The organism is Paraburkholderia sp. J69-1 (assembly GCF_905220255.1).
GTDB lineage: Bacteria > Pseudomonadota > Gammaproteobacteria > Burkholderiales > Burkholderiaceae > Paraburkholderia.
In genome coordinates, this window is sequence record NZ_CAJMZG010000013.1 from 1 (window position 1) to 113,727 (window position 113,727).

The 113,727-nt window shown below is 62.6% G+C and carries 106 protein-coding genes (1 of these 106 only partly in view); 51 read left to right on the forward strand and 55 right to left on the reverse strand.

Features of this window, described 5'->3' with window-relative positions:
* The 4 genes from U5A67_RS23095 to U5A67_RS23110 all read left to right on the forward strand — a co-directional run.
* The coding region (locus tag U5A67_RS23095) for a hypothetical protein (protein ID WP_415767909.1) at positions 1–1,451 on the forward strand (1,451 nt) is incomplete at its 5' end.
* 196 nt (positions 1,452–1,647) lie between these two features.
* Entirely contained in the window at positions 1,648–4,203 is a 2,556-nt protein-coding gene (locus U5A67_RS23100; RefSeq protein WP_321816005.1) for an EAL domain-containing protein, read from the forward strand.
* Positions 4,204–4,239: 36 nt separating this feature from the next.
* The gene (locus U5A67_RS23105) at positions 4,240–4,548 is read left to right on the forward strand and encodes a hypothetical protein (protein WP_321816006.1); all 309 of its coding nucleotides are present in this window, start codon (positions 4,240–4,242) and stop codon (positions 4,546–4,548) included.
* A 13-nt stretch (positions 4,549–4,561) separates the two neighbouring features.
* Entirely contained in the window at positions 4,562–6,178 is a 1,617-nt protein-coding gene (locus U5A67_RS23110; protein ID WP_321816007.1) for a methyl-accepting chemotaxis protein, read from the forward strand.
* A gap of 16 nt (positions 6,179–6,194) precedes the next feature.
* Here U5A67_RS23110 and U5A67_RS23115 read toward each other — a convergent pair whose 3' ends face one another.
* A complete protein-coding gene (locus U5A67_RS23115) occupies positions 6,195–7,088 on the reverse strand; it encodes a LysR family transcriptional regulator (protein WP_321816008.1) in 894 nt (297 codons plus the stop codon).
* Between the two features lie 173 nt (positions 7,089–7,261).
* On the opposite strand from U5A67_RS23115, the gene U5A67_RS23120 reads away from it, so the two are divergent.
* The 12 genes from U5A67_RS23120 to U5A67_RS23175 all read left to right on the forward strand — a co-directional run bounded on the left by U5A67_RS23120 (position 7,262) and on the right by U5A67_RS23175 (position 22,328).
* The gene (locus U5A67_RS23120; RefSeq protein WP_321816009.1) at positions 7,262–8,038 is read left to right on the forward strand and encodes a glucose 1-dehydrogenase; all 777 of its coding nucleotides are present in this window, start codon (positions 7,262–7,264) and stop codon (positions 8,036–8,038) included.
* A gap of 61 nt (positions 8,039–8,099) precedes the next feature.
* Positions 8,100–9,320 carry a YncE family protein gene (locus U5A67_RS23125; RefSeq protein ID WP_321816010.1) on the forward strand — a complete coding sequence of 407 codons (1,221 nt, stop codon included), beginning with the start codon at positions 8,100–8,102 and terminating at the stop codon, positions 9,318–9,320.
* A gap of 72 nt (positions 9,321–9,392) precedes the next feature.
* A complete protein-coding gene (locus U5A67_RS23130) occupies positions 9,393–10,238 on the forward strand; it encodes a shikimate dehydrogenase (protein ID WP_321816011.1) in 846 nt (281 codons plus the stop codon).
* A gap of 84 nt (positions 10,239–10,322) precedes the next feature.
* Positions 10,323–11,747 carry an MFS transporter gene (locus tag U5A67_RS23135; RefSeq protein ID WP_241024528.1) on the forward strand — a complete coding sequence of 475 codons (1,425 nt, stop codon included), beginning with the start codon at positions 10,323–10,325 and terminating at the stop codon, positions 11,745–11,747.
* A 336-nt stretch (positions 11,748–12,083) separates the two neighbouring features.
* The gene (locus tag U5A67_RS23140; protein WP_321816012.1) at positions 12,084–12,692 is read left to right on the forward strand and encodes a sugar dehydrogenase complex small subunit; all 609 of its coding nucleotides are present in this window, start codon (positions 12,084–12,086) and stop codon (positions 12,690–12,692) included.
* Positions 12,693–12,720: 28 nt separating this feature from the next.
* Positions 12,721–14,370 carry a GMC family oxidoreductase gene (locus U5A67_RS23145; protein ID WP_321816013.1) on the forward strand — a complete coding sequence of 550 codons (1,650 nt, stop codon included), beginning with the start codon at positions 12,721–12,723 and terminating at the stop codon, positions 14,368–14,370.
* Between the two features lie 3 nt (positions 14,371–14,373).
* Positions 14,374–15,864, forward strand: a complete 1,491-nt coding sequence (locus U5A67_RS23150) for a cytochrome c (RefSeq protein ID WP_321816014.1) — start codon at positions 14,374–14,376, stop codon at positions 15,862–15,864.
* A gap of 41 nt (positions 15,865–15,905) precedes the next feature.
* Complete coding sequence (locus tag U5A67_RS23155) at positions 15,906–17,081, forward strand: porin (RefSeq protein WP_415767915.1); 1,176 nt, start codon at positions 15,906–15,908, stop codon at positions 17,079–17,081.
* A 108-nt stretch (positions 17,082–17,189) separates the two neighbouring features.
* Positions 17,190–17,996 (forward strand): IclR family transcriptional regulator, encoded by an 807-nt coding sequence (locus tag U5A67_RS23160; RefSeq protein ID WP_205986765.1) that lies wholly within the window; start codon positions 17,190–17,192, stop codon positions 17,994–17,996.
* A 382-nt stretch (positions 17,997–18,378) separates the two neighbouring features.
* Positions 18,379–19,467, forward strand: a complete 1,089-nt coding sequence (locus U5A67_RS23165; protein ID WP_321816015.1) for a phosphotransferase — start codon at positions 18,379–18,381, stop codon at positions 19,465–19,467.
* Positions 19,468–19,523: 56 nt separating this feature from the next.
* On the forward strand, positions 19,524–20,741 hold the full coding sequence (locus U5A67_RS23170; RefSeq protein WP_321816016.1) for an acyl-CoA dehydrogenase family protein: 1,218 nt from the start codon (positions 19,524–19,526) through the stop codon (positions 20,739–20,741).
* An 18-nt stretch (positions 20,742–20,759) separates the two neighbouring features.
* The gene (locus U5A67_RS23175) at positions 20,760–22,328 is read left to right on the forward strand and encodes a class I adenylate-forming enzyme family protein (protein ID WP_321816017.1); all 1,569 of its coding nucleotides are present in this window, start codon (positions 20,760–20,762) and stop codon (positions 22,326–22,328) included.
* 63 nt (positions 22,329–22,391) lie between these two features.
* Here the strand turns inward: U5A67_RS23175 and U5A67_RS23180 are convergent, their stop codons facing one another.
* The 6 genes from U5A67_RS23180 to U5A67_RS23205 form a co-directional block, all read right to left on the reverse strand.
* Positions 22,392–23,246: an SMP-30/gluconolactonase/LRE family protein gene (locus U5A67_RS23180; protein ID WP_321816018.1), complete on the reverse strand. Its 855-nt coding sequence runs from the start codon at positions 23,244–23,246 to the stop codon at positions 22,392–22,394.
* 73 nt (positions 23,247–23,319) lie between these two features.
* On the reverse strand, positions 23,320–24,498 hold the full coding sequence (locus tag U5A67_RS23185) for an ABC transporter substrate-binding protein (RefSeq protein WP_321816019.1): 1,179 nt from the start codon (positions 24,496–24,498) through the stop codon (positions 23,320–23,322).
* 63 nt (positions 24,499–24,561) lie between these two features.
* Entirely contained in the window at positions 24,562–25,269 is a 708-nt protein-coding gene (locus tag U5A67_RS23190; RefSeq protein ID WP_321816020.1) for an ABC transporter ATP-binding protein, read from the reverse strand.
* Positions 25,253–26,020 (reverse strand): ABC transporter ATP-binding protein, encoded by a 768-nt coding sequence (locus tag U5A67_RS23195; protein ID WP_321816021.1) that lies wholly within the window; start codon positions 26,018–26,020, stop codon positions 25,253–25,255. Before U5A67_RS23195 ends, U5A67_RS23190 begins: the two co-directional genes overlap by 17 nt.
* Positions 26,013–27,029, reverse strand: a complete 1,017-nt coding sequence (locus U5A67_RS23200) for a branched-chain amino acid ABC transporter permease (protein ID WP_321816022.1) — start codon at positions 27,027–27,029, stop codon at positions 26,013–26,015. Before U5A67_RS23200 ends, U5A67_RS23195 begins: the two co-directional genes overlap by 8 nt.
* On the reverse strand, positions 27,026–27,895 hold the full coding sequence (locus U5A67_RS23205) for a branched-chain amino acid ABC transporter permease (protein WP_321816023.1): 870 nt from the start codon (positions 27,893–27,895) through the stop codon (positions 27,026–27,028). The genes U5A67_RS23200 and U5A67_RS23205 overlap by 4 nt, the downstream gene beginning before the upstream one ends.
* A gap of 338 nt (positions 27,896–28,233) precedes the next feature.
* Between U5A67_RS23205 and U5A67_RS23210 the strand changes: the two genes are divergently transcribed.
* A complete protein-coding gene (locus U5A67_RS23210) occupies positions 28,234–29,085 on the forward strand; it encodes an SDR family oxidoreductase (RefSeq protein WP_321959743.1) in 852 nt (283 codons plus the stop codon).
* An 85-nt stretch (positions 29,086–29,170) separates the two neighbouring features.
* On the opposite strand, the gene U5A67_RS23215 is transcribed toward U5A67_RS23210, so the two are convergent.
* Both U5A67_RS23215 and U5A67_RS23220 read right to left on the reverse strand, forming a co-directional pair.
* Positions 29,171–30,268 (reverse strand): porin, encoded by a 1,098-nt coding sequence (locus U5A67_RS23215; protein WP_321816025.1) that lies wholly within the window; start codon positions 30,266–30,268, stop codon positions 29,171–29,173.
* A gap of 542 nt (positions 30,269–30,810) precedes the next feature.
* Positions 30,811–31,698: a LysR family transcriptional regulator gene (locus tag U5A67_RS23220; protein WP_321816026.1), complete on the reverse strand. Its 888-nt coding sequence runs from the start codon at positions 31,696–31,698 to the stop codon at positions 30,811–30,813.
* A gap of 77 nt (positions 31,699–31,775) precedes the next feature.
* Between U5A67_RS23220 and U5A67_RS23225 the strand changes: the two genes are divergently transcribed.
* The 4 genes from U5A67_RS23225 to U5A67_RS23240 all read left to right on the forward strand — a co-directional run bounded on the left by U5A67_RS23225 (position 31,776) and on the right by U5A67_RS23240 (position 35,750).
* Positions 31,776–33,176 carry an MFS transporter gene (locus U5A67_RS23225; RefSeq protein WP_321816027.1) on the forward strand — a complete coding sequence of 467 codons (1,401 nt, stop codon included), beginning with the start codon at positions 31,776–31,778 and terminating at the stop codon, positions 33,174–33,176.
* Between the two features lie 150 nt (positions 33,177–33,326).
* A complete protein-coding gene (locus tag U5A67_RS23230; protein ID WP_205985963.1) occupies positions 33,327–34,382 on the forward strand; it encodes an aromatic ring-hydroxylating oxygenase subunit alpha in 1,056 nt (351 codons plus the stop codon).
* Positions 34,383–34,401: 19 nt separating this feature from the next.
* On the forward strand, positions 34,402–34,569 hold the full coding sequence (locus tag U5A67_RS23235) for a rubredoxin (protein WP_027819204.1): 168 nt from the start codon (positions 34,402–34,404) through the stop codon (positions 34,567–34,569).
* Complete coding sequence (locus U5A67_RS23240) at positions 34,566–35,750, forward strand: NAD(P)/FAD-dependent oxidoreductase (RefSeq protein ID WP_321816028.1); 1,185 nt, start codon at positions 34,566–34,568, stop codon at positions 35,748–35,750. The genes U5A67_RS23235 and U5A67_RS23240 overlap by 4 nt, the downstream gene beginning before the upstream one ends.
* A 171-nt stretch (positions 35,751–35,921) precedes the next feature.
* Here U5A67_RS23240 and U5A67_RS23245 read toward each other — a convergent pair whose 3' ends face one another.
* The 5 genes from U5A67_RS23245 to zwf form a co-directional block, all read right to left on the reverse strand.
* Positions 35,922–36,842, reverse strand: a complete 921-nt coding sequence (locus U5A67_RS23245; protein WP_205985965.1) for a LysR family transcriptional regulator — start codon at positions 36,840–36,842, stop codon at positions 35,922–35,924.
* Positions 36,843–37,011: 169 nt separating this feature from the next.
* Positions 37,012–37,671, reverse strand: coding sequence for a M24 family metallopeptidase (locus U5A67_RS23250; RefSeq protein WP_321816029.1), 660 nt, complete (start codon positions 37,669–37,671; stop codon positions 37,012–37,014).
* A gap of 92 nt (positions 37,672–37,763) precedes the next feature.
* On the reverse strand, positions 37,764–39,074 hold the full coding sequence (locus tag U5A67_RS23255) for an MEDS domain-containing protein (protein ID WP_321816030.1): 1,311 nt from the start codon (positions 39,072–39,074) through the stop codon (positions 37,764–37,766).
* Between the two features lie 289 nt (positions 39,075–39,363).
* A complete protein-coding gene (locus U5A67_RS23260; RefSeq protein ID WP_415767910.1) occupies positions 39,364–40,164 on the reverse strand; it encodes an ROK family protein in 801 nt (266 codons plus the stop codon).
* Between the two features lie 38 nt (positions 40,165–40,202).
* Positions 40,203–41,816, reverse strand: a complete 1,614-nt coding sequence (gene zwf, locus U5A67_RS23265; RefSeq protein ID WP_321816032.1) for a glucose-6-phosphate dehydrogenase — start codon at positions 41,814–41,816, stop codon at positions 40,203–40,205.
* A 317-nt stretch (positions 41,817–42,133) separates the two neighbouring features.
* On the opposite strand from zwf, the gene U5A67_RS23270 reads away from it, so the two are divergent.
* Positions 42,134–43,063 (forward strand): hypothetical protein, encoded by a 930-nt coding sequence (locus U5A67_RS23270; RefSeq protein ID WP_321816033.1) that lies wholly within the window; start codon positions 42,134–42,136, stop codon positions 43,061–43,063.
* 58 nt (positions 43,064–43,121) lie between these two features.
* On the opposite strand, the gene U5A67_RS23275 is transcribed toward U5A67_RS23270, so the two are convergent.
* Positions 43,122–43,745 (reverse strand): glutathione S-transferase, encoded by a 624-nt coding sequence (locus U5A67_RS23275; RefSeq protein ID WP_321816034.1) that lies wholly within the window; start codon positions 43,743–43,745, stop codon positions 43,122–43,124.
* A 203-nt stretch (positions 43,746–43,948) separates the two neighbouring features.
* Here U5A67_RS23275 and U5A67_RS23280 point away from each other — a divergent pair, with 203 nt between their 5' ends.
* Together U5A67_RS23280 and U5A67_RS23285 are read left to right on the forward strand one after the other, a co-directional pair.
* Positions 43,949–45,280 carry a leucine-rich repeat-containing protein kinase family protein gene (locus U5A67_RS23280; RefSeq protein ID WP_321816035.1) on the forward strand — a complete coding sequence of 444 codons (1,332 nt, stop codon included), beginning with the start codon at positions 43,949–43,951 and terminating at the stop codon, positions 45,278–45,280.
* A gap of 68 nt (positions 45,281–45,348) precedes the next feature.
* On the forward strand, positions 45,349–45,636 hold the full coding sequence (locus U5A67_RS23285) for a PAAR domain-containing protein (RefSeq protein ID WP_205985973.1): 288 nt from the start codon (positions 45,349–45,351) through the stop codon (positions 45,634–45,636).
* A 20-nt stretch (positions 45,637–45,656) separates the two neighbouring features.
* Here U5A67_RS23285 and U5A67_RS23290 read toward each other — a convergent pair whose 3' ends face one another.
* The 13 genes from U5A67_RS23290 to U5A67_RS23350 all read right to left on the reverse strand — a co-directional run bounded on the left by U5A67_RS23290 (position 45,657) and on the right by U5A67_RS23350 (position 59,903).
* Positions 45,657–46,550 (reverse strand): methyltransferase, encoded by an 894-nt coding sequence (locus U5A67_RS23290; RefSeq protein ID WP_321816036.1) that lies wholly within the window; start codon positions 46,548–46,550, stop codon positions 45,657–45,659.
* Between the two features lie 102 nt (positions 46,551–46,652).
* Positions 46,653–47,651, reverse strand: coding sequence for an alpha/beta hydrolase (locus tag U5A67_RS23295; protein ID WP_321816037.1), 999 nt, complete (start codon positions 47,649–47,651; stop codon positions 46,653–46,655).
* An 8-nt stretch (positions 47,652–47,659) separates the two neighbouring features.
* The gene (locus U5A67_RS23300; RefSeq protein WP_321816038.1) at positions 47,660–50,092 is read right to left on the reverse strand and encodes a TonB-dependent siderophore receptor; all 2,433 of its coding nucleotides are present in this window, start codon (positions 50,090–50,092) and stop codon (positions 47,660–47,662) included.
* Positions 50,093–50,188: 96 nt separating this feature from the next.
* Complete coding sequence (locus U5A67_RS23305) at positions 50,189–51,283, reverse strand: FecR family protein (RefSeq protein WP_321816039.1); 1,095 nt, start codon at positions 51,281–51,283, stop codon at positions 50,189–50,191.
* Complete coding sequence (locus U5A67_RS23310) at positions 51,276–51,830, reverse strand: sigma-70 family RNA polymerase sigma factor (protein ID WP_205985978.1); 555 nt, start codon at positions 51,828–51,830, stop codon at positions 51,276–51,278. Before U5A67_RS23310 ends, U5A67_RS23305 begins: the two co-directional genes overlap by 8 nt.
* 152 nt (positions 51,831–51,982) lie before the next feature.
* Positions 51,983–52,540 carry a GNAT family protein gene (locus U5A67_RS23315; RefSeq protein ID WP_321816040.1) on the reverse strand — a complete coding sequence of 186 codons (558 nt, stop codon included), beginning with the start codon at positions 52,538–52,540 and terminating at the stop codon, positions 51,983–51,985.
* Positions 52,541–52,547: 7 nt separating this feature from the next.
* The gene (locus U5A67_RS23320) at positions 52,548–53,345 is read right to left on the reverse strand and encodes a PhzF family phenazine biosynthesis protein (RefSeq protein ID WP_321816041.1); all 798 of its coding nucleotides are present in this window, start codon (positions 53,343–53,345) and stop codon (positions 52,548–52,550) included.
* A 121-nt stretch (positions 53,346–53,466) separates the two neighbouring features.
* A complete protein-coding gene (locus U5A67_RS23325) occupies positions 53,467–54,879 on the reverse strand; it encodes a purine-cytosine permease family protein (RefSeq protein ID WP_321816042.1) in 1,413 nt (470 codons plus the stop codon).
* Between the two features lie 116 nt (positions 54,880–54,995).
* A complete protein-coding gene (locus tag U5A67_RS23330) occupies positions 54,996–56,465 on the reverse strand; it encodes an aldehyde dehydrogenase (RefSeq protein ID WP_205985981.1) in 1,470 nt (489 codons plus the stop codon).
* 12 nt (positions 56,466–56,477) lie between these two features.
* Positions 56,478–57,515: an LLM class flavin-dependent oxidoreductase gene (locus U5A67_RS23335; protein WP_205985982.1), complete on the reverse strand. Its 1,038-nt coding sequence runs from the start codon at positions 57,513–57,515 to the stop codon at positions 56,478–56,480.
* 10 nt (positions 57,516–57,525) lie between these two features.
* Positions 57,526–58,500, reverse strand: a complete 975-nt coding sequence (locus U5A67_RS23340) for a flavin reductase (RefSeq protein WP_205985983.1) — start codon at positions 58,498–58,500, stop codon at positions 57,526–57,528.
* A gap of 1 nt (position 58,501) precedes the next feature.
* On the reverse strand, positions 58,502–59,332 hold the full coding sequence (locus U5A67_RS23345) for an alpha/beta hydrolase (RefSeq protein ID WP_321816043.1): 831 nt from the start codon (positions 59,330–59,332) through the stop codon (positions 58,502–58,504).
* Positions 59,301–59,903 carry an amino acid synthesis family protein gene (locus U5A67_RS23350; RefSeq protein WP_205985985.1) on the reverse strand — a complete coding sequence of 201 codons (603 nt, stop codon included), beginning with the start codon at positions 59,901–59,903 and terminating at the stop codon, positions 59,301–59,303. The genes U5A67_RS23345 and U5A67_RS23350 overlap by 32 nt, the downstream gene beginning before the upstream one ends.
* Before the next feature lie 137 nt (positions 59,904–60,040).
* Here U5A67_RS23350 and U5A67_RS23355 point away from each other — a divergent pair, with 137 nt between their 5' ends.
* A complete protein-coding gene (locus U5A67_RS23355) occupies positions 60,041–60,718 on the forward strand; it encodes a GntR family transcriptional regulator (protein ID WP_321816044.1) in 678 nt (225 codons plus the stop codon).
* The gene (locus U5A67_RS23360) at positions 60,715–61,005 is read left to right on the forward strand and encodes a DUF1330 domain-containing protein (protein WP_321816045.1); all 291 of its coding nucleotides are present in this window, start codon (positions 60,715–60,717) and stop codon (positions 61,003–61,005) included. Before U5A67_RS23355 ends, U5A67_RS23360 begins: the two co-directional genes overlap by 4 nt.
* Before the next feature lie 16 nt (positions 61,006–61,021).
* Here the strand turns inward: U5A67_RS23360 and U5A67_RS23365 are convergent, their stop codons facing one another.
* Both U5A67_RS23365 and U5A67_RS23370 read right to left on the reverse strand, forming a co-directional pair.
* Positions 61,022–62,974, reverse strand: coding sequence for a putative bifunctional diguanylate cyclase/phosphodiesterase (locus U5A67_RS23365; RefSeq protein ID WP_321816046.1), 1,953 nt, complete (start codon positions 62,972–62,974; stop codon positions 61,022–61,024).
* Between the two features lie 107 nt (positions 62,975–63,081).
* Positions 63,082–65,091, reverse strand: a complete 2,010-nt coding sequence (locus U5A67_RS23370; protein ID WP_321816047.1) for an SMP-30/gluconolactonase/LRE family protein — start codon at positions 65,089–65,091, stop codon at positions 63,082–63,084.
* Positions 65,092–65,509: 418 nt separating this feature from the next.
* On the opposite strand from U5A67_RS23370, the gene U5A67_RS23375 reads away from it, so the two are divergent.
* The 6 genes from U5A67_RS23375 (at position 65,510) to U5A67_RS23400 (ending at position 71,790) form a co-directional block, all read left to right on the forward strand.
* Positions 65,510–65,881, forward strand: coding sequence for a hypothetical protein (locus U5A67_RS23375; protein ID WP_321816048.1), 372 nt, complete (start codon positions 65,510–65,512; stop codon positions 65,879–65,881).
* Positions 65,882–66,039: 158 nt separating this feature from the next.
* Positions 66,040–66,390 carry a PilZ domain-containing protein gene (locus U5A67_RS23380; RefSeq protein WP_205985991.1) on the forward strand — a complete coding sequence of 117 codons (351 nt, stop codon included), beginning with the start codon at positions 66,040–66,042 and terminating at the stop codon, positions 66,388–66,390.
* A 267-nt stretch (positions 66,391–66,657) separates the two neighbouring features.
* Positions 66,658–68,313, forward strand: coding sequence for a GMC family oxidoreductase (locus U5A67_RS23385; RefSeq protein ID WP_321816049.1), 1,656 nt, complete (start codon positions 66,658–66,660; stop codon positions 68,311–68,313).
* A 169-nt stretch (positions 68,314–68,482) separates the two neighbouring features.
* A complete protein-coding gene (locus U5A67_RS23390) occupies positions 68,483–69,877 on the forward strand; it encodes a purine-cytosine permease family protein (RefSeq protein ID WP_321816050.1) in 1,395 nt (464 codons plus the stop codon).
* 183 nt (positions 69,878–70,060) lie between these two features.
* Complete coding sequence (locus U5A67_RS23395) at positions 70,061–70,543, forward strand: MarR family winged helix-turn-helix transcriptional regulator (RefSeq protein ID WP_321816051.1); 483 nt, start codon at positions 70,061–70,063, stop codon at positions 70,541–70,543.
* An 11-nt stretch (positions 70,544–70,554) separates the two neighbouring features.
* A complete protein-coding gene (locus U5A67_RS23400; protein WP_321816052.1) occupies positions 70,555–71,790 on the forward strand; it encodes an MFS transporter in 1,236 nt (411 codons plus the stop codon).
* A 27-nt stretch (positions 71,791–71,817) separates the two neighbouring features.
* Here the strand turns inward: U5A67_RS23400 and U5A67_RS23405 are convergent, their stop codons facing one another.
* Positions 71,818–72,141, reverse strand: a complete 324-nt coding sequence (locus tag U5A67_RS23405) for a type II toxin-antitoxin system HicB family antitoxin (RefSeq protein WP_321816175.1) — start codon at positions 72,139–72,141, stop codon at positions 71,818–71,820.
* Positions 72,141–72,416, reverse strand: a complete 276-nt coding sequence (locus tag U5A67_RS23410; RefSeq protein ID WP_321816053.1) for a toxin HicA — start codon at positions 72,414–72,416, stop codon at positions 72,141–72,143. Before U5A67_RS23410 ends, U5A67_RS23405 begins: the two co-directional genes overlap by 1 nt.
* Before the next feature lie 244 nt (positions 72,417–72,660).
* Between U5A67_RS23410 and U5A67_RS23415 the strand changes: the two genes are divergently transcribed.
* The 5 genes from U5A67_RS23415 to U5A67_RS23435 all read left to right on the forward strand — a co-directional run bounded on the left by U5A67_RS23415 (position 72,661) and on the right by U5A67_RS23435 (position 76,073).
* Positions 72,661–73,059 (forward strand): hypothetical protein, encoded by a 399-nt coding sequence (locus U5A67_RS23415; protein ID WP_321816054.1) that lies wholly within the window; start codon positions 72,661–72,663, stop codon positions 73,057–73,059.
* Between the two features lie 321 nt (positions 73,060–73,380).
* A complete protein-coding gene (locus U5A67_RS23420; protein WP_321816176.1) occupies positions 73,381–73,752 on the forward strand; it encodes a GFA family protein in 372 nt (123 codons plus the stop codon).
* Positions 73,749–73,937, forward strand: coding sequence for a hypothetical protein (locus U5A67_RS23425; RefSeq protein WP_205985997.1), 189 nt, complete (start codon positions 73,749–73,751; stop codon positions 73,935–73,937). Before U5A67_RS23420 ends, U5A67_RS23425 begins: the two co-directional genes overlap by 4 nt.
* A 7-nt stretch (positions 73,938–73,944) precedes the next feature.
* The gene (locus tag U5A67_RS23430; RefSeq protein ID WP_321816055.1) at positions 73,945–74,688 is read left to right on the forward strand and encodes a response regulator; all 744 of its coding nucleotides are present in this window, start codon (positions 73,945–73,947) and stop codon (positions 74,686–74,688) included.
* Positions 74,685–76,073 carry an ATP-binding protein gene (locus tag U5A67_RS23435; RefSeq protein WP_205985999.1) on the forward strand — a complete coding sequence of 463 codons (1,389 nt, stop codon included), beginning with the start codon at positions 74,685–74,687 and terminating at the stop codon, positions 76,071–76,073. The genes U5A67_RS23430 and U5A67_RS23435 overlap by 4 nt, the downstream gene beginning before the upstream one ends.
* A 51-nt stretch (positions 76,074–76,124) precedes the next feature.
* On the opposite strand, the gene U5A67_RS23440 is transcribed toward U5A67_RS23435, so the two are convergent.
* From U5A67_RS23440 to U5A67_RS23455, 4 genes are all read right to left on the reverse strand, one after another.
* Positions 76,125–76,493, reverse strand: a complete 369-nt coding sequence (locus U5A67_RS23440) for a Rieske 2Fe-2S domain-containing protein (RefSeq protein WP_205986000.1) — start codon at positions 76,491–76,493, stop codon at positions 76,125–76,127.
* Positions 76,494–76,616: 123 nt separating this feature from the next.
* Complete coding sequence (locus tag U5A67_RS23445; RefSeq protein WP_321816056.1) at positions 76,617–78,041, reverse strand: PLP-dependent aminotransferase family protein; 1,425 nt, start codon at positions 78,039–78,041, stop codon at positions 76,617–76,619.
* A 366-nt stretch (positions 78,042–78,407) separates the two neighbouring features.
* A complete protein-coding gene (locus U5A67_RS23450; protein ID WP_205986002.1) occupies positions 78,408–80,363 on the reverse strand; it encodes an acid phosphatase in 1,956 nt (651 codons plus the stop codon).
* A gap of 140 nt (positions 80,364–80,503) precedes the next feature.
* Entirely contained in the window at positions 80,504–81,511 is a 1,008-nt protein-coding gene (locus U5A67_RS23455; RefSeq protein ID WP_321816057.1) for a LysR substrate-binding domain-containing protein, read from the reverse strand.
* 39 nt (positions 81,512–81,550) lie between these two features.
* Here U5A67_RS23455 and U5A67_RS23460 point away from each other — a divergent pair, with 39 nt between their 5' ends.
* The 6 genes from U5A67_RS23460 (at position 81,551) to U5A67_RS23485 (ending at position 86,308) form a co-directional block, all read left to right on the forward strand.
* Positions 81,551–81,820, forward strand: coding sequence for a hypothetical protein (locus U5A67_RS23460; protein WP_321816058.1), 270 nt, complete (start codon positions 81,551–81,553; stop codon positions 81,818–81,820).
* 1 nt (position 81,821) lies between these two features.
* Positions 81,822–83,021 (forward strand): porin, encoded by a 1,200-nt coding sequence (locus U5A67_RS23465; protein WP_321816059.1) that lies wholly within the window; start codon positions 81,822–81,824, stop codon positions 83,019–83,021.
* Positions 83,022–83,136: 115 nt separating this feature from the next.
* Positions 83,137–83,496, forward strand: coding sequence for a cupin domain-containing protein (locus U5A67_RS23470; RefSeq protein ID WP_205986006.1), 360 nt, complete (start codon positions 83,137–83,139; stop codon positions 83,494–83,496).
* Between the two features lie 106 nt (positions 83,497–83,602).
* Positions 83,603–84,904, forward strand: coding sequence for an NAD(P)/FAD-dependent oxidoreductase (locus U5A67_RS23475; RefSeq protein ID WP_205986007.1), 1,302 nt, complete (start codon positions 83,603–83,605; stop codon positions 84,902–84,904).
* Between the two features lie 39 nt (positions 84,905–84,943).
* Complete coding sequence (locus tag U5A67_RS23480; protein ID WP_205986008.1) at positions 84,944–85,312, forward strand: cupin domain-containing protein; 369 nt, start codon at positions 84,944–84,946, stop codon at positions 85,310–85,312.
* 57 nt (positions 85,313–85,369) lie between these two features.
* Positions 85,370–86,308 (forward strand): helix-turn-helix domain-containing protein, encoded by a 939-nt coding sequence (locus tag U5A67_RS23485; protein WP_205986009.1) that lies wholly within the window; start codon positions 85,370–85,372, stop codon positions 86,306–86,308.
* A 37-nt stretch (positions 86,309–86,345) separates the two neighbouring features.
* On the opposite strand, the gene U5A67_RS23490 is transcribed toward U5A67_RS23485, so the two are convergent.
* The 4 genes from U5A67_RS23490 to U5A67_RS23505 all read right to left on the reverse strand — a co-directional run bounded on the left by U5A67_RS23490 (position 86,346) and on the right by U5A67_RS23505 (position 90,209).
* Positions 86,346–87,596: a citrate synthase gene (locus tag U5A67_RS23490; RefSeq protein WP_321816060.1), complete on the reverse strand. Its 1,251-nt coding sequence runs from the start codon at positions 87,594–87,596 to the stop codon at positions 86,346–86,348.
* Positions 87,597–87,667: 71 nt separating this feature from the next.
* On the reverse strand, positions 87,668–88,054 hold the full coding sequence (locus U5A67_RS23495; RefSeq protein ID WP_321816061.1) for a VOC family protein: 387 nt from the start codon (positions 88,052–88,054) through the stop codon (positions 87,668–87,670).
* Positions 88,055–88,076: 22 nt separating this feature from the next.
* On the reverse strand, positions 88,077–89,396 hold the full coding sequence (locus U5A67_RS23500) for an MFS transporter (protein ID WP_205986012.1): 1,320 nt from the start codon (positions 89,394–89,396) through the stop codon (positions 88,077–88,079).
* A gap of 54 nt (positions 89,397–89,450) precedes the next feature.
* On the reverse strand, positions 89,451–90,209 hold the full coding sequence (locus U5A67_RS23505; protein WP_321816062.1) for an SDR family oxidoreductase: 759 nt from the start codon (positions 90,207–90,209) through the stop codon (positions 89,451–89,453).
* 350 nt (positions 90,210–90,559) lie between these two features.
* Between U5A67_RS23505 and U5A67_RS23510 the strand changes: the two genes are divergently transcribed.
* Both U5A67_RS23510 and U5A67_RS23515 read left to right on the forward strand, forming a co-directional pair.
* Positions 90,560–91,522, forward strand: coding sequence for a D-glycerate dehydrogenase (locus U5A67_RS23510; protein WP_321816063.1), 963 nt, complete (start codon positions 90,560–90,562; stop codon positions 91,520–91,522).
* Positions 91,523–91,649: 127 nt separating this feature from the next.
* Positions 91,650–91,874 carry a hypothetical protein gene (locus U5A67_RS23515; protein WP_205986015.1) on the forward strand — a complete coding sequence of 75 codons (225 nt, stop codon included), beginning with the start codon at positions 91,650–91,652 and terminating at the stop codon, positions 91,872–91,874.
* Between the two features lie 57 nt (positions 91,875–91,931).
* Here the strand turns inward: U5A67_RS23515 and U5A67_RS23520 are convergent, their stop codons facing one another.
* Positions 91,932–93,476: a methyl-accepting chemotaxis protein gene (locus U5A67_RS23520; protein ID WP_321816064.1), complete on the reverse strand. Its 1,545-nt coding sequence runs from the start codon at positions 93,474–93,476 to the stop codon at positions 91,932–91,934.
* A 318-nt stretch (positions 93,477–93,794) separates the two neighbouring features.
* Here U5A67_RS23520 and U5A67_RS23525 point away from each other — a divergent pair, with 318 nt between their 5' ends.
* The 3 genes from U5A67_RS23525 (at position 93,795) to U5A67_RS23535 (ending at position 96,740) form a co-directional block, all read left to right on the forward strand.
* Positions 93,795–95,084 carry an MFS transporter gene (locus U5A67_RS23525; RefSeq protein ID WP_205986017.1) on the forward strand — a complete coding sequence of 430 codons (1,290 nt, stop codon included), beginning with the start codon at positions 93,795–93,797 and terminating at the stop codon, positions 95,082–95,084.
* 70 nt (positions 95,085–95,154) lie between these two features.
* A complete protein-coding gene (locus tag U5A67_RS23530; RefSeq protein ID WP_321816065.1) occupies positions 95,155–96,366 on the forward strand; it encodes a M20 aminoacylase family protein in 1,212 nt (403 codons plus the stop codon).
* Positions 96,367–96,512: 146 nt separating this feature from the next.
* Positions 96,513–96,740, forward strand: a complete 228-nt coding sequence (locus tag U5A67_RS23535) for a hypothetical protein (RefSeq protein WP_321816066.1) — start codon at positions 96,513–96,515, stop codon at positions 96,738–96,740.
* 13 nt (positions 96,741–96,753) lie between these two features.
* Here the strand turns inward: U5A67_RS23535 and U5A67_RS23540 are convergent, their stop codons facing one another.
* From U5A67_RS23540 to U5A67_RS23570, 7 genes are all read right to left on the reverse strand, one after another.
* A complete protein-coding gene (locus U5A67_RS23540; RefSeq protein WP_321816067.1) occupies positions 96,754–97,086 on the reverse strand; it encodes a hypothetical protein in 333 nt (110 codons plus the stop codon).
* Positions 97,087–97,223: 137 nt separating this feature from the next.
* Positions 97,224–98,393, reverse strand: coding sequence for an ABC transporter ATP-binding protein (locus U5A67_RS23545; RefSeq protein ID WP_321816068.1), 1,170 nt, complete (start codon positions 98,391–98,393; stop codon positions 97,224–97,226).
* Positions 98,390–99,043: an ABC transporter permease gene (locus U5A67_RS23550; protein ID WP_205986022.1), complete on the reverse strand. Its 654-nt coding sequence runs from the start codon at positions 99,041–99,043 to the stop codon at positions 98,390–98,392. Before U5A67_RS23550 ends, U5A67_RS23545 begins: the two co-directional genes overlap by 4 nt.
* Before the next feature lie 10 nt (positions 99,044–99,053).
* Positions 99,054–99,965, reverse strand: coding sequence for a glycine betaine ABC transporter substrate-binding protein (locus tag U5A67_RS23555; protein ID WP_415767911.1), 912 nt, complete (start codon positions 99,963–99,965; stop codon positions 99,054–99,056).
* Positions 99,962–100,678: an ABC transporter permease gene (locus U5A67_RS23560; protein WP_321816069.1), complete on the reverse strand. Its 717-nt coding sequence runs from the start codon at positions 100,676–100,678 to the stop codon at positions 99,962–99,964. The genes U5A67_RS23555 and U5A67_RS23560 overlap by 4 nt, the downstream gene beginning before the upstream one ends.
* 679 nt (positions 100,679–101,357) lie before the next feature.
* The gene (locus U5A67_RS23565) at positions 101,358–102,686 is read right to left on the reverse strand and encodes an FAD-binding oxidoreductase (protein WP_321816070.1); all 1,329 of its coding nucleotides are present in this window, start codon (positions 102,684–102,686) and stop codon (positions 101,358–101,360) included.
* Between the two features lie 108 nt (positions 102,687–102,794).
* Positions 102,795–104,111 (reverse strand): MFS transporter, encoded by a 1,317-nt coding sequence (locus U5A67_RS23570; protein ID WP_321816071.1) that lies wholly within the window; start codon positions 104,109–104,111, stop codon positions 102,795–102,797.
* Positions 104,112–104,447: 336 nt separating this feature from the next.
* Between U5A67_RS23570 and U5A67_RS23575 the strand changes: the two genes are divergently transcribed.
* The gene (locus U5A67_RS23575; protein ID WP_321816072.1) at positions 104,448–105,458 is read left to right on the forward strand and encodes an aldo/keto reductase; all 1,011 of its coding nucleotides are present in this window, start codon (positions 104,448–104,450) and stop codon (positions 105,456–105,458) included.
* 14 nt (positions 105,459–105,472) lie between these two features.
* Here U5A67_RS23575 and U5A67_RS23580 read toward each other — a convergent pair whose 3' ends face one another.
* From U5A67_RS23580 to U5A67_RS23605, 6 genes are all read right to left on the reverse strand, one after another.
* Positions 105,473–106,378 (reverse strand): LysR family transcriptional regulator, encoded by a 906-nt coding sequence (locus tag U5A67_RS23580; RefSeq protein WP_205986027.1) that lies wholly within the window; start codon positions 106,376–106,378, stop codon positions 105,473–105,475.
* A gap of 73 nt (positions 106,379–106,451) precedes the next feature.
* Positions 106,452–106,919 (reverse strand): hypothetical protein, encoded by a 468-nt coding sequence (locus tag U5A67_RS23585; RefSeq protein WP_321816073.1) that lies wholly within the window; start codon positions 106,917–106,919, stop codon positions 106,452–106,454.
* A gap of 291 nt (positions 106,920–107,210) precedes the next feature.
* Positions 107,211–108,065 carry an SDR family NAD(P)-dependent oxidoreductase gene (locus tag U5A67_RS23590; protein WP_321816074.1) on the reverse strand — a complete coding sequence of 285 codons (855 nt, stop codon included), beginning with the start codon at positions 108,063–108,065 and terminating at the stop codon, positions 107,211–107,213.
* 16 nt (positions 108,066–108,081) lie between these two features.
* Entirely contained in the window at positions 108,082–109,275 is a 1,194-nt protein-coding gene (ribBA, locus tag U5A67_RS23595) for a bifunctional 3,4-dihydroxy-2-butanone-4-phosphate synthase/GTP cyclohydrolase II (RefSeq protein ID WP_321816075.1), read from the reverse strand.
* A complete protein-coding gene (locus U5A67_RS23600) occupies positions 109,272–110,087 on the reverse strand; it encodes an enoyl-CoA hydratase/isomerase family protein (RefSeq protein WP_321816076.1) in 816 nt (271 codons plus the stop codon). The genes ribBA and U5A67_RS23600 overlap by 4 nt, the downstream gene beginning before the upstream one ends.
* 7 nt (positions 110,088–110,094) lie before the next feature.
* Positions 110,095–111,042, reverse strand: a complete 948-nt coding sequence (locus U5A67_RS23605; RefSeq protein WP_321816077.1) for an alpha/beta hydrolase — start codon at positions 111,040–111,042, stop codon at positions 110,095–110,097.
* Positions 111,043–111,425: 383 nt separating this feature from the next.
* Here U5A67_RS23605 and U5A67_RS23610 point away from each other — a divergent pair, with 383 nt between their 5' ends.
* The gene (locus U5A67_RS23610) at positions 111,426–112,604 is read left to right on the forward strand and encodes a helix-turn-helix transcriptional regulator (protein ID WP_321816078.1); all 1,179 of its coding nucleotides are present in this window, start codon (positions 111,426–111,428) and stop codon (positions 112,602–112,604) included.
* Positions 112,605–112,660: 56 nt separating this feature from the next.
* Here U5A67_RS23610 and U5A67_RS23615 read toward each other — a convergent pair whose 3' ends face one another.
* Positions 112,661–113,011: a VOC family protein gene (locus U5A67_RS23615; protein ID WP_205986034.1), complete on the reverse strand. Its 351-nt coding sequence runs from the start codon at positions 113,009–113,011 to the stop codon at positions 112,661–112,663.
* A gap of 273 nt (positions 113,012–113,284) precedes the next feature.
* Between U5A67_RS23615 and U5A67_RS23620 the strand changes: the two genes are divergently transcribed.
* Positions 113,285–113,727 carry the beginning of an LLM class flavin-dependent oxidoreductase gene (locus U5A67_RS23620; protein WP_321816079.1) on the forward strand. The gene runs 697 nt beyond the window's last position, so only the first 443 of its 1,140 coding nucleotides appear in the window; it begins with the start codon at positions 113,285–113,287; its stop codon lies beyond the right edge, outside the window.

The window sequence follows — 113,727 nt, forward strand, 5'->3', positions numbered from 1 at the left end:
GCTCTGGGGATGGGGGGTATGGCGGTGGTGGCGATGGCGGATCGGGCGACAGCGGTCACGGCGGTTGGGGGGATGGCTCAGGAGGCGGTGGATCGGGTGGCAGTGGTGGATCGGGCGGTAGCGGGGGTTCGGGCGGTAGTGGTGGTTCGGGAGACGGCGGTCATGGTGGTTGGGGCGGAGGAAGCTCCGGCGACGGAGGCCATGGTGGATCGGGGGGCAGCGGCGGTTCGGGCGGTAGCGGCGGTTCCGGAGGTAGTGGCGGATCCGGCGGTAGCGGTGGATCCGGCGACGGCGGTCATGGCGGCTCGGGTGGTAGCGGTGGCTCCGGCGGTAGCGGTGGTTCCGGCGACGGCGGCCACGGCGGATCGGGTGGTGGCAGTTCAGGTGGCAGCGGTGGTTCGGGAGGTAGCGGTGGCTCGGGCGGTAGTGGCGGATCCGGCGGTAGCGGTGGCTCTGGCGACGGCGGTCATGGCGGTTCGGGAGGTAGCGGCGGCTCGGGCGGCAGCGGCGGTTCCGGAGGTAGTGGCGGATCCGGCGGTAGCGGTGGATCCGGCGACGGCGGTCATGGCGGCTCGGGTGGCAGTGGTGGTTCTGGCGACGGCGGTCACGGCGGTTGGGGCGGCGGTGGCTCCGGTGACGGCGGCCACGGTGGTTCTGGCGGAAGCGGCGGTTCAGGCAACGGCGGCCACGGTGGTTCGGGCGGAAATGGCGGCACTGGCGGCTCCGGCGGTATGGGAGGCTCAGGCGGCACGGGCGGCCACACAGGCGGCAACTCCGGCACGCCCGGCAACACCACGGGCGTCGGTGGCTCCGGCAATGGCAATCAGAGCAGCAGCGGCCTGCTGAGCCCGATCGCGAACCTCATCGTCAACGTCGGCGCCGTGAGCGTACCGATTGTGCCGATCACGCTCGGCAACAACAGCGGCAGCGGCAATGGCAATGGCGTCGCCAATGGCACATCGGCGGGATCGGGCTCGACGGGTTCCAGCGGATCGACCGGCCATAGCTCGGGCGGCCTGCTTGCGCCGGTCACGGCCTTGCTTGGCGGCGTGTCGGTGGTGCCGGTGAGCGGCGGCGGCTCGTCGAGTGGTGGCTCTGCGTCCAACCCGGCAGCACCGTTGACGAACATCGTCGGCACGTTGACCGGCGCCTTGGGCGGCGTATCGAGCGGCGGCGGCGCGCAAGGCGGCAAGAGCGGTGGTTCGTCGTCGACGTCTTCGTCCTCGAACCCGGCGGCGCCGTTGACGAACATCGTCAGCACGCTGACTGGCGCACTCGGCGGCGCGACGGGCGGAACCAGCAGCGGTGGAAATAGCAGTGCCGGCAGCAGCAGCGGCGGAACCAGCGGCGCCACTTCGTTGCTCTCGCCAGTGACAAACCTGCTCGGCGGTCTCACCGGTGGGCTGGGCGGCGGCACGTCCACGCAAGCACCGGGCTCGCACAAGCACTGACGCCCTGACGCGTTAGCGCACGAGCACACCGAAGCACCCCGGCCGGACCCGAAGCGCCCAAGCGCCTTCCGGTCCGGCCTTTCAATTTCGCTCCCTCAATCCTAAGAACTTTGATCTAGATCATCCAATCACTGTCCCTCGCCTGCTAAGTTCATCGCATCTCAAAAAGACAAACACATGCGGTACGGGGCGCGACATGCAACACCACACGCTGGACGTCGAAATCGGGCGCCTTCTAACCGGGCCGCTGCTCGCCTGCGGACCCGACGTAACGATCCGCGAAGCCGCGCGCCTGATGGCCGCGCAGCGCTGCAGCGCGATCGTCGTCACCGAGGCGCAGCGCGCCGTCGGCATCTGGACCGAACGCGACGCGCTGGCGCTAGGCAGCCAGACCACAGCCGCCACCTTGCCGATCTCCACCGCCATGAGTCAGCCGGTGCGTTCGCTGCCGGCACAGACCAGCGCGCGCGAAGCCGCCGCATTGTTCGCGCGCGAAGGCATCCGCCATTGCCTGGCGGTCGATGAGGCGGGCAATCCGCTCGGCCTCGTCACGCAGACCGATCTCGTCATGAGTCAGGGGCCCGAGTGCTTCCTGCGTCTGCGCACGCTGGCCTGCGCGAAGCCGCCGCGCCCGCACTGCATCGACGCGCACACGCCGTTTGCCGAAGCCATGTCGCAGATGCGCGAGCGCCGCCTGAGCGCGATCGTCGTGCGCGACGCGGATGGCGGCCTCGGCATTCTCACCGAGCGCGACGTGGTGCAAGCGGTGGCGCAAGGCGCGCTCGAACAGCCCGACGAGCGTGCCGAAACCGGCCCCGACGTGGGCCACTACGCCAGCCGCCCGCTGCGCTCGCTCGCGCATTCGCGCAGCCTCTATTCGGCGCGGCAATACCTGCTCGAACATCGCATGCGCCACGTGGGCGTGCTGGACGACGCGGGCGAATTGATCGGCCTGCTCGGTCTTGCCGATATCCTGCGCGACCTCGAACACGAATATGTGCGCGAACTGCAGGACGCGCTACGCGAACGCGACGACGCGCTGCTCGCCTCGCGCGCGAGTCTGCGTCTGGCCGATCAGGTCGTGCAATCGACGCTCGACGGCGTGATGATCACCGACCTTTCCGGCACCATCGAGCGCATCAATCCGGCCTTCACGCGCCTGACCGGCTACACGGAACGCGAGGCGATCGGCCGCAACGCGCGTTTGCTGGCTTCGGGGCGCCAGGGGCCGGCGTTCTACGCGACGCTCTGGCAAAGCATCGAAACCAACGGTCACTGGAAAGGCGAGATCTGGAATCGCCGCAAGGACGGCACGATCTTCCTCGAATACCTCACGATTTCCAGCATCCGCGATGCGCACGGCCGCTGCACCCATTACGCGGCGATCTTCGCGGATATCACGCAGCGCCGCGAAACTGAGGAGCGCCTCAGTTATCTCGCCACCCACGATGCGCTCACGGGTTTGGCGAATCGCACCTTGTTTACCGAGCGCATCGCCTTGTCGCTCGCTCGCGCCCGCCGCTCGGGCAAGCGCGTGGCGGTCATGTTTCTCGACCTCGACCGCTTCAAGCTCATCAACGACACCATGGGTCACGGCGTGGGCGACGAAGCGCTCACGGTAATCGCGCGGCGTCTGCGCGATTCGGTGCGCGAAACCGATACGGTCGCGCGGCTGGGTGGCGACGAATTCACGCTGCTGATCGAAGATATCGACGATATTCGCCATGTCGGCCGCATTGCGGAGACGCTGCTCACGACCGTGGCCGCGCCTATCCGCGCAGGAGAGCAGACACTTTTCGTCACGCCGAGCATCGGCATCAGCATGTTTCCGGACGACGCGCAAAGCGCGAAGCAACTGCTGATGCAAGCCGATCGCGCGATGTACGAAGCCAAGGACGCGGGCAAGAACAACTTCCAGTTCTTCGCCGCGCCCATGACGTCGTGCGCCATGGAGCGCATTCAACTCGAAACCGAATTGCACCGCGCGATCCACGCGAATGAATTGCTGCTGCACTATCAGCCTGAATTCGACGTCGAAAGCGGGCGATTTTCGAACGTGGAAGCGCTGGTGCGCTGGCAGCATCCGCAGCGCGGGCTCGTGCCGCCCGATCAATTCATTCCGATTGCGGAAGAGTCCGCGCTGATCGTGCCGATAGGCGCGTGGGTGTTGCGCGAGGCATGCCGCCAGGCGCGCGCGTGGCTCGACGAAGGTTTCGACTTTGGCCGCATCTGCGTGAATCTTTCTGCGCGCCAGTGTCTGCACGACGGTTTCCTCACGCAACTCGCCAATATCCTCGCCGAAACCGGTTTGCCCGCAAACCGGCTGCAACTCGAACTGGTCGAGAGCATGGCGATGACATCGGCGAACGGCGGCATCGAGGCGCTGTTGCAGGAACTGGCGGCGCGTGGCATCAGCCTGGCCATCGACGATTTCGGCACGGGTTATTCGTCGTTCCGTTATCTGCAGAAATTGCCGGTGGATACGCTCAAGGTCGATCGCTCGTTTCTCGCGCAGATCGGGGACTTTGCGAGCGGCGATGGTTCCATCGTGCGCGCCATCGTGGCGATGGCAAAGTCGCTGGAAGTTTCCGTGGTGGCGGAAGGCGTGGAAACGCCGCAGCAATTCCAGTTTCTGCGCGACATCGGCTGCAATCGCGCGCAGGGATTCTTGCTCGCGCGTCCCGCACCGGCTGCAAGCATGCCGCGTGTCATGCCTGTTTTCGACGCTGCACGCGATACGGTTCAAATATAAGTAGTTCGTGATCCTGTTGATCTGGAGAGTGAAGACGTGACCACTCACGATGAGATGCTGCTGCGCTCGATGACGGCGCTCGTCAGCTCGCATGGCAAGGCCATTTCGCGTTTCGGCGCGAGCGTGGTTGTGATGAGCAAGTTTGCCGAAGCGGTGCTGCCGCAACTTTCGGCGCCGCAAATCGAGCGTACGGTCGAGGCGTTTCGCGCGCTGATCGGCGACGCGATCGCGGTAGCCGACGATACCGACAAGAACGTGTTGCCCGGCGACTATCGCGCGACGCTGCTCGAACAAAGCAACGTGCTGTTGAACCGGCTGGGCAGCAACGCTGCTGCGCCACGCTGAAACGGGAGACGTCATGCGCAATCTGACGATTCGAAGCGGCCTGCTCGCGGTGCTCTGCACCTTCGCGGCGATGCTGGTCGTAGGCGCCGCGGTGGGCGTGCTGATGATCGGCCGCGCCGACGACGCTGCGCGCCGCGTGCATGAAGCGGCACGTGCATCCGCGCTCGCCGACGCATTGGGCCGCGACGCCGCGCAGGCGCAGGCGGCGCTCGCGCGCGGCTACGCGGCGCTCAAAGAGCAGAACGATACTTCTGCGCGCGACGGTGCGCTGGCCGAAGCGCGCAGTCTAGTCGCCCAGGCATCGCATCAAGGCGACGCATTGCGCTCGGGCGCAAACGCGCCCACGGCGACGGCCTTGACCGGCACGCAGACAACACTCGCGGCCCTGCAAGGCAATGCCGCCGACGCGCTCGCACACGGCGATACATCGGCCTACGCCACGCTCGCTGGCGGCGATATCGCACACACGGCCGCCCAACTCAACGCCGAGATCGTCGCTTTCCATACCGATGCGGACGCGACGGTTCGCGCGACGCTTGCGCAAGGCGCGCGCGAACACGACTGGGTCATGGCGATGGTGGCTATCGGCCTTGCGGGCGCACTCGCGCTCGTCGTCGTCACGCATCTGGCACTGCGCCGTCTCGTGACCGCGCCGCTTGCGGTGGCCGTCGACGCGCTCAACCAGATTGCCGCCAACGATCTTGCGGTGGCCATCGCGCCTGGCGGGCGCAATGAAATCGGCCAGTTGCTCGACGCCATGCGCCGCATGCAGGACGGCCTTTCGCTGACCGTGCGCAACGTGCGCGCGTGCTGCGACGCGATCAACACTGGCGCGCGCGAAATCGCCGAGGGCAATCTCGATCTGTCGAGCCGCACCGAGCAGCAATCGGCCTCGCTCGAACAGACGGCGGCGAGCACCGAGCAGCTGACGGCCACCGTGCGCCAGAACGCCGATCACGCCAACCAGGCCAGCGCGCTGGCCGCAGGCGCCGCCGACGTCGCGCAGCGCGGCGGACGCGTGGTTGAGGAAGCGGTGGAAACCATGGAGGCGATCACGCGCAGCTCGGGCAAGATCGCCGATATCACCGGCATCATCGACGGCATTGCGTTTCAGACCAATATTCTCGCGCTCAACGCGTCGGTCGAGGCCGCGCGCGCGGGCGAGCAGGGGCGCGGCTTCGCGGTGGTGGCGGGCGAAGTGCGCATGCTTGCGCAACGCAGCGCGGCGGCGGCGCGCGAGATCAAGTCGTTGATCGACGCTTCGGTGAAGGATGTGCGCGGCGGTCGCGCGCGCGTCACCGAAGCGGGCGAGACGATGGCCGAAATCGTCGAGTCGATCGAAAAGGTGTCGGGCTTGATGAAGGAAATCGCATCGGCCACGGTCGAGCAGAGCGCCGGTATCGAGCAGGTCGAACAGGCCGTGACGCAGATGGATCAGGTCACGCAGCAGAATGCGGCGCTGGTGGAAGAGGCCGCTGCGGCCGCGGGCTCGCTCGAACAGCAGGCGAGCCAAATGGCCGAAGCGGTGGCAACGTTCCGCTTGCGCCCGGAAAGCGCTTCGGCGAAGGCGCGCGAAACGCGGGCGGGCGAGGGGGCCTGGGTTGAAGCGCAGCAGGTGGCGTTCGTTTGACGCGCGGGCGGGCTTTTCAGATTTCGCGTGCCTCCCGCGCACATTCCTCCATCACCTCCATCAAAATGCGCTTGGCGGGCGTGTCCAGATCGCGCCAGGCAAGGCCAATGCCGGTGCGATGATCGCGCAGATCCAGTGGCCGCGCGATCACCTTCGGCGGCAGCGCCATGGCCGCATGCTGAGGAATCACGCCGATCCCCAGCCCCGCTGAAATCAGCGCGAGCATGGTGGTGTATTCGCCGAGTTCCGCCGCAATCTCCAGCGACACGCGCTGCTGGCGAAACGCCACCAGCATTTCGTCGTAAAGCCCCGGCGCATAGCGGCGCGCGAGCACGAAGGCGGCGCGCCCGCGCAGATCGGCGGGCCGAATCTGCGTCTTGCGGGCGAGTTCGTGATCCTCGGGCACGGCCACCACGAACGACTCTTCCATGACCAGGCGAATCTCCACGCCCGCGCCGCTTACCGGCAGGCGGATCAAGCCGAAGTCGAGCTTGCCGTCGTGCAGCGCCGCGATCTGCACGGGCGTGGGCATATCCTTGAGTTCGAGCGTGATCATCGGGTAACGCTCGTGCATGCGCCGCATCAGCGCGGGCAGCAGACGCGGCAGCACCGAAGAGACGAACGCCACCCGCAGCGTGCCGATTTCGCCGCGCGCGGAAAGCCGCGCCGTTTGCTCCGCGCGTGCCGCCTGATGGAGCGTCGCGCGCGCTTCGGGCAGGAAGGCCGCGCCGGTTTCAGTGAGCGTCACGCGATGACGATCGCGGTCGAACAGGCGCACCTCGAGCTCTTCTTCCAGCGCCTTGATCTGCATGCTCAAGGCGGGCTGCACGATGCAAAGACGCTCGGCCGCGCGGCCGAAATGCAGTTCTTCGGCAAGCGCTACAAAGGCGCGCAGATGTTTCAGTTCCATGGCGATTTCCGCATTGCTCGGGCGTGGTTATCACGCTTCATGATAACAAGGTCATGAAAGACTATTGGCTCGGGCGCGCAGAATGCGGTCAACTCACGAGGAATACACCAAAGCCATGCGCAACGCGCGGTGCGGGCGCTCATCGCCTTAAATGCCGCGCGACGCACACCACAATGACGAACGAGACACTCCGCCTGTTTGGCCTGCAAGGCCGCCGCGCCCTGGTAACGGGTTCGGGACGAGGCATTGGCCTTGCGCTGGCTGGCGGCCTGGCCCGCGCGGGCGCAGCGCTGGTCATCAACGGACGCAATCAGGCTCAGGCCGCCGAGGCCGCCGCACGTCTGCGCGACGAAGGCTTCGAAGCCGATATCGCCGTGTTCGACGTGGCGGACCCGCAAGCCGTCACGCGCGCCGTCGATGCCGTCGAGGCGAATCTGGGCCCCATCGACATTCTCATCAATAACGCCGGCATCCAGCGCCGCGCGCCGCTCGACCAGTTCGCTGCAAGCGACTGGAATGAGTTGATGCGCGTGAATCTGGACGGTGTTTTCCACGTTTCGCAGGCCGTTGCGCGCCATATGCTCGCGCGCGGACGCGGCAAGATCATCAATATCAGTTCGGTGCAGAGTGCGCTGGCGCGGCCCACGATCGCGCCTTATGCGGCGTCCAAGGGCGCGCTGCGCATGCTCACGCAAGGCATGTGCGCCGATTGGGCCGGGCGTGGCATTCAAGTCAACGCGCTGGCGCCGGGCTACTTTGCAACCGATCTCAATCGCGCACTCGTGGACGACCCTGAATTCAGCGCGTGGCTGTGCAAGCGCACGCCTGCGGGTCGTTGGGGCCGTGTCGAGGAACTATGCGGCGCTGCTGTGTTTCTCGCGTCTAATGCGTCGGATTTCGTGAGCGGGCAGACGCTGTTTGTCGATGGCGGGCTCACGAGTGTGGTGTGACGAAATGCCGGAAATACCGGAAGCACTGCGAACACAGCTTGAAACATGCAAGGATGAAGCAATGAAGTCGATCTCTTCCACCCAACGCACGAATACGCCGAAAACGAAGCCGCGGCGCACGCTCGCGAGCCTCGCTCTCGCACTGACGCTCGGCACGGCGGCGCATGCCACGCTGGCCGCCGACTGGATCGTCTCGGGTAACGACGGCAAGTATCAACGCGTGGAAGGGCGCGATACCTGGCTGGCGAATCCGCCGCCCGATACGCTTACGCTGCTCGATGCGAGCCATTTTCCGCCGCAGGTCAAGGCCACGGTGGAGGTCGAAAACGGCATTCAGGGTCCGCCGCAAGCCGTGGCTGTGACGCCCGATGGCGCGCTTGCGCTCGTCGCCGCGCCCACGCGTTACGACGAAGCCGCAAAGAAACTGCTGATGGACTCATTCCTTCAGGTGGTCGATCTGCACGCCACGCCGCCTTCGGTGACGCGCATCGATCTGGGCATGCATCCGCAAGGCATCGCCATCGACCGTAGCGGACATCTCGCACTCGTGACTGGCGTGGATGGCCGCGTCGCCGTGGTGCAGATCGACGGCACGAACGTGAAGATCGCGGACTGGCTCAAGTTTGGCGAAAAGCGTCTTGCCGGCGTGAGTTTTACGCACGATGGTCGTCATGCGCTGGTGTCGCTGCGCGACGAACAGGGCGTGGCCGTGCTCGACGTGATCGACGGTCATGTGACCGATTCGGGTGTGCGTCTTTCGTCGGGCGTGGCGCCTTACACCATCGATGTGTCGAGTGATGGCAAGTGGGCCGTGGTGAGCGACGTGGGTCTGGCCGGGCTGCCCGGCTACGCAGGCAAACTCGCAGGCGATGCGGATGCGATCACGCTCATCGACGTTTCGCGCGAGCCGTTCCGCGCCGTGCAGCATCTCACGGTGCCGTCGCTGCCCGAAGGCGTGGCGATCTCGCCCGATGGCCGCTGGATCGGCGTGCAGGCGATGGACGGCTCGAACCTCACAGCGGATAACCCGGGCCGTCACGCGCGCGGCAAGGTGGTGCTGTTCGAGATCCGCAATGGCGTAGCGCATCAGGTTGCCGAAGCGCTGGGCGGCGAGGCCGCGCAAGGCATCGTCTTCACGGCGGACAGCAAGTATCTGATCGTGCAGTTCAACGTCGAGCATCAACTGGCGCTTTATGCCGTGAATAACGGCCACTTGCGCGATACCGGCAAGCGGATCGAGATCAAGGGCGGTCCTTCGTCATTGCGCACGACACCGCGCTAAAAGCGTCCCGCGAAGAGATAAAACAATAAAGCTGACTCACTTATAGCCATTCCGACTTTTCTACTTTCGACCATGCCACATTCGATACCGGTACTTTGCGGCTCGCTAGCAGGCCAGCCGTTCACCTTCAACGTGAAAGTGCATAACGCCGCTTATCGCACGCTTGGGCTCGATTACACTTTCGTGAGCTTTGGTGTGGAGGATGCGCCGCTCGCCATCCAGGCCATCCGCACGCTCGGTATTCGTGGCATGAACGTGACGATGCCGCACAAGCAGGCGGTCATTCCGTATCTGGATGCACTCGACGAAACGGCGCGCGAGATCGGCGCGGTAAACACTATCGACAATCGATCGGGACAGCTAACCGGTTACAACACCGATTGCGTCGGCGCTGTGCGTGCGCTTGAAGAGGTCACCAGCTTGCCGGGCAAGCGCATCGCGCTGCTGGGCGCAGGCGGCGCGGCGCGCGCGATTGCGTGGGGCGCGAAGCGCGCCGGTGCGAACCTGACTGTGTTCAATCGCACGGCGCAGCGCGGTCAGGCACTGGCCGAGGCCTTCGGTCTGCGTTTTGGCGGCGCGCTGGAGGACTTCGATCCACATGCTTTCGATGGCGTGGTCAATGCCACGGCGGCGGGTTTTCGTGCGCCCGATGCCAGCCCGCTGGCGGCGCTGCAACTGGCTTCGCATCTCTTTGTGATGGACGCGGCGTTCCTGCCGGCGCAAACGCGTCTGATCCGCGATGCGGCCGCGGCGGGTTGCGCGACGGTCGACGGCACACGCATGTTGCTGCATCAATTCTGCGGACAAATCGAGCTTTATACGGACCGGCCCGCGCCGTTCGAGGCGATGCGCACGGCGCTGCTCGATGAAATCCAGCGAGTCGAGCGTGTTGCGCAGGCCGAACGCGCCGCCGCCTGACGGGGCAATGCGTCCGGCAGCCCGCGTCAGACGGGCGCCGGAGGGAAGCCGCAAACGGCTCCACCTGCATGTACAGGAGTGGACATGGAAGGAGACAATATGAAGCATCAATCGATTGCCATCGACGGCACAGGGGCGCGTGTGAATCCGCACACGAATGAGCGCGCAACGCAGGACCGCGCAACGCAGACCCAGGTCAGCTCGGCCGATCTTTATCGCGCGGCCTGGGCGGCGTCGATCGGCAGCGCGCTCGAGTATTACGACTTCGCGCTTTATAACCTCGCATCCGCGCTGATCTTCGGTCCGCTGTTCTTTCCGTCGAGCGACCCTGCGCTCGGGTTGATTGCCAGTTTCGGCGCCTATTTCATCGGCTTTGCGATCCGGCCGGTGGGCGGCATCCTGTTCGGCGCGCTGGGTGACCGCTACGGGCGCAAGTTCGTGCTGATGGCGACGATCCTGCTGATGGGCGTGGCGAGCACGCTGATCGGCGTGTTGCCCACTTATGCGAGCGTGGGCATCTGGGCGCCGGTTCTGCTGGTGGGCTGCCGTTTGCTGCAAGGCCTGGGCGCAGGCGCGGAGCAGGCGGGTGCCGCCGTGCTGATGGCCGAATTCGCGCCGCCGCAACGGCGTGGCTACTTCGCGGCGCTGCCGTTCATGGGCGTGCTGCTCGGCACGGTCATGGCGGCGGCGATCTATTTCGCGCTGGTACGTGTCGAGGATATTTCGCAAACGCCGCTCTGGCGCGTGCCGTTCCTGCTGAGCGCGGTGATCATTGCCGTGGCAGTGTGGATTCGGCTGCGTCTGCGTGAATCGCCCTCGTTTGCGCGGCTCGAAGCGCGCCAGCAGGTAAAGGAGAGCCCGCTGCGCCACTTGATGCGCAATTCCAAGCCCACGGTGCTCAAGGTGATCGGTCTGCGCATGGCGGAGAACGGCGGATCGTCGATTTATCAATCGCTGGCGATCAGCTATATCGCTACGGCAACCGGCCTGAAAGGGCAGATCGGGCCGCTTGCGCTGCTGTTGGCTGGGGCGTCCGGCGCTATCGTGATTCCGCTGGCAGGACTCCTTAGCGATCGTATCGGGCGCGTGCGAAGCTACCGTATTTTCGCGGTTTATCAGCTTGTTCTGGCGTTTCCGACCTGGTGGGTGCTGAGTCTGGGCAACGCCACGGCCAGCATCGCGATGCTTTGTGTGTCGCTCGCGGGCGTCTGGGGCATGTTCGCGACGCAAGGCGCGCTGCTGCCCGAATTGTTCGGTGCGCAGCATCGCTATGCCGGCGTGGCGGTGGGGCGCGAGTTATCGGCGGTGGTGGCGGGCGGTATTGCGCCGCTGGTGGGCGCGTCGATCATCGCGTGGGCCACGACGCATTGGGGCGCGGGGCACGGCACGGTGCTCGCGTGGATTCCGCTCGCCAGTTATGTCGCAGTCCTGAGCTTGATCGGCGTGCTGACGACCTTCCATATTCCCGAAACGCGCGGCCGCAATCTCGACGATTTGAACGACGCCTGATCACCTTTTCTTGATTTGCATACGCGAAAACGGCGGCCGGATTGGCCGCCGTTTTGCTTTTGCCGCAGCCGGTTCTGTGTGCGACTTCCTGCGCTTCTTCCAGCGATCAGTCCCCCAAAAAATCTTCACGTGGAGATTTATTGCAAATTTCGCAACGGTTCTCTGCTTGACGAAGTTATGGAACCGGTTCCATAATTCGCGCCGCTTCAGATCGTCGCACCCCTGCGCGCTCGCAACAGGCGGGTGACGCAGTTTTACGCGCGGTCGCGGGCATCGTTGGGGCAGTGCCGCGCGGCGTCGGGTCGTGCGGGCAGGGCCGCGTAACCATTCAGGAAAATGCAAAAGATCACCTCGTCGTTTGCCGGTGACGTCACGCCAGGCGCGCGTCATAACGCTCGCCGCCGCACCGTGCTCAAGACCCTCGTGGCCGCGCTGACGCACGCAGGCTTTCTCGCCGTCGCGCCGCGCGCCTTCGCGGGCGCGCCGTTTGCCGCTGCGGATTTCGTCGCCGTTTCGCAGGCGCTCACCGGTCACCGGAATCTGGACGCGGACATCGGCGCACGACTCTTTACCGCACTAAGCGATGCCGACCGCGGTTTCGCCGCGCGCGCCGCCGCGCTCGCGCAGCGCATGCACGCCGGTCAGACGCCGCAGCAACTGCTCGACAGCGCCGACGAAGCGCATCTGCGCGACACCGCGCTCGCCATCGTCACGGCCTGGTACACGGGCACGGTCGGCCACGGCACGAAAGCCGTGATGGTGACTTACGCGAATGCGCTGATGTACGGCACGGTCGGCGACGGCATGAGCCCGCCCACGTACTGCGCAAACGGCCCGCTCTGGTGGACCGCCGCGCCGCCGCCCGCCGATGTCGAGCCGCCCGCGGTTGCCGCCGCGCGCCGCGCCCAGGCGGCCCAGCACGCCACCGCCCACCGATCCGCCTAAGCCTTCGCGCACCCAACCCGCATACCCCATGAAAACACCCGTATTTGAAGCGAATGGCGATGTCACGGCCGATATCGTGATCGTCGGTTCCGGCGTGGTCGGCGCCCTGATCGCCGATCAACTCGTCAGCGAAGGCCATTCCGTGCTGATGCTCGAAGCCGGTCTGCGCATCGAACGCGCGCAGGCCGTGGAGAACTGGCGCAACATGCCGTTCGACAATCGCGTCGGCTCCGATTTTCAGGGCCTTTATCCGCAGGCCGAACACGCGCCCGCTCCGCTGTACTTCCCGAAGAACGACTACGTGGGCCTGAGCGGCCCGGACGGCAAGAGCTTCCAGCAGGGTTATCTGCGCACCGTGGGCGGCACGACCTGGCACTGGGCCGCTTCGTGCTGGCGCCATCTGCCGGTGGACTTCCGCATGCAGTCGACCTACGGCGTGGGCCGCGACTGGCCGATTCCGTACGAAGAACTGGAGCCGTACTACTGCCGCGCCGAAGAGCAACTGGGCGTGGCCGGTCCCAACGATCCCGCGATGCAGTCGCCCACCGAGCGCAGCCGCCCGTATCCGATGGACATGGTGCCCTGGGGCCACGGCGACAAGCGTTTCGCGGAGATCGTCAACGCGCACGGCTATCACTCGATTCCCATTCCGCAGGCGCGCAGCACGCGACCGTGGAACGGTCGCCCAACTTGTTGCGGCAACAACAATTGCCAGCCGATCTGCCCGATCGGCGCAATGTATAACGGCATTCATCATGTGCAGCGCGCGGAGCACAAGGGCGCGCATGTGCTCGCCGAATCGGTGGTGTATCGCATCGACACCGATGCCAATAACCGCATCACCGCCGTGCATTGGTACGACAAGGCGCGTAAATCGCACAAGGCCAGCGGCAAGCGTTTCGTGCTCGCCTGCAACGGTATCGAAACGCCGCGTCTGTTGCTGCTCGCCGCCAACGAGCGCAATCCGAACGGCATTGCGAATTCGTCGGATCATGTGGGCCGCAACATGATGGATCACTCGGGTTTTCACTGCACGTTCCTCGCGAACGAGCCGATGTGGCTTGGCCGTGGTCCTGCGCAGAGCAGTTGTATCGTCGGGCCGCGCGATGGCGATTTCCGCGGGCAGTATTCGGCGAACAAGATGATTCTGAATAACATCTCGCGCGTCGGTCCGGCGACGCAGCAGGCGCTCAAGCTCGGCCTGGTCGGCAAGGAACTCGACGATGAGATCCGCCGCCGCGCGATCTATGGCGTCGATCTTTCGATCAGCCTGGAACCGCTGCCCGATCCGGACAACCGCCTCACATTGAGCAAGACGCGCGTGGACCCGCTCGGCCTCGCCTGCCCGGATATTCACTACGATGTGGGCGATTACGTGCGCAAGGGCGCCGAAGCGGCGCACAAGCAGATCGAGCATATCGGCAGCCTGTTTAATGCCGTGGAATTCAATATCACGACCGCGCTCAACGCGAACAATCACATCATGGGCGGCACCATCATGGGTGCGAGCGCGAAGGATTCGGTCGTCGATGGCAACTGCCGTGCGCACGATCACGACAACCTCTGGCTGCCCGGCGGCGGTGCCATGCCTTCCGCTTCGGTCGTGAATACGACGCTCTCGATGGCCGCACTCGCCATCAAGGCGGCCGATTCGATCTCGGCCAGCTTGAAGGGATAAGCCATGAGGATTGCTGATCAAATTAACGCGTGCGTGAAGCGCGCCGCTGTAGTCATGCTCGCAGCAGCGGGATTGATGGGCGCGATGCAATGCGCCAGCGCGCAAACGCCCGATACCAACGACGCCGATCTCGCGTTGATCGCGAAAGGTCATCAGCTTGCGGTCGCGGCGGACTGTATGGCGTGCCATACCTCGGTGAATGGCGGCAAGCCGTTCGCGGGCGGTTACGGTATTGCATCGCCAATGGGCACGATCTATTCGAGCAATATCACGCCGTCAAAAACGGCGGGTATCGGCCGCTATACGGAAGTACAGTTTGCACAGGCCTTGCGCGAAGGCGTGCGCGCGGACGGCGCGCATCTCTATCCGGCCATGCCTTATACGTCGTACACGGGGCTGACCGATGACGATGTGCACGCGCTTTACGCCTACTTCATGCATGGCGTCGAGCCTGTGGATCAAGCCGCGCCGCAAACGAAACTGCCGTTCCCGTTCAGCGTGCGGGCTTCCATGGCGGCTTGGAATACGCTGTATCTGCACGATCGACGCTTCGCGCCGGACCCGCAGCACGACGCGCAATGGAACCACGGCGCGTATCTCGCGAACGTGCTGGCGCATTGCAGTGCCTGCCATACGCCGCGCAACTTCATGATGGCCGAGGACGCGAAGCAGGACCTGGGCGGTGCACAACTGGGCGCATGGTACGCGCCGAACATCACCTCCGATGCGGTGAGCGGGATCGGCGCATGGAGCGACGCGGAACTCGTGAGCTACCTGAAAACCGGTCGCGCGCCGGGCAAGAATCAGGCCGCGGGGCCGATGGCCGAGGCGGTGCAGAACAGCCTGCAATATCTCTCCGATGACGATCTTGCCGCCATCGTCGTGTATCTGCGCAGCACCACGCCAATTCGCGATCCGCACGAGACGAAGCCGGCGTTCGCGCATGGCGCGTCGGCGAGCGTCGAAACCGGCTTGCGCGGCATGCAGCCGTATAACGCCAACGGCACGCTCACGACGGGCGCTGCACTCTTTAGCGGCTATTGCGCGAGTTGCCATCGCGTGGACGGCAAGGGCAGCCCGAGCCAGGCGTATCCGTCGCTGTCTGCGAATACGGCTACTGGCTCGCTCAATCCGTCGAATCTGGTGGCGACGATGCTTTACGGCGTGGACCGGGAAACCGGCGGCGAGCATGTGCTGATGCCGAACTTCGGCGAAGAGTCGTACGTGCAGCCGCTGACCGACGAACAGATTGCATCGATTGCCAATTACGTGCTCGCGCAATACGGCAACGCCGATGTGCACGTGTCGGTCGAAGATGTGGCGATCGCGCGCAACGGCGGCCCGCGTCCGCTGCTCGCGCGCCTGCAACCGGTGATGGTGCCGGGCGGCATTCTCGTGGCGTTGCTAGTGATCGGCCTGCTGATCAGCGTCGTGCGGCGCGGGCGACGCCGTGTCACTGCATCGGCTGAATCATCGCAGGTCGAGAAGGTATGACGGTGTTCGAAACGGGCACACGCAGGCTGGCGATGTTCGCGATGTGTGGTGGCGCGGCAGCGTTTTCGGGCGCTGCAGCCGCGCAGGGCAGCATCACGCTTTCGGGTATCGTCGATGGCGGTTTCGGCTATAGCAGCAATGTGCGCGTGGCGCAGTCGGCGGGCGCGGCGGGGGCGCCGGTCGCGTACGCGGGCCGTCCGGTCTATGGTTTCCAGAGCGGGACGTGGAACGGCGACCGCTGGCGCCTGATCGGTTCCGAAGACCTGGGCGCGGGCCGTAAGGCGCTGTTCTACTTCGAAAACGGCTTCAATCTGGGCACGGGCGCAGCGGGACAGAGTGGCAGGCTATTTGGTCGGCAGTCCTACATGGGAATTGCTGACGAACGTCTCGGCACGCTCACGCTGGGCCGCCAGTACGATGCAATCGTCGATATGGTCGGCGCGATCGGGCCAACCAGTTTTCTGACTGGCATGGCTGCGCATCCCGGCGATATCGACAATGTCGATAACAACGCGCGCATCAATAACTCGATCAAATACGCGAGCCCACGCCGATACGGCCTGCAATTCGAGGCGGTCTACGGTTTTGGCGGCGAAGCGGGCAGCATTGCGGCGCGCAATGCGTGGAGCGTCGGGCTGGTGTATCGCAACGGTCCGTTCAATCTTGGCGCAGCGTATTTGCATGCCAGTAGCGATCCGTCGCAAGGCACGTGGAATGGGAGCTATGACGGCTACTATTCTTCGTCGATCAACGAAGGGTTTGCGTCCGCGGCGCAGCTCGATGTGTTCGCCGCCGCAGCGTCGTATCGCTATGAGGCGTTGACGGCCGGACTCAACTGGAGCAATGCGCGCTACAACGGTGGCGCGGGTTCGCTATTCGCCGGCAGCGCGATCTTCGACACCGCACAGGCAACGTTGAGCTGGCAGGCTACGGCGGCGCTACGCGTGGCGGGCGGCTATGGTTATACGCATCGCAGTTCGGTGGGCGCAGCCGGGCGCGCGCAGTATCACGAGTTCAATCTCTCGGCGTTCTATGCGCTGAGCAAGCGTACCTGGCTCTATGCGCTCGCGGGCTATCAGCTGGCGAGCGGCGCCACGCTCGACGCGTGGGGCAATCCGGTCGCGGCGACCGCATCGCTGGGCGATGTGTCGAATGGGGCGTCGTCGGCGAATGGGCGGCAAGTCGTGGCGCGTATCGGCTTGCGGCAATTGTTCTAGGGGTGAGCCCGCGATTAGGGTGGCCCACCCATTGACGCCGCCAGTCGATTTTGCGATACAGAATATAATTTCGCGATCCCACCGCGACCATTATTTCCCACTATCGCAATGTCCGACACCGCGCAGAAGCCGGCCCGAGCAAGCGCTCACAAGGAAGATCGCCACTTCGTCACCGCGCTTGCACGCGGGCTCGACGTCCTCGCCTGTTTTCGTGGCGGCGATACGGCGCTGACCAACCAGGAAATCGCCCAGCGCTGCAAGCTGCCCCGATCCACCGTCTCGCGGCTGACGATGACGCTCACGAAACTGGGCTATCTGATTCATCTGGACGACACCGGGCGCTATCGTCTGGGCACGGCCTGTCTTGCGCTCGGTAGTTCGATGCTCGCGCGCCTGGACGTGCGCAAGCTGGCGCGGCCCATGATGCAGGAGCTTTCGGAGTTCTCGGGCGGCACCGTTTCGCTGGGCGTGCGCGACCGCCTTTCGATGCTGTATATCGAGAGCTGCCGCAGCACCGCGGCGCTAGCGCTGACGCTCGACGTGGGTTCGCGCATTCCGCTGGCCACTTCGGCGATCGGGCGCGCGTGGCTCGCCGCCGTGCCCGCGCGCGAACGCGAGGACGTGATGGAGCAGATTCGCGAACTCGACGATGTGGCCTGGCCGGCCGTGCGCCGCGGCATCGAGCAGGGCGTGAGCGATCACGCGGAACTGGGCGTGACCTGTTCGTTCGGCGAATGGCAGAAGGATGTCAATGGCATTGCGCGTGCGTTCGAACCGGGCGGCGGCTTGCCGGTGATGGCAATCAACGTGGGCGGACCTTCCTTTTCGCTTACACAACAATTCCTGCTCGACGAAGTGAAACCGCGTCTGTTGCAGATGATCGCCCGGCTCGAGGCGGCCATCGCAGGTCAATAAGCGTAGAGGGCGCGGGCTGCATGCTCGCGCTTTTTTTTTGCTCAATATGATTAGTCATCCGTATTAAATGCGGCGCACTTGCGACTAAAGCAGCGTTGTGCTTCGAAATACGAGAATTCCGCATGGCGGAACTCTCAGGCTATGTCGCATGCGCGATGAATCGCGCAACACCGCTTCATCCGAGAACACTGGCGCTCATTTCGCATCGCTGCCAGTGGGGTTTTTCCCAATCTTTCAAGCCACATCGGTGCTTTACAGCACCTTGGCCTCCGCGTTAGCATTTCTGCAGTGCAGAATTCATGATTGCTTTGCAGAATCATCTAACGACGGCGCAATACCGCGAATGCAGCGGCTGAACCGTCCACGGAGGCCTGTCGATTTCATGAGTATCGATCTTCAGTCGAGCTTTAGCGGGACGCGTCCTGTCGCGCCCGCGCACGCTTTCGACGTCGCGCGTCTGGCTCAATGGATGCGCGAACACGTTGACGGTTTTAGCGGCGAGATCCGCGTCGAGCAGTTCAAAGGCGGTCAGTCCAATCCCACCTTTCTGCTCGAAGCGACGGGCGCGCGCTATGTGTTGCGACGCAAGCCGCCCGGTACGCTGCTGCCTTCCGCGCATGCTGTGGAGCGTGAATATCGCGTGATTCGCGCGCTCGAACACACTGAGGTGCCCGTCGCCAAAGCCTATGCGCTTTGCGAGGACGCCGCGGTGATCGGCACGCCGTTCTATCTGATGGAGTATGTAGAGGGCCGCATCTTCTGGGACGCGGCGCTGCCCGATATGACGCGCGAAGCGCGCGGCGCGATCTATGGCGAGATGAATCGCGTGATTGCCGCGCTGCATTCCGTCGATCCCGACGCAGTGGGCCTGAGCGACTACGGCCGCGCGGGCAACTATATCGAGCGCCAGGTGGCGCGCTGGACGCGGCAGTATCGCGCTTCGGAAACCGAGCGTATCGATGCCGCCGATCGCCTGATCGACTGGCTGCCCAAACATGTTCCCGCAGGCGACGAGCGCCGCATCGTGCACGGCGATTACCGGCTCGATAACGTCATCTTTCATGCGTGCGAACCGCGCATTCTTGCCGTGCTCGACTGGGAGTTATCGACGCTCGGCAATCCGCTGGTCGACTTCGCCTATCACTGCATGATCTGGCATATGCAGGCCGGTGCGCGGCGCGGGCTCGTCGGTCTCGATCTCATTGCGCTCGGCATTCCCGACGAAAAGACCTATTTGCAGCGCTATCTGGCAACCGTTGCGCGCGCATCGAATGCTGCCGTCCCGGAAGCGGACTGGGGCTACTACCTTGTTTTCAACATGTTCAGACTGGTGGGCATTCTGCAGGGCGTGATGGCGCGCGCACTGCAAGGCAACGCATCGAATGCGCTCGCGCTCGAAACCGGGCGGCGCACGCGCCCGCTCGCGGAACAGGCGTGGGCACTCGCACGCGCGGTCGATGCCATGCGCTAGCAAGGCGCGCGCATTCCCGTATTTATTCAGGCTGACAATTCACGCGGAAAAGGCTTATGAACTTCGAACACTCGGACAAGGTCAAGGAATTGCAGGCGCGTCTCACGGCATTCATGGATCAGCATGTGTATCCGGCAGAGCAGGCATTCGCCGCCGAAATGGACGCAGCACGGCGCGCGGGCAATCCCTGGCAGCCCGCGCCGGTGATGGAAAGTTTGAAGGACAAAGCGCGCTCCGCGGGTCTGTGGAATCTGTTTTTGCCGCCTCACGAGGGGCAGAATGGCCTGACGAATCTGGAATACGCGCCGCTGTGCGAAATCATGGGACGCTCCGCCATCGGCGCGGAGCCGTTCAATTGTTCGGCGCCGGACACGGGCAATATGGAAACGCTGCTGCGCTATGGCAACGAAGCGCAGAAGCGCGAATGGCTCGCACCGTTGCTGGATGGCACGATCCGTTCGGCGTTCGCCATGACGGAACCGGCCGTAGCATCGTCGGATGCAACGAATATCGAAGCGCGTATCGAGCGCGACGGCGATCACTACATCATCAACGCGCGTAAATGGTGGACTTCGGGCGCGAATGATCCGCGCTGCAAGATCCTTATTTTCATGGGCAAAACCGATCCCGAGGGCGCGAATCGACATCAACGCCAGTCGATGGTGCTGGTGCCGCGCGACACGCCAGGCGTCACGGTGCTGCGCCATCTGCCGGTGTTCGGCTACGACGACGCGCCGCACGGTCATGCCGAAGTCCTGTTCGAAAACGTGCGTGTGCCCGTAACGAATGTGCTGCTGGGCGAGGGCCGTGGTTTTGAAATCGCGCAAGGGCGTCTCGGACCGGGCCGTATTCATCATTGCATGCGTTTGATTGGCCGTGCAGAACGCGCACTGGAAGCGATGTGCAAACGCACGACCACGCGTACCGCATTCGGCCGCGCGATTGCCGATCAAGGCGTGACGCGCGAACGCATTGCCAATGCGCGCATCCTGATCGATCAGGCGCGTTTCCTTGTGCTGCACGCGGCCTGGAAAATGGATTCGGTCGGCAACAAGGCGGCGCGCAAGGAAATCGCCATGATCAAGGTGGCCGCGCCCGCGATGGCCTGCCAGGTGATCGACTGGGCGATTCAGGCGCATGGCGGCGGGGGCGTGAGCGACGACTTCGGCCTCGCGCGGGCCTATGCGAACGCACGCACGATCCGCCTCGCGGACGGCCCCGATGAAGTCCATCGCAATGCCATCGCCAAGATGGAACTGGCGGCTTATCTTTAAACCGCGGAGCGCGAACCTATGACCGCGATTACCAATTCCTCCGATGTTGCGTTTGCGAGCATCGGCGACCAGATCCGGCGGCTGGCCGTGGAGCAGGGCGAGCATGCGGCGCTGATCTGCGAAGGCAAGACTTATTGCTACGCCGATCTCGACGCAATGATCGATCGATGCGCGAGCGCGCTGCAACGCGAAGGCATCGCGCCTGAAGACGTCGTGGCGATTTGCGCCGAGGCATCGCCCTGGTATGTCGCGGTGTTTCTGGGCGCGCTGCGTGCGGGCGCGGCCGTGGCGCCGCTTGCCCCGTCTTCGCACCCGGACAGCCTCGCGGGCATGATTGAAAACGCCGGCGCGCGCGTGCTGTTTCTCGACGCCGATGTGCGTGCGGCGCTGAAACGCGCCGCAAAACCGCCCACCGTGCGCAGCGTGAGACTGGATGCACAAGGCGATGCAGAAGACACCACCGGCATCGACGCCTGGCTTGCGCCGCGCGGCGCGGTGCCGCGTCATGTCGATGTGCGGCCCGAATGGGCGTTCAATATCATCTATTCGTCGGGCACGACGGGGCTGCCCAAAGGCATCGTGCAATCGCATGCGATGCGCTTTGCCTACGCGCAGCGCAGCGTGGATCGTGGCTATGGTCCGCAAGCCGTGACGTTGATCTCGACGCCGCTTTACTCGAACACCACGCTCGTGAGTTTCTTTCCCACGCTCGCGCTGGGCGGCACGGTCGTGCTGATGCCGAAATTCGACACGAAGGGTTATCTGGCGCTCGCGCAGCAATATCGCGCGACGCATACGATGCTCGTGCCGGTACAGTATCAACGCCTGATGGCCGAGCCGGATTTCGATCGCTATGATCTGTCGAATTTTGTTTCGAAGTCCTGCACGAGTGCGCCGTTCAGCGCGCGCGTGAAAGCCGACGTAGTGCGCCGCTGGCCGGGCAGTCTCACCGAGTTTTACGGCATGACCGAAGGCGGCGCGTCGTGCGAGCTCTGCGCGGAATTACACCCCGACAAGCTTCATACTGTGGGCCGTGTGATGTCGGGTCACGAAATGCGATTGATCGACCCGGCGGGCAATGAGTTGCCGCGCGACAGCATCGGCGAAATCGTGGGCCGTTCGCCGACGATGATGACTGGCTATTATCGCCAGCCCGAAAAGACCGCCGAAGCCGAATGGTACGACCGCGACGGCCAGCGTTTTATTCGAACCGGCGATATTGGCCGTTTCGACGAAGACGGTTTTCTCGTGCTGATGGACCGCAAGAAGGACATGATCATCTCGGGTGGTTTCAATGTTTATCCGAGCGATCTGGAGCAGGTGCTGCTGCAACATCCGCAGATTGCTGAAGCCGCCGTGGTGGGCGTGACGTCGGAGCGTTGGGGAGAAACGCCGGTGGCGTTTGTGACCTTGCACGCCAGTGCGACGGTGGACGCCTCGGAACTGGCGGGCTGGGCAAACGAGCGGCTGGGCAAGATGCAGCGTCTGGCTGAAGTGGTTATCGCGGATTCCTTGCCGCGTAGCGCCATCGGCAAAGTGCTCAAGCGGGAATTGCGCGAGAGTTTCAAACCGTCCCGAGCGTATTGATCGAAACGAGGATCGAAGCGCGCGCCTGCTCGTTCAAACGTATGGCGCGCCTCGTTTATCGAATCAAGGCAAACCCGCGCGCGGCACATCCACACGCGCCGTGCGAATGCGCGCTTCACGACGCGCGCCATTCTCAGGCCCTGTCCCAGGCGCGGTGCAGAGGAAAAGCGTGCGGCCATCGTCGCCGCCCAGCATGCATGCGTAGCATTGCTGGTCTCCGATCGAAATCGACTCGACGATTCCGCGGCCTTCCATCACGCGCAGCACGCGATTGCCGCGCGCATCCGCCACCCAGATCGCACCTTCGGCGTCGAGGCACAGGCCATCGGGATAACTGCCTTCGAGATCGGCAAAAACGCGGCGGCGCGACAGCGTACCGTCGTGCGCGACGTCGAATGCGCTCAGCCGTTGACCGAACGTTTCCGCGACGATCAGCGTGCGGCCATCGGGCGTGAGCGCCATGCCATTGGGAAATGCCAGATCGCGCGCGGCCACGTGCACCTTGCCATCGGGCGAAACGCAAAGCAGATCGGTGCCGCGCGGCGTTTCCCCCGCATAGAGATTGAAGCCGAAATTGCCGATATAGGCGCGGCCCGCTTCGTCGACCAGCATGTCGTTGCAGGGGCCAGGCACGTAAGTCGATAGATCGGCGAGCGTGTGGGTTTCGCCGTTCGACACGTTCAGCAGGCGGCAATCGTGCATGGAAACCGCCAGCATCGTGCCGTCGGGTCGCCAGCCCAGACCGCTTGGGCATGCTTCGACATGCGCGATGGTCGTGAGCTGGCCTTGCGCGTCGGCGCGCAGAATTTCGTGGCGATAGAAGTCGGAGAACCAGAGTTGGCCGGCATGCCAGCGCGGCGCTTCGGGAAAGCACAGCTCGACGACAAAGTCGTCGAGCGTAGCGGCAGATGTCGTCATGTGACCTCGCAAGTGCAACGCGGGCCGCATGGGCGGCCCGCAAACCTCACAAACATGAACAGGATCGAAACGCTTACTTCGCGGCGGCCAGCGCCGTATCGGGCAATGCCTTGATATTGCCGCCTTCCACCACGGCCACGACCGCGCGGCCCATGGTGATGCCGCCACGCGCATCCACGCCCGAAAGACCATGCGGATTGTTCTGCGCGGAGAGCGACTTCAGCGCCTGATCGTAGGCCTTGCGGATGGCGGTGGCGTCGGTGGTTGTGCCTGCAACTTTCATCGCCTGCACTGTCGCCCACACGGCGGTGTAGTTGAGCGAGGCTTCCTGGGTCGGCATGCGCCCGCCATGCGTCTTCGTGAAGCGCGCGACGAACGACTTCGCATCGGGCGAGGGATCGTCGCCAATCGGCATCACGCCGATCGATCCGTCGAGCGCGCCATAGCCGCCCGCGATCTTCGCGACTTCGTCGAGCTTGGCCTGGTCCATCACCACGAAGCCGCCCTTGAAGCCCAGTTCGCGCGCCTGGCGGATGATGAGGCCGGTGGGCTCCGAAGGTCCGCCCACGAAAATGACCTTGGGCTTGCTGGCCAGCACGCGGCTCACGCCGCTATAGAAGTCGGTTGCGCGGTTATACGACATGGGATTGTCCGCGACGATGGTGCCGCCCGCTGCCTGCCATGCCGGTTTGAATGCGGCCGTCCAGGCCTTGCCGTAATCGGTATCGGTGTTCGCAATCGCGGCGTCCTTGCCGAACTTGTCCATCTCGTACTTCACAAAGGCAGGCGTATACGAGGTGAATTCGGGCGGAATGCGGATGGTGAGCGGATTGTTGCGCGCGGCCAGTTGCGGCACGCTGGTGTAGGCGAGCAGCAATAATTTCTGCTGCTGATTGATAGTCTGGACTGCGTAGCATCCACCCGAGTGCGGCACCAGTACCACACTGGCGTTGTATTCCTGAGAAAGACGGCGCGCATTGATGGCCGTTTCGCTCGGGTTGTACTGGTCGTCGAGCGCGACCACATCGAGCTTGATCTTCTTGCCGCCCACAACGAGACCGGCCTGATTGATTTCAGCCACGGCCATCTGCATGCCTTCGAGCACTTCCTGGCCGTATTTCGCGGCGCCGCCGCTCAGCGGCCCGGAAAAGCCGATATGGACTGCGGTTTCCTGCGCCATGGCCGGCGCGGCAAGCATCAGCGAAACAGCGAATGTACCAGCGAGCGCGAGAGACAGCTTCCTGACGATCATGAACGTATCCTCGAAGGAGTGACGATGAAGTACCGCTGAATCGAAACGGAGAAATGAGGGGCGTCAGCCGCCCACATAGGCGCGCCGCACGGCTTCGTTACCGGCGAGCGTTTCGTAAGTGCCTTCCAGCACGATGCGGCCCGATTCCACGACATACGCGCGATGCGCGATCTTGAGCGCCGCGTGCGCGTTCTGTTCGGCGAGCAGCACCGTGGTGCCCGCGCGATTGATGCGCTGGATCACCTCGAAGGTCTGCTTGACGACGAGCGGCGCAAGCCCAAGCGAAGGTTCGTCGAGCAGCAGTACACGCGGGCGGCTCATGAGTGCGCGGCCAATCGCGACCATCTGCTGCTGGCCGCCGCTGAGCGAGCCGGCGGGATCGTCCTTGCGGCTCACCAGATCGGGAAAAAGGGCGAGCACTTCGTCCAGGCGCTGACGGTTGCCCGCACGATCGCGGCGATGCGTGTACGCCCCCAGCATCAGGTTCTTGAGCACCGACATTGCAGGAAACAGCTTGCGGCCTTCGGGGCAATGAATCACGCCGGCGCGCACGACATCGGCGGGACGTTTGCCGACCAGATCGACATCCTTCAGGCGGATGCGCCCCGTGCTCGCTTTGCCAAGCGCACTGGCCGCGCGAAAGATCGAGCTTTTGCCCGCACCATTCGCGCCGAGCAGCACCACCAGCTCGCCTTCGTCGGCGCGCAGATTGATGCCGTGCAGGGCGCGGAAGCTGCCGTAATCGAGGCTTACGTCATTGAACGTCAGCATGTTCGCTCCCGAGATAGGCGTCGATCACCGCCTGGTTTTTACGGATTTCATCGGGCGTGCCCTCGGCGATTTTTTCGCCGTGGTCGAGCACCATGATCTTGTCGGCGAGATTCATGATCATGCTCATCTTGTGTTCGACGAGGCACACCGTTATGCCGCGCCGTGCGATCTTGCGGATCAAGGCGGCAAGGCCATCGGTTTCTTCGGGATTCACGCCGCCGGCAGGTTCGTCGAGCAGCAGCAGGGTGGGATCGGTGGCGAGCGCGAGCGCAATGGCCACGCGCTTGCGTTCCTCCTGCGTGATGCCGCCTGCGGGCTTCGCCTCCAGATGCGCGAGGCCGACGAAATCGAGCGCTTCGCGCGCCTTGTCGCGACAGATGCGCTCCTCGTTTTTGCAGCGCGCGGTGCGCAGCAGCGCGTCCCAGAGATTCGAGCGCGTGCGCAGTCGATGCCCGACGATCAGGTTCTCCAGCACCGATGCCGTTTCGAACAATGCCGTGGCCTGGAACGTGCGCGCCACGCCGAGCCGCGCCATCTGGTCGGCACGCAGACCGCTCACGTCCTTGTCGCGCAGACGGATCGACCCCGCGCTTGGCCGGTACATGCCGCTGATCAGATTGAAAAACGTCGTCTTGCCCGCGCCATTGGGCCCGATAATGGCGTTCACGCGTCCTTCATCGATTCGCGTAGTGACGTTCGTGACAGCCTTAAGGCCTCCGAACTGTTTTGACAAGGCGGTGATTTCAAGCATGGCCGTCTCCGCTGGAAGTCGCACGGCGCGCGCTTGGCGCGGCCACGTCGCGCAGCGCGAAGCGGCTGCGTGCGCTCTGATAAAGACCCACAAGGCCGCGCGGCAGGAAGATCAGCAGCACGATCAGCAAAGGGCCGAACACGAGGAAGCGATAGTCCTGCATGAATTGCAGCGACTGCGTGAGCCAGGGCAAGGCAATCGCGCCGAGCAGCGGGCCGGCGAGCGTGCCGATGCCGCCCACGACCGCATACATCGTCATGTCGAAGGTATGGCTGATATTGGCGAGATCGGGGCCGAGAAAGCGCACGAAGCCCGCATATAGACCGCCTGCGATGCCGGCATAGAACGTGGAGATCAGAAACGCCAGCATCTTGTTGCGCATGAGATCGATGCCCAGCGCCTGCGCGAGATGCTCGCTGTTGCGGATCGCCACGAAGGTATGGCCGAGCAGCGAATGCACGATGCGATGCATGATCCACAGGCCCGCGGCGAGAAACGCGAAGGTGAGGTAATACAGCGCACGCGGGCTTTCGAACGAGATCGGTCCGATGTCGGGCGGCGCGGCAATGCCGATGATGCCCACCACGCCATGCGTGACACTGTCCCACTTCTCGATCACGAGAAAAATGATGTAGCCCACGCAGAGCGTGAAGATCGCGAAGTAATTGCCTTTGAGCCTTAAGGACACGATGCCGACGAAGAAGCCCAGCACCACGCTCAGCGCGCCCGCAAGTGCAAAGGCCAGCCAGAACGGCACCTGATAATCGACGGTGAGAATCCCCACGGTATAGGCGCCAACGGCCATAAAACCGCCGTGCGCGAGATTGAACTGCCCGGTGTAGCCCGTCAGCAGATTCAGGCCGATGGTCGCGAGCGCGAAGATATACGCCGTGGACATGACCGTCAGCGAATAATCGTTGCGCACGAGAAAGGGCAGTACCAGACCGGCGGCAAAGAGCGCAATCCAGCCGAGATGGCGCGTCATGGAAGGGTTGGTCGTGTTCGTCATGATGTGCGCATCTCCCGCGAAAATAGCCCTTGCGGACGCAGCGACAGGATCGCCACGAGCAGCACGAAGGCAATCAGGTCCTGGTAATCGGGCGAGACATAGAAGGCGCCGAAGCTTTCGGCCAGACCGATGATGAGACCGCCCACCACCGCGCCCGGCACGCTGCCCATGCCGCCCAGAATGATGATGACGAAGGCCTTCAGGATCACTAACTGACCCATGGCGGGGTAGACGAGATTGATCGGCGCATAGAGCGCTGCGGCGATGGCGGCCAGCACGCCCGAGAGCGCGAATGTCGCCATGCCGACCTTGCGCGGATCGATGCCCATTAGCGCTGCACCTTCGCGATTCTGTGCGACCGCGAGGATGGTGGAGCCCGCAACGGTGTGATGCAGGAACAGTTGCAGCGCCAGCACGAGCCCGAATGCACCGGCGATGATCAGCAGCCGCTGGATCGGCGCAATCACGCCGTTCCATTCGAGCACGCCGCTCCACGGCGGCGACATGCGATGAAAGTCGGTGCCCCAGAGCGCCTGCGCGGCGGCTTCGAGAAACAGCATCAGGCCGATGGCGGCGATCATCGGCGCGAGTTCGGGGGCGTTGCGCAGCGGGTGGAACACAAGGCGCTCGGCCAGCATGGCGAGTACGGCCACGCACACGGCGGCCGCCGCCATCCCCGTCCAGTAGCCGAGGCCAAAGCGCGAGGTGAGATAGAACGCGGCGAATGCGCCGACCATGTAGAACGCGCCGTGCGCGAAATTCGGCACGGCCATGATGCCGTAGACGAGCGTGAGGCCGAGCGCCACGAGGCTGTAAATGCCTCCGAGCGTCAAACCGTTGAGCACCTGCTGCAAAAACAGATCCACCGTGACCTCCCGAACACGGGCCTTGCGTGACATGCGATGGCAAGGCCGGAGATTGAACTGCCGCGCGCCCGGGTGATGACGGGATTCCGGTGTCGCGGCAGGCGTTTCGATCATGCGGTTGCTGCTGGAACGGGCCTGAAACATCGAAGTGCGGCCAGGGTCAATTGGGCAATGAATTCTGCAGTGCAGTCAGCCTGGGGAAAATACCAAACGATCGTTCGCAAATCTGGCACGGCGCGATTTTTTATCCACAACACATGTTTTGCGCAGTGCAGCGAGCAATTTTCGGGGGCGCTGTATCACCTTGACGGGTTCAATTCACGTCGATAGATTCTGCAATGCAGACGAAGATTCTGCTAATCGGGCTGCGTGTTTTCTTCATGAACTCGAATCGGAGGGCAGGGACGATGCGTTTCACCAACAAGGTTGCCATCGTGACGGGCGCCGCCAGCGGTATCGGCTGCGCGACGGCGCGGCGACTCTATGACGAGGGCGCGACGCTCGCCCTGGTGGACCGGCAAGCCGGTGCGCTCGCCGATGTGGCCGCGGGCTTCGACGCCGCACGCGTCTGGCACGGTGCAGTCGATGTCTCGCGCGAGGACGACGTGGCGCGCTGCGTCGCCGACGTGCGCGCGCGCTTTGGCGGGATCGACGTGCTGTGCAATGTCGCGGGCATTGCGGGCGGCGATTATTCGATCGTCGCGGAAACGGATACGGCGGTCTGGCAGCAGATCCTTGCGGTCAATCTGATGGGCGTCGTGCACTTCACCAAATGGGCCGCGCAGGCGATGATCGCGCGCGGACAAGGGGCGATCGTCAACGTGGCCTCCGTGGCGGGCGTGCGCTCGGGTGCGGGTGGCAATGCATACAGCGCGTCGAAGGCGGCCGTCATCAATTTGACGATGACGAGCGCCTGCGATCTCGCGACTGCGCAGATTCGCGTGAATGCCGTGTGTCCCGGTCTGATCGAAACTGGCATGACGGCGCCCGTATTCGAACGCGCGCGCGAACTGAACAAGACCGACCGGCTTGGTTATCGCTGCGAATTGCGCCGCCCTGGCCGCGCGGAAGAGGTAGCCGCAGCCATCGCCTTTCTCGCCAGCGACGACGCCAGCTATATCACCGGTCAGGCGCTGCCCGTGGACGGCGGTAATACCGCCTCGCTCAACCTGCCCGGCATGAAGGTGTGAGCGCAACGAATCGATAACACCCTGGCAACACGCAGGCAACACCGCGGCCCGTTGTTACGCGGGCCGTGCGTTGCCTGAGCCACGATCAGAACATATGGCGGATACCGAGGCTTGCGCCCACGGTCGAGCCATTGACTTCATAGAGCGCGTTGTTGATTGACAGACCCGTATCCATGCGGCCGTGGTTGTTCACGTAGCCCACCTGCCCGTAAAGCGTCGTGCGCTTCGAGAGGAAGAACTGCACGCCCGCCGAGGTCATGATCGAGTGATTCGCGCCGTTATTGCCGTCGCGCGTGTACCAGGCGCCCGCGTTCACGTTGAGGTACGGCGTGACGAAGTAGCTCAGGCCGCCCGAATAGACGCTGTTGTCGAACGAACCCGCGACCTTGTAGAGCGCGTAGGAAGCGGAGATCGTCAGGCTGTTTTCGAAGCGATACGTCGCGCCCAGCGTGCGGCCGACGAATTCGACCGTGCTCGGCACCGGCGTGCTGGCCGCGCTGCCGCCCGAATTGCCGTTGTAGAGCGCGCCGGTCAGCGTGAGGCCGCCCAGGTGATAGCGCAGGCTTGCGGAGTACTGGCGGCCGGCCTGGAAGTCGCCCGCCGATCCACCGAGCGCCATCATCGCCGATGCCTGGATGCCGGCGATTTCCGGCGAGGTATAGGTCAGCGAATTGCTGTTGAAAAGCCCCGTCACATAGACGTTATTCACGTAGCTCACAAGGCCGCTGCCGAAATAAGACATGCCGCGCGGGTCGGTGTCGTAGAGCGAGAGGAAGAACGGCGAATATTGCAGACCGGCCTTCATCGTGCCGTATGGGCTGTCGATACCCACCCAGGCCTGGCGCCCGAACATATTGCCGTTCGAGTTGTTGAACGCGCCGCTGGCGACGCTGATCCCGCTTTCCAGTGTGAAGATCGCGCGCAGGCCGCCGCCCAGATCTTCGGCGCCGCGCAGGCCGAAGCTCGAACCCGTCATGCCGCTGTCCGTGAACGAGAACTGATGGCCTGCGTTCTGGCCGGTCGTGGTGTTCATCGTGTGGCTGGTATAGAGCAGCGAGGCATCGACGATACCGTACAGCGTCACGCTGCTTTGCGCATGCGCGGCACTCGCCATGCCCATCAGCCCCGTCGCTGCGACCCCGGTGGCAAGCAGTTTCTTGCGTAGCGTATTGCGTTTTGACATTTTGGAATCCTGATCGACTGGAATGGCTTGAATGTAATTGGATTCGTGCACTTCTCTTGTCGCGGCGCGTCAGCGTGCGCGGAAGCGGCGCGTTTACGCCTTCCGTGCGGGGTGCCGGCCTTGTGATACTGCGCGAGGCTGGCGTCGACGCGTCATGCGGACGTCGTTACGGGGATTGCTGCGGTAACACGGGAAGGACGTCTTGCCGGTGAGGCCAGGCGGGCGCGCAAGGGAAACGGCGGCGCGCCGCAGAACGGATTCGGATCGCAAGTTCAGGCTGTTGCTCGTTCACCGATTGCCTCTCCACACACCAGGTAGGGCTCGCAAGATTTGTCCGGAATGTCTGTCAGACGGGGATTATTTTTGTACGGTCGTACGTAAACGTCACCCTGGGGGAAACGTGGGGGCGACACTCTAATTATTAACGGGCGCGTGGATTGACGGCGAGATTGTCGTGTGGACGACAATCTCGTCATGGTCGGTAAGAAGTCGATGGGGCGCGAAAATAATGCTTCGGAATACGTATTAAATGACTGCCGTACTTAAGTTTTTTGCGCCTTGAATGTCTTGCCCACCACCTCTGCGATGAAATCGATCACCGCGCGAATCGGCGGCGCATGGCGCAGATCGTCGTGCACGACCAGCCAGATATCGCGCGAGAACGTTTCGCCCGCATCGGGCAGGCGCTGCAGCGCCGGGTCGGCATCGCCCATGAACACGGGCAGCCCCGCAACGCCAATGCCAGTGCGCGCCGCTGCCTGCTGCGTGGTGATGTCGCTGACTTCGCAGACGATCGGGCGCCCGCCTGCCACGGCGCGCAGCCATTGCTCGTGCGGCATGTCGGCCAGACGCGCCTCGTAGGCGATAAAGGCCCAGTCGGCGGGCTGCGCGGCCTGCGCGTAAGCGCGGCTCGCATAGAGCGCGAAGGCCATGGTGCCGAGCTTGCGCGTGACGTTGCGCGGCTCGTCCGGGCGCGCGAGACGCACGGCGATATCCGCTTCGCGCCGCCCGAGCGACACGCGCTGCGCCTCGCTGGCCAGCGACAACTGGATGCCCGGATGCCGCTGCGCAAACGCGCCCAGCGTGGTGGCGAAGAAGTTGCTCGCCAGCACCGGCGGCACGCTGATCGTGACCTTGCCGTGCATCGGCGATTGATCTGCCCGCGCAAGGCGCTCGATGGCGAACGCTTCGGTTTCCATGCGCTGCGCGAGTTCGGCGATCTGGCGGCCTGCCGAGGTCAACTGGCACGCGCGCGGCAGGCGGTCGACCAGACGAATCTCCAGTTCCGCTTCCAGCGCGCTCAGGCGGCGGCCGACGGTGGCGTGATCGACCTTCAGGCGGCGCGCGGCCGCCGAAAGACTGCCGGTTTGCGCGACGGCGACGAAATAGCGGAGATTTTCCCAGTCGAACATCGGTGCAATTTCTCTCATTGACTGTGCAGGATTGGGGAATATTCGCACAGAACGCGGTGGCTTAGGCTGACGTTTTACGATTTGGGGAAAGAGCGATGTCATCTATTCGTCCAGCGTCGGCGCCGTCGCGTGCCGGTTTTGTGCAAGTTGCGGCGTGCCTGGGTTTTGTCGTGGTGTCGATCGACGTGAGCGTGGTGAACGTGGCGCTCGACACGTTACGCGATGCCTTCCACGCCGATGTCACCGGGCTGCAATGGGTCGTCAATGCGTATGCGCTCGTGTTCGCATCGGCGTTGCTGCTGGCGGGCGCGTTGGGCGACCGCTGCGGTGCGAAGCGCGTGTTCGCAGCGGGTTATGTGCTGTTCACATGTGCGTCGGTGGGTTGCGGGCTGGCGCATTCGCTGGCGGCGCTGATCGGCTGGCGCCTCGTGCAGGGGTTGGGCGCGGCGCTGCTCGTGCCTAATTCGCTGTCGGTGTTGCGCGAAGCATTTCACGACGCCGGGGCGCGCAGCCGCGCGGTCGGTTGGTGGGCGGCGGGCGGTGGCACGGCGCTCGCGGCGGGGCCGGTGATCGGCGGGCTGCTGATTGCTGCATTCGGCTGGCGCAGCATTTTTCTGGTCAATGTGCCGGTGGGTTTGATCGGCGTCTGGATGACGTGGCGTCATGCGCCGCCTACGCGTGGGCATGCCGGGCGCAGTCTCGATCCGCTCGGACAGGTGAGCGGTGCGCTGGCGCTCGCCTCACTTGCGTTCGCGTTGACGCAGGCCAGTAGCCTGTCGTGGCAAAGCCCGCTGATCTGGGGTGCGTTTGCGCTGAGCGTGGTGTCGGGCGCGGTGTTTGTTCGTATCGAAGCGCGCCATCCTTGCGGCATGCTGCCGCTCGACTTGTTTGCGAATCGCACGGTGAGCGGCACGACGTTGATCGGCCTGATCGCGAATCTCGTGTTTTATGGTGTTGTTTTCACGTTCAGTCTGTTGTTCCAGTCGATCTGGCATTTCACGCCCGAACGCACGGGCCTGGCGTTCCTGCCGATGATGGCGGTGCTGGTCGTGATGAATATTGCCGCGGGACGGCTTGTGAATCGCATCGGGGCGCGGCGGCTGACGCTGGCGGGTTTATCGATTGCCGTGGTGGGTTATCTGTCGATGTTGCCCGCGCTGGCCGCGCAATCCTATGCCGGGCTGATCGCGCCGATGTTGCTGGCAGGCGGCGGCATCGCGCTGGCGGTACCCACGATCACCAATGCGATGCTGGCGGCGGTGAGGCGCGAGCAGGCGGGCATCGCGTCGGGGCTTTTGAATGCCGCGCGTCAGGTGGGCGGCGTGATGGGCGTGGCCTTGTTCGGCTTTTTCGTGCGGCATCCGCAAACAGCGCTGTTTATGCATGGACTGGCGCAGTCGCTGGTTGTGTCCGCAACGTTGCTGGTGGTGGCATGGGGTGTGGCGTGGTGCACGCTGGAACTGCGCTCGACTGCCCGTTGCGCGACGGCGCAATAGAGCAAGATACGCTCCGCCATGCTTCCCCCTACATAGACTACATGACCGCGCAGGTATGGGTTCTGCCCGCGCATCTGGCTATCGTTGTCTCCACGCAGCGAACACCGCCGCGACCGTATCGCCCCACAACACGATCCAGGAGACAGCACCATGACGCAAGCCCAGCTTGCCGCGCTCACGCGGCCACGTCAGCCGGCCATGCCCCGCCACTGCACCTTCGACGCCCACGATTGGGACATCCTCAGCCGCTACTGGCATCCCGTCGCCTTTGCAGCGGAAGTTCAGGACAAGCCACTCGCCGTTACGCTGCTCGACGAAGCGCTGGTGGTCTATCGCACGCAGGGGCGCGTGGTGGCCGCGCGCAACGTATGCCCGCATCGCGGCGCGCCGTTGAGCGAGGGTTGGATCGATAACGGCAATCTGGTCTGTCCGTATCACGGTCTGGCTTACGAGGCGAGCGGCAAGTGCGTGCATATTCCTTCGCAGCCCGAAGGACCGATTCCCGATCGGCTTTGCCTGACCACTTACGCCGCGCAGGAAGCATACGGCCTGGTGTGGGTGTCGCTCGGCGGTGGCGAGATTGCGCTGCCTGAATTTCCGGCCTGGAACACCGAAGGCTATCAGCAGATCCTGCCGCCATCGATCGACATTCGCGCCTCGGCGGGGCGGCAAACGGAAGGCTTTATCGACGTTGCGCACTTCGCGTGGATTCATCACGACAGCTTCGCCGATCGCCATAACCCGGTCGTGCCGCAATATTCCGTCGAGCGCCGCCCGAACGGTCTGCGCGCCGAATACGTGAGCACGGTGAGCAATTTCCCCAAGTCGATGCAGCATCGCGCGCCGGAGGATTTTGTGTGGCGCCGCGTGTTCGAAGTCGATGTGCCATTCTTCGCGCGCCTCACGGTGCATTTCCCGGAGAACGGGCGCCTCGCGATTCTCAATGCGGCGAGCCCGGTTTCCGCGCGTCTCACGCGCCTGTTCGTGCCGATCGCGCGCAACTTCGATCAGGATCTGCCGCTCGACGATGTCTATGCCTTCAATCGTCAGGTATTCGAGGAAGACCGCGCGATCGTCGAATTGCAATGCCCGGAAGACCTGCCGATCGACCGCTCGCAGGAAGCGCCGATTCTTGCCGATCGCTCGTCAGGCGCGTATCGCCGTGCGCTCGCTGAAATCGGTCTGGGCCAGTCGTACGTGCGTTGACGCGAACGGGAGCAACAACATGAAGATCTGGGAATGCGTGATTTGTGGCTTTCGCTACGACGAGGCGGCAGGAATCCCCGAAGCGGGCATCGCGCCGGGCACGCGCTGGGAAGACGTGCCCGACGACTGGATGTGCCCCGATTGCGCAACCGGCAAGCACGACTTCGAAATGCAGGTGGTGGCATGACGCTCAACACGCAACACGACGCCACACAGGAACCGATGGTGATCGTCGGTACGGGGCTGGCGGGTTATACGGTCGCGCGCGAATGGCGCAAGCTCGATAGCGAAACGCCGTTGCTGATCGTGAGCCGCGACGACGGGCGTTTCTATTCGAAACCCGCCTTGTCGAATGCGTTGGCGACGCGCACCGCGCCGCATGAGATCGCGCGTTTCGATGCGGCCGCCATGGCGCAGCAACTGAATGCGCGCGTCTGGACGCACCGGCAGGTCGAGCGGCTGGTGCCGGAAGAACATGCGATTGTCGTCGATGGGCAGCGGCTGCGTTATCGCGCGCTGGTGCTGGCAACCGGTGCGGACCCGCGCCGCGTGCCGGTCGAAGGCGATGGTGCGGCAGACGTGCTTTCGGTGAACGATCTCGGCGATTACGCGCGCTTTCGCGAGCGGCTGGCGGCGTGCAGGTCGGTGGCGCTGCTGGGCGCGGGGTTGATCGGCTGCGAGTTCGCCAACGATCTGCTGGCGGCCGGTTATGCGGTGACGCTGATCGATCCTGCGCCCGCGCCGCTCGCGCGTCTCTTGCCTGCGGAAGCGGGCGAGACGTTCGCGCGCGGGCTTGCCGCCGCAGGCGTGGACCTGTGCCTCGAGCGCGGCGTGCAATCGATCGCGAAGCGCGAGCCAGGTTATCGGCTGACCTTGAGCGACGGGAGCACACTCGACGCCGATCTTGTCGTGTCCGCCATCGGCCTCGTGCCGCGCACCTCGCTGGCGAGCGCCGCGGGTTTGCAGATCGAAGGCGGCATCGCCACCGATGCGTGGTGCCGCACGAGCGCGCCCGATGTCTATGCGCTAGGCGATTGCGCGGCCATCGAAGGCCGCGTGCAACCCTACGTGCTGCCGATCATGCACGCGGCGCGCGCGCTCGCGCAAACGCTCAGCGGCAGGCTGACGCGCGTGGACTTCCCGGTCATGCCGATTGTCGTCAAAACGCCTGCCGTGCCGGCCGTCGTAGTGACGCCGGACCGTGCGCCCGGGCATTGGCGCGTTGAAGCGGGCGCGCACGATAGCGCCCATGCCTTGCGGGCCATCTGCGCGGACGACGCCACGCAGCGTATGAGCGGCTTCGCGCTGCTTGGCGCGGCAACTGCCGACAAGGCCGCATTGTTGAAGGAGATGGCAAGCACTCCGTAGTATTGATTGGGCTCTCCGACAGGCTGCTTTATCTGACCGACCACCTGTCGCGCTCGCGTATCGGCGCCCGCATTCTTTCTGTCTGCGGGGGCCGATACGAGGCGTTTCGCACCGCGAGCCCGCGCCCGCGGTGCCTTTTTCGTTGCTTTTAAAGTATCAGCGAATCAATTCTTAGCGAATCAAACCTTTGGCGACACCGGCCACGAGATGACGCAGCCACACGGCCGCCGTGCTGCGATGCGTGCGGTCGTGCCAGAGCTGGTAATACGTGAGCGCGCGCGGCTCGCCGGGCAAGGGCTCGATGCGCAGCGGCAACAGATTGCAGTAGTGCGTCGCCAGTGCACGCGTTGTCGTGAACAGCAGATTCGAGCGCATCAGCACATAAGGCGCCATACCGAAGTAGGGCAGCGTCGTCGTGACGTTGCGAGAAAGCCCATTACGCGAAAGCTCCGCGTCGATCGTGCCCAGCCCCGTGGCGTTATGCGTCGTCACCGCCAGATGTTCGGCCTCTTCATACACGGCCTGATTCAGGTTGCCGGGCTTGATGGGATGTTGCGCGCGCATCAAACACACCAGATCGTCCTTGCAGAGCGGCTGCAAATGCAGATGCTCGGGCGGCGTGCGCCAGTTGCCGATCACCAGATCGAGCGTGCCGCTTTCGAGCCCGTGTCCATAGCCGCCATCGACCATCATCAGATGCTGGAATTCGATGCGAGCGCGCGGCGCCTGCGTATGAAACGCATCGACGATGGCGGGCAGAAAGAACACGTCGAGATAATCGGGCGAGCCGATCAGAAACGTGCGCCGCGTGGTGGCCGGATCGAATGCGGTCGTGGGATTGAGAATCGCGGCGATGCCGGCGAGCGCCTGCGCGGCCGGTTCGATCAGCGTGAGCGCGTGACTGGTGGGCACCATACGGCTGCCGCTGCGCACGAGCAGCGGATCGCCCGTCATGGCGCGCAAGCGGCGCAGCGCGACGCTTACCGTGGGTTGCGATTGCCCGAGCAGCAGCGCGGTGCGCGAAACGCTGGCTTCGGTGACGAGTGTGTGGAGAACCTTGAGCAGATAGGAGTCGATGACTTCCCGGGACATGCGAACCGCCGATCGTGTGGGGATTTATTCTTGTTGTATACGTGTCGATATATCGGTTCGTCAAATCAGGGAAATTGCCTGGTCGGCGCGCAACGCCATGCCAGGCGGGCCTCATCTGGCAGCCTGCATGCCGGATATGCCGTGTGCCGCATGGCGTCAAGCCCTTGTTTTACGCGAGCAAGTCTTCGTAAAACGCGCCGAAGGCACGCGTGGGATGCGCGATCTGGATCTCCAAGATCCACAATCCCGCAGCGGGCGCCTGATCGAAATCGGCGAGATTGCCGGCCTTGTAGATCGCGTGCGGGAAGTCGCTGACGCGGTGACCCTTGATATCCACGTTCAGACGCCAGCCGTGCGCCTGCGCGCGCTGAGCCGCGTAGTCGTAGAGCGCCGCGCCGCTGCAACCGGTGCTGCGCCAATGATGCTCGACCTCATCGAAAACGATCTTTGCGGCTTGCGCGCAGCGCTGCATTTCCGGGTCGTCGCCAGTCACGAAGGTCGCGCCCGCATCGCCTTCGTGGCGGTCCCACACGACACCGAGATCGACGAAGAAAATATCGTTCTCGCCCAGCACGGGATCGCTTTCGGAGCGCTCCTTGAAGGTGCGCAGCGTGTTTTCGCCAAAGCGGATCAGAATCGGATGCCAGATGCGATCCATGCCCATCTGCTGGAGAATCGCCTTGCCTTGCGCATTGGCTTCGGATTCGCGCATGCCGGGCCGGATAGCGGCGGCGATCCTGTCGACCGCCTGCCAGGTCATCACGCGCGCATGCTCCATGGCGGCAGGGGAAAACGGTGCGCCGACGGCTTCTCGGGTGTCGCTGTTCACGTGCGGGGGCTCCATCGTTGGGGTTATCGGTATCAATATATTCTCGCGTATATATCGAAACTTTGACAACGCCCATCGGGATGAAAGCGCACTCAGTTGCCCATATCGCTCGCCGGCATGTGGAAGGTGAAGCGGGTTTGCGCGTCGTTCGACACCAGATCGACGGTGCCGCCGTGCGCGCGCGCAATTTCAGCGACGATATAAAGCCCGAGCCCCAGGCCGCGCTGCTCTTCGCGCACATTGCCGCGCGTGAACGGCGCGAACAGGCGCTCGTGCATCTCGGGCGGAATCGCCGGGCCCTGGTTGCTGACGCTTAGCGTGAAGCCGTCGGTATCGCTGGCCGTGACCTGAACCGGCGCGTTCTGCGAGCCATACGTGAGGGCGTTTTTCACCAGATTGGACAGCATGCGCGCCATATAGACCGGGTCGGTGGCGACCGGCCGCGTGAGCGAAATCGACAGATCGATCTGCCGTTGCGGATGCGCGAGGCGCAGTTCCTCGACCGCGTGATTCAGCGCCGCTTCGAGCCCTTCGTGCGCGAGACGCACGGGAATGCCGTCGATAAAGCGGCTGCGGCTCGCATCGGAAATATCGTCGATGAGCGCCGTCATATGGCGCACGCTGCGGCCAATGGTTTCGGAGATCGCGCGCTCGCGTTCGTCCAGCTTGCCCAGCCGCAACAGACGCGCGCCCGCACCGATTGCCGCGAGCGGATTGCGCAGATCGTGACCCAACACGGCGATTGCCTGAATGGCGTCGATTTCGCGCTGGTCTTCGGCATCGGCGGCAGGTTTGGCACTGGCGGTATCGTTGGCGTTGGCCGCGAGGTCGGACGCCGCGCTGCGCAGCACGAACTGATGGCGGTCCAGCACGTCGCGGGCTTCGGTCGCGTCGATGCCGTCATGCCGGTAGCTGCACATGCAGATCAGCCGCCGCCCGCGCACCATCTCCTGCACGCTGGATTCGTAGTCGAGGAAATCGTCCCATTCCGCCTTGCCGACCCACGAGCAGTTGCCGTTGGTCCGCAGCCCGCGATAACCGGCGGCCAGGGCTTCGCGCTCGCGCTCCAGCAAGCCGGAGATCAGGGCCTCCGCGTGCAGCGGTTCGCCTTTCGAGTAGAAACCACGGACGTCCTGGATCTCGATCTGTCCTTGCTGCTCGCGCGCGTCCAGATCGGGCACGACGGCGCGCAGGGCGGCGCGCGCCTCGTCGGCGCCGAACGGCGCTTCGGTGACCCAGAGGCAGCGCTCGTTATTCGCGAGACCTGCCTGGAAATACGGCACGAGGGTGTCGCGCAGATCGTCGGCCGACCGAAAAAGCTGGCCGATATGGCTGCCCCACGAGAGCAGCGGCAGCGACGCGATTCCCGAAGGCGCGTGAGCCTGAATGGATTCTTCTTGCATGGAGCGACGGAGTAAAAAGGCGCGCCATCGAGGATGGCTGCGAGGCGGCGGCGCGCAACCGCTGCATCAGCGCACAATATACTCCGTCTGATTCGTCGCGCGTCGGTAGAACGGGTTCTTTCTGCCGTTTTATTCGCGCTGGGTCGGTAAATATTACTTATTTGGTGCCGGAATGCGGCGATCTATTGGCGCCGAAAACGAGAATGAGCGAATCGATAAGGAATCCAGATCGAAATGAAATTGGACCGTCGAGCCTCGTTATCCGGCTGCGACGGCTTTCGGCATCGCATCAGGAAACCGGCAGTTTTTCGCGCACCGAGCGCGGATGCCACAAGCGCGCACCGCCTTCAATGCCGCGATCGTTCGGCACGGTTGCGACATTGGGCGGCAAATCGAAAGACAGGCGTTCGGCGTTGCCGCCGCCAATCCAGAGCTTGTCGTAATGCACGAGCGATTCGAGAATGCCGATAACTTTCTGCACGCGTTGATTCCAGCGTTTGTTGCCCGCCTTGCGACGCGCCGCATCGCCGATATATTCGTCATACGCGTGTTTCTTGCTGACCGGATGATGCGCGAGTTCCAGATGCGGCATCAATTCGCCATCGCGAAAGAGCGCGGTGCCCGCACCCGTGCCCAGTGTGAGCACGAACTCCAGACCGTGACCTTCGATGGCGGCAAAGCCCTGCATTTCCGCGTCGTTGATCATGCGTACCGACGCAATGCCCAGTCGCTCGCCGAGCTTCTGCGCGAGCGGCACATCGCTCCAGCCTTCGACGCCCAGATGCGGGGCCGTCAACACGTGATTGTCGCGCACGAAGCCGGGGAAGCCGATCGACACATGCGTGGCGGGGTATTGCTGGATCAGCGGCGCAACCAGTGTACGCAAGGTCTCGACGAGAAGATCGGGCGGGCAAGGGTGGGGCGTGGCCACGCGCACGCGTTCCGTGCGCATATTGCCTTGCGCATCGATGATGGCGGCTTTCAGGCCGGTGCCGCCAATATCGATAGCAAGGATGTTTTCAATCTTTTGAGCCGTGCTTTTCGAAGTCTTTTTTACGGCAGTTTTCTGGCTTGTCACGCGCGTCTCCATCGATATTGAATGCCTGCAGCTTGCTTCACTGCACTCTATTACCGCTTTTTTGATTCTGCCGGCGTTAGCGTGCGCCATGCGCGGTCGTCCTGCGCGAGCAACGCGTCGGCTTCTTGGGGGCCCGCGCTGCCCGAAGCGTAGCCGTGCACGGGCACCGCATCGCCGTCTTTCGGATGCAGCACATCGTCCACTGCTGCCCAGGTCGCTTCGATGCTATCGGCGCGCTGGAATAGCGTTGCATCGCCGAGCATGCAATCGTAAAGCAGCGTTTCATAACCCACATTCGCGTGTTGCGCGAAGAAGTCGTCGTAATCGAACGACGAACGCACCGCGCCGATCTCCATTACCGGTCCCGGTGTTTTGACGTTGAAATCGAAACTCGTGCCATGCGATGGGTCGATACTCAGTGTGAGTACGTTGGGCGTCAAGGCATCGACGGGCGTGTCGCGAAAGAGCCGGAACGGCACGCTTTTCAGTTGCACGGCAATTTCCGTGCGCCGTGACGCGAGTCGCTTGCCGGTGCGCAAATAAAACGGCACGCCCGCCCAGCGCCAGTTGTCGATATGCACGCGCGCGGCGGCATAGGTTTCAGTGCGGCTATCTTTCGCGACATTCGGTTCGTCGCGATACGCCCCGCCTGCCGGGCCGCTTTCATACTGGCCGAATACCACGTCATGCGGTGCGAGCGGTTTGAGTGCGTCGAAGATTTCGGCTTTCTTGTCGCGTACGGCTTCGGCGTCGAATGAATTGGGCGGTTCCATTGCAATCATGCCGAGTAACTGGAACAGATGGTTCGGCACCATGTCGCGAAACGCCCCGGTCTGCTCGTAGAAACTGCCACGGCCTTCCACGCCGATCACTTCGGCGGCGGTGATCTGCACGCTGTCGATATACTCGCGCCGCCAGATCGGCTCGAACAAGGCATTGGCGAAACGCACCGCCAGAATGCTCTGCACCGTGTCCTTGCCGAGAAAATGGTCGATGCGATAGATCTGCGATTCCTGCGCGAAATCCAGTAAATGGCGATTCAGATCGCGTGCGGAGGCGAGGTCGGTGCCAAAGGGTTTTTCGATCACGATACGGCGGAAAGCGGCATTGTCGCCATCGCCTTGTTTGAGCAATCCGGCTTTGCCAAGACGCTCGATGATCGGCTTGAAAAAGCGCGCGCCCACGGCGAGATAGAACACGACGTTGCCATTGCCATCGCTACCGGAGAGCGCTTTGGCAAGACGCTGATAAAGCGCGTCGTCCTCGAATTCGCCGGCTTCGTAGCGCAGGCGCTGCGCGACCCAGTTCCAGGCTTGATCGTCGAGTTTCCCTGCGTGGAAAGTGCTGGCCTTATCGGCGGCGAATTGTTCGAGCGCGCTGTGCAGATCGTCGCGCCATTGCTGCGTTTCGCGCTCGCCATGATTGATGCCGATGATCTGCATGCCATCGTCGAGCAGCGCATCGACGGCGAGGTTGTAGAGCGCGGGCATCAACAGGCGCCTGGTGAGATCGCCGCCCGCGCCGAAGATCACGAGCGTGCAGGGCGGAGCGCGATAGCGGCCGGCCGGTGCGGGAGATGCCGTGGGAGCATCGTGAGGCTGAAAAGGCACCTTGGCGCTGGCGGCTGAGTTGGGAGTGGCGGGAGTGGCGGGATTCGTGGGCATGATTTCGCTTCGGCTATCCGGTTCGAGTGAAGGGCGTGACCATGCGAGGCCAGCAAAATCGATACCTTGAATGACAGCGCCAATGCGCGCTCAGTTCCCGCGCGATGTGTAGGCGTTCTGTAAATGCGCGTAAGCGGAAGGTCGTAAAACGCCTCGTTCTGGTGCGTTGCAGCGCGAGTTGGCAAGGTTCACGGAGTTGTATCGCAAGCTGAGGTAGCCTGCGCAAAGTGGCCCGGTTGTGGTTTGGTGTTGGCGCGTCTTTGGGTCGAATCCAGCGGTAAAGCGACGGTTATCTTGACCAGATGGAGGCATCTACGATGGCAACGAAGCAAGGCAAACTTTACGTGTTGCAGGCGCGTCCGCCCGCGATCATTGGGTTGTGCGCGGATGGTACGCACGAAGTGGTGCTCGCCAATCTCACGCGAACGCCGGACGGCATCAAGGTCGATGCCGAAAGCGCGGTGGTGTACTGGACCAATATGGGCACCGGCATTCATCTGATCGATGGCGATCCGGCTTCGGGCGCGCTGCCGCCGAACGACGGCACGATCGAGCGCGCGAATCTCGACGGCAGCGCGCATGAAGTGCTGGTGGCGTCGGGTCTCGCGGGCACGCCCAAGGAGCTCGTGCTCGACAAGGAAAGCGGCCACCTTTACTGGTGCGATCGCGAAGGCATGCGCGTGATGCGCGCGCGCCTGGACGGCACGGAAGTCACCGAACTCGTGCGCACCGGCAATTTCCCCGACGACACCGAAGACGCCACGCGCCATTGCGTGGGCATCGCGCTCGACAAGCCTAATGGGCACGTCTACTGGACCCAGAAGGGGCCGCCCGATGCCGGCCTTGGCCGTATCTTCCGCGCAGGTATCGACCTGCCCGCCGGCGCGCATCCGGCCGGGCGACCCGATATCGAATGCCTGCTGGCCGATCTGCCGGAACCGATCGACCTCGATATCGACCATGCCAACGGCATGCTCTACTGGACCGATCGCGGCGACGATTCGCACGACGGCAACACGCTCAACCGCGCGCGTATCATGGCCGAAGGGCTGCTGGGCCATGAAGTGCTGGCGCGTGAACTGAAAGAGGGGATTGGCGTGTCGCTGGACGCGCGCGGCCGCCGTGCATTCGTTACCGATCTGGGCGGCAATGTGCGCGAACTGAATCTCGACACGAAAGAAGTGTCGCATTTCGTGACGGTTGCGCATCTCGGGCCGTTGACGGGCATCGATTACATCGATAACTGATTCTGGCCGATGGCGCGGCCCGGTATCGCACCGGGCCGCGTTTTAAACCTTATGCTTTTTACGTCAGCGAGCGATTGCCATACGCCATAAAACCTGGCCGCTCATTTAATCGTTCGACATAAGCGCTCACAGCCGGCAATTCGGGTTTCTCGAACGGCGTGCCGAACCAGCGATTGACGGAAAGGCCAACGGGAATATCCGCGAGCGAGAAGCCTGCGCCCGCAACGAATGCGTCGGTGTCTTGCAGTCGCGCTTCCAGAATGTGCATATTGCGCGTCCATTGCGCGATCGACTGGGCGATTTCCTGCGCGTCCTGATGGGCCGCAGATTGGCGCACGAGGCCGAGAAACGCATAACTCCACGAGCGATTCAGATCGGTTGCCTGCCAGTCCATCCATTGATCGACGCGCGCGCGTGCGAAAGGATCGACGGGATAGAGAGGTTGGCCGTCATAACGCCCCGCCAGATAGCGGATGATCGAATTCGATTCCCACAACACGAAATCGCCGTCCTTGATCACCGGCACGAGTGCATTGGGATTCAGCGCCAGGAATTCGGGCGTTTGTGTGGAGCGAAATCCCGATCCCCAATCTTCGCGCGTAAAAGGCAGATTGAGTTCGGTGCAGGTCCAGAGCACTTTGCGGACATTGATAGATGGGGTCTTGCCGAGAATTTCGATCATGGCGCTGGGAGTGAGTTCGAAAAAACCGGATTCAGGAAGTCGTGCGGTGAACGATGATCGCGCGCCCGGCGCGCTGGCGCAAGTTCCCGGCAGTGTACGGCAGTGCACGCGCGGCACGACGCTGCCATGCCGCTAGAATGTCGATAAACGGGCGGCGCGACTCGCCGCCGTGCATTCTCTTTCATGCAAGAGCGATTCCCAGCGTGACCACTGCCACTCTCGACTCACTGCGCGCCGGGCAACTTGCCGGCGCACGTCACCTCAGACTCGCGTGCGGTTTGACCGAATTTCCGCGCGAGATTTTCGACCTCGCCGACACGCTGGAGGTGCTCGATCTTTCCGGCAACGCGCTCACGTCCTTACCGGACGACTTACCGCGCCTGCATCGGCTGCGCATTCTGTTTGCCTCGCAAAACCCATTCACCGGACTGCCGCCGATGCTGGGCGAGTGTGCCGCGCTGAGCATGGTCGGTTTCAAATCGAATCGCATCCGGCACGTGCCTGCCAGCGCATTGCCCGCGCAATTGCGCTGGCTGATTCTCACCGATAACGACATCGACACCTTGCCGCCTGAACTTGGCGAGCGGCCCCATCTGCAAAAGCTGATGCTGGCGGGCAATCGTCTGCGTGCGTTGCCCGAAACGATGGCAGCATGCTCGCGGCTTGAATTGCTGCGGATATCGGCGAATCAATTCGATACGTTGCCCGACTGGCTACTGAGCTTGCCGGGCCTCGCGTGGCTGGCGTATGCAGGCAATCCGTTTAACGCGGCGCGCGAACAGGCGGCCACGACGAACGCGCCGGTGCCCGATATTGCGTGGTCCACGCTGGCGCTTGGGCAGACGCTTGGCGAGGGAGCATCGGGCGTGATTCATCGCGCGACGCGTCTGCTCAAGGATGGGCATCCGCTCGATGCCGTGGCTGTCAAACTGTTCAAGGGCGCGGTGACGAGCGACGGTTTGCCCGATCTGGAAATGGCCGCGTGCCTGCAGGCCGGGCAGCATCCGAATCTAATTCCCGTGCTGGGCAAGATTGCGGGGCATCCGCTCGACGAGCACGGCCTGGTGATGGCGCTGATCGATCCGGCGTTCGGCAATCTTGCCGGGCCGCCCAGCCTCGACTCCTGCACGCGCGATATCTATGCCGCCGATGTGCGATTGGACTGGCATGCCGCGCTGGGTATTGCACGTGGGATTGCTTCGGCGGCGCAGCATCTGCATGCGCGCGGCATCATGCACGGCGATCTCTACGCGCACAATATCCTGCACGACGGCGCCGGCCATGCGTTGCTGGGCGATTTCGGCGCGGCTTCGTTTCATGGCGTCGATGACGACGCACGAGCGCAAGCATTCGAACGGATCGAAGTGCGCGCGTTTGGCTGTCTGCTGGAAGAACTGGCGCAGCGCGCGATTCACGCAGCGGACGCCAAGGGCGACGCGCTGGCGGCATTGGTGCGCGAATGTCTGAATGAAAGGGTGGCAGCGCGACCGCTCTTCAAGGCGATTATCGAGCGGCTGGAAGTATTGCTGGCGTAATCGACGCAATACAGGAAAAATGCGTTCTTTACGCCAGACTGATGAATCGTTACAGAACTCTGTGATCTATGAAGCGTTATCTGATACTCAATGGCGACAAGACCACCGCAAATGGCACGGTCATCGCAACGCACACGTCAATCCAGTTCACCGGTAGCGATGTCGCGCACGAAGGCGATGACGTGCAATGCCCCGCATGCAACAGCACGGGGAAAATCCAGTGCGACGGACCGCGTCAGGTCATGACCGCGCCGGATGGCCGCCACGCAGCCTTGAGCGACGATCTGTGCATCTGTCAATGCAATCCGCCGCCCAAACTGGTGGCTTCACAACAATCGATGTCGGTCGATGCGTGAACGTTCGCTGACCGGCGATATCAAGGCTTGATAAACCGCAGCGTCATTCGATCCGATTCGCCAATCGCGGCGAAGCGCGCGCGGTCCACCTCGCCGCCCTGATAACTGGGCGGCAGCGACCAGACACCGTGCGGATAATCCTTGGTGTCTTTCGGATTCGCGTTGATCTCGCTGCGCGCGGCCAGCACGAAACCCGCTGCCTGCGCATGCTCGATCACATAATCTTCTGTCACATAGCCGCTATCGATCATCTGCTGCACGGTCGCGCCGCGCTTGGCGCGATGCTCCTCCACGCCCAGAATGCCTCCGGGTTTTAGCGCGACCCAGAAAGCGTGCAGGTTCGCATCGATCTGGCCATCCTTGATCCAGTTGTGGATGTTGCGGAACGTGAGGACGCGATCGAACTGGCCTTGAGAGTCGAAGCCTTTGAACGCGCCCGCGTGCAGCGAGCCCATCACGACGTTGCCATATATCGACTGATTCCCTGCGATCTTGCGCAGGAAGGCGGCATCGGTATCGCGATCTTCCGCTGCGAGTTCCGGCGACGTGCTGATGTATTGCGCTTCGTAAAGATGGCCGCGATCGTGCAGCCAGGGCGCGAGAATATCCGTGTACCAGCCACCGCCGGGTGCGATCTCCAGCACCTTTTGCGTCGGCTCGACGCTGAAGAATTGCAGCGTTTCCTTCGGGTGCCGATACACGTCGCGTGCTTTGGCGCGATCGCTACGCTGCGCGCCGTTAATGGCGGCATCGAGAGAAGCCGCCGTTGCCTGCTGAGGCTGCGTATTCTGCGCAGCCTGCTGGGTGGGCGCGGCGCATCCCGCAGCAAACAGCGCAAGTGACGCAGCAGCGACGAACGCCGCGCGCTTCAGCGCATGACGTGCGGGGACTCGATAACCTTGGATCGGATTCATGGGCGAGGGCGCGGTTTTGATCAGCCCACACGATACCCGGTTATTCGCTACCGCGCTGGCCGGGCATCGTGCATCACGCTCGCTAACGTTATGGGTTATCGCTTATCGTGGCTGCGGTTTTGCGCACGTGTGTTGCGCGGCAAGCGTCACCGCTTCGCTGATCGCGGCAGGCAAGTATGAAACGTGGTTCTGGCCTGGGTAGATCTGCAGATCGGCATTGAAACCGAGTGCAGGCGTCGCTTGCAGCGCCGTTGTGAAAGCACGCGCATTGTCGATCATCGCGGCGCGCTGCACGCGTTCGACGCGTGCTGGCGGGCTGTTGGGCGCGAGACGCTGCTCGTCGCCGCCGATGCGAACCGCGAGCGGAATCAGCGGCGAAGTCGCCGTTACGCGCGCAGTACGCGCAGCGTCGCGCACCTGGTCGAGCAATGCGCCGGCATCCCACCAGAGCGAAGGGCTGGCCGCCATATAGCGCGAATACGCCTGCGGATGCGATAGCGCGTCGTGCAGCACGAAATAGCCGCCGAGCGAGTGGCCGAACAGCATGCGCGACCCCGGCGTTTCATGCGTACGCGCTTCGATAGCGTGCGGCAGTACGTCGTTGACGAACGTTTCGAAAGCCTGCGCACCGCCGGTTGGCAGCGGCGTGTTTTGCGCGTCGCGCGGCACGCCCCAGCCGTCGCGGCTGGGCGTGGTGAAATCGCGGAAACGCTGGCGTTCTTCGAAGAGCGCATCGTTATCGGCGGCGACGGCGGCAATCGTCACCGGTCCGATCAGACGCGCCTGCAGACGCGCAGCGCTTACCGCGAGGGCAAATGTGGCGTTGCCATCAAGCAGCACGAGTAGCGGCGGCGCACCTTCACGCGCGCACGCATCGACACCTTCGCCTGCTGCGCGCGGCGCTTTGGCACTGGCTGCATCCGGATGATAGAGCCAGACGCGATAACGCGGGCCTTGCGGCCCGGCGTCGAGTACGAACGAATCGGTATCGGGAAGCAAGGCATGCGTTGCCGAAATCGATTCGGAATCCATATTGACTGGCGACGCATTTGCGCAAGCCGTCGCCGCCAGTACGAAACCCGTCAGCAAGAATCGTTTCATTGTCGATGTCACCATTGGTAGCGCGCCGTACCGATCACTTCGCGGCGAACGCCCCAGAAGCATTGCGTCGCGCTTGCGCATGCCGCTACGTACTGGCGGTCGAACAGGTTCGAGGCATTGAGAGCGAAACGCCAGTTGCGCAGTTCGTAGTGCAGAGCGAGATCGACCAGCGTAAAGGAGCCAACCTTGAACGAATCGTCGGCGGCGCCATACGTGCTGCCGATATAGCGCACGCCTGCGCCCATGCCCAGGCCCTTGAGCGTGCCGCGATGCAGCGTGTAATCGGCCCACAGCGAGGCGGTCTGTTTGGGCACCGCAGCGGGCGTATGGCCGAGCGACGTGTCGTTCGCGCTCGACACCCACGCGCTCGTATACGTATATGCGGCGATCAGCGAAAGCTCGCGCGTCAGATTCAGATGCGTTTCCAGTTCGACGCCGCGGCTTTTGACGGCGCCCGTTTGCACGCGATAACTCGAATTGGTCGGATCGGGCGTCGAGACATTGTGCTGTTCGAGATCGTAGAGCGAGAGCGTCGTGAAGCTCGTAGTGCCCGGCATCTGATACTTGAGGCCGACTTCGAACTGACGCCCCGTCGACGGTTTGAGCGCGCTGCCATCTTGCGTCGTGCCCGAGGTGACCGGCTGGAACGAACGCGAGAAGCTCGCGAACGGCGAAAGGCCGTTGTCGAAGGCGTAGAGCACGCCCGCACGCCACGTGAAGGCGCGATCGAACTGGCTCGACGAGGTGTGCTTGACGTACTCGTTCGCATTGGTCGACGCAAAATCTTCGCGCGCGCCAAGCACGAACGACCATTTGTCCAGCGTGATCTGGTCCTGCACGTAGAGGCCGAGATCGTCGGTGCGCTGGCGCGTGTAGCTGGCGAGCTTCGGGTCCGCGATGGCCTGACCGTACACGGGCGCCGTGATGTCGAGCGACGACGCGGAGCCGGACGAAAGACGGCGGTCGGCCATCGTCATCTGATAGTCGATGCCCGTGAGCACGGCATGATGCAGCGGGCCGGTGTTGAAGTCGCTTTCGAGTTGCGTGTCGGTCGAGAGCGCATCGAGATGCTCCATCGAAGCCGTGGTGAGGCGCTTCAGATAGCGGTTGGTCGAGTTGGTATAGCCGCTCGAATAAACCGTCTGATAGTCGCTCCACATGTGCATGTAGCGCGTGTTCTGGCGCACCGTGAAGGTGTCGTTGAAGCGATGGCTGAAGGCGTAGCCGAGCGTCACCTGTTCGCGGCGGAAGTGGTCGTAGTTGGGGTCGCCGTCATTGAAGCCAGTGCCGATCTGCCCATTCGGGTTGTACGACACGGTGCCGTAGCGCGGCAGAAAACCGTAGTAGCCGTTGTTCGGATCGTACTGATAGCTCGCGAGCAGCGTGAGTTCGGTGTTGGCATCGGGGCGCAGCGTGAGCGACGGCGCCACGTAAATACGCTGCTCCTTCGTTCCGTTAACCTGAGTATCGGCGTCGCGCGCAAGGCCGACGAAGCGGTACAGCACGCGCTTATCGGTATCCAGCGCGCCGCCCAGATCGAATGCGCCTTCCCAGCGGTTATGCGTGCCCGCACCCAGCATGACTTCGTTGACGTGATCCGCTTCGGGGCGCTTGCTTTCCAGCACCACCACGCCGCCAGGATTGGCCTGGCCATAGAGAATCGAACTGGGACCACGCAGCACTTCGATGCGCTGCAGGCCGTATTGTTCGATTTGCGGCACCGCATAGGAAAGGCCGCGCCCCATATTGAGGCCGTCGAGGAAGTTCACATACACGGCATTGCCGCCGAATCCGCCAAAACCGCGCATCTGCAGACTGTCATAGCGATCGCCGATACCGCGTGTTTCCGGCACGACGCCAGCCGAATAACGCAGCGCCTGCGCGACCGTCTGCACATTCTGCTCGTCCATCTGCTTGCGCTCGATGATCGATACCGATTGCGGCGTGCGCGTGAGCGCTACATTGGATTTGAGCGCAGCGCCGGAAACCGTGGGATCGTGCGAATCGGCCGCATTTTGCGCGCTGATTTTCACGGCAGGCAGCGCGGTATCGGCTGCCGTGCTCGAATCCGAGCCTGGCGGTTGCGGATCGGTTTCCAGCACGAATGCAGCGTTCTGGCCGCGCACGGCGCGCAGGCCCGTGCCGCGCAGCAGTTGCGTAAGCGCGCTGGCGGCATCGGCATGACCGTTGAAACCCGGCGAGTGCTTGCCGGCAACGAGCGAGCTTGCGTAAGCCAGCTGCACACCGCTGGTTTCGGCGAAGCGGTTGAGCGCCGTGTTCAGGTCCGAAGGCGCGATGCGGTAATCGATACGCGCGTCGCGTTGCGTGCTGGCGGCGTTAGCCGTCGTGTCCTGATCGGCGAATGCGGGCAGTGCCGCGCCAAAGAGTGCTGCTGCCGCCGCGCTGATCGCGAGCGGACGGAAAGATGCTTGCGTGAACAACGAAATTCCCCCGAACTGATGCTGTACGTTTCTGGTCTTGCTGAGGGAATAGACGTTTGGGCGCGCAAAAACCGGACGTCCCGCACAAAATATTTTTTACTGCGCGGTCGAGACGTCCTGAGCAGACAGAATGACGACGCGGCCCGCGATCTGCGTGGCGTGCAGCGAGAGTGTTTCGGCGAGCGTGGCGAGCGCCTGGGCGGGCGCATCGATGGCGAAATTGCCGGAGACGCGCAGCGTTGCCGCGTTGCCGCGCACGTAGATGAAGTGGCCTTTCCAATAGCGGTTGAGTGCGGCGGCAACCTCTGCAAGCGGCGCGTCGGTGAACACCAGGCGGCCGCGTTGCCAGGCCGTGGCCGCGAATGTATCCACCGGAACGCTAGCGGGCGCGTGCGCTGCGTCGCTGTATTGAACGCTTTGGCCCGCAGTGGCCTGCAGCGCGCCCGAGGCGTTGCCCACTTCCACGCGGCCTTGCGTAACAGTGACGAGCGTCGCGGTGCTGTGTTTCGAAGATGCAGCATCGGGCAGACTCACCTGGAACGCCGTGCCGATATCGGCGATGTTGCCCTCGGCGGCCTGCACGATGAAGCGGCGCGCGTCGCCGTGTTTGACATCGAAGGCCGCGCGGCCGCGTTCTAGCACGACGCGGCGTTCGTGCGCGTCATAGCGCACGTCAACGGCGGAATCGGCATCGAGCCGCATGACGCTGCCGTCGTCCAGCGCGACCGTGCGCAACTCGCCCGCCGAAGTCGCGAAGTCCGCTTCGTGCAGATAGTGCGTGATGCCGATCGCGGCCACGGCCACGGCACAGGCGCATGCGAACGCTAGCCGCGGTGCGCTAAAACCAAAGCTGAAGGTCGAGGCGGCACGTGCGCGCGGCGTGCGTTGTGGCGGTGTAGCGGGGCGCGTGCGCAGCGCATCCGCCTGTTGCCACTGCCCGAGCGCAGCATCGAATGCCGCGCGATGTTGCGGCGAGCGCGCGCACCAGCGTGCAAGACGTGCATCGCCGGGCGTCGCGCGGCCCGCGTCGATCCGCACGATCCACACCGCCGCTTCGGCGTGCAGACGCCGCGCGCGTGTCGTTGCGCGCGCATCGACTGGATTCGCCTCGGAACCGGTGGCTGAACTGGCGGTCGAGCGACCGCCTGAAGAAGAAACGGGCATACCCAGTGGCTGGTAATCCTTAGTCATGGGCCGGCGGCGCTGAGTCGTCGCGAGCGCCCCGGTCGAACTCGACCAGCCCCAGCAACGCGCGCCGCAAGTGTTTTTCGACCATATTGCGGCTGATCTGCAGCCGCTCGGCAATGGCTTCGTGCGAAAGGCCGTGGACCTTGCGCAGCAGGAACACTTCGCGGCAACGCGCGGGCAGCGCGCTCACGGCCTGTTCCAGCGCGCGGGCGGTCTGCGAGGCCTCGGCGAGCAGGCTCGGATCGACAGGATCGACGGCCAGCTCGGCGCAGGCGTCATTATCGTCGTCGTGCGGCGTTACGTCGATGCGGAACTGGCTGCTGGTGCGATGCTCGCGAAAACGATCGACGATCAGGTTTTCGATCACCCGCACAAAGAACGCGCGCGGCTGGCGCACGTCGGCGGAACCCGGCAGCGAGGCCACTTTCACGAACGCGTCGTGCACGAGATCCGACGCCGCTTCCGCCGACTTCACGCGGCGCGAGGCGAACGCGAGCAACGCACGATAGTGCGCGGCGAACGTGTGAGCGAGGCTGGAAGACGGCTGCACGAGTGGATCTGCGAGACCGGCGGCGCACGGCCGCCCGGTTTCATGTCGCTTACGGTAATTTTACGAATGAGAATTATTATCGTTTATGAAAATTAGCGCAAGCGGCAATTTCTTTGTGTGGCGAACGGGTCTTTTGGGGTGGGGCGGCGGGACTAGCGGCCGCTGCGCAGGGGCCCGGCGGAGGGCGGTTGGTGGGATTCGTGCAGATGCCGCTCGAAGTGGACGAGGTCGTGCCACTCGCCGTGCAGATACATGCTGCGCCTGGCCTGGCCGAAGGCGACGAAGCCGTTGCGCTCCAGCACGCGCGTCGAGCCCACGTTCTGCGGCCGCACGATCGCTTCGATTCGCGACAGATGGAGTTCAGCCGCGGCGATCTCCACGGCGAGCCTGACCGCCTGCGACGCGTGGCCTTTGCCGGCAAAGCCTTCGCCGATCCGGTAACCGAGCGTCGCCTTATTGAAGTACGGGCGCGTCACGCTGACCAGATTGATCCGGCCGACGATTGTATTGTCGAAGCAGACGAGATACTGATAGGCCCGATCGTTTTCGCGATCGTCCTGAGCGCGCTCGATCGATTCGCGTACGGCGGTGAGGTGATAGTAGCTGGCGGAGCGAGCGTTGATCCAGTGCTCGAAATAGGCGCGGTTGTCGATCTCGAAGGCGAGCAGGGCTTCGGCATCGGTCAACGCGGGAGGGCGGAGCGTGAGCATGGGCGGCTCAATCGGAATGAGCAACGACTCGCCCACCAACCTGCACAGTCCCGCTGCGGTACGTTGCGACAATGGTGCAGGGCTGCCCGCGTCCATCGCCTTGCAGCAGCGTGATGTCCCGCTCGAGCCGCACTGCCAGTGCGCCGGCCGCGACGCCGGTTGCGGCGTCTTCAAGGCTGGGATCGAGATGATTGAAATTGCGCCCGGCGTACGTGTCATTGCCCAGCGCGCAATAGGCGTAGATGCCCGAAACGCCGTGGGCTCGGCTCCACGCAGCGATCCCCGCAAGATCCGGCGTCAGGCCGCGCAGCGCGGTTTCGTCCTGCACTTCGACTAGCAGCTTTGCGCTGCCGACCGAGGCAAGCCCGGGCGTTCCCATCAAATAGCTGACATTTTCACCGAGGAGCCGTGCCGTCTCTTCCAGGCCGGCAATCACTGGCGGACAGGCTTGCGCCTGCAATTCGACAAAAATAAGTTCGCCGCGCTTTTCAATCTGGAGAGATTGCCCGCGCATACTCGTCACAGCATGAAGGCGCGTGGCGTCTGGGCGTTGACTGAAGAGCAGGGCACCGGCAGCAAGCGTTGCGTGAAGGCAGAGCGGGCTGCGCGCGTGAGGGTAATAGAAGTCGAGAACCAAAGACGCATCGCTGGTGTGGTCGACGAATACCGAGGCCGCCGCATTGCTTTGTCGCGCGAAAGCCAGCCGGTCGTTTTCATTCGATGAAAAATCTTCCACGACTAGCGCCGGATTGCCGCTGGCCTCGTGACGGCCAAAGCAAAGCATCGAGTGAGTGCGGAGTGTCATTGAAGCCTCATGCCGTTTCGTGCAGGGAGGCAGGCATTATCGCAAAGTGGATTCTTCAGCGACAGATGCGAAACGGCAGCCTTCCGGGAAAGGCTGCCGTAGTAGCGCAACTTTTAATGACTTATTCCGAAGCCTGCGCGCCCGCCGGCGATCGGCGCGGCGAAGGCGAACCGTTCTTCGAAGCCAGCACATAGTAAGTCAGTGCGGTGGCGACGAGACCCACCATCCACGACACATCGGCGCCGCCCAGGATGGAAGCCCACGGACCGTGGAAGAAGCTCTCTTCCATGAAAGGCACCTGAATCAGGATGCCAAACACGTAGATGGCGATCGCCTTGACGTTGACCGAACCATACATGCCGCCATTGCTGCTGATGATTTCCGAAACGCGGTAGCGACGGTTGTTGATCAGATAAAAGTCCACCAGATTGATGGCGATCCACGGCGCGAGCACGATGCGCATCGCGAAGATCGCGGTCAGGAAGATCGCGATGAAGTTGCTCGACGCCCACAGCGCGGTGATGGTCGATGCGATCAGCAGCACGGTCGAAACCACGATGCGCACGTTGCGGCCCGGTACCCAGTTCGGGCGGAAAGTCTGCGCGGCGGTGATGATCGACAGCACGCCGCCATAGAGATTCATGCCGTTATGACCAATGATGTTGATCAGGAAGAGACCGATCAGCACATAACCGAATGCGCCGGTTTGCGTGCGGATGGCGTCCATCGCGTCGGTGGCGTGCCCCGTGCTGACGGCCAGCACGCCGAACAGGAATGCGAAGATCGTACCCAGCGAAGTGCCGAAGTAGGTGAAGGCAAAGGTCTTCGCAAAGCCCGTGGTGGCGGGCATATAGCGCGAATAATCGGACGTGTAGGGCGCAAAGCTGATCTGCCACACAGCGCACAGACCGAACATCGCGAACCAGTTGGCGAGATCGAAATGACCTTGATGGAAGGCTTGCGCATCCAGAGCCGGAATCAGCATGACCATGCCGACCACCAGCGCGCCGCCCATGAACCACGCGCCAATCTTGTTGAAGCGGTGAATGAAGTGATAGCCGATCACCCCCACCAGCGTCGCGAGCACGGCGCCCAGCACGGTGCCCACATGCACGGGCACGAAAGGCGCGGCCGTATGCAGCGTCTTGCCCGCAAGAATAATGTTGGAAACGAAGAAGCCGAGATAGATCAGCGTCGTAAAGCCCACGACCAGCAAGGAGCCGTAGCGGCCGAATTGCGCGCGGCTTTGAATCATTTGCGGCACGCCAACCAGCGGGCCTTGCGCCGACGTCAGCGCATGAAAAATGGCGCCGAAGAATTGCCCGGCAGCGATGGCAAGAATCGCGCTAACCAGATCGAGGTGGAAAATCAGCACCGAGGTCGCGCCCGAAATCACCGCGAGCGGCGCGACGTTCGTGCAGAACCACAGGGTAAAGAGATCGGCGGGCTTGCCGTGCCGATTCTCCGGTGCAACGTATTCGATCGAATTGCTTTCGATGGTCAGAACGCTGTTATCGTTCGCCGGGTTTTTCATAGTGTCTCCATCTTTATTGCCGGGCCACGCCGCGCCACAGGCGCCTTATGTGCAAGGGGCGTGGCGGGCAGGGCATCCATGGCTTCGTAACGACGTGGTGATCGTTCGTTGTGCGACTAGCGCATGACGAACGGATCGCTGATCGGTTCGTCCGACGTGCGCAGCCAGACCGATTTCGTCGTGGTGTATTCGAGCGCGGCGCTCAGGCCGCCTTCGCGGCCGTGGCCGGAAAGACCGAAGCCGCCGAACGGCACGAGCGGCGAAACGGCGCGATAGGTGTTGATCCACACGATGCCCGAACGCACGCGCTTCGACACGCGGTGCGCGCGCGTCAGGTTGGTCGTGAAGATGCCCGCCGCCAGACCGTAAGCCGTGCTGTTGGCTTTTTCGATCGCTTCCTGCTCGCTGGAGAAGGTATCGACCGACAGCACCGGGCCGAACAGTTCGGTGGTGATGCTGTCCGCGTTTTCCACGCCCGTGCAATCGAGAATCGTCGGGGCGTAATAGAAGCCCGCGCGCTCCAGCGTCTTGCCGCCTGCCAGCACTTTCGCGCCCTGACGCACCGAGTTCGCGACGATATTTTCAATGTGACGAAGCTGACGCTCCGTGCACAGCGGGCCGTATTCCGTGGCCAGTTCTTCCGGCGCGCCAATCTGGATGCGCGAGACGCGCTCGACCAGCATCGCGAGGAATTGATCCTTGATCGATGCGTCGATCAGCAGGCGCGAACCGGCCACGCAGCTCTGTCCGCTGGCCGCGAAAATCGCCGCGACCTGGGCATTCACCGCGCTCTGGATATCGGCATCGGCGAACACCATGAACGGCGATTTGCCGCCCAGTTCGAGCGAAACCTTCGCGAGGTTTTTCGATGTGTTCGCAACGATATGCTTCGCCGTTTCCGGGCCGCCCGTGAAGGCAACCTTGTCGACATCGGGATGGCTGCTGAGGACGGCGCCGCATTCCGCTGCGAAACCCGTGATCACGTTCACGACGCCGGCGGGGAACCCGGCTTCGTGAATGAGCTTCGCGAATTCCAGCAGCGGACCGGGCGCTTCTTCCGAAGCCTTGAGCACGACGGTGCAACCGGCCGCGAGCGCCGGACCGACTTTCACCGCCGAAAGGAACAACTGGCTATTCCACGGCACGATCGCGGCCACCACGCCCACGGGCTGACGTTCGAGCCAGACCTGCATATCCGGCTTGTCGACCGGGATGTGGCTGCCTTCGAGCTTGTCGGCGATACCGGCGTAATAGCGGTAATACTCCGCCACGTACGCAATCTGGCTCGACGTTTCGCGGATGATCTTGCCGGTATCGTGCGTTTCAATTTCAGCGAGTCGCGGCGCGGCCTTTTCGACGAGATCGGCGAGTTTGTGCAGCAGCTTGCCGCGCGCCGATGCCGTCAGCCCGGCCCACGCCGGGTCGCCCAGCGCGCGGCTGGCGGCCGCTACGGCGCGATTGACTTCATCGGTACGGGCTTCGGGCATCTGCGCCCAGACCTGGCCCGTGGCCGGGCTGACACTGCCGAAAGTAGCCGCGCCCGCTTCGAACTGGCCGTCGATATACAGCTGAAATTGAAAACTCATGGAATTCCTACCTCACTTGAACGCGGGCATCACGTCGTTGATCATGCGCTCGAGCGACGCCTTCTTGCGCTCGAAGCTCATGCCGGTGTCGATCCAGAACGAGTACTCGTTGAAGCCCAGCGCTTCGTAAGCCTTCAGTCGACCGATCACTTCTTCGGGCGTGCCGATCACATTGTTCTTGCGCATCGCTTCCGGCGTATAGAACGGGTGCGCATCCATTTCTTCCTTCGTCAGCGGCTTGATCATGCCCTGGCTGACCGGACGCTCGTTCTTGAACCACGCGCCGAAATAGTTGTAGAACGCGTTCACTTCTTCTGCGGCAACCTGCGCGTCGTCTTCGTTGCTGGCGACATACGTGTGGCGCAGCAGCATGATTTCCGGGCGCGGCATATTGCTGAACTTCTCGCACGCAGCATTGAAATGGCCGACCAGCTTTTCGACTTCTTCGTCGCCGAAATGCAGCGGCGTGACCTGCACGTTGCATCCGTTCGACACCGCGAATTCGTGGCTGTTCGGATCGCGCGCGGCAACCCAGATCGGCGGATGCGGCTGTTGCAGCGGTTGCGGCGACGAGGTCGTCGAGGGGAATTGCCAGAACTCGCCTTCGTGCGCGTAATCGCCTTCCCAGAGCTTCTTGACGGCCGGAATCAGTTCGCGCATGCGCTGGCCTGCGCCCCATGCGTCGAGGCCCGGCATCAGGCGCTCGTATTCGAACGAGTATGCGCCTCGCGCGATGCCCAGATCCAGACGGCCGCCCGTGATGATGTCGGTCATCGCGGCTTCGCCGGCGAGCTTGATCGGGTGCCAGAACGGCGCGATCACCGTGCCCGTGCCCAGACGCACGTTCTTCGTCTTGTTGGCGAGATCGGCGAGATTGAGGAACGGGTTCGGCGCGATCGTGAAGTTCATGCCGTGGTGCTCGCCGGTCCAGACGGCGTGCATGCCGCCGCGATCGGCGATCTGGCAGAGCTCGACCATTTCGTCATACAGCTGCTTTTGACTGGTCTGGTCGGAGACGCGCTCCATGTGGACAAAAAGCGAAAAACGCATGGTGTGACCTTTAGGAAAGAAGCGGGCGGACCGTGCCGTTGCTGTGGTCGCCGTAATACATGCCGTAACTCTTGAGCTGGCTCTCCTTGCGATAGCGCTGCAGCATGCTGGCCACGGCGCTGTCCTGGAACTGATCCGGCTCGATGTCGTCGAGGCTCACGAAGCGGCTGGACGCGTCGACTGCGTCGCCCGCATCGTCTGGCGCGCTGCAAAGGAACGCGATGTACTGGTAATGGGTTTCGGTGTTGTTGTACGCCGAATAAATAAAGCTTGCAGACGCATCGGGCTGGTACTTGCCGAAAATCCCGGCGAGCGCCTTGTCCGCGCCTTCCTTGCCGATTTCCTGCGACGGCAGGCCCCACTTGTTATCGGCCGTGCGCGTGAGCAGCACCTTGTCGTCGCGCGCGATGATCGCGCTGACGATCACCTTCGGCCCGGCGATCACTTCGGCCGATACCTTGGCCGGCGTGAAATAGCCGCCGCGGTAGTAACCGAGGCCCGCATAGCCCGCCGAATGGAACGCTTCGACCTTGCCGACCAGCAGCGCATGGTCGCCCGCGTCGATCACGGCATGCGTGGAACAGTCGAACCAGGCGCTGACATCGTCGAGCAGCGGGTTATGGATCGCGCTGAGATTCCAGTCGACGTTCGCGAAGCGGTCGTCGCTCGGGCGGGCAAACGTATTCGACAGATCCTTCTGGCCTTCCGCGAGAATATTGATCGCGAAGTGGCCGGTGGTCGAAAACGTCTGATAGTTGCTCGACGTCTTGGCGATGCTCACCAGCAGCAGCGCGGGATCGAGCGACACCGACGAAAACGAGTTCGCGGTGAAGCCGAGCGGCTTGCCGTCTTCGCCGGTGGTGGTCACGATCGTCACGCCCGTCATAAAGGCGCCGAACGCGTCGCGAAGCTCGCGGGGATTGATGACGGCGGGCGCGGCGTTCACAGCAGCGGCAGCGGTCGTTTGGACGGTCTCTTGGCTCATATCAGACTTCCGACTTCAAGGATTCGGTCTGCGCGGCACGTTGCGCTTCAACCTGTAACCAGTCGCGCAGGGCGCGATTGACGGCTTCGGGCGCGGTCAGATTCGCCATGTGGCGCTCGTTTTCCAGCACGACCGCGCGGCCGTTGCGTGCCGCGCCGGCCATCTGGCGCGCCATTTCCGGCGTCGAGTTCGGGTCGTCCGAACCGGTCAGCACGAGCGCCGGGCAGGCGATCGAGTGCCAGCCGTCGGCGTAGACTTCATCGCCTTTCGCGAAGGCCGTGTACGCCGTGGCGTAGCCCGCGAGATCGACCGACTTCAGCCAGCCTTCGACCTTGTGGGCGGCAACCTGCTGCGCTTCCTCGGCGTTGAACCAGCGCTTGAGCGGCGTTTCCACGTCGATGGTGCCGGAGCGCAGTTCGGCGGCGCGTTGCAGCACCGCTTCGCGCGCTTCGGGCGTACGGCGATACACACCGTTCAGGACTGCCACGCGTTTGACCAGGTCGGGGCGGGTAGCCGCCACGCCCGCCGAGATCAGCGAACCCATCGAGTGACCGGCCAGGTTCACCGGGCCGGCGTCCAGCGCCTCGATGAAGGCGATCGCCCACGCCACGAACTGTTGCAGGCCCGCGCCGGTGTCGAGTGCATCGCTCTGGCCGTGGCCCGGCATATCGACGGCAATCACGCGGAAATCGCGCGACAGATCGTCGATCTGCGGGTACCACGCGTGCGCCTGCATGCCCACACCGTGGATCAGGACCAGCGGCTCGCCGCTGCCCTGTTCCAGGTAGTGCGCGACGCGCTTATCGGACAGCTGCAGGGTTTTTGACGTCATTTCCGAGCTCTGCGAGGTCTTTGTAGCGATCGCCAATGCGGTGATGCGGACGGCCACCCGTGGCGCCGCCGATAGCGATGACGAGTTCGTCGGCTGCCGGCGCATCGGGGATGGCGAATTGCAGCGTCAGGTAGTGCGAACGGCGGCCTTCGTCGTTCTTGTCCATCATCGGGATCAGCAGCGGCGCATTGGCCGGGCCGCGCGTGTTGTTGAACGCCAGGTACGACTTCGCGCCAACGGCCGAGCGGTAGGTATTGCCGAAGTGCAGCGTGTGGATCAGCGCCGATGCATGTTCGAGCTCGCCGTCCAGACCGACGATCGCGCTCTTGCCGAACGCTTCGATCGCTTCGCCCGAACCGGCTTCGTCGAGGATCAGCTTCGTCAGATGCGCGCTCAGTTGCGGCGCGAGTTCGCGGATTTCCGGCGAGAGGTCTTCGACGTAACCGCGGCCTGCCCACGGGTTCTTGATCACGGCCACGGCGCCGATCATCTTCAGCGGCTGCGGGGCGGCTTTGTCGCCGTCGACGAAGACGGTCTCGACGTGGAGGATGGACTTGCGAATCAGGCTCATTGCGCGTTCCTTGCGTGCGTTGATTGTGTGAGATAGTTTGGTATACCATAGTACGGCATGCCATGAGTGTTAACCCTGAACGGGCATAAAAGGCCGCCAGGAAGGCGCTCTGGCCGAACGACTGACTACAAAGATTTATGAATCTGACAATTGAGAATCCGCCGGTCACACTGCGCGAGCTGAGCCTGAACAAGCTGCGCAATGCGATCATCAGCGGCTATTTCCCGGCGGGAAAACGGCTGGTGGAGCGCAGCCTGTGCGAGGAAATGGGCGTGAGCCGCTCGGTCGTGCGAGAGGTGATCCGCTATCTGGAGGCGGAAGGGCTGGTCGAGACCATGACGGGGAAAGGTCCCACGGTGTCGTCGATGAGCTGGGAAGTGGCCGCGCAGATCTACCAGATCCGCCTGCTGCTCGAACAGAATGCGGTGGCCGGTTGCACGGCGAATCTCACGCCGGAAACGGCTCTGCAGATTCAGGACTTGCTGGCCGAATTCAAACGCGCATTCGACGGCGACGACGTGAATGCGATCATTGCGGTTTCGTCGACGCTTTATGAAAAGATATTCTCGATCGCGGGCCAGAGCGTTGCGTGGGAAGTCGTGCAGCGGCTCAATGGCCGGATCAGCCGCTTACGCGCGATGACCATGAAATCGACGAATCGCAGTAACAGCGGTTATCAGCGGATTGAAAAGATCTGCCGCGCGATTTGTGAATTGCGCGATCCGGAACTGGCGAGGCTGGCGGTGCACGAACATATCAGCGAAGCCGCCGCTGTCGCTCAACGTATTCTTGAAAACGAACAGGAGAAGTCATGACGGCGTATTGGATTGCCCACGTGAGCGTGCTGGATGCCGACAAATACAAAGGCTATACGGACCTGGCGCCGGAAGCGTTTAAAAAATACGGTGCGGTATTTCTTGCGCGCGGCGGCGCATTCGAGGCGCTGGAAGGCGAAGTGTTCCAGCGTCATGTGGTGATCCAGTTCAAGGATATGGAGACCGCGCTCGCGTGCTATCGCTCGCCCGAATATCAGGCGGCGAAAGCGAAACGGGACGGCTATTGCACCGCCCAGATCGCGATTGTCGAAGGCTTGCCGGTCTGACGCCGAACGCGCGGTATTACGCGGCGGCTGGCGGTGCGCTCAGCGCCGAAAGCGTCGGGCATTCGCTTTCCAGATAGGCCGGGATGGCGGAAGCGTCCATCGGCCGCGCGCAATAGTAGCCCTGAATCAGCATGGCGCCGAGTGCGGAGACCGTGCGCATTTCGGACGCCGTTTCGACGCCTTCGATTACGCATTCGAGCATCATCTGCCGGCTGAGATTGAGCAGGGTCCGCACGACCGTGAAGGCCGTCGTGCCTTCACGCAGGCCGGTCACGAAGGTGCGGTCGATCTTCATGCGCGTGAGCGGCAGATTGCAGAGATACGAAAGACTGGAATAACCGGTGCCGAAGTCGTCGACGGAAAGACCGCAGCCCAGGCTGCGCAATTCCGCCGCGGCTTTGCGCACCTGTTCGAAATCTTGCGCCATCGCCGTTTCGGTGATTTCGAAATCGAGCCGGTTAGGCGCGATGCCGCTTTCGAGGATGCGTTGCGCGAGGCCTGCCATGGCGCGTTCATCGGCGAAATCGTGGGCGGAAAGATTGAACGACAGGCCGATATGCGTGGGCCAATGGCGCGCGCACGCCAGCGCCTTGTTGAATAGCGCGAGCGTCACCACGGTGATCAGCCCGCTGCGTTCGGCGGCGGGAATGAATTCGCCCGGCGTGACATTGCCGAGCGTCGCGCTATGCCAGCGCGCCAGTGCTTCGAAGCCGACCGTGCGCGACTGATCGAGCGCGTAGATCGGCTGAAACGCGACCGTGAGTTCGTTTTCGAGCTCGGGCGAGCGCAATGCCTGCGCGATCTGCGATTCGCGAATGATGGCATTGCGATGCGCTTCCGAGAAAATCGTCACCGAGCCGCGCGCGCGGCGCTTGCCTTCGTAAAGCGCGTAATCGGCCGCTTCGAACAGATCCGATTTATCGCGCGAGCTGTGCGGGTAGGTTGAAAAGCCGATCGTCGCGCCCAGCCGCACCGAACTCTCTCCCAGCGTCACAGGCAGGCGAAACGCGTCGCAGATGCGTCGACCGAGATGCAGAAGATGGCCGTCCGAGCAGTCGCCCGCGACGATCATGCCGAACTCGTCGCCGCCCAGACGCGCAAGCACAGTGGCGCCCGCCGAAGAAGCCGAAAGACGCGCCGCCACTTCGGCCAGCACCTGGTCGCCGGCGCTATGTCCGTGAATATCGTTGACCGATTTAAAGCCGTCGAGATCGATCATGCCGACGGCAAGCCGCTGGCCCGACGCTTGCACGCCATCGAAATGCTGATCGAGCGCATCGAAGAACGCGCGGCGATTGGGCAGGCCGGTGAGGCTGTCGATATTCGCGAGGCGCCGGTTATCGCTTTGTGCGGCCACGAGCGCGGCGAAGTTCTTGAAATGCGTGAACGAGACCACCAGCATCGCGATCGAGACGAGCGACGTATCGATCGCAATCGCCTGAAACACCTCCTTGCCGGACATCAGAAAGGTGATGACGAGCGCGCCATTGACGATGGCCGTGACGGTGAAAGCGGCCTTCACCACATGCATCAGGCAAAAGATCACGCCGATGACCGTGATCGCCATATAGAACGCCACGTGAAGCTTGAAGGCTTCATCGCCGTGCGACAGCAGCGACAACGACCACGCCGTAAAGCCGATCGAGAAAAACCACGCGAGCTTGCGCGTGCCGCGCAGGATCGTGGCCGCCTGTCTGGGCGTGACATTGACTCTTGCGAGCCGCACCCATGACACGACGCGCACCAGACACACGAACGTGAAAATCAGCGGGCAAAGCACGCCCTGCCAGTAGGGGAAGCTGCTTTCATGCGGCAGCACCACGCCCCAGGTGTTGATGATCAGTAGCCCATACATCATCGGCAACTGATAGACCATGACGCGCAACTGCGCGCGATTCAAGGCCGGGCTGTCGCTCGCGGCAGTACAACCTTGAATGGTTCCCCAATATTGAATCAGAAGGTCGAGCATTGTCTGGCGCAAAGGGCTTTGCCGCGGGAACGATAGGTCATGCACACGTTTACGACCGGCCAGGGAAATTCTGGAGGTTCGTGACGAATCTCCCGGCCGGTTTGCGCTTATTTCGAACCGAAAGGCGATGCGAGCATCGCATTGATGACGGCGGTCGATGTTGTCGATGTTGTCGATGTTGTCGAGCTTGCAGCGACCGCAGGCGTCCAGCGATACACCACGAGATTCGAACCGTTGTAATTGTCTTTCGTCACAACATATTCGCCATTCGCGCGCCGGTACGAACGCAGGCCGTACATCGAATCGACGTCATTGCCCACGTACACCGTGCTGGGACGGCTATTGGTGAACGTCGTATCGAGCTTGCCGGTCGTGAGATTGAATGCGTCGATATTGGGCACCGTATGCACATAGCCCACGAAGAGTTCATTGCCGCTGGCTGCAATCGATTTAGCGTTCGCCGCCGAAATCGTAATCACCGGATCGGGCTTTGTTGTATTGCCCGCGAGCCAGCCGTGATACACCTCCACGCGCGAACCTATCGCCGTCCAGTCGCTATTGCCGCTGATGCCTTGCGCGAGTATCAGCGTGTCGCTTTCGGGCAGATAGATGATGCGAGTGAGTTGCGCAATTGTCTTAGGAATAGGCCATGTTTTCGGCGTGCCCCATGACGGTTTGCCGTTTGCGTCGAAACCCGTCAACGGATAGTGCGAAATGGTGTTGGTCTTGTCGAGTCCGGCCCAGATATCGCCTTTGCTGTCGAGACAGAAGCCGTCGCGAACGCGGGCCGTAGTGTTGAATGCGGTGCCGGGCAGCGTTGCGTCGGGAATGGCGATATAGCCGCTCTGCGCGTTGAAATGGAAGAAGTAGAACGTATCGGGATTCTGGCTCGCTGCGACCAGAATGCGATGGCCGTTCACATACGCGAGTTGCGCGAAATGCTCGCCGCGTTCGTGATCGGCGAGATTGATGCGTGGGTCGGACGGGTACGTAATGGGATCGACCGTATTGGCGACGAAGGTGCCGCCCGCCGTGCCGGTATAGAGATGGGTGCCGCCGTAGAAGAGTGCGCCGTCCGTGCCTGCGTCGGGCGCGCCGTTGCCCTCGAAATTCAGCGACTGCAATTTCCAGCGCAGATTGCCGCTGCCATCGTAGGCGTGAATATCGGTGCCGCCGTCGCGGCCGAGATCCCACGAACCGCCCCACGGATTATTCAGCACGTAAAGCGTGCCGGCCGAATCCTTGCCGATACCATCCACGCGCGTGAAGCGCTTGTCGCCCACCTGACCTTTGAGGCCCGTCGCCGTGTTGAGATAGCCGCCCTTGACGCCGAACGTGCCGGTCGCAAACGGCACGCCTGCGACGTTGTACAGCTTGATATTCATGTCCGGGCCGGAATCGCCGATCATCAATTGCGCGGTCTGCGAATCGAAATAGAGCGACGAAGGCCGCGCCGTTGCGCCGAGTGAAATCGTATTGCGCTTTTCGCCGTTCGGGCCGAATTCGACCACGCTGCCGGTGCTCTTTTGCGCGGCCCAGAGATTGCCCGCGGCATCGATAGCCAGTGCGCCTGGACCCGCCAGGCTGATATCGCGTTGCCATACGCCTGCGGTGCTGAACACGCGCACGCGATTGCCCGGGAAATCGCTCGCATACAGCAGTGAACCCGAAGTAGCGAGACCGGTGACGACATCGGCCAGACGCTCGGTCGTCGTGTTGCTCACGCTGACAAGCAGATCGCGCGCACGGCTCGTGCGGTTGTAGCGGCCGACCTTGCCGCTGCCGTAGGCGCTGTTGAACTGCATGGCGACGAATAGCGACGTCGCATTGCCGGTGATCGCGCCGCCCTGAAAATCGCTATGTCCGCCGATCGAGCCGATGCTCTGGCCGTTCTGATAGAGCGCGACGCCGCCTTCGTTTTCGTCCCACATCGACGAGGTATAAATCACGCCTTCGGGCGCGACCCACATCGAGCGCGCCACGTTGCCCACGCGTGTGGCATTGGTGCCGAAGCTATTGGCCAGCCAGTCCGTTGAATATTGCGCTTCGCAAATGGGCGCGAGCGCCGTCGTGAGTGCGACCGCGAACAGCGCGGTGCAGAGTCGTTTCACAAGCATGAGAAGGGGTGTTCCGTCACACGTTACGCGGCCAGGCGCGTGCTGATGTTTGCGGGTTGCCAGTTCCGCTGATTCCAGGCCGAGCCCTGACGATTCGATCGCTTGCGCCGGGCTTTCAAAGCCACGACGCGTCGAATGGGTGCGGGGTAACTAACCGGTTAACGGCAGGCGCTCGATGAATTTGAGTGGTTTTAATGAGGGCCATGTTTGACCGGATCCGAGACCGAATTCGAATCCGATTCCGGGACCGGAGCGGGGCGTGCGGGCGCAAGTAGATCTCAACCGGCCGGTTCGGATTGCCGCTCGGTTCATGGCGCAAACGCTTGCGCAGAAGATCGACGTTCAGGAATCAACGCGGGGGTAAGTTGACGCCTCTGTTCAAGGACTCGAATTGGCGTGCGGCGGATTTTCGCGCGGCGTGACCGGACTGATGGCGGGACTGACTGCGGATGCCATCGCCTTCAAGCGATTTCCGGTATCGCTGTCGCTGGCGGACTCGGTCTGCGGATGTTCGCCTTCGCTCGCGCGCTTGCAGCCGCTAATCGATACGGCAGTCGAGGTGCAAACGATTGCGGTAATCAGCCAGAGCGTGGCGCGTTGTGAAATGGCGTGTTTCATCGTCGCTCTCCTGAAAAAAGTTGTGCCGATGCATAACCCTTTCAGCGCATTTCATGATCCCAATCCCGCTGCATTTCAGTTCATTACATTGCAGCCGATTCACGCCAAATGGTTTGCCCGTTGGTTTGCCCGTTTCCTGCGAATTACGAAAATGCGCGTGGCATGGCACTAATTGTTAGTGCGCGACTTCTTGCTGGCACGTTACAATCCACGCCTGGCATCGTAATTGCATCAGCGTTTCCTTTACACGGAATTCGGGGCTGCACTTTAACAAGTCCGTGAAAGCGATCAGCCGATAAAAATAAATCACGAGAAACGGGTGTTATTCACATGGCAAGTGAAATGGATTTGCGGCGGGACGTCCGCACACCGATGTTGTTCGCACCACTGCTGCTGAACAAGGATGGCCGGGCGCTCGCACAGGTCGCCGACCTGAGCTCGAACGGGGCGCTTCTGCACGCGCGCAATGGCCTGTTTTCTCGCGGCGAAACCGTGTCGGGCTGGCTGCAGTCCTCGGCAATCGACGACGAAGACGAGATCGTGGTTGCGGTATACCTCGACGTTCGATGGGTCTCGGAAGATCACGAACGAGGCTGGACCCGTGTGGGCTGCGAAATGCACCAGCTCGATCCCCGGTCGAAGGCGCGCCTGCACACATTGATCGAAAAAGCCGCACCATAATTGTTCTTCGACGGCTTTACGGCGCTGTCATTGATCTGGATAACTGAGTAATCGATTCCTCCCAGGACTCGCGGCATGGTGTGCCGCTCTCCTGGCGACGCCGCACGCGCGCAGCCATCACACCCGTCGCATCGAGCGCTCCTCTCGAGCGAGCTTTTTCCTTGCCAGCGACCACAAAAAACCTCATTTCGCTATTTTTTTGTGCTGCCGAAAATCTGGCATCCAGCAACGGCCGCTCCGGCCGTGCGGCTCAAACGAGGAAAAAGCATGCCAGGTGAGACCACTTCTATCGATATGACGGACGCCTTCGACTATGTGATCGTGGGTGCGGGCTCGTCGGGTTGCGTGCTGGCGAACCGCTTGAGCCAGGACCCGGGTGTGAGCGTGTGCCTGATCGAAGCGGGCAGTCACGACAACAACGTGCGGATTCAGACGCCCGCCGGCACCATAACGCTCTACAAAAGCAAAAAGTACAGCTGGAATTTTTTCTCGGCGCCCCAGAAGAACCTGAACAATCGCAGCCTGCACACGCCGCGCGGCAAGGCGCTGGGCGGTTCTAGCTCGATGAACAGCATGATCTACATTCGCGGTCATGCGAGCGACTACGACAAATGGGAAGCGGCCGGCTGCGCCGGTTGGGGCTGGAAAGACGTGCTGCCGTATTTCCGCAAGTCCGAGAATAACCGGTTGGGTCAAGACCCCAGCCTGCATGGCACGAAGGGCGAGCTTCACGTGGATGTGCCGCGCGATCCCAACCCGGTCTCCAGCCTGTTCGTGAAGGCGGCGGAGCGTGTTGGCATCCGGCGCAACACGGATTTCAACGGCCGGGCGTTCGAAGGCTGCGGCATCTATAACGTCACCCAGAAAGACGCCAAACGCCTGTCGAGCTATCGCGCCTTCGTCGCGCCAGTTCGTCAGCGTGCGAACCTGACGGTCCTCACCGATTGTGCGGTGCGATCGATCATCCTCGAAAACAAGGTGGCGAAGGGCGTGAACGTTGTTGCCAACGGCGTCGCGAAGGCGATCGTCGCGCGCCGGGAAGTCATTCTGAGCGCTGGCGCGCTGGGTACGCCGCAACTGATGCTGGCCTCCGGCATCGGGCCGAAAGCGGCGCTCGAACAGGCCGGAGTCGAGGTTCGCCACGATCTGCCGGGGGTGGGCAAGAATCTGCAGGACCATCTCGACGGCCTGATCACGGTTCGTTCGAACAGCACGAAAACGCTGGGTTTCTCGCTCGGTGCGCTGCCCAATGTGATTGCCGCGCCGCTGCGCTATGTGTTCGGGCAGAAAGGCTGGCTCACGACCAATTACGTCGAAGCGGGCGGCTTCGCGCGCACGCCGCTATCGGCCGATCTGCCCGATGTGCAGTTCCATTTCGTGCCCGGTTATCGCAGCCATCGCGGCCGCCTGTTCGAATGGGGTCACGGCTACGCGGTGCATACCTGCGTGCTGCGTCCGAAAAGCATCGGCGAGGTGACGCTGAATCGCGAGGGCCAACTCGTGATCGACTTCAATTTCCTTTCGAATCCCGAAGATGGCCGCGTGCTGGTGGAAGGCCTGAAGCTCGCGCGCAAAATTCTCGCCGATCCGGCATTCGACGCAATTCGCGGCAAGGAAATGCTGCCGGGCGCAGCAGTGCAGACCGACGAACAACTCTGGGCCTATATCCGCGAGTACGGGGCCACCGTGTTTCATCCGGTCGGCACCTGCAAGATGGGCGTGGATGCGATGAGTGTCGTCGATCCCGCAAGCCTGAAGGTGAACGGAATCGAAGGGCTGCGTATCGCGGATGCCTCGATCATGCCCATCCTGATCAGCGGCAATACCAACGCGCCTTGCATCATGATCGGCGAGAAAGCGGCCGACATGATTCTGGGTCGCCAGCACGCGCCCAGCGAGGCTGCGCCGGCCGCGATCGGCTGAAAGTTGCGCTTTCGTGGTGCATAACGGCTTTCGCCTATGTGCGGTTATGCACCAGATTGTTTAACAAGAAAAAAGCTATGCAAGGGCAAGCTATTTCGTTCTTTCGTCGCGCTTTTTGTTGTTGAACAGTGTCGCTGTTATCGAACTGCGCCACTCAGAAGGAGACCCCATGGCCGAAGATACGATTGCCCATCTGGAGCAAAGCACTATTCAGCGCATTCCGCGCTCCGAGCGCCACGGCAAGGCCAGCGATCTGTTCACGATCTGGTTCGGCTCGAACATCATGATGCTGACGATCGTGACTGGCGCGCTGGCCGTCACCGTGTTCAAGCAACCGTTCTGGTGGGGCGTGCTGGGTATCGTGATCGGCACGCTGGTGGGCGCGATTTTCATGGCGCTGCATTCCGCACAGGGCCCGCAACTCGGCGTGCCACAAATGGTTCAGACGCGCGGCCAGTTTGGTTCGATCGGCTCGCTGCTGGTGGTGGCGCTCGTCGTGATCATGTATCTGGGTTTTTTCGCGTCGAATCTCGTGCTTGGCGGTCAGGCGCTCGCCAGTCTGACGCCGGCCGTCACGGTCAATAACGGCGTGCTGGGGGTCGGTGCGTTGAGTCTTGTCGCGACGATCTTCGGCTACAACCTGATTCACGCCTATACGCGCCTCATGACCTGGCTTTCGGGGCTGGTGCTCGTGCTGACCTTCGCATGGATTATCTTCGTGCACGGCCTGCCCGCCGATTTCTTCACGAAGAACAGCGCCAATCTCACGGGCTTTCTCGGCACGATCTCGGTGGCGGCGCTCTGGCAGATCGCTTACGCACCCTATGTGTCGGACTACTCGCGTTACATGCCTGAAGAAACCGGCGCACGCACCGCGTTCTGGTCGAGCTATTGGGGTTGCTCGCTGGGCTCGATTTTCCCGATGATTCTGGGCGCAATGGTGGGCCTGCTCGTCAGCGATGGCGATGTCGTCACCGGCCTCACCAAGGTCACGCACGGCATTGCGCCGCTCGTCGTGATCGTGCTCTCCGTGGGTATTGCCGCGACGAATGCAATGAATCTCTATTGCGGCACGCTTTCGACCATCACGATCTTCCAGACGCTGTTTCCGGACTGGCAGGCCAAGGCGCGCGCTCGCGCCATCACGGCGGTCATTCTGTTCAGCATTTCGCTGATGATCGCCTTGTTCGGGCAGAGCAATTTCCTGGTCGAATACACCAACTTCATTTTGCTGCTGCTCTATGTGCTGGTGCCCTGGACGGCTGTGAATCTGATCGACTACTACCTCGTGTGTCACGGCGAATACGACGTCGATTCGTTCTTCCGCGCCGATGGCGGTGTGTACGGCCGCTTCAACGGCGTCGCGATCTTCGCCTACCTCTTCGGGATCGTCGTTCAACTGCCGTTCGTCGCAACGGATATGTACACCGGCCCGGTCGCCAAAATGCTCAATGGTGCCGATCTTTCGTGGATCGTGGGCCTCGTGCTGACGTCGGTGGTCTACTACGCCGCCTGCAAGTTCTTCCGCGCACCTACGCAGATTCGCCGCGCCAAAGCGGTGTGATCCACTAGTCACGCCAGTCACGCCAGTCGATCAAAACCGCCTCCTCGAGTGGTATCGAGGAGGCGGTTTTGCATTTCCGGGCAGGAAAGTCGACCAACCGGCCGCACGTACGCTTGAAACAGGGTACGTACAGATATGAAGTTTAGCTTTGCAGTTTGGCTTCATATTTCCTAAAATGCGCGGATGAGCTCCCGCCCGACATCCGCCCAAACCTCTTCTTCGGCATCCGCCGAACCCGTTTCCGCCCAGGCCGATGCGCTGGCCGGCGAGCTACGCACGCTGGTCGGCAAACTCAAGCGGCGCCTGCGCGAACAGGCGAGCGCCGGAGACTTCACGCCATCGCAACTGGCCACGCTGCAGCGTCTGGAACGCGACGGGCCGGCCACGGTATCGAGCCTCGCGCGCGCTGAAGGCATGCGCCCGCAGTCGATGGGCACGGTGGTCGCCGCGCTCGAATCGGCCGGTTTGCTGACCGGCGCGCCGGACCCGGCCGATGGCCGCCAGACGCTCTGGTCGCTCACTGACGCTTTCGCAAGCTGGATGCGCGAAAGCCGCGCAGCACGCCAGGACTGGCTCGCGCGCACGATCGAGGCGCGCCTGGATCGCGAAGAGCAGACGCAGCTCGCTCACGCCATCGCGCTGCTCCAGCGGCTCGTGCAGTCGTAACGGAGGCGGCCATGAGCGACTCCTCCGCGGGCATGTTCCGCTCGCTGCGCAGCTTCAATTACCGGGTGTGGGCGGCGGGCGCGATCGTTTCCAATATCGGCACGTGGATGCAGCGCACCGCGCAGGACTGGCTGGTCCTCACGGGGCTCACGCACCACAGCGCCGCAGCAGTGGGCATCGTGATGGGGCTGCAGTTCGGGCCGCAGTTGCTATTTCTGCCGTGGGCGGGCTACGCCGCCGATCACCTCGACCAGCGCCGTCTGCTGATGTTCACGCAGGCCATGCAAGGCGCGCTCGCGCTGGCGCTCGGCCTGCTGACGGTGACCGGCGTGGTGCAGCTCTGGCACGTCTACGTGTTCGCGTTTCTGTTCGGCACGACTACGGCGTTCGATTCGCCGGTGCGGCAGACCTTCGTGTCCGAACTGGTCGGCGACGCCGATCTCGCCAACGCCGTCGCGCTCAATTCCACTTCCTTCAACGCGGCTCGCATGGTCGGGCCGGCCGTGGCGGGCATCGTGATCGCCTCGGTGGGCACGGGCTGGGCCTTTATTTTCAACGGGCTGTCGTTTATCGCCGTGCTGGTGTCGCTCACGCGCCTGCGCGCGCATGAACTGCGCACGCGTGCCCGCGCCAAGCCCGCGAAGGGCAGCCTCGTGGCGGGCTTTCGCTATGTCTGGGGCCGCCCGGATCTGAAGGCGATCGTGGTGATGCTGTTTTTGATCGGCACGTTTGGCCTGAATTTCCCGATCTTTATCTCGACGATGGCCGTGCGCGTCTTTCACGCCGATGCGGGCGGCTACGGCCTGCTTTCGTCGATGATGGCTGTGGGCACGGTGTCGGGCGCGCTGTTCGGCGCGCATCGCAGCAACCCGCGCTTTGCCTCGCTGCTGGTTGCATCGGCGATGTTCGGGGTGGGCTGCACGCTGGCGGCAATCGCGCCTGGCTACGGCTGGTTTGGCGCTGCGCTGGTGGTGATCGGCGTGGCGGCGCTCACGGTGACCACCGAAACCAACAGCCTGATGCAGCTTTCCACCGAGCCTTCGATGCGCGGGCGCGTCATGGCGATCCGGCTGGCCGTGGCGCTGGGCGGCACCCCGATAGGCGCGCCGATTGTCGGCTGGGTGGCCGACCATTGCGGACCGCGCTGGGCGCTGATGGTGGGCGCTTCCTCGGGATTCGCGGCGGCGGCAGTGGCAGTGTGGGTGATGGCGCGCGGCGGGCTCGATCAAGCCAGACGCGAGACCTGAGCGCGCGCACGACGCATACGCGACCGGTTACGCGCAGAGCTTCGCGCTGGCGAGGCGATTCAGGCTCACGCCCTGTTCGTGCGCCTGGATCACGAGCGCGCGATGCGCTTCAGGCGGAATGCGCACCTTGAATTCGCCGCTGTATTTGCGATCGGCGATAGGGTCCGGCACTTTCTCGCCGCTGGCTTCCATTTCCTTCACGGTTTCGGCCACCAGCCGGCGGATACCCAACAGCGCGCCTTCGTGCGATTTATCGAGCCAGGAGAGCGAGGGAAACTCCGCGCATAGCCCAACGTGCTCGCCATCTTCCGGCGACCACGAAATGCGATACGTAAAGTGGTCATGCTTGATCATTGCAGCTCCTTGAGCTTGTTGATTGCGGCGAGGACCTGGCGCACCTGATACACCTTGGCCTTGCCGTGATCGTTCTGGATATTCACGCGCGGGTCGCCGGGCCATGGCATCTTGAACACCGCGTGACTGGTGCCGGTCTGCCGGGCGCCGCCGAAGTGCACTTCGCAGATCCTGTAGAGATCGTGAAAACGCACGTTGGCGGGTTCGCTGCGCATCTGCGCGAGAATCTTGTCTTCGTGATTAATGGTGTCATTATTGGAACCATTCGTCAAGCGGCATGACTTTGGGAAGGGGCGTAACCTTGCGCCCGATCATGGTCCGGATGCGAATGGTGGGCGAAGCAGAAGGGACTGCGGGAACGAGTCCGACCTGAAGATGTTATGAACGCCGGTTTGCGCGCAATAGCTGGCCGAATGGCCAGCGTTGGGCGTGAACGACGCGCACGTTGCGCCGCTCCCGTTGCATGTCTCTGCTACGCTTCGCGCGAATCCTGCTCACGAGACCACCCGCTGCCACATGCATCGCCGCTCTCTTGCCATTCGCATCTTGTTCGCGTTCTGCCTGCTTGCCGGGACCTTCAATCACGCGCGCGCCATCGCGGCGCATGGCCTGCTATGGGATTACGGCTACGGCGCCGATGCGTTGCTCGCAAGCCAGGTTTATTGGAGCCTGCTCACGTTGCTCGATCCATTTGCCGCGCTGCTACTGTTCGTGCGCCCGCGCGCGGGTCTCGCGTTGACCGTTGCGATCATCGTGAGCGATGTGCTGCACAACGGCTATTACGTCGCGCGCCACGGACAGTGGTTCGCGACGTTCTTTGTTTCCCAGGTGGCGTTTTGCGTAGCAGTGCTGGCGTTGACGCCGTTCGCATTAGCGCCGTTTCGCCAGTTTACGCGCGCAGTGCGCCAGGGATAACGAAACAAAATGGCGCGCCTGTCGCGCCAATGCTTTCGAGAGACGCCCCGCGCACCACCGATCGCGTCACATCGATCGGCAAATCGACGCGTGCATGTGCCACCCGTCCACCATCTTCGACCGCCGAAGGCGCGGCATCCGGCTTCCGGCATCGGCTACACGTCTTCGAACGGCGCAAATCCGCAGGTTTTTGTGCCCGGCGTGCAATATTTTGTGTCGCCGGTACAGGCAGATACATTGGGATACAAAGCGCTGGCGGCGCTGCGCTATAAAGCTTCCATCGCCAACGATGCATCGAGGAGAACCACCATGAGCGCCGGAATGAACGCCGAAGTCCTGCACGGTTCGTGTCACTGCGGTGCGGTACGCTTCGAAGTCCGCACCGCGCTTGCGCCCGCTTCGCGCTGCAACTGCAGCCTGTGCCGTCGCAAGGGCGCGCTGATGTCGCCGCCGTTCGCCGCCGCCGAACTCACGATCAAGACCGGCGAAGCGGACCTCACGCTCTATCAGTTCAACACGCAGGTGGCGAAGCACTATTTCTGCAAACACTGTGGCATCTATCCGTTTCATCAGACGCGCAAAGATCCCAGACTGTGGCGCGTGAATCTGGGTTGCATCGATGGCGTGGATGTCTATGCGCTTGAAGCGGGCATCAACGACGGCGCGAGTCTTTCGGTGGTGGAGGACGCATGAGGCGGCTGTTTGCAATGCTCGCGCTGCTGGCGGGCGGCCTGGCGAACGAAGCGGTGCATCCGCTGGTCTGCACGTTGACCACGGCGACGCGTCGCGAGAACAACGAAGCCAGCAACGACCCCGAAAACGATAGCGATGACGACCGGCGGCACGGTGCGCGTCGGCTCGCGCAGCGCGGAGTATGATCGGCGCATGGAAAAAATCGACCACATTCTGATCGTCGACGACGATCGCGGCATCCGCGAACTGATTGCGGATTACCTCGAAAAGAACGGCATGCGCGTGTCGGTGGCCGCCAATGGCCGCGAGATGCGCGCGGCGCTGGAGAACGGCGCGCCGGACCTCATCGTGCTCGACCTGATGATGCCCGGCGAAGACGGTCTCGTGCTCTGCCGCGATCTGCGCGCGAGCCGTTTTCGCTCTGTGCCGGTGCTGATGCTCACGGCGCGCAGCGAAGAAACGGATCGTATCGTCGGCCTCGAAATGGGCGCGGACGATTACCTCTCCAAGCCCTTCGCCGTGCGCGAACTGCTGGCGCGCATCCGCTCGGTGCTGCGTCGCACGCGCATGCTGCCGCCCGGCATGCAGGTGACGGAAACGGCGACGATGCTTGCGTTCGGCGAATGGCGGCTCGACACCACGGCGCGCCATCTGCTCGACGAGGAAGGCATGCTCGTGGCGCTCTCCGGCGCCGAATATCGCCTGCTGCGCGTGTTTCTCGACAATCCGCAGCGCGTGCTCACGCGCGACCAGTTGCTCAATCTCACGCAGGGGCGTCAGGCCGATGCATTCGACCGCTCGATCGATCTGCTGGTGAGCCGCTTGCGGCAGCGTCTGCGCGACGGCGCGCGCGAGCCGCGTTACATCAAGACGCTGCGCAACGAGGGCTATGTGTTCTCGGCGTCGGTGAATGTGATCGAAGAAGGGCTGACATGAGCGCCGCCACCCAGCACGCGCCGCAGGTGACTCAGGCATCGGCCCGCAACGAAGGCCTGGCGCGCCATTTCCTGCATTGGCCGCGCACCTTGTTCGCGCGGCTCGCGCTGATTCTGTGTCTGGGACTCGCGCTCACGCAGACGCTTTCGGTCTGGCTCACGCTCACCGAACGCGACGAAACCACCGCCAACATGATGATGGATTACGTCGAGCGCGAAGTGGCCAGTTCGGTTGCGCTGCTCGACAATCTGCCGGCCGCCGAGCGCGCCGCGTGGTTGCCGAAGCTCGCGCGGCGCAGCTATGCGTTCGTGCTGGGCGAGGGCGTGCCCGGTGTCGCGCCCGATGCGCAATTGTCGAAACGCTACGAATCGGCGATATCGAAAGGCATCGGCAAACACTACGAAATGACGGCCAACGCGATTCCCGGCCACGACGAACACTTCCAGGTGCATCTGCATCTGAGCGACGGCACGCCGCTCACGATCGACGTGCGCCCGCAACATGCGCTGCCGCTTTCGCGCTGGCTGCCGCTGGTGCTGGCGGTGCAACTGGTGGTGCTGGCGTTCTGCTGCTGGCTGGCGGTGCGCGTGGCGACGCGTCCGCTCAAGGCGCTCGCACAGGCCGCCGATACACTCGGCCCCGACCTCAAGGCCGAGCATCTGGATGAAAACGGTCCCTCCGAAGTTGCCCGCGCCGCACGTGCATTCAACGCGATGCAGGCGCGCATTTCCGGCTATATGGCCGAGCGCATGCAGATTCTCGCGGCCATTTCGCACGATCTGCAAACGCCGATCACACGCATGCGTCTGCGCGTGGACGTGATGGACGACGATAACCAGGGCTCGAAACTCCGCCAGGATCTGCAGGAGATGGAGCAACTGGTGAAGGAAGGCGTCACCTACGCGCGCACGCTGCACGGCGCGGCTGAAGTGCCCGTGCGGCTCGATCTGGATGCGCTGCTCGACAGCCTCGTGTTCGATTACATCGATGCGGGCAGCGACGTGCGTTACGAAACACGCGCCGATGCCGGTGCGCCGCTCGCGGTGGTGACGCGGGCCCAGGCGCTCAAACGTATCGTCGGCAATTTCGTCGATAACGCGCTGAAGTTTGCGGGCGCGGCGGAGATCGCGGTGCTGGATGGGCCGCTCAAAGGGCAGGTGACGATCTCGGTGCTCGACCGTGGGCCGGGCATTCCCGCGGAATCGCTCGAAGCGGTGTTCGAGCCGTTTTACCGGCTGGAAACGTCGCGAAATCGCGGCACGGGCGGCACCGGGCTGGGGTTGGCCATCGCGCGTCAACTGGCGGTGGCGATGGGCGCGCAGCTTTCGCTGCATAACCGCGCGGGCGGCGGTCTGGAAGCGCGCCTTGTTTTGCAGCGCGCCTGAAGCGGATTCCGGCGCGGAATCCGAAGCGGCATTACGTGGCGTGACGTGGCGTCAAGCGGGCGTGGCGGAGAGGGCGTCGATGCAGGCCCAGACAAAGCCGTCGCTTTCGCGCGCGGGATGAACCGTGGCATCGTTGGCGCTCGTGCAGCGCTGCGATGCCGTCCGCTGCGAGGCCACCGTCAACATGCGCACCTGCTGGCCGTTCACGTCGAAGCGCCAGCCGTGCGACGGGCAGGTGAGCAGGCCGCCGCTCACGTCGCCGCCCGAAAGCGGGTCGCCGCGATGCGGGCAGCGGTCGTCCCAGACGTGCACGTCGCCTTCGCCATCGCGCCAGACCACGAGGCGCAGCGCGCCGAGCGTCACGGCGCGCGCCGTACCCGCCGCAACCTCATCGCTGGCGCAGACCCGTGACCAGTCCATCGCGTCGTCCTCGCACTGCAGTGCTGCGTTCGCACCTCGTCCCGTAAGTGGCATACCTGTCGACTCATCCAGAAAGCATTGGAGAGCCCATCTTACGACACCCGGCAAAAGTCTGGCGTTGGCTCAACGCGACACACGCACCGCAGGATCGGTCAGCAGCTTGCCGAGCCCGCGCATGGCCGCTTCGATCCGGTCGCTCCACGGATGGCCGAAGTTGAGCCGGATGCAATTGCGAAAGCCATGCTCGGGCGAAAAAATCGGCCCCGGCGCGAGACTCACGCCGCCCGCAATCGCAAGCCGGTGCAGCGCCATGGCATCGATCGCCTCGGGCAATTCGAGCCACACGAAATAGCCGCCGCCTGGTCGCGCATAGCGCACGCCGCGCGGCAGCCAGCGCCGGATCGCGCGCTCCATCTCCACGAGTTGCGCGCGCAGCGCCGCACGCACCTTGCGCAGATGGCGGTCGTAACTGCCGTGCTGCAGATAATCGGCGATCCCGGCCTGCACGGGAATACTCGCCGAAAGCGTGGACATCAGCTTGAGGCGCTGCACTTTCTGCGCGTAGCGTCCCGCCGCCGTCCAGCCGATGCGATATCCCGGCGCAAGCGTCTTCGAAAACGAACTGCAATGCATGACGAGGCCGTGCTTGTCGAACGCAAGAGCGGGCAGCGGATAGTCGGATTCGAAATGCAGTTCGCCGTAGACATCGTCTTCGATCAGCGGCACGTCGTGGCGCGCGAGCAACTCCACCAGCGCGCGTTTTTTATCGACGCCGAGCGTCACGCCGGTCGGGTTCTGGAAGTTGGTCATGAACCAGCATGCGCGGATCGGATGACGCTCCAGCGCCGCCGCGAGCGCATCGAGATCGAGCCCCGTGACGGGATCGACGCGAATGGGCACGGCGCGCAGATCGAGCCGTTCGATCGCCTGCAAAGCCGCGTAAAAACCGGGCGATTCCACCGCCACGCAATCGCCCGGACGCGTGACGGCCATCAGACAAAGATTGAGCGCTTCGAGCGCGCCGTTGGTCACGACGATTTCATTCATCGGCTGGGCGATGCCGATGCCCATATAACGCAGCGCGATCTGCTGGCGCAGCGCCTCGTTGCCGGGCGGCAGATCGACCACCGTGCTCCACGCATGCAGATGACGCGCCGCCGTGCCGAGCGATTTCGCGAGACGTTCGAGCGGAAAGAGTTGCGGCGAGGGGAACGCGGAACCGAGCGGCACGATATCGGGCTCGCGCGCGGCGTCGAGCACTGAAAACACGAGATCGCTGATATCGACCTTGCCAGCCGTGGCAAGCGATACACGTTCAGCCGTTGGGGACGACACGCTCGCACCAGGCGCCACGTAATAGCCGGAGCGCTCCTGCGCGCGCACAAGCCCCCATTCTTCGAGCAGATAATACGCACGCGTGGCGGTGGCCTGGCTCACGTTATGTTGCGCGATCACGTGGCGCAAGGAAGGCATGCGCGCGCCCACGGGAATGCTGCCGGAGCGGATCTCTTCGGCCATGGTGTGCGCGAGGGTTTCGTATCGATGCATCGGGGTGGCAGGCGCGCGGCGATCAGGTCGAAAACTCTGCATCCTACGATGATGCGCACGAATCTGCTACGGAATCCTCATGTCCGGATCATGTCTGCATGCGGCATTTTGCGCGCTGCTGCGATGGGCTCGCGCGCAACTGCTTCTATACGCTGCATCGGCCGGATTGAATAATTGCATCAGTGCCCGACGCTGCTTACATCCAGATCTGTCGACATCGGGCATCAGGATTACTGCGCGAGTGCCTGGGTCATCACCCCTTAAAACCCGCAGAGCTTGCAGCTCGTTTTTTGCCTGTAGCGTGGCAAGCACTCAGCCCCGGCGTGTCGACGCGCCGGGGCTTTTTTACGCTTTAAAACAAGCGAATCACGACGCCGAGAGCTTCACCGACACGCCCGTGTTCGTGTACACCGGCGTGGCCTTGAAACCATCGACATTGATGGTCGTGAACTGCTTCGCACCGCCGCTGCCGTCGATCAGGTCGAGCGTGTCGCCGGCCTTCGGCGTATAGCCGTTCACGAACGAAACGTGCAGCGTGCCGCCCGCGATCGTGAGCTGGCCGCCCACGCGCAGACGCCCGCCGCCGTTGCCGTCGAGCGCGAGTTGCAGCGTCGTGCCGGCGAGCTGCGTGTACTTGCCCGTGACCGTCACCGGCGTGGCGCTCGCTGCGATTGCGACGGCGCCGCCGCCCACATACACGTCGCCGCTGCCGAACGCGTTGGCCGAATCGGCTTCGAGCACGCCGCCCGTCACCTGCGAACCGCCGCTATACGTGTTGTTGCCCGCGAGCTTGAGCGTGCCGCTGCCTTGCAGCGTGAGCTTGCCCGAACCGGAGATATCGTTGCGCCACGTATCGGCTGCATTGAAGCCGCCCTTGGTGGCGTCCATCGACACCGTCACGCTGCCGTTGAACACGCCATAACCGTCGGCGGCGGCGAACATGTTCAGACGGCCCCAGCCTTCGTCGTCGTCCATGACGGGGTAGCCCGAAGCGATTTCGGTCGTCTTCAGCACGACGCGGCGCTGGTCGGCGCTCAGGTACGGGAAGCGCGTTTCGAGCAGCACTTCGGCGCCCTTGGGCACCACCGGCGGCGCTTCGGTCGATTCGATCTGCGAGAAGCCGAAGGTCATGCGGCGCGCGAATTCGGACTTGTTGGTCGCGTAGTCGGCGAAGCGGTCCGTCGTGGTCGTGCCCGAATGCGCGTAGGTGGCGAAGTTCGTCGCGCTCGTGCTGGTCAATTGCATGAGCGTGTCGTGCGCTTGCGTGTAGGCCGCGCTCTTGAGCGTGGCGTTGGCCGGATCGTAGAGATTCGCCGCCGTGGCCGCGAGCGCGAACATCCGCCCGCCGATCACGTCGAGCGGCGAATGCATGCCCGCGAGAATGCGGTTTTCGCCGAGTTCGAGACCGCGGCTGGCCATTTCCTGGAAGCGCTCGGGCACGAGGTACGCCATCGTCATGGCGTCGCGCATCGCTTCGGCTTCGTGACCGCTGATAAAGCCGCCGTCGGTTGCGGGCGTCGTGCTGATCGCCGGGACGAGCGTCGGATCGACCACCACGCTGCTGCTCCAGCGGAACGGGCGCGCGTATTTGTAGAAGCGCTTGGCCGGTTCCGTCGACGCGTTGTTGCCCATCGTGCTGAGCAGATCGACGACCTTGCCGAAGCTCGTGTTGGTCGTGCTGCCCACGCCGATGTTGTTGCCCGAATCGTTGTAGAGCGTCGTGGTGGCGTCGCCCGGAATCGAGGTGATGCTGGTGGTCTGCTGCGCGGCCGTGCGCCAGACGGTGGTGAGCGGACCCATGCCGTCGGTCACGCTATAGCCCTTGCCGCGGCGGTCGTCGTAATAGGCCGCGTCGGCTTGCGTCTGCGTGCGGTTCGTCGTGGCGGTGACCACGTATTGCACGTTCGCGCCGAGCACCGTGCTGTTCAGGATCGCGCCGCCGGGCGTGCCGTCGTTGGGGACGCCGGTCCACGTCGATTGCGTGACGGCCGGGAACGAGCCGTTCGCGGTGGCGGACACGCCCGCATCCACGAGCAGCGTGAGCGGCTGCCAGAGGTCGAGAAAACGCGCGCCCACGCGCACGCCGGCGTTGGTGGCGAGCGTGGCGTAACGGGCGTCGCCGCGCTGGTTGGTGGCGATGTTATCGACGAAAGCGGGGACGGCGGGAATGGCCGCGCTATCGACGAAACCCGGGTCGGCGGGCGGGTTCGGCGTGGCCGCCGTGGTCGAATTGTTGTTGTTGCCGCCACCGCAGGCGGCCAGCGCGGCAACGCTGGAAAGCACCGCGAGGCGCAGCGGAAAACGGGTGCGTGAAGCGAACATGCAAGGGGCTCCGTCGTCGTGAGAGCTCGCGAACGAGCGTTAGAAAACTGAAATCACGGCGGCGGATTATGGTTACAAACGATTACTCCCCAATTACGAATTTATTACTCACATGTTAAATAGCGGAAGTTTTGAAAGTTTTAGCCAGAGGATTCGCTCGACGCTTTTGACGTCTTTCTGCCACGCGGGGCGGCTTGTGCGGCAGTTTCGGGCGTGACCTGAGGGGACAAGCGGGGTGAAACCATTTGCCGGCCCCGATGGCGGATTTCCTTACTGAATTCGAGGCAGGTCTGCGTCATGAGATCGGTGGATCGATACACCATATAGACGTCGTAATCCGGCAGATCGTCGCGGATCGGCAGTGGCTTGAGCGCTTCGGGATCGAGTTTGAGCGGGCCAGTGCCGCCATAAAACACGAAATCCGACCACACGCTGATGAGATCCGTTTTGGTGGCCAGTTGCAGACCCAGCAGGTTGGAGCCGCTTTGCACCACCTTGCGCGGCATCTCCAGCCGGTGCAGGCGCATGAGGCTGGCAAGCGGGCTGCCGGGATCGTCAAGCGGATCGAGCGTGAGCCATTCCGCCTCGGCCAGCGCGCGGATGCGCGTGGTGCGGCCCAGCGGATGACCGGGACGCGCCGCCACGATCATGCCCACCGAAAACAAGGGCTCCCACTGGAACGCGGCCGTGCCTGGCCCGCTGTTGGTGGAAATCAGGCCGAGATCCAGATGCCCTTCGCGCAGGCCTTCCTGAATCTGTTGCGGACGCAACTCATAGGCGCGGATCGTCACGGCCGGAAAACGCGTACGGAATGCCGCAATGGCTTCGGGCAGCGGGCCGCTCGATGCGACGGCGGAAAAACCGATATTCAGTTGCGCTTCGGCGTGACCGCGCATCGATTCGATATCTTCCAGCGCGTGCCGCAATTCATGCTCGACGACGCTCGCGCGCTTGACGAGCGCGCGCCCGTAATTCGTGAGGCTCACGCCGCGCACGGAACGGGAGATCAAGGTGACGCCCAGTTCGCGCTCGAGTTCGGCGACCGCTTTGGACAGCGCGGGCTGCGAGACGTGCAGGCTGCGCGACGCCTCATGCATGCTGCCGTGCTGCGCGAGGGCGAGCAGCACGCGCAACTGGTGGAGTTTCATCGGATGGGGTCCTTGGGGGCGGATTGCGGATGAAGCCGGGTGATTTTACCGGCGGCGCGGCGCAATGCGGGCGGCGTCAAAAACCCATTCTGCTTCCCAATCTTCATTGCGCCCGACCAGCGCGGGTTTTCCCCATATCGCATGCGGCTTGCCGATTTGTGCTGCCGTTCGGCGTTTTTGGCCTTCTACATTGCCACTGAGCGCGACGCAGCGCCGACGCTTTATCTGCCGGAGTCCCGCATGGTCGTCACGGCCATGCCGTGGACATTCACTCACGACCATACGATTCAAAACGACGATGAACAATAAAATGACCGGCAAAGCATTAGCAATCCTGATTATGGGGATCTCGGGCGGCGCGTGGGCGCAAAGCAGTGTCACGCTGTACGGCACCGTGGATGCCGGCCTCGTCTACTCGACCAACCAGCAGACGACCAGCGCCGATGGCTCGGTGCACGGCGGCCACGCAGTGCAGATGAGCGGCGGCAACCTCGTGCCTTCGCGCTGGGGTTTGATGGGCAGCGAAGACCTGGGCGGCGGTCTGAAAGCGAGCTTCGACCTCGAAAACCAGTTCCTGACCGGCACCGGCGCAATGCTGCAAAGCGGCTCGCTGTTCAACCGGCAGGCGTGGGTCGGCCTGGGCGACGCGCGCTACGGCACGCTCACCGCAGGCCGCCAATACGATTCGTATTCGGATTTTCTGGGCGTCTACGCGTCCAGCAATAACTGGGCGACCTTGTACGGTTCGCATTTCGGCGATATCGACAACTTGAATGAAGCCTTCAATTTCAATAACGCGCTCAAATTCACCAGCGCGAATTTTGGCGGCTTTACGTTCGGCGGCACGTTCAGTTTTGGCGGTCAGGCGGGAGACTTTGCCACGAAACGCGGCTATGCGCTGGCGGCGGCCTTCAATCAAGGGCCGTTCTCGCTGAGCGCAGGTTATCTGTCGTTGAACCAGCCGCTCGATGCGGCGCTGGGCGGCGCGAGCGGTTATATTGGCGATCTGGCCTGTTCCAATGCGGATGCCTCCTATTGCCAGCTGCAGAATGCGTCGTCGATGAAAGCGTGGGGCGTGGGCGGCTCGGTCGTGATCGATAAAACTACGCTGGCGGCGGTCTATACGCATACTCGCCTGGAAAACAGTCAGTATTTCGCCAGCAGCGCGAATCCATCCGGTTCCGATGTTTCATTCGATATCGCCGAACTCAATGCCGTGTACACGGTCACGCCCGCATGGACGGTGGCTGCGGCCTATATCTTCAACAACGCGAAGGTCAGCGGCGGAAGTTCGACGCGCATTCATCAGATCAACCTCGGCACGAACTATTCGCTCTCGAAACAGACCGCGCTTTATGCGGTGGCGATTGCGCAAAAGTCGTCGGGAGCGGGGCTGGGCATCGATCCGCAGACGGGCGCGAGCACCAATTACGCGCAGATTCCGAATCTCGTGAATAGCAATTCCGACCGGCAACTGGCGGTCATGGCCGGCATTCGGGTGAATTTTTAAGGAAGTCGGGCGGGCGTCCTGATTATCCCTGGGACGCTTCAGCTTGCCAATCTGTGCTGACGCTCCCCGTTTTTGGGCACTTACAGTCGTTTAAACCCGAACGGAGAGCAGCACGATGTACAGCATCAAAGCCGGCGAAAGCGTGCCGGATATGGAAGCACTGGGCACAGTCGCCGACCTCGGCGCGACGATTCTGGAAGGCGAACTCAAGGTCTTCGGCCTGCTCACACACGGCTCGCCCACTTCGCCGGTCAGTGCCGGTTGGTTTGGCTGCACGCAAGGCCGCTTCGACATGGTCTATCCGTTCACGGAGCAGGCGATTGTCGTAGCGGGCGAAGTCACGCTGCGCAATGGTCTGACCGGCGAATCGATGCGTTACGGCCCGGGCGATAGCTGGTTCGTGCAAAAGGGCACGCCGGTGAGCTGGGAGATTCATACCGAACGCTTCGTCAAACACTATTTTGCGGTGGCCTGAGGTTTTATTGCCGAGGGCGGCCGCAGGTTGGACGGGAAGCCGCGCAGCGGCGCTGCCCGATTAATGACACACGTTTTGACGGTGCAATGCGCCAGCAGGATTTACGATGCACACAGATGAAACTGCGACGTACTACACGGCGACCCGGAAATACGAATTGAGTTTTCCCTCGCTGGAAAACGATATTCAGGCCGAGGTTGTGATTATCGGCGGCGGATTTTCGGGCATTCATACCGCGCTGGAACTCGCCGAACAGGGCGTGACCGATACGGTGGTGCTCGAAGCGCGTTACCTGGGTTTTGGCGGCACCGGGCGCAATGGTGGCCAGGTGATGGCCGGTATCGGCCACGATCTCGACGCTATCAAACAGGACGTGGGCGAGGAGGGCTTGCGCACGATCTTCGCGCTCAGCGATCTGGGCCCGCAGATCATGCGCGAGCGTATCGAGCGCTACAACATCGACGCCGATTTTTGCAGCGGTTACGGCTATTTGGCCTATAACGCGCGCCAGGCAAAAACGCTGCGTAGCTGGGAGAAAGATTTCAAGTCGCTGGGCAGCCCGCACGAGATTCGCTATGTGGAAGGCGCGGACGTCAAAGGACTGATTGGATCGGATGTCTATCACGCCGGTCTGCTGCATATGGGCGGCGGTCATGTGCATTCGCTGAATCTGCTGCTGGGCGAGGCCAAGGCTGTTTCCGAAATCTATGGCGTGCGTATCTTCGAATACAGCCCGGCGCTGCAGATTACCTACGGCGACACGATCCACGTGCGCACCGCAAAAGGCAGCGTGCGCGCGAAGAAGATCGTCTGGGCCTGCGATGGCTTCAATAACGGCATCGAGCCGGAATTGCACAAAAGCACCATCAACGTCTACGCCTATAACTCGATGACCGAGCCGTTGAGCGACGAACTGATCGAACGTATCAGCCCGATTCGCGGCGCGTATAGCGATATTCGTCCGGTGATCAATTATTACCGCGTGACGAACGAAAACCGCTTGCTGTTTGGCTCTTCCACGTCGCTGGTCGAGCATATTCCAACCGATCTCAAGGAATGGAATCGCAAGCTGATGCTCGAAGTTTTTCCGTACCTTCAGGACGTCAAGATCGATCTGGCGTGGGGCGGGCCGATGGCATCGACGCTCAATCTGTTCCCGCAGATCGGCACGCTGCCGGACAGGCCGAATGCATATTTCGTGCAGGGCTATTCGGGCTTTGGCGTCACGCCCAGCCAGATCATCTGCAAGATTTTGTCCGAAGGCATTCTGGGCGGATCGGATCGTTACCGGCTCGTGAGTTCGATTCCGCGCGCCAGCATTCGCGGCAAGGATCAATATCGCGCGCTACTGGTCACGCTCGGCAAGGTGATGCACCAGACGTCGGGTTACTGGCACGGCCGCCGCTGAGCGCTGCTACTTTTATTTATTCACACGGAGTTTTCAAACGTGAGTCTCACCGCAATCCAGCAAGGCATTCAACTTTCCGACCTCGACGCATGGGGCAAACTGAGCGACCTCGGCGCGCAGATCCTCGAAGGCGGCGAGATTGGCGCTTTCGGCAAAATGACGCACGGCGCGCCCACCGACGCTATTTCGGCCGCTTATTTCGGCACGAATCAGGGCAAGTTCCGTCTGGTCTATCCGTTCTCGGAACAGGCGACCGTGGTGCAGGGCGAAGTGCGTCTGACCGACGAATCGAGCGGCGAAACGCGCACGTATAAGGCCGGCGATTCGTGGTTCGTGACCAAGGGCACCTCGACGGTCTGGGAAGTGATTTCCGATGGTTTCGTGAAGCATTATCTGGCTTTTGCCTGATTTTTCCTGGTACGCGATCACAGGAAAAGCGGCGAGGCGTAGCGCGGGAGAATGGCGATGGAGTTCAGGATTCGGGCGTTGTCCGATGTGCACGATCATTCGTCCGCGGTGAACGGGTGGGAGCAGGTCTATAGCCAGCTCACGCCTGGGCGCTTCGAGAGTGTCGTCATGCAGGCGCAGGCGGCGGACTTTCTTTTCTTTCGCGAATCGACCAATCGAAGCGTGGCGCAATCGGGCATTGCGCCACGCGGTTTTGCGTCGATTGCGTTGCCGTTGCAGCGGCCGGTTTCCGGCACATTCCAGGGCTGCAGGCTCGATGGTTACGCGCTCTGGTTGTTGGGACCGGGCGAGGATTTCCGTTTTTATACGCCAGAGACGATGTATTACCTCGGCGCAAGTATTCCCGCCGATGAAATGCGCGCGCTGGCGCAGTGCGTGCTCGGCGATGGCGCCGCTGCGCTGCTCGGTCGCAATCTGCTGCCGGTCGATACGGATGCGGGTGAGCGCGTTGGCATAGAGTTGTCGCGCTTTCTCGATGCGTTCCGGCAGCAGCCGGAAGCATTTGCGAATCCCGTGGCGAGCAAGCGCTTTCGCGATGAAATTCTCAGCATGCTGCTGGAGCTTTTCAATCCCGAGTATGCGCAAAAGCGCGACTTGACGCATGCGACTTACGCCGAGATCGTCTCGCGCAGCGAACGTATTCTGCAACAGCGTGCCGACGAACCGCAGACGGTGCTGGATTTATGCGTGGCGCTGCGCTGCAGCCGCCGCACGCTGCAAACGAGTTTTCAGCGTGTTGCCAATGTCTCGCCGGTGGAGTATCTGCGCTCGGTGCGGCTCAATGCGGTGCGACGGTTATTGCGCTCGACGAGTCAGGATGAGTTGATGGTTGGCGATGCCGCCGCGCAATGGGGCTTTACGCATCCGAGTTATTTTGCGCGGGAATATCGCGGGCTGTTTGGCGAGTTGCCATCGCAGACGTTGCGGAGAGCGTGAAGATCGAAGAGACGTTGAACATCCTTTGATCTTTCGATCATCCGTCAACCGCTTTAAAAAGCCGGTTCTTCTGCAACATCTGTTCGTCGATTGCATCGGCATCGCCTTGTATTGCTCGCTCCGTGGCGTGCTCCTCCAGCGCGGGGCCGGTATAGCGCCCACGCGGGCGAATCACTTTCCCCACGCGCAATTGCTCGATGCAATGCGCCAATAGTCCGATGCAGCGCGCTGTCGCAAACAAGGCAAACGCAGCGTCGCGAGGCAGATTCAATTGCGCGGCGAGCGCCGCGAGCGCAACGTCGATATTGGGTTTCAGACCCGTGAGTTTTTCCACTTTGGCGATAAACGCAGCGAGTTCGCCTGGCGGCTCGATGGCGTCGAGTAATGCCGTGGCGCGCGGATCGCCGTCCGGGTAAAGATGATGCCCAAAGCCGGGAATGGGAATCGCCGATTGCAGATGATGCGTGACGACGTGCTCGGCGCCCAAGCGGTTCACATCGTCGAATACGGCGCGCACACGCCCGGAAGCATCGCCATGCAGCGGCCCGGAAAACGTCGATAAACCCGTCAACAGACAGCCCGGCAGCGACGCGCCCGTGGAGGCCGTGATACGCGCGGCAAACGCCGAACTCGTGATCTCGTGATCCGCGACCAGCACCATCGCCTTGCGAATGAGTGCCGCGCCATCGGCCTTTTGACCCCAGCCGAGCGCGAGTCTTTCGTGTAGCGGCGTGCCCGCGTTGTCGCTGCGCGCGCCGAATGCCTGCGCGACGGTGGCGACCAGTTGACCGGCTTCGACATGCAGCGCAGCATCCGTGCGTCCGAGCGTGGAATGGCCATTGGCCGTGAGCGCCGCGAGCGATGTGAAGGCGCATTGCCTTCCGCGCGTCTCGCCGTGAAGCGCCAGATCGGCGGATTCGAAGGGAAAGACAATCGGTGGGCGGGCATTCCACAGCAGCGTGGCGACGTCTTCCAGCGTGGCGTGTTCCGCGAGGCGGATCGTGTCGCGCCCGCGATAGTAGGGCCGTCCCTTCGCGAACGTGGTAATACCGCTATAAATGCAGGGCTCCGAGCCGAATATCGTGCCGGCGGCCAGCGCCTCGCGTTTGCGGCCCACCTGTTTTTTGCGGCACAGACGCGCGACATCGTCGGCGCGATAGAGACTTTTACGCGGATCATGCGGATCGGGCATCACCGCGATATTCCCGCGGCTTGCATAGGCATAAACCGTCTGTGCCTGCACGCCGAGTTGCCGGGCGGCTTCGGCCAGAGTGATCCAGTTTCGCATGGGAGTACGCGCGGCGATGAAGGAGGAAAGGCCGTGCGTCGCGCCCGGCCTGGCTCCATCTTGACGGCTTTTCACTGAAAAGTCATCTCCGCGGGGCGGCGTTCGAGGACTTCGATCAGCACCTCGCCTGGCGCACGGACGAAGCATGCGCGCACTCCGGGCCGGATTTGCCGGATCGGTTCGACAATCTGCGCTTCGCAACGCGTGAGATGGGCGAAGGCCGCGTCGAGATCATCCACGGTTACGCCGAAATGATCGATACCTTCGCGCTTCATGGGGGTGTCGTGAGATGCCGCCTGTGCGAGCGGTGTGATGAACAGATTGATATTGCCGATGCGCAGATCCACGCGCCCGGGACGCCGCACTATTTCGGCATTCAGGCAACGGGCAAACCACGCTGCCGTATTTTCTGCATCGGTCGAACAGAGTTGCAGGTGGTCCCATCTGAATTCGATCATGATTTATCCGCTTGGCGATGGTTTAGAGTTCGATTCGCGACAATTTGCCGAGGAAAACGGAATACGAAAGCGTGCCGATCAGGCAGATCGCGCCCATCAGATTCAGTGCCCAATAAAAGTGACCGGTGTGCTGCGTGATATAGCCAATCATGAGCGGCGTGGTGACGCCCGCAATATTGGCGGCGAGACTCGTAATGCTGCTGGTCAGGCCCACATACTGGCGCGGCGCGATTTCCGCCACTGCGGCCCACGACATCGAACCCACGCCTTGAGCGAAGAAGGCAATCGTCAGAATGGCAATCACTAACTCATTCGATTCGACGAAATTGACCAGCACAATCGATGCACCCAGCAGCGTCCCGACGATGAGCGGGGCTTTGCGCGCGGTGGAAACCGATACGCCGCGCCGGATGAAAAAGTCCGAGAAAAACCCCGCGCTAAGAATACCGATCGTCGCGCCGAGAAACGGCATCGCCTGAAAAATGCCGACCTTGATCATCGACATATGGCGTGCCTCGATCAGATAAGTCATAAACCAGGTCGTGAAGAAAACTAGCAAGGTGTTATTGCAGAACTTGCCGAGACAGATAGCGAGAATCTGCCGATAGCCGAGTAGTTTGAGCGCCATGCGCCAGTTGAATTTGTCGCGCGGTTTGCGCGCGGCGGGCGGCACACCTTCGTTAATGTGCTGCAATTCGGCGGCATTCACGGCGCGATGTTTGAAGGGATCGCGATACGTGCGATACCAGAGCACGCTAAAGAGAATGCCGAATGCGCCCGTCACGAAGAATACCGAGCGCCACCCATACATCGACGAAATCCACAGCAGCAAGCCCGTGAAAAGCGGTGTGCCGATGTATTGCCCCATGACATAGACACTGGTGGCAAAGCCGCGCTCCTGAACCGGAAACCACAACGTCACGGCACGCGTATTCGAAGGAAAGGCCGGTGTTTCGAGCGCGCCCATCGCAAGACGCGAGCCTAGCAGCATGTGATAGCCATTCGCGAAACCTTGCGTGAGGGTGGCGAACGACCAGCCCACCAGAGAAAGCGCATAGGCGATGCGCGAACCCAGCACATCGGTGAGCACACCGCCCGGCACGAGCGCAATCGAGTAGGCCAGACCGAATGCCGCGAATAGTTCGCCCATCTGCATCTTGTTGAGGCCGAGATCCTTCGATAACGACGGCGCAACGATGCCAAGCGCAGAGCGATCGACGTAATTGAGTATGGTCGCGACCAGCAGCATCGACAGCACGGCATAGCGGACTTTCGTGCGTTTCGCGCTATGCGCATAAGCCGGAGTGCCCGCCGGCAACGGTTGTTCCTCTGCGTATTTCATCGGTGTCTCCATGTCTTGGGCGGTTTTTATTCTTTTGTGATCCGCTGATGCGGACTATCCGCGGCCGACGAACGGCATGGTGGTGGCCATAATGGTCATGTCCAGAATATTGGCTTCGAGCGGCAACATCGCCATATGCACGACCGCATTCGCCACATGCGCGACATCCATGCGCGCTTCGGGCGCCATGCGGCCGTCGGCCTGCAGCACGCCTTGGTTCATACGCTCCGTGAGCGGCGTGGCCGCATTGCCGATATCGATCTGCCCACAGGCAATGTTGAATGCGCGCCCGTCCAGCGCAATCGAGCGCGTAATGCCCGTAACGGCGTGTTTGGTCGCCGAATAGGCAATCGTATTGGGACGCGGCGAATGCGCCGAAATCGAACCGTTATTGATGATCCGGCCGCCCTGCGGCGATTGCGTCTTCATTTGCCGATACGCCGCGCGTGCGCAGAGAAACACGCCCGTGAGGTTGGTAGCGACCACGTCGTTCCAGAGATCGAGTTCGTAGTCTTCGAGCGGCACCGCGCCTGCGTTGCGGCCCGCATTGTTGAACAGTACATCCAGGCGGCCGAAGGTCTCGGCGATCTGCGCAAATGCCTTGTCGACGGAGGCGGCGTCCGTTACATCGGCGGGGAAAGGTTGTGCCTCGCCATTCATCAGGCCGATGGCTTCTTTCGTTTCCAGCAACGGCTCGATTCGGCGCCCAATGAGCGCGAGCCTGAACCCGGCTTGGGCCAGCGCAATGGCCGCGGCACGGCCGATACCGGAACCCGCGCCGGTGACTGCTGCAATTGGCTTCGATGCAGACATTTCCCGTCCTCATGTCGATTCGGTTGAACACGGAAAAAGAATTGCACTCGCGCAACACGCCGAGCAATCTTGATTGGTTGAATCAACATGAAAGGTCTTTACTGCAGGGGCGCCCATCAGGGATTGTCCCGATGCAGTGCGGGAGCGGAGGAGGGCGCGACAGGCGCAACGGCAGACCAGGGAATACGCGAATTTCGAATACGCGAATTTCGCCCATCAATTAAGGGCCAAAACTCAATGGCAGAGCACGCCAGGACAAGCAAGGAATAAGTTGATTGATCGAATCAAGATTGACGCGCTGGCATGCGTCTTCGTAGTCTCTCCCCGTCTCTCGACCAAAGGAAAGCACCATGCCGGACAATCACCGCACCAGGCTCCTCATCGCACGCAAGGTTCCCACTGCCGTTGCCCAGAGAGCAGAAACTGAATTCCACGCTTACGTGACCGACGCCGATATGGACGCCTGGTCCGTGGTCGACTTTTGCACGAAGCACGCTTTGCCGGCGGTGCTGATCGGCAAAAAATCCGGGCTGCAGGCCGAACACATTGCAGCACTGCCGCCAGGCCTGAAGATCATTGCGAACGCCAGTGCAGGCGTCGATCATATGGATGTCGCGGCGGCGCGCGAGCGCGGTATCGTCGTGACTAACGCGCCCGACGCGCTAACCGAATGCACCGCCGATTTCACATTGCTGCTCATGCTCGCTGCGTGCCGTCGCGCGGCGGAATATGAGCGCATCATGCGGGCAGGTTGGGGCAAATCGTTCGGCATGACCGATATGCTCGGCACGCGATTGAATGGCAAGACGCTGGGTATCGTCGGCTTTGGGCGCATTGGCCGCGCCGTTGCGCGGCGCGCGCAGGGTTTTGGCATGCGTGTGATTTACACCGATATCCAGCGCGCAGCGCCTGCCGTTGAAAATGGCGCAGCGTTCTACGAGAGCCTCGAAGCGATGCTGCCGCACAGCCAGGTGTTGACGCTGCACGTGCCGGGCGGCGGTCTGCCTGTCATGACCGGCAAGGAATTCGGACTCCTGCCGAAAGGTGCCGTATTCGTGAACGCTGCGCGTGGGGCACTCGTGGATGAAGATGCGCTGTATGCAGCGTTGACATCCGGGCAACTCTTTGGCGCGGGGCTGGATGTCTATCGCAACGAGCCGAATGTGGACCCGCGTTTCGCCAGCCTCGACAACGTATTTCTCACTCCGCATATGGCGAGCGCCACGATCGAAACGCGCGATCAGATGGGCTTCACGGCGCTAGATAATATTGCTGCGGTGCTCAAGGGTGAGGCAGCGTTGAATCCGGTTTGAATGGGTGGGGCGATCAGCGCTCACCCTGCACACAGCCGCATCAACTCTCGAATTCATTCGATATTAAGCGCGCTACCTGCTGCCTATCCTGCTACCTGTCTCGCAAGAAAGTGAAAAGGAGCAGGTAATGGTCACGACGTTCAAGACCTGGATTGGAACGCAGAGCGCGCGCGGCGATGCAGTGGGCCGCCTCGCGCACGTCATCAACGCGGATATCGGTGCGCCCGAAGGGCTCTGGAAGGCGAACTGGCTGGATCATCTGGCGCTGCGCAAGGCCGGACCTGGTGCGACGGCAGCGTTTGAACAAGCGTGGGAAGAATACTCGCTCGCGTTTCTGGACAAGTATCGCTAGCCGGCATGCTCTGCGCGATAACCTTCGCGCAGAGCATGGGCAAACGCTAAAACGCTATCAGACGACCTTGAACACACCCACGGCGTCGCGCAATGCGTCGGCCTGCTCGGTCAGCGACATCGCCGCCGCCGCGGCTTCCTCGACCAGCGCCGCGTTCTGCTGCGAAACCTGATCCATCTGCGAGACGGCGAGATTGACCTGTTCGATGCCGTCGCGCTGCTCCTCTGAAGCGTTGGCAATTTCGGTGATGATGGTGTTCACGCGGGTGATCGAATCGCCGATCTCGCTCATCGTCACGCCTGCCGAGCGCACATATTGCGCGCCGGACGCCACGTGTTCCACCGATTCGCCAATCAAGGTCTTGATCTCTTTCGCGGCCGCCGCCGAACGCTGCGCCAGCGAACGCACTTCGCCTGCCACGACCGCAAAACCACGACCTTCTTCGCCGGCGCGCGCCGCTTCAACGGCGGCATTGAGCGCGAGAATATTGGTCTGGAACGCGATGCCTTCGATAATGCCGGTGATTTCCGCGATCTTTTGCGAACTGCGGTCGATGCGATCCATCGTCTGCACCGCATCGCCGACGACCAGCGTACCGCGTCCGACCACTTCCTGCGCGCTGCCCGCAAGCGACTGCGCCGTGCGCGCGTGTTCGGTGTTCTGCTTCACCGTCGCCGTCAATTGTTCCATGCTGGCAGCGGTTTCCTGCAGCGATGCGGCCTGTTCTTCGGTGCGTTGCGAAAGATCATCGTTACCGGCGGCGATCTGGCGCGTGGCGGTCGCGATCGATTCCGAACTGTGCGTGACCTTGCGCACCGTACGCGCGAGTTCTTCCTGCATCACTTGCAGACCGGCAACCAACTGGCCCATTTCATCCTGCGAGCGTACTTCCAGACGCGCGCTCAGATCGCCGGCCGCGATGCGCTGCAGCGCGCCAAGCACGTTGGCCAGCGGCACCGCAATCGCGCGATGCAGGCCGATTGCACAGACCATCGCCACAGCCATTCCGATCACGATCAGCGCGATGCTGCCCACGCGCAACGCCGCATAGAAGTCCGTCGCGCCATCGAATGTCTGCTGGCCTCGCGCCTTTTGCGATTGTTCCAGCGCCGCCGACGCCTTCGTGAGCGCCACCGATAACGGCGGAATGCGCTTCATCGCAATGTCGTCCTGCGCCGCGCGATCCCCTTGTTTAACCGCTGCCATCAGCGGCTGGATGCCTTGTTCGAGCATCGCGCCCAGGGCCGTTTGCACCTGATCGGCGAGCGCCTGTTCGTCGGCATCGTGCGGCAGTGCGCGATAGCTTTCCCACGCTTTGTGCGACGTGTCGAGATAGGTCTGCGCCTTGTCGAGCAGTTGCGGCACGTCCGGCGAATCGGGGTGCAACAGAATGCGGTCGAGCGTGGTGCGCGCGATCGTCAGATTGAGATTCGATTTGCCGATGTCGATCGCGGCGGCAAGCTGATTCGAATAGGCGTAGCCAAGCGCCGCATTCGAATGCGACATGCCGACCAGACCGGCAACGCCGGCCGCGACGATCAATGCGGCCAGAACGCCGACTGCAATGCGCAGCCGGACGGAAATAGAGAGTCGGGCAAACACGCGGTTAGCTCCAGGCACCCTTATGGGGCGACGTTTATCGAATATTTGGATGGGTGGTCTTGAACGCACGCGTGGGCTGCGGGCGCGCGCTCTAGTGGTTAACGACAGGTGGCGGGGGAACTGAAGGCGTGAGTAAAGAAAGCGGAAATTGGGACTATTCCTCAGTCAAATACCCCATCGATTCCATCCAGTTATCACGATGAAAATTTCTCACTTCTTTCAAAAACCCACCAGGCCTGAATATCGATTTGCGCCTGGCCGTTGGCGCATTTCAACTCGCACGAACGCGACGATCAACCTTGCCCGCGGAGATCCGCCATGAATGACGTTACGCTCGGCGCTGCCGCCGCCGTCCCCACGCCGGCGCGCCAGAGCCAGTTTCGCCTGATCGCCGCCTGTTCGATCGGCAATGCGCTCGAAATGTACGACTTCACCGTCTACAGTTTTTTTGCCCTCCTGATCGGCCACCTCTTTTTCCCCACGGATAGCCCCTACGGTTCGCTGCTGCTCGCGGTGGCGACATTCGGCATTGGCTTTGTCATGCGTCCGCTGGGCGGCCTCGTGATCGGCAGCTACGCTGACCGGCGCGGGCGCAAGGCAGCCATGACGCTCACCATCGCGCTGATGGTGGGCGGCACGCTCTGCATCGCCTTTGCGCCTACCTATCAGCAGGCGGGCGTGGTGGGTTCGCTCGTGCTGCTCGCGGGCCGTCTTTTGCAGGGCTTTTCGTTGGGCGGCGAAATTGGCGCCTCGACGTCCATGCTGATGGAATCGGGCTCGGTCGCGCAGCGCGGCTTTCGCGTGAGCTGGCAACTGGGCAGCCAGGGCATTTCGGCGCTGCTGGGTGCGCTCACGGGCGCCACGCTTTACGCAACGCTCACGCCCGCCGCGCTGGAAAGCTGGGGCTGGCGCCTGCCGTTTCTCGGCGGCCTGCTGATTGCACCGGTGGGTCTGTATATCCGCTCGAAACTCGACGAAACGCACGAAGCCGAACCCGATGCCCCCAGCCCGCTCGGCACGCTGATGCGCGAGCACGGCGACAAGGTGATCAAGGGCATTCTCGCGGTCACGGCGGGCACCGTCGGCATGTATCTGGTGGTGTTTTTCATGCCCACTTACATGATTCGCGTGCTCAAGATGCCGCCTTCGCTGTCGCTGCTTTCGGGCTGCGCAACGGGCATCACCATGCTGATCGCCTCGCTGGTCTCCGGCCGTCTTGCCGATCGCCTCGCGCAGCGCAAGCCGCTCGTCATGGGCGCGATCGTGTTCAATCTGCTGGCCGTGGTGCCCGCGTTCTGGCTGATGGCGCACTATCCGAGCGTGCCGCTCGTGCTGCTGCTTTCGGTGATTCTGACCGCTGCTTCGAATCTCGGCTCCACGCCGATGCTGCTCGTGCTGATGGAAATGCTGCCCACGTCGGTGCGCGCCAGTGGACTTTCGGTGATCTACAGCGTGGGCGTGACGGTATTCGGCGGCAGCTCGCAATTCATTGTCACCTGGTTGATCGCGAAGACCGGTAATCCGCTTGCGCCTGCCTTGTATATGGTTGCGTGCGGGCTGGTGACGCTGTGTGCGGTGGGGAGCATTCGCGAACGCCGCATCAGTTGAACCGGTTTCGATTGCAGGTGAGATGCCATAAAGCTGTATCGCCACGAGACGCTCAGGAGGAAACACAAAGATGAAACGCGAAAATACGCTTACGCCGTTCCAGTTGTTGCCCACGCTGTTGCCGGAAATCGAAATCGACGCTGAAGAGTTCGTCGGGATTCGTCGCCAGATTCATTCGCAGCCCGAACTAGGATTCGAAGTGGGCGCGACGGCGAAGCTCGTTGCCATGCTGCTGGAAAAATGGGGCTATGAAGTGCATACGGGCGTGGGCCGTAGCGGCGTGGTTGGCCAGTTGAAGGTGGGCGCGGGCACGCGCCGTCTGGGTATTCGCGCCGATATGGACGCGCTGCCTATCGTCGAAAACACCGGTCTGCCGTATGCCAGCCAGAACGCAGGCAAGATGCACGCGTGTGGTCACGACGGTCATACGGCGATTCTGCTCGCGGCAGCCAAGCGGCTCGCTCAGGCGCGCGATTTCAACGGCACGCTCAATCTCATCTTTCAGCCCGACGAGGAAAACCTCTGTGGCGCGAAGGCGATGATCGACGATGGTCTGTTCGAGCGCTTTCCGTGCGACGCCGTGTACGGTTTGCACAATATGCCGGGCGTGCCCGCCGGCACATTCCGCGTGCTGGAAGGATCGGTGAGTCTTTCTTCGGATGTGGCCGACGTCACGCTCAAAGGTGTGGGCGGTCACGGCGCCATGCCGCATCGCGTGAAAGATCCAATTGTTGCTGCTGCTGCAATCGTCACGGCCTTGCAGACTGTCGTTGCGCGCAATGTCGCTCCCGACGATACCGCCGTGGTCTCGGTCGGTTTCATCCGCGGCGGCGCCACGCATAACGTGATTCCAGAAACGGTGACATTGGGCCTGAACATTCGCGCAGCGCGCCCCGAAACGCGCGAACTGGTGGAGCAGCGCGTGCGCGACATCGTGGCGGTCACGGCGCAGGCGCATGGCGTGGAGGCGCAGATCGATTATCGTCAACTCACGCCGCCGATGGTGAACACGCCGCAGGAAACGTTGCTAGCGCAACAGGTTTGCGCGGAACTGGTGGGCGCGGAAAACGTCGTCGTGCAGGCGCCCAAGGGTTTGAACGGCAGCGAAGATTTTGCGTGGATGCTCAAGGCGGTCCCTGGCTGCTATCTGCTGCTGGGCAATGGCGAAGGGGAGTTTGGCGGCTGCATGGTGCACAACCCGGGCTACGATTTCAACGATCAGGTCTTGCCACTGGGCGCGGCGGCATGGGTGCGGCTCGCGCAACGATTCCTCGTGGAATAAAGGGCTTTCCGTACATCGCGCTAACAGCCTGCTTTCAGTAATATGCTGTATTGCACGAGGCGCGCCGACGCGGGGTAGTTAAGCTTCTCTTCAGGGAGGCTTCGCTAAGATCGGCGTGCCGTTTTCGTGTAATGGAGTGCCCCGCCATGAAGCCGCTGATCTTTGCCCAGCTACGCGCGGACCTTGTTGTTATCGCCATGACGGCGATGGTTATTCAGGCAGCGGTATTCGTAGCGATCGAATGGTTGCGCGTGCCACAGCATGTCTTCGCAACGCCTGGCTTTCGCTATGGCGTGATCGCAGCAGTCGCCGTGATGGTGCTGGTTTCGCGCTGGTTCGAACGCCGTGCCGCGCTCAATGCGGTGGCGTCGTAAGGCTTGTTACTTGTCAGGCCGCGCTGTTTTCCGCCGCGCTTTCCACATCGCTTGCGATGGCTTGCGTATGGCTTTCGCCGCTATCCACCAACCGGTCGACAAGACGGCGGCCTTCGCTGAATCCACCCATCAGCGCTTCTACCTCGGATGCAAAGACCTGCCCGGCCATGCGCTCGATGCGCAACGGGCCATGCAACGGCTGTGCATACGATTCATTCAAGTAAATCGTCAGGATAGCGACATAATCGGGCGCTGTGACGGGATTGTCCTGTGTGGACCAGGCGGGGCATTGGGCTTCGACGCTGACGTCGACGGCATGGCCGCGATGCTGATAAAGGCGTTTCATGACTGAGGCTGTGGGCGCCGCATCGGACGCGGCGTGTTGCGCATGCCTCGATTATGCGTGCGCGCAACTTAGGAAACGCTTAAGAAATGGGCCGACGCTTTTAAAAAAGCGCCGGCCCTTATTTCGTTCACACGTGATTACGCTGCCGCGTGCACGATCGGACTGGCCGTGCCGGGCGGCTGGCCGGTCTGGTGACGCGAACGGCCCGAACTCAGGTACGCGGCGATCGAATCCTGCGTGATCTCGCCGATATACGCGCCATCGGCATCGAGCACCGGCATCCACGAAGCGCTGAACTGATACATCTTCGAGAGCACCACACGCAGATTATCTTCAGCAGAAACGCTGGCCGGGAAGGGCGTCACACGATCGCCACAAACACCTTCCGTACCGCGTGCCGCCCGGCGCGTGACAAAGCCCAGTGCATGGCCCGAATCGTCCAGCACGGTCAGATAGCGCGTATCCGCTTCGTCCATCACTGCAAAGGCTTGCGCAAGCGGCGTGGTCACGCGTGCCGTTTCCGGCTGGGTGGCGGCGTCGCCGGCCTTCACCAGCAACAGGCGCTTGAGCGTGCTGTCCTGGCCGACGAACTGCGCGACGAACTCATCGCGCGGACGCGCCAGCAGCGTATCGGGATGGTCGTACTGCACGAGCTGGCCGCGACGGAACACGGCGATACGGTCGCCCAGTTTGATCGCTTCGTCGATATCGTGGCTCACCATGATCACGGTCTTCTTCAGTTGCCGCTGCATCTGGAAGAATTCGTTCTGGATGGTCTCGCGATTGATCGGGTCCACTGCGCCGAACGGTTCGTCCATCAGCAGCACAGGCGGATCGGCAGCGAGCGCGCGAATCACGCCAATACGCTGTTGCTGACCACCCGAAAGCTCACGCGGATAACGCTTCAGATACTGCTTCGGATCGAGCGCGACCATCGACATCAACTCTTTCGCGCGCTCCGCACAACGCTTTTTATCCCAACCTAGCAGACGCGGAACGACCGTGATGTTTTCTTCGATCGTCATGTTCGGGAACAGACCGATCTGCTGGATCACATAGCCAATATGGCGGCGCAGATCGACTTCGTTCAGACCCGTGGTGTCCTCGCCGTTGATCAGCACGCGGCCAGACGTGGGCTCGATCAGGCGGTTGATCATCTTCAGCGTGGTGGTCTTGCCGCAGCCCGAAGGGCCGAGAAACACGCAGATTTCCCCTTCCTGGACCGAAAGGCTCACGGCATCGACCGCCTTCACGGGCTGGCCGCCTTTCTGCGTGAAGGTCTTGGTCAGTTTGTCGAGTTCGATCATGTCTTCTGTACTCCTTTCGGTGTCAATGCGCGTTGCAGCATCTGCAGGAACAGATCCGCAACGATGGCGAGAATGCTCACGAGCACCGCGCCTACCAGCAGTTTCATCATGCTACTCTGGCCAATCGCACGCAGGATCAGCGTACCCAGCCCGCCCGCGCCGATCACGGCCGCAATCGTCATCACGCCGATGTTCATCACCACGGCGGTACGCACACCCGCAAGAATCACGGGCACCGCGAGCGGCAGATCGACGAGACGCAGACGCTGCCACGACGTCATGCCAATACCGGTGCCGGCTTCCTTGATGCCCGCATCCACGTTATGCAGCGCGAGATAGGTGTTGCGCATGATCGGCAACAGCGAATAAAGAAACACCGCCGTAATCGCCGGCAGGGCGCCAATGCCCTGGCCGAAGCGCGAAAAGAACGGAATCATCAGCCCGAACAGCGCGATGGACGGCAGCGTCAGCACGATGGTGGCGACGCTGAGCAGCGGCCCGGCGAGCCATTGATGCCGATTGATCAGCACGCCCAGCGGTACGCCCACGATGATCGCGCAACCGACGGCGATACCCACGAGATAGATATGCTGCAACGTCAGTTGCAGAAGATCGGGCCAGCTCGAAGCGAGATAGTCGAATACGTTCATACGGTCTCCTTCAAGGCAGCGGATGCGCGCGCAGGAAGTCCTGCGCCACTTCGCGCGGCGGCTTGCCGTCGAGGTCCACGGCCTTGTTCATGTCCTGCATGACTTCGTTGTTGAGCGCGGCCGAAAGGGCATTGAGTTGCGCAGCAAGCTTGGGGTTCTGCTCGAGTGCGCTTTTGCGCACCACCGGCACGGCGTTGTACGGCGGGAAGTAGTGCTTGTCGTCTTCCAGCGGCACGATGCCGAAACCCTTCACGCGGCCATCGGTCGTATAAACGAGGCCGATCTTCAACTGATTGTTATGCAGCGCCGTGTAGACGAGACCCGGGTCCATCTGCTTCATCTGCGAACGCTTGAAGTGCATGCCGTAGGTATCGAGAAACGGCTTGAGGCCATCGGGGCGATTGGCGAATTCGGCATCCATGCCAAACACAATATGTCTGGCTTCGGGATTCGTCTTCAGATAATCGGCAAGCTGCGAAACCGTCTTGATACCCGATGATTCGGCGAACTGGCGCGGCAGGCCCAGCGCATAGGTATCGTTGAGCGAGGAAGCATTGAGCCAGACCAGACCGCGCGGCGCGTCGAGCGCTTTCACGCGCTGGTACATGGCCTCGGGCCCGAGTTTGTCGGTGAGCTTGTCGTAGACCAGCGCGGCCGTACCCGTGTAATCCCAGACGAGATCGAACTGGCCGTTTTCGAGCGCACTGCGCATGAGCGTGCTGCCCAGACCCGAGCGCACTTCCACGTCGTAGCCGCGCGAACGCAGATATTGCGCCGTGACTTCGGCCAGCACGTATTGCTCGGTAAAGTTCTTCGCGCCCAACACGATCTTGCTGGCGAAGGCGCTGCTGCTCGCTGCAGCACACAGCACGCCAATCGCGCAGAGGCTGGCGAAACGTCGAATCGTACTCCGAATCATCATACGAAGCCTCCGTGACGGAGCAGCCATTGACGGCTACCGGTCGCGACGATGCCGTCGAGCAGGAGCGCAAGGATCGCGGTGAATGCGGCGCCCAGCAACAGCAGCGGTTCGTTGTCGAGATAGATGCCGGGGAAGATCAACGAGCCCAGACTGTCCGCGCCAATCAGATAGGCGAGCGGTGCCGTGCCCACATTGATCGCGAGCGCGGTGCGAATGCCGCCCACGATGATCGGAAGGGCATTGGGCAACTCCACGCGGGTGAGCGATTGCCAGCCCGTCATGCCGATACCTTTGGCGGCTTCGCGCAGCGAACCCGGCACGTTCTTCACCCCTTCGTAGCTGTTACGCGTGATCGGTAACAACGAGGCGAGGAACAAGGCAACGATAGCCGGAATATTGCCGATGCCGAAAATGCCCAGCGCAATGGCCAGCACGGCAAGCGAGGGAATCGTATTGCCGATGTTGAAAATCTGCATGAAGCGTTCAGCCTGGCGCTGAAAGCGCGGCCTGCTCAGCAGCACGCCGGCGGGCACGCCGACAAGGATGGCAAGCACCATCGAATAGCCGACCAGCAGCATATGCTGGCCCGCGTAATACGCGAGATCTCCCGCATGGGCGCGGAAAGTATCGGCGCCGATGCCGCGGGCAAGCGCCCAGGCGATAACGGCTAGTGCGATCAGGCTGCCCACTACCTGGACAGTGCGTCGATTCATGAAGATACGCCTCCTCAAACTCGGTGCAGCGCGTAAAAAGCGGAAAGCAATGCGCTGCGAAGACGCCAGATGGCGCCGCGAATGGAAGTTCGTGATCCCGGCAAGGCCGCGATTGAACTGACGGAAACAGTCCTTGCCGGCTGCGATCGTGCGCAGCGGGGAGTCGAGTGAACGCGTAGCGGCGTTCGTCTGATTGTCATGTTCAGCCCGGCGTAGCGAAAAGCGTGCCCGGGCAGGGCGCCGTCTATGAAAAAGACGACATGAATGCGGTGGAAACCGGCGATGACTCTCTGGGCCGGATTTCAAACCGCTGGAGCCGGAGGCCCCCTGGAGGTGGCGAAACGGATGCGCGCGCAACGAAGCGCGAACTTGCCTTCCGTTTCGCACAAGATCGTGCGTTTTGTAAAGAAGTTGAACCGAGTATAGAGCAATCAATTAAGCGCGTCTACCATAGGGATCGATCATAGTGAATTGCAGACGATAGAAAGAGGGCTATAAAAGCGGCATATCACGTCATATCGGGTAAATAATACGGATGCCGAAATAAATGAATCGTGTATGTTTTTCCGGGATGCACATTCTTCTGCTGAAATCGAGAGGAAAACAAAAAGGGCGGTGCGCTGAAATGCTGCACCGCCCTGAGCGTGAACGTAGCCGCGTGGGCCGCGCTCGTGCGATATCAGATCTCGCCGCCGGGCACGATCGGCATGCCGGGTGCGAAACGGTCCAGCGAGAACGGTGCGAGGTCGATGCCGGCATCACGGCCAATTGCGATATCGGCGGCAGCGCGCCCCGCCGCCGGGCCGATACCGAAACCGTGGCCCGAAAAGCCCGTTGCCACCGTCAAGCCTGGAATCGTTGCGCTCGCACCGATATACGGAATGATGTCCGGCGTGACATCCATATAACAGGCCCATTCCTGCACGACCTGCGCATCCTTGAATGCCGGAAAAAGCCGCGTCATGCTGGCCATTGCCGCCGCCACGCCGCGTTGCGAAGGTGTGGGGTCCATGGTGCGTGTGCGCTCGAACGGGCTGCGTTGGTCGGATTGCCAGCCGGGCCGGTCGCGGAATTCGCGCAGCGCCGCAGCATCGAAACGTGGGCGGATCGTGCGCCAGTTCTGCTTGAGCAAGGGCACATATTCGCGCAGAAAACGCAGGCCATTGGGGCTCGCCGGGGTATAGCGATGGCCGGCGTAACCGATCGTATAGCCGCCATCGAGGCGCTTGCGATAACCAATATCGCCGAGCCAGCCGCACGTGAGCGGCCCGTCGTCAACCGGCGAAGTACGCAGCACGGTGCCCAGCACTTTCAATTGCGGCAGGCGCACGCCCTCGTGTGCGCAGAACAGGCTCGACCATGCGCCGCCCGCGAGAATCACCGCATCGCAGCCGATGCGGCCACGGCTTGTAATCACACCGGAAACTCGGCCCGCAGAACGTTCGAGCGCACGGACCGAGCAATGCGCGACGATGGTCGCGCCGCGCGCCTGTGCCGCGCGCGCGAGGGCAGGCGCAGCGCGTTGCGGTTCGGCACGGCCATCGGTGGGCACGAACAGGCCTGCGCGGAAACTGCGCGATGCACCCGGCAGCAGTTTCGCGAGATCGGCACCGCGCAGCATGCGGGCGCCGGTGTCGTAGCCGCTTGCGTCGTCGAACCATTGCTGGAAACCGGCCTCGTCTGCTTCGCTTTCGCCGATATAAAGCACGCCGCATTCGCGATAACCTACATCGGCGCCCACGGTCTCGCTCATTGCGCGCCAGTGGCGCATGCTTTCGGTGATGAGCGGCATCTCGCGCATATCGCGGCCTGCCTGGCGGCACCAACCCCAGTTGCGGCTCGATTGCTCGCCGGCCACATAGCCTTTCTCGCAGAGCACGACACTCACGCCCTGCGAGGCCAGATGCCACGCCGCCGATACGCCGATAATCCCGCCGCCGACGATGACCACGTCCGCACGCGCGGGAAGCACCTCGGCCGAGGGCACGGCGTCCACATACGGTCCCATCCTGTCTTCCTTGTTAGCGGGCGGCACGCTATAGCAGCATGCCGCCGTATTTTTACTTGAGCCAGGAAGTATAAGGGCAGGGCATTGAATAGACGTGCATAGACACGCTCAGGTTGCGGGCACTACCGTGCGGCGCGCCATGAACCAGTAGAACAGTGCGGCGCAACCGGCGATGGCGCCGCCGATCACGAATGCCAGCGTGTACGAGCCTGTGCGATCGACAATAAAGCCTGCAGCTACGGGTGAAAATGCGCCGCCAAAATAGCCGCCAAAATTCTGGATCGCGCTGACCGATGCAATCATCGAACGCGGCGCGATATCGCCCGCAAGCGCCCATGCATTGCCGATAGTCGCCGCGATACACGCGAGACCGACTGTCATCAGCGTAATGGTCGCGTCAATCGATTGCACGAACGGCAGCGCAATCGCGCAAAGCGCTGCGCCCAGCGAGCAGATCACGATCAAGATGCGCTTGGCGACCATCGGCGTTGCCACGCCGCGATCGACGAGTCGTGCGGCAATAAAGCCTGCAATGATTTCACCGGCCGCGCCGCCGAACCACGGAATACTCGCGTAAAAGCCCAGTTGTATAAGTGAAATATGAAAGCGGTCGATCAGATACAACGGCAGAAACACCAGAAAGAGATTCCACAGCCAGATGGCGCAGAAGTAGCCCAGGATCATGCCCCACACGCTTTGCGAGGCGAACAGCGAGCGCCATTTGATGGGCGCGCTGTCGAGCGAATGTTCATGACCGCCGCCGCCCGCTTCGATATAGGCGAATTCTTCGCGCGAGAGACGCTGGCTTTGCGCCGGATTGCGATAGAGCAGCAGGAATAGCGCAGCGAATACGATGCCGAGTGCGCCCGTCACATGAAACAGCGAACGCCAGCCAAACGCGATCATCAGCGCGACCAGCACAGCGGGCGCGAGCGCCGGGCCCCATTTCGAGGACGAATCCCAGATGCCGGTGGCAAAGCCGCGCTCTTTCGCGGGAAACCACGCGGCCGTGATCTTGGCCGAGGTGGGCCAGCACGGCGCCTCGCCCACGGCCAGCAGCACGCGCATGAGCACGAGTCCCGCAACGGACCCAACAATGCCCGTGAGCCACGTTGCCACGCTCCACCAGATCATGCCGATTGCGTAGACGCGCCTGGCGCCGAAGCGGTCGATGATCCAGCCAGCCGGCAATTGCATGACCGCATAGGTCCATGAAAACACCGTGCCAAGCAGGCCAATCTGTGTACGTGTGAGACCGAGATCGTGAATCATGCCGGGCGCGGCAATGGCCAGATTCGCGCGATCCAGGTAGTTGATGATGCCGCCGATGAGCAGCCAGACCAGCACGTGCCAGCGAAAATTGGCGCGTGTCGTAGTGGAAGCAGCAGAAGAAGCAGAAGCGTTCGCAACAAGCTTATCGTCCATCACGTCTCCGGTTTTTTTGTGTGTACCCAGAATGTGGGAAAGCGCGCGTACAACGGTTTCATGCGTCCGCTCCATTCTGCGCTATTGTTGCCGGGGCGAAAAGTAGGGCGATAACTACCGCGCTTTCGATGGATCGAATATAGAAAGGATGGCGAACTAAATGGCGCGCGAAACAGATCGATCCGCCTGGCGTCACCGGTCCGTCAATTCATGAGACGGGTTCATGAAAGCATGCCGATTCATGGTCTTTATCCCGCGACAGATCTGGTTTCTAATGCGGATGTTATGCAGATCTGGCCGTCGTGCCGGCGTGCAGTCATTTTGGAGTGAAAGCAGATGGACTATCGCAATCTTGGCCGTAGCGGCCTCAAGGTATCGCCGTTGTGTCTCGGCGCCATGATGTTCGGCGGCGAAACCGACGAAGCGACATCAAGGCGCATCATCGAGAAAGCCTTCGAACAAGGTGTCAACTTTGTCGACACGGCTGATGTCTACCACGCAGGCCGCTCCGAGGAAATCGTGGGACGTGCCATTACCGCGCATCGCGACGATTGGGTTGTCGCCACGAAATTCGGTTACGCGGCCGGTCCGGCACAAGGCCCGAACCGCCAGGGCCAGTCGCGCAAATGGATTTATCAGAGCGTGGAGGAAAGCCTCAAACGGCTCGGCACCGACTATATCGACGTGCTTTATTTCCATCGCGCGCTGCCCGATCTGCCGCTCGAAGAAAGCGTGCGCGCCGTGGGCGATCTGATTCGCCAGGGTAAAGTGCGTTATTACGGGTTGTCGAATTTCCGGGGTTGGCGCATTGCCGAAGTCGCGCGTATTGCCGATCAACTCGGCATCGATCGCCCAGTGGCGAGCGAACCGCTTTACAACATCGTCGATCGTAGTGCCGAAGTCGAACAATTGCCCGCCGCCGCGCACTATGGATTGGGCGTGGTGCCTTATAGCCCGCTCGCGCGCGGCGTGCTGACCGGCAAGTACACGCCCGACGCGCCGCCGCCCGCCGATAGCCGCGTGGGGCGTGGCGACCGTCGCATCCAGCAGACGGAATGGCGCGCCGAATCGCTGCAGATCGCGCAACGTATTGCGGAATATGCCGCGCAGCGCGGCACGAATGCGATTGCGTTTGCGCTGGCGTGGGTGCTCAACAACCGTCTCGTGAGTTCGACGATCGCGGGTCCACGCACCGAAGCGCATTGGGACAGCTATATGCAGGCGCTCGAATTGAAACTCGATGCCGAAGACGAACGCTTTATCGATAGCCTCGTGCCGCCGGGTCATGTTTCCACGCCCGGCTATACGGACCCTAACTATCCGATCGAAGGCCGTCGTAGTTTCTGAGCGCGCAGGCTTGATCAAGCCTGGAGTTTGCCGCGATAACGTAGCGCGTCGATGACCAGACCCAGCGCGCGCGACGATTGCCGACGGCTCGGGTAATACGCGTGATAGCCGGGAAACACCGGGCACCAGTCCTTGAGTACGCTCTTGAGCTGGCCCGCCCGGATATACGGCAGCGCGACATCCTCTGGCATAAAGGCGAGGCCGAAGCCGCCCAGCGCCGCATGCAGCATTTGCGGAATCGTATTGAAGATGAGCTGGCCGTCCACGCGAACCTGCAGATCGTGGTCGTCCTTCTTCAGTTCCCACGCGTACAGGCCGCCTGCGCTGGTCAGGCGCAGCGTGATGCAGTCGTGCTTGAGCAGATCCTGCGGCGTTCTGGGCGCTTTCTGCTTCGCCAGATACTCGGGCGAGCCGACAATCGCCATCTTCAGATCGGGTGCGATGCGTACGGCGATCATGTCCTTCGCGACCTGATCGCCGGTGCGCACGCCAATGTCGAATCGATCGGCGACGATATCGCGCAGCCCGTAATCCACGCTGATTTCCACCTTGATGTCCGGGTAGGCGGGCAGAAAATCCTTGAGCTTTGGCCAGATCACCGTTTCGACAGTGTGGTCCGTCGCCGTGATGCGAATGGTGCCGGCGGGCTTGTCGCGCAGGTCGGCGAGTGCAGCGAGTTCGGTGTCGATCTGTTCGAAGCGCGGTGCCACGGCCTGAAACAGGCGCTCTCCCGCTTCGGTCGTGGAGACGCTGCGCGTCGTGCGCGTGAGCAGACGCAGACCAAGCCGCGTTTCGAGTGCGCGTATCGTGTGGCTGAGTGCCGATTGCGATACGCCCAGTTGGGCGGCCGCGCGCGTAAAGCTGCGTTCGCGCGCGACGGCAATAAAGGCCAGCAGATCGTTGAAATTTTCGCGCGGCATATAAAACCCGAATGCGTAGGAGTTGGTGCAGATCCTACCATTGGCGCGGCGCAGGTTCGCGGTTACGAATTGATTATTGGCGAGTCTCGTATCGTGCGATTAAAGCATTGAGATTCGCGTGCGCGAGTGATTCCCGTCGCGCGAATTCATCGGTATGAAATAAAGGCGTATGTTCGCGCAGGCTTTTGAGCGCTTGCAGACGTCCCAAACGGAACGCTTCTGCCGGATTATCTGGGTCTTGTGCCCATTCCTGCGCAATGCCCTTATCGTAATCAATCAAGCGTTCGAGCGGTGCCGCGAGAATCGCCAGATCGGCATCGAGAAATAGCAGCGCCGCGTGCTTTTGGGCCGGATCGCGTTCGCATTCGGGCGGTAGTTTATGGGTTTTCGTTGCGCGTATCCACTGCTGCGCTAACGCCAGATGAAGGGCGTGCGTGCGCAGCCAGTCTGCGGAACAATGGGCTTGTGTCACGTTCAGCAACCACGTTGCGCTGAGCGCTTCGTTATCGGCGTATTCGGGCAATGAGGTTGCGTAGACCACGTCATGGCCCCAAACGGCAAGCTCGATCGCGGGCCAGTGCGCTTCGCCGCGAAACGGTTCGAGTTGATCGAACAGTTCCGCGAGGTGCGCGAGCGTGTGATAGAAACGCTGCGGTTCGCTGTAGGCGCTTTCTATAAGCGGCCACACCGTGGGCGTGCCGAAGCACGCATCGCAGGAGGCGCGCAACGATGCCAGTGCTGAGGGAGCGAGTGTCGTCATGCGCGCAGGGTATCACTGAACGCGCACTGAACGCACAACGAACGCACAATCAACGCCCCTACCGCGCGCGAATCAGGCAACGATAGCCGGATGTGCCTGCACCGGTCCGCCCAGTTGCTCGCGATGCGAAGGCGGCTGGCGTCCGTCGATATCGGTAATACCATATTCGCGCGCGAGTTCCGCACCGACCAGCACGAGGCCGGATTTAGCCGCGCGCTGCGGATCGCGATAAAGCGCATCGATAAGACGACCCGTAAATTGCGGGCTTTCCGCGAGTTCGCTGAAGCCCGCATACTGTTCGGGATGGGCGGCGATCACGCGCGCGGTGCGTTCGGTCTGCAGCATGCCCATCCAGATCGAGACGGCCGCTACATTGAATGCACGCAGATCGACCGCCATATCCTTGGCGAATTTATCCACGCCCACTTTCTGCGCGCCGTACGCCGCGCCGTGCATATAACAGCTCGCGCCAAACGACGAAGTAAACGCGATCAAGCCATTGCGTTGCGCCGCCATCAGCTTTGCCGCGTGCCAACTCGCGACATAAGCCGAGCGCAGCCCGACGTCGAGAATATCGACCATCTCCAGCGGTTTTTCCCAGAACGGCGCGGGGCGGATCAACTCGTCGTGCAGCACGGTGGCGTTATTCACGAGCACATCCAGCCGTCCTTGCTCCGCGCGAATGCGGGCGAAGGCGGCTTCGACCTGGGCATCGTCGGCGTGATCGCAGGGCAGGGCGATGCCGCGCCCGCCCAGCCGGTCGATTTCGGCGGCGGTTGCGTGGATGGTGCCGGGCAAGGGCGCATCGCCTTCGTGCTGCGAGCGGCCGGTGACATAAACGGTGGCGCCGGCCGCGCCCAGCGCGAGCGCAATGCCTTTGCCCGCGCCGCGCGAAGCGCCGGTAACGAGCGCGATGATTGGATTCATGGTTGTGTGTTCTCTTTTATGCTTCGACCAGCGCAGGCGCGCTATACGTCGCAAACGCGGCAGCGCGAATCGAATCGACAGAAGCGCTGACGCTATCGCTCGCCATATCAGGCAGATCTTCTAGCGGAATAAACGCGCTGATTTCCAGTCCATGCCCTGAAAGCGCGGGCAATTTCAGCGGACTGGACAGCACGTTGAGTCTTTTCAAACCGAGGTCGCGCAAAATCTGCGAGCCGATGCCGTAATGGCGTTTGCCAGAAACCGAAGCCGAAGCGCCTTGCCCATCGCGCAGGTTCTCCGCTGAATTCACCCGCAATTCGCAATCGAGCAGCACGGCCACGCCGCAATCGCACGCGTCGATGCGCGCGAGCGAGGCGTGCAGCGCCTGAACGTGCGCGTTCGTTCGCACGTCGGGAGGATCGAGCAGATCGAGCAGCGAGGCGCGCTCCTGTACGCGCACGAGCGTCGGTATATCGGCGTCTGGCTGGCCGCGCACGAGTGCGAGATGCGTTGCACCGCTCACGCGGTCGCGATAGGCCATTGCCTCGAATCGACCCCACGCTGTATCGATTGCGCGCGCGCCGATGCGCTCCACCAGCGATTCGCGCTCGCTGCGATAGCGGATCAGATCGGCGATCGTGCCTATTTTCAGGCCGTGTTCGTGTGCGAAGCGCTTGAGTTCGGGCAGCCGCGCCATGGTGCCGTCGTCGTTCATGATTTCGCAGATCACGGCGGCCGGCGTGAAGCCCGCGAGCGCGGTGAGATCGCAGCCCGCTTCCGTATGGCCCGCGCGCACCAGCACGCCGCCTTCGCGCGCGACGATGGGAAACACGTGGCCAGGCTGCACCAGATGCTCCGCACGCACGCCGGGCGCCGTGGCCGTGCGGATCGTGTGGGCGCGGTCGGCGGCGCTGATGCCGGTCGTCACGCCTTGCGCGGCCTCGATGCTGACCGTGAACGCCGTGCCGTACTGTGTGCCGTTGCGCGTGCTCATCGGCGCGAGTTGCAGGTGTGCTGCGTGATCCGCGGTGAGCGTGAGGCAGATCAGGCCGCGTGCGTGGCGCGCCATGAAGTTGATCGCGGCGGGCGTCACGCAATCGGCGGCAATGACGAGATCGCCTTCGTTTTCGCGGTCTTCCTCATCGACGAGGATCACCATGCGCCCCGCGCGCAGTTCCTCGACGATGGTGGCGGTATCGGCCAGCTTCATGGCTTGGGCTCCTCGGTACGGATGGGAAAGCGCGGCGCGCGACGTTCTGCAAACGCGTTGCTGCCTTCGCGGAAATCGGCCTGCGCTGCGCAGGCGAGAAAGCCGCGTTGTTCGGCCAGCAGTTGCGCGTCCAGCGTGCGGCCCGGTGCATCGGCGATCAGATGTTTGGTGTGCGAGAAGGCGACCGGCGACAGTTCGGCCAGACGCTCGGCGCGTTCACGTGTTGCGCTCGCGAGTTCTGCCGCGGGAACAACCCAGTTGACGAGGCCAACGCGCAAGGCGTCGTCGGCGCTATGGCATTCGTCCAGATAGAGCCATTGCGCGGCCACGCGCGTGCCCAGCAGACGCGGCAGCGTGAAGCTCGCGCCGCCGTCGGGCGAGGTGCCGAGCCGGTTGTACGCCGAGGTGAACGATGCGTTGTCGGCGGCGATCGCCACGTCACATGCGGCCACGAGCGCGAGGCCGAAGCCCGCTGCCGCGCCGTTCACGCTCGCCAGGATCGGTTTGGGGGAACGCGCGATGGTTGCGACCGCAACCTGTGCATGACGCACGAGTTTGCCGATGGCGCGCGTGCGGCGCGCTGCGGGCAAGTCGAGCGCGGCGCGCATGGCGTTGACGTCGCCGCCCGCCATGAAGGCACGGCCCGCGCCGGTCAGCACGATCGCACGCACCGATGGGTCTTGCGTCAGTCGATCGAGGCGCGAGCAAAGTTCGACGGCCATGGTTTCGCTGAGCGCGTTGAGCGCGTCCGGGCGGTTGAATGTGAGCGTGGCGACGCCCTGGGAATCGGTGGCACTAAGGATTTCCGTCATGGCGATATCAGCGATAAAGCGCCGCGTGCAAGGCGTGCGCGCCGAAGCTGAGCGCGGCGTCGGCGGCATCGAACACGCCCAGCATGCTGGCGAAGCCGTGTATCTGGCCCGGCCAGCGCACCAGCGTTGCGGCCACGCCCGCCTGGGCGAGGCGCGCGGCGTAGTGTTCGGCTTCGTCGCGCAGCGGGTCGTATTCGGCGCTGATGATGGTTGCGGGCGCAACCTGATCGAGCGTTTCGGTGCCGAGCGGGCTGGCAAGCGAGCTGGAGCGATCCGCATCGGCATCGAAATATTGATGCTTGAACCAGCGCATCAAACCGGCGTCGAGCAGGTAGCCCTGGCCGAAGCTTTCGTATGAAGGATGCTCGTGCGCGCAGTCGAGTACCGGGTAGAGCAGCAATTGATGGGCAATCGCGACTTCGTTGCGCAATTGCTGGGCGCAAACAGCGGCGAGATTGCCGCCCGCGCTGTCGCCGGCGACGGCCAGCGCATCAGGACGCGCGCCCAGCTGCACGGCATGGGCGGCCGCCCAGCGCACGGCAGCGAGGGCGTCGTGCGCGGCCGCCGGGAAGCGCGCTTCGGGCGCGAGCCGGTAATCGACCGATAGCACGAGCGTGCGGGCGCGCGCTGCGAGCGTGCGGCAGAGGTTGGCGTGCGTGTCGATTCCGCACGCCACGAAGCCGCCGCCGTGGAAAAACACTGTGAGCGCAAGCGCCTCGTCACCGCCATCCAGGCCAGCAACCGGACGATAAAGACGCGCAGCCAGCGCACCGGCGAGGCCCGGCAACGCGAGGTCTTCCTCGGCGGCGACAGCATCACCTGCGCCGAACGCACTGGCCGCGCCGCCGGCCGCGAGCGCGGCGCGATAACTGGCGGCGTCGAGTCGCGCATAGTCGGACGCGGGCGCGCCAGCCAGCGAGGCAAGCAGCGCGGCGGCCTGGGGATCGAGCGCCATGCGGGTTTCTCCTTGGAATGAATGGATGTGAAGGACCGGAATCAGCGATGAAACAGGCGCTGAATACAGCGAAAATCTCGCCCTATGGCGCCCGGAATAGTCATTGAGCGAATTGGAGCGCCTGGGCGCGGCGGTGGCATCGTCCGATCAGACGAGGGGCGCGCAGGCGCTTCGGCGTAATGTCTGGAATGGGGCGCAACGTAGGGTTCGTGCTGTACGCGCCCCGCCAAAGAAGCGTCCACAGATGAGACGCACGAGAAACAGGAGACGCGAGGCGATGCACCGGCCAGGGGAATCTCCCGATGCCGATCGCATGACAGCCCCGTAAAGTTGGCCGTCGCAAAAGCGACGTGCAGGCGGCATGGAGGACGGAGACCGTGTTGATGGAGACGAGATGGGCCCCGGAAGAGGGCCAGGACGCGAGCGCCGTGGCGGGCATCGACGTTCCGCAGTTCAGCGCGCTGCTTGCGCGCATCTATCAGGGGCCGCTGGAAACGGTGCCCTGGAAGGCCGCGCTGGAACTCATACGCGTGCATCTGGACGCCACTTACGCCACGCTGATCCTGCGTTCGCCGTCGAGCGACCGCCGCGGTCTCATGGTGCACGCGGCCGAAGGCGCAGGCGCGCCCAACGATGCCTCGTATAACGACTATTACTATTCGCTCGACCCGTTCGTGGGCCTGCCCGCCGAGCGCGTGGTGACGGTGGACGAGGTGTTTGGCGAAACCGGCTGGCTGTCGAGCGAGCTCTACAAACAGTTTCTGCAGCCCGCCGACGTGCGCTACATCATGGGCGCCGATCTGCGCACGGAAACCGGCGTGGAATGCCGCTTTCGCGTTTGCCGCAAGCATGGCGTCGCGCATTTTTCCGTACGCGACAAGGCGTTTTGCGCGCTGCTGCTGCCGCATCTGCGCCGCGCGGTGGAACTGCATTCGCGCTTGGACGTGGTGGAATCGGAGCGCACGCTCTATGCGAGCGCCATCGACCGCATGCTGGTGGGCACCGTCACGCTTGACGAAAACGGCGCGATCATGAGCACCAATAGTGTCGCCGATGAAATCCTCGCGGAAACGGATGGCCTGCGTATCGCGCACGGTCATGTGGAAGCCACCGATAGCCACGAAAACCGCACGCTGCAGCGGCTGATTCGCCACGCGATGATGGGCCACTTCGGCACGGCGGGGCCGCTGGTGGAAGCGATGCCCGTCACGCGTAGCGGCGACCGCCCGAAACTGGGCGTGCTGGTGCGTACGGTGCCGCTGTCCGACTGGTCGGAGGATAATCGCCGCCGTCCCGCGACCGTGCTGTTTCTGCGCGACCCGGACCGCAAATCGCAGCGCTCGCAGGAGGTCGTGCGCAAGCTGTTCGACCTCACGCCCGCCGAGACTTCGCTCGCGCTGCTGCTCACCAACGGCCTCACACTCGAAGAGGCCGCCGAAGAACTGGGCATCAGCAAGAACACGGCGCGCGCGCATTTGCGCTCGATCTTTTCGAAGACGGGCGTGACGCGTCAGGCCACGCTCGTGCGTATCCTGCTGGGCAGCGTGGTGCCGCTGGGTTGACGCCGCGCCACGCAGGCAGGCGGCCTTTAACGTGCTGTTAAAGGCCGCTTCGTCCATCACGCCAGATGCTTTTGCGTGAGCACCAGCAGCGCGCCATTGCGATCTTCCAGCACGGCACGCAATTCATGCGGCCCCTGCTGCACCGGCACGCGCACTGAAGCGCCCGTGGCTACCACGCGCGCCATCGCCGCATAGAGATCGTCATCTTCTGCAATCCTGAACGTTAGTGCCGGACGTTCTACGATCCGTTCATCGCCTGCTACCAGCGCAATCGTGAGCGGACCGCCTTCCAGTGCGCAATAGCGCTCGCCGTCGCGCATTTTCACCGTGAGCCCGAGTCCATCGACGAAAAACGGCAGCGCCGTGTCGATCGTGTCCACCGGGTACAGCATCATCGAAGCCTTCATCGCATCTTCCCGTTGTGTGTTCTGTGGTCATGCCACGAGCCGATGCTAGCGCGCGCGTAGCGGCGCGCCATGTCCGATTGGACTAGGCCGCTACAACCCTTCGCATCGCGCGCCAGGCGCAGCAAAACGCGCTAATCCAAATAGACGATGCCGCGCATGCCTTGCGCGCCGACACTTCCTCTCATGGACCGCCACGCGGTTCCCATCTCGCCCGACCTGGCCCATCCGCGGCGGCGCAGCCGGCGAGTCCGACACAACAAGGAGACACCCGCGATGAAGTTTTCCCTGATCTACGAAGCCCAGACGACCGATGCATCGCGCGAGGGCGACCACTGCGTCTTCAAGGAGACCGTCGAGCAGGCGCTGCTGGCCGAGCAGATGGGCTTCGACACCGTCTGGTGCGTCGAGCACACCTCGCTCACGAACTACGCGCATATGAGCGCGCCGGAAACGTTTCTTGCCTATCTCGCGGGCCGCACGACGCGCATTGGCCTCGGTCACGGCGTAATCTGCCTGCCGCCCGCGATGAATCATCCGATCAAGGTGGCCGAGCGCGTCGCGATGCTCGACATTCTTTCGCAGGGCCGTGTGCACTTTGGCGTGGGCAAGGGCGGCAGCCAGCAGGAAGCGGGCGCGTTCGGCTACGACCTCGCGGAACTGCAGCCGATGATCGACGAATCGATGTACCTCGTGCCGAAGATGTTCGTGCAGGAAGA

What these genes read in the sequence shown, in the direction of transcription:
- U5A67_RS23100 (WP_321816005.1), top strand. Translation starts at nt 1,648, where the DNA reads ATGCAACACCACACGCTGGACGTCGAAATCGGGCGCCTTCTAACCGGG.
- U5A67_RS23110 (WP_321816007.1), top strand. Translation starts at nt 4,562, where the DNA reads ATGCGCAATCTGACGATTCGAAGCGGCCTGCTCGCGGTGCTCTGCACC.
- U5A67_RS23115 (WP_321816008.1), bottom strand. Translation starts at nt 7,088, where the DNA reads ATGGAACTGAAACATCTGCGCGCCTTTGTAGCGCTTGCCGAAGAACTG.
- U5A67_RS23120 (WP_321816009.1), top strand. Translation starts at nt 7,262, where the DNA reads ATGACGAACGAGACACTCCGCCTGTTTGGCCTGCAAGGCCGCCGCGCC.
- U5A67_RS23125 (WP_321816010.1), top strand. Translation starts at nt 8,100, where the DNA reads ATGAAGTCGATCTCTTCCACCCAACGCACGAATACGCCGAAAACGAAG.
- U5A67_RS23130 (WP_321816011.1), top strand. Translation starts at nt 9,393, where the DNA reads ATGCCACATTCGATACCGGTACTTTGCGGCTCGCTAGCAGGCCAGCCG.
- U5A67_RS23135 (WP_241024528.1), top strand. Translation starts at nt 10,323, where the DNA reads ATGGAAGGAGACAATATGAAGCATCAATCGATTGCCATCGACGGCACA.
- U5A67_RS23140 (WP_321816012.1), top strand. Translation starts at nt 12,084, where the DNA reads ATGCAAAAGATCACCTCGTCGTTTGCCGGTGACGTCACGCCAGGCGCG.
- U5A67_RS23145 (WP_321816013.1), top strand. Translation starts at nt 12,721, where the DNA reads ATGAAAACACCCGTATTTGAAGCGAATGGCGATGTCACGGCCGATATC.
- U5A67_RS23150 (WP_321816014.1), top strand. Translation starts at nt 14,374, where the DNA reads ATGAGGATTGCTGATCAAATTAACGCGTGCGTGAAGCGCGCCGCTGTA.
- U5A67_RS23155 (WP_415767915.1), top strand. Translation starts at nt 15,906, where the DNA reads ATGTGTGGTGGCGCGGCAGCGTTTTCGGGCGCTGCAGCCGCGCAGGGC.
- U5A67_RS23160 (WP_205986765.1), top strand. Translation starts at nt 17,190, where the DNA reads ATGTCCGACACCGCGCAGAAGCCGGCCCGAGCAAGCGCTCACAAGGAA.
- U5A67_RS23165 (WP_321816015.1), top strand. Translation starts at nt 18,379, where the DNA reads ATGAGTATCGATCTTCAGTCGAGCTTTAGCGGGACGCGTCCTGTCGCG.
- U5A67_RS23170 (WP_321816016.1), top strand. Translation starts at nt 19,524, where the DNA reads ATGAACTTCGAACACTCGGACAAGGTCAAGGAATTGCAGGCGCGTCTC.
- U5A67_RS23175 (WP_321816017.1), top strand. Translation starts at nt 20,760, where the DNA reads ATGACCGCGATTACCAATTCCTCCGATGTTGCGTTTGCGAGCATCGGC.
- U5A67_RS23180 (WP_321816018.1), bottom strand. Translation starts at nt 23,246, where the DNA reads ATGACGACATCTGCCGCTACGCTCGACGACTTTGTCGTCGAGCTGTGC.
- U5A67_RS23185 (WP_321816019.1), bottom strand. Translation starts at nt 24,498, where the DNA reads ATGATCGTCAGGAAGCTGTCTCTCGCGCTCGCTGGTACATTCGCTGTT.
- U5A67_RS23190 (WP_321816020.1), bottom strand. Translation starts at nt 25,269, where the DNA reads ATGCTGACGTTCAATGACGTAAGCCTCGATTACGGCAGCTTCCGCGCC.
- U5A67_RS23195 (WP_321816021.1), bottom strand. Translation starts at nt 26,020, where the DNA reads ATGCTTGAAATCACCGCCTTGTCAAAACAGTTCGGAGGCCTTAAGGCT.
- U5A67_RS23200 (WP_321816022.1), bottom strand. Translation starts at nt 27,029, where the DNA reads ATGACGAACACGACCAACCCTTCCATGACGCGCCATCTCGGCTGGATT.
- U5A67_RS23210 (WP_321959743.1), top strand. Translation starts at nt 28,234, where the DNA reads ATGCAGACGAAGATTCTGCTAATCGGGCTGCGTGTTTTCTTCATGAAC.
- U5A67_RS23215 (WP_321816025.1), bottom strand. Translation starts at nt 30,268, where the DNA reads ATGTCAAAACGCAATACGCTACGCAAGAAACTGCTTGCCACCGGGGTC.
- U5A67_RS23220 (WP_321816026.1), bottom strand. Translation starts at nt 31,698, where the DNA reads ATGAGAGAAATTGCACCGATGTTCGACTGGGAAAATCTCCGCTATTTC.
- U5A67_RS23225 (WP_321816027.1), top strand. Translation starts at nt 31,776, where the DNA reads ATGTCATCTATTCGTCCAGCGTCGGCGCCGTCGCGTGCCGGTTTTGTG.
- U5A67_RS23230 (WP_205985963.1), top strand. Translation starts at nt 33,327, where the DNA reads ATGACGCAAGCCCAGCTTGCCGCGCTCACGCGGCCACGTCAGCCGGCC.
- U5A67_RS23235 (WP_027819204.1), top strand. Translation starts at nt 34,402, where the DNA reads ATGAAGATCTGGGAATGCGTGATTTGTGGCTTTCGCTACGACGAGGCG.
- U5A67_RS23240 (WP_321816028.1), top strand. Translation starts at nt 34,566, where the DNA reads ATGACGCTCAACACGCAACACGACGCCACACAGGAACCGATGGTGATC.
- U5A67_RS23245 (WP_205985965.1), bottom strand. Translation starts at nt 36,842, where the DNA reads ATGTCCCGGGAAGTCATCGACTCCTATCTGCTCAAGGTTCTCCACACA.
- U5A67_RS23255 (WP_321816030.1), bottom strand. Translation starts at nt 39,074, where the DNA reads ATGCAAGAAGAATCCATTCAGGCTCACGCGCCTTCGGGAATCGCGTCG.
- U5A67_RS23260 (WP_415767910.1), bottom strand. Translation starts at nt 40,164, where the DNA reads ATGGAGACGCGCGTGACAAGCCAGAAAACTGCCGTAAAAAAGACTTCG.
- zwf (WP_321816032.1), bottom strand. Translation starts at nt 41,816, where the DNA reads ATGCCCACGAATCCCGCCACTCCCGCCACTCCCAACTCAGCCGCCAGC.
- U5A67_RS23270 (WP_321816033.1), top strand. Translation starts at nt 42,134, where the DNA reads ATGGCAACGAAGCAAGGCAAACTTTACGTGTTGCAGGCGCGTCCGCCC.
- U5A67_RS23275 (WP_321816034.1), bottom strand. Translation starts at nt 43,745, where the DNA reads ATGATCGAAATTCTCGGCAAGACCCCATCTATCAATGTCCGCAAAGTG.
- U5A67_RS23285 (WP_205985973.1), top strand. Translation starts at nt 45,349, where the DNA reads ATGAAGCGTTATCTGATACTCAATGGCGACAAGACCACCGCAAATGGC.
- U5A67_RS23290 (WP_321816036.1), bottom strand. Translation starts at nt 46,550, where the DNA reads ATGAATCCGATCCAAGGTTATCGAGTCCCCGCACGTCATGCGCTGAAG.
- U5A67_RS23295 (WP_321816037.1), bottom strand. Translation starts at nt 47,651, where the DNA reads ATGAAACGATTCTTGCTGACGGGTTTCGTACTGGCGGCGACGGCTTGC.
- U5A67_RS23305 (WP_321816039.1), bottom strand. Translation starts at nt 51,283, where the DNA reads ATGACTAAGGATTACCAGCCACTGGGTATGCCCGTTTCTTCTTCAGGC.
- U5A67_RS23315 (WP_321816040.1), bottom strand. Translation starts at nt 52,540, where the DNA reads ATGCTCACGCTCCGCCCTCCCGCGTTGACCGATGCCGAAGCCCTGCTC.
- U5A67_RS23320 (WP_321816041.1), bottom strand. Translation starts at nt 53,345, where the DNA reads ATGACACTCCGCACTCACTCGATGCTTTGCTTTGGCCGTCACGAGGCC.
- U5A67_RS23325 (WP_321816042.1), bottom strand. Translation starts at nt 54,879, where the DNA reads ATGAAAAACCCGGCGAACGATAACAGCGTTCTGACCATCGAAAGCAAT.
- U5A67_RS23330 (WP_205985981.1), bottom strand. Translation starts at nt 56,465, where the DNA reads ATGAGTTTTCAATTTCAGCTGTATATCGACGGCCAGTTCGAAGCGGGC.
- U5A67_RS23335 (WP_205985982.1), bottom strand. Translation starts at nt 57,515, where the DNA reads ATGCGTTTTTCGCTTTTTGTCCACATGGAGCGCGTCTCCGACCAGACC.
- U5A67_RS23340 (WP_205985983.1), bottom strand. Translation starts at nt 58,500, where the DNA reads ATGAGCCAAGAGACCGTCCAAACGACCGCTGCCGCTGCTGTGAACGCC.
- U5A67_RS23345 (WP_321816043.1), bottom strand. Translation starts at nt 59,332, where the DNA reads ATGACGTCAAAAACCCTGCAGCTGTCCGATAAGCGCGTCGCGCACTAC.
- U5A67_RS23350 (WP_205985985.1), bottom strand. Translation starts at nt 59,903, where the DNA reads ATGAGCCTGATTCGCAAGTCCATCCTCCACGTCGAGACCGTCTTCGTC.
- U5A67_RS23355 (WP_321816044.1), top strand. Translation starts at nt 60,041, where the DNA reads ATGAATCTGACAATTGAGAATCCGCCGGTCACACTGCGCGAGCTGAGC.
- U5A67_RS23360 (WP_321816045.1), top strand. Translation starts at nt 60,715, where the DNA reads ATGACGGCGTATTGGATTGCCCACGTGAGCGTGCTGGATGCCGACAAA.
- U5A67_RS23365 (WP_321816046.1), bottom strand. Translation starts at nt 62,974, where the DNA reads ATGCTCGACCTTCTGATTCAATATTGGGGAACCATTCAAGGTTGTACT.
- U5A67_RS23370 (WP_321816047.1), bottom strand. Translation starts at nt 65,091, where the DNA reads ATGCTTGTGAAACGACTCTGCACCGCGCTGTTCGCGGTCGCACTCACG.
- U5A67_RS23380 (WP_205985991.1), top strand. Translation starts at nt 66,040, where the DNA reads ATGGCAAGTGAAATGGATTTGCGGCGGGACGTCCGCACACCGATGTTG.
- U5A67_RS23385 (WP_321816049.1), top strand. Translation starts at nt 66,658, where the DNA reads ATGCCAGGTGAGACCACTTCTATCGATATGACGGACGCCTTCGACTAT.
- U5A67_RS23390 (WP_321816050.1), top strand. Translation starts at nt 68,483, where the DNA reads ATGGCCGAAGATACGATTGCCCATCTGGAGCAAAGCACTATTCAGCGC.
- U5A67_RS23395 (WP_321816051.1), top strand. Translation starts at nt 70,061, where the DNA reads ATGAGCTCCCGCCCGACATCCGCCCAAACCTCTTCTTCGGCATCCGCC.
- U5A67_RS23400 (WP_321816052.1), top strand. Translation starts at nt 70,555, where the DNA reads ATGAGCGACTCCTCCGCGGGCATGTTCCGCTCGCTGCGCAGCTTCAAT.
- U5A67_RS23415 (WP_321816054.1), top strand. Translation starts at nt 72,661, where the DNA reads ATGCATCGCCGCTCTCTTGCCATTCGCATCTTGTTCGCGTTCTGCCTG.
- U5A67_RS23420 (WP_321816176.1), top strand. Translation starts at nt 73,381, where the DNA reads ATGAACGCCGAAGTCCTGCACGGTTCGTGTCACTGCGGTGCGGTACGC.
- U5A67_RS23425 (WP_205985997.1), top strand. Translation starts at nt 73,749, where the DNA reads ATGAGGCGGCTGTTTGCAATGCTCGCGCTGCTGGCGGGCGGCCTGGCG.
- U5A67_RS23430 (WP_321816055.1), top strand. Translation starts at nt 73,945, where the DNA reads ATGGAAAAAATCGACCACATTCTGATCGTCGACGACGATCGCGGCATC.
- U5A67_RS23435 (WP_205985999.1), top strand. Translation starts at nt 74,685, where the DNA reads ATGAGCGCCGCCACCCAGCACGCGCCGCAGGTGACTCAGGCATCGGCC.
- U5A67_RS23440 (WP_205986000.1), bottom strand. Translation starts at nt 76,493, where the DNA reads ATGGACTGGTCACGGGTCTGCGCCAGCGATGAGGTTGCGGCGGGTACG.
- U5A67_RS23445 (WP_321816056.1), bottom strand. Translation starts at nt 78,041, where the DNA reads ATGCATCGATACGAAACCCTCGCGCACACCATGGCCGAAGAGATCCGC.
- U5A67_RS23450 (WP_205986002.1), bottom strand. Translation starts at nt 80,363, where the DNA reads ATGTTCGCTTCACGCACCCGTTTTCCGCTGCGCCTCGCGGTGCTTTCC.
- U5A67_RS23455 (WP_321816057.1), bottom strand. Translation starts at nt 81,511, where the DNA reads ATGAAACTCCACCAGTTGCGCGTGCTGCTCGCCCTCGCGCAGCACGGC.
- U5A67_RS23465 (WP_321816059.1), top strand. Translation starts at nt 81,822, where the DNA reads ATGACCGGCAAAGCATTAGCAATCCTGATTATGGGGATCTCGGGCGGC.
- U5A67_RS23470 (WP_205986006.1), top strand. Translation starts at nt 83,137, where the DNA reads ATGTACAGCATCAAAGCCGGCGAAAGCGTGCCGGATATGGAAGCACTG.
- U5A67_RS23475 (WP_205986007.1), top strand. Translation starts at nt 83,603, where the DNA reads ATGCACACAGATGAAACTGCGACGTACTACACGGCGACCCGGAAATAC.
- U5A67_RS23485 (WP_205986009.1), top strand. Translation starts at nt 85,370, where the DNA reads ATGGAGTTCAGGATTCGGGCGTTGTCCGATGTGCACGATCATTCGTCC.
- U5A67_RS23490 (WP_321816060.1), bottom strand. Translation starts at nt 87,596, where the DNA reads ATGCGAAACTGGATCACTCTGGCCGAAGCCGCCCGGCAACTCGGCGTG.
- U5A67_RS23495 (WP_321816061.1), bottom strand. Translation starts at nt 88,054, where the DNA reads ATGATCGAATTCAGATGGGACCACCTGCAACTCTGTTCGACCGATGCA.
- U5A67_RS23500 (WP_205986012.1), bottom strand. Translation starts at nt 89,396, where the DNA reads ATGAAATACGCAGAGGAACAACCGTTGCCGGCGGGCACTCCGGCTTAT.
- U5A67_RS23505 (WP_321816062.1), bottom strand. Translation starts at nt 90,209, where the DNA reads ATGTCTGCATCGAAGCCAATTGCAGCAGTCACCGGCGCGGGTTCCGGT.
- U5A67_RS23510 (WP_321816063.1), top strand. Translation starts at nt 90,560, where the DNA reads ATGCCGGACAATCACCGCACCAGGCTCCTCATCGCACGCAAGGTTCCC.
- U5A67_RS23515 (WP_205986015.1), top strand. Translation starts at nt 91,650, where the DNA reads ATGGTCACGACGTTCAAGACCTGGATTGGAACGCAGAGCGCGCGCGGC.
- U5A67_RS23525 (WP_205986017.1), top strand. Translation starts at nt 93,795, where the DNA reads ATGAATGACGTTACGCTCGGCGCTGCCGCCGCCGTCCCCACGCCGGCG.
- U5A67_RS23530 (WP_321816065.1), top strand. Translation starts at nt 95,155, where the DNA reads ATGAAACGCGAAAATACGCTTACGCCGTTCCAGTTGTTGCCCACGCTG.
- U5A67_RS23535 (WP_321816066.1), top strand. Translation starts at nt 96,513, where the DNA reads ATGAAGCCGCTGATCTTTGCCCAGCTACGCGCGGACCTTGTTGTTATC.
- U5A67_RS23540 (WP_321816067.1), bottom strand. Translation starts at nt 97,086, where the DNA reads ATGAAACGCCTTTATCAGCATCGCGGCCATGCCGTCGACGTCAGCGTC.
- U5A67_RS23545 (WP_321816068.1), bottom strand. Translation starts at nt 98,393, where the DNA reads ATGATCGAACTCGACAAACTGACCAAGACCTTCACGCAGAAAGGCGGC.
- U5A67_RS23550 (WP_205986022.1), bottom strand. Translation starts at nt 99,043, where the DNA reads ATGAACGTATTCGACTATCTCGCTTCGAGCTGGCCCGATCTTCTGCAA.
- U5A67_RS23555 (WP_415767911.1), bottom strand. Translation starts at nt 99,965, where the DNA reads ATGATGATTCGGAGTACGATTCGACGTTTCGCCAGCCTCTGCGCGATT.
- U5A67_RS23560 (WP_321816069.1), bottom strand. Translation starts at nt 100,678, where the DNA reads ATGAATCGACGCACTGTCCAGGTAGTGGGCAGCCTGATCGCACTAGCC.
- U5A67_RS23565 (WP_321816070.1), bottom strand. Translation starts at nt 102,686, where the DNA reads ATGGGACCGTATGTGGACGCCGTGCCCTCGGCCGAGGTGCTTCCCGCG.
- U5A67_RS23570 (WP_321816071.1), bottom strand. Translation starts at nt 104,111, where the DNA reads ATGGACGATAAGCTTGTTGCGAACGCTTCTGCTTCTTCTGCTGCTTCC.
- U5A67_RS23575 (WP_321816072.1), top strand. Translation starts at nt 104,448, where the DNA reads ATGGACTATCGCAATCTTGGCCGTAGCGGCCTCAAGGTATCGCCGTTG.
- U5A67_RS23580 (WP_205986027.1), bottom strand. Translation starts at nt 106,378, where the DNA reads ATGCCGCGCGAAAATTTCAACGATCTGCTGGCCTTTATTGCCGTCGCG.
- U5A67_RS23590 (WP_321816074.1), bottom strand. Translation starts at nt 108,065, where the DNA reads ATGAATCCAATCATCGCGCTCGTTACCGGCGCTTCGCGCGGCGCGGGC.
- ribBA (WP_321816075.1), bottom strand. Translation starts at nt 109,275, where the DNA reads ATGAAGCTGGCCGATACCGCCACCATCGTCGAGGAACTGCGCGCGGGG.
- U5A67_RS23600 (WP_321816076.1), bottom strand. Translation starts at nt 110,087, where the DNA reads ATGACGGAAATCCTTAGTGCCACCGATTCCCAGGGCGTCGCCACGCTC.
- U5A67_RS23605 (WP_321816077.1), bottom strand. Translation starts at nt 111,042, where the DNA reads ATGGCGCTCGATCCCCAGGCCGCCGCGCTGCTTGCCTCGCTGGCTGGC.
- U5A67_RS23610 (WP_321816078.1), top strand. Translation starts at nt 111,426, where the DNA reads ATGGAGACGAGATGGGCCCCGGAAGAGGGCCAGGACGCGAGCGCCGTG.
- U5A67_RS23615 (WP_205986034.1), bottom strand. Translation starts at nt 113,011, where the DNA reads ATGAAGGCTTCGATGATGCTGTACCCGGTGGACACGATCGACACGGCG.